Origin of the sequence: Chryseobacterium mucoviscidosis, assembly GCF_002177115.1 — a bacterium.
GTDB classification, from domain to species: domain Bacteria; phylum Bacteroidota; class Bacteroidia; order Flavobacteriales; family Weeksellaceae; genus Chryseobacterium; species Chryseobacterium mucoviscidosis.
This window is the reverse complement of record NZ_MVAG01000122.1, coordinates 461371-576713: the sequence shown is the minus strand read 5'-3', so window position 1 is coordinate 576713 and position 115343 is coordinate 461371. Positions and strand designations below refer to the sequence as shown.

112 protein-coding genes, 2 pseudogenes and 1 riboswitch (2 of these 115 only partly in view) are annotated in these 115343 nt (G+C 35.8%); of the genes and pseudogenes, 70 read left to right on the top strand and 44 right to left on the bottom strand.

Going from position 1 to position 115343, the window contains the following annotated elements:
- Nucleotides 1-709 carry the 3' portion of a GLPGLI family protein gene (locus B0E34_RS14500; RefSeq protein WP_087710528.1) on the top strand. Its footprint begins 134 nt before the window's first position, so the window shows 709 of its 843 coding nt (coding positions 135-843); its start codon lies beyond the left edge, outside the window; the stop codon is at nt 707-709.
- Between the two features lie 60 nt (nt 710-769).
- Here the strand turns inward: B0E34_RS14500 and fsa are convergent, their stop codons facing one another.
- Nucleotides 770-1423, bottom strand: coding sequence for a fructose-6-phosphate aldolase (gene fsa, locus B0E34_RS14495; RefSeq protein ID WP_087710594.1), 654 nt, complete (start codon nt 1421-1423; stop codon nt 770-772).
- 232 nt (nt 1424-1655) lie between these two features.
- Here fsa and B0E34_RS14490 point away from each other — a divergent pair, with 232 nt between their 5' ends.
- Nucleotides 1656-2138, top strand: a complete 483-nt coding sequence (locus B0E34_RS14490; RefSeq protein WP_087710526.1) for a YdeI/OmpD-associated family protein — start codon at nt 1656-1658, stop codon at nt 2136-2138.
- A gap of 46 nt (nt 2139-2184) precedes the next feature.
- On the opposite strand, the gene B0E34_RS14485 is transcribed toward B0E34_RS14490, so the two are convergent.
- Nucleotides 2185-2748, bottom strand: coding sequence for a hypothetical protein (locus B0E34_RS14485; protein ID WP_087710525.1), 564 nt, complete (start codon nt 2746-2748; stop codon nt 2185-2187).
- A gap of 184 nt (nt 2749-2932) precedes the next feature.
- Between B0E34_RS14485 and pepE the strand changes: the two genes are divergently transcribed.
- The 4 genes from pepE to B0E34_RS14465 are packed head-to-tail and all read left to right on the top strand — an operon-like array spanning nt 2933 to nt 7056.
- A complete protein-coding gene (gene pepE / locus B0E34_RS14480; protein ID WP_087710523.1) occupies nt 2933-3625 on the top strand; it encodes a dipeptidase PepE in 693 nt (230 codons plus the stop codon).
- Nucleotides 3625-4476 (top strand): hypothetical protein, encoded by an 852-nt coding sequence (locus B0E34_RS14475; RefSeq protein WP_087710521.1) that lies wholly within the window; start codon nt 3625-3627, stop codon nt 4474-4476. Before pepE ends, B0E34_RS14475 begins: the two co-directional genes overlap by 1 nt.
- Nucleotides 4477-4523: 47 nt before the next feature.
- A complete protein-coding gene (gene dacB / locus B0E34_RS14470; protein WP_087710519.1) occupies nt 4524-5894 on the top strand; it encodes a D-alanyl-D-alanine carboxypeptidase/D-alanyl-D-alanine endopeptidase in 1371 nt (456 codons plus the stop codon).
- Between the two features lie 7 nt (nt 5895-5901).
- Complete coding sequence (locus B0E34_RS14465; RefSeq protein WP_228423084.1) at nt 5902-7056, top strand: sensor histidine kinase; 1155 nt, start codon at nt 5902-5904, stop codon at nt 7054-7056.
- A 452-nt stretch (nt 7057-7508) separates the two neighbouring features.
- Here B0E34_RS14465 and B0E34_RS14460 read toward each other — a convergent pair whose 3' ends face one another.
- From B0E34_RS14460 to B0E34_RS14445, 4 genes are all read right to left on the bottom strand, one after another.
- Nucleotides 7509-9365 carry a M61 family metallopeptidase gene (locus tag B0E34_RS14460; RefSeq protein ID WP_087710516.1) on the bottom strand — a complete coding sequence of 619 codons (1857 nt, stop codon included), beginning with the start codon at nt 9363-9365 and terminating at the stop codon, nt 7509-7511.
- A gap of 167 nt (nt 9366-9532) precedes the next feature.
- On the bottom strand, nt 9533-11161 hold the full coding sequence (locus B0E34_RS14455) for a M1 family metallopeptidase (RefSeq protein ID WP_087710514.1): 1629 nt from the start codon (nt 11159-11161) through the stop codon (nt 9533-9535).
- A gap of 451 nt (nt 11162-11612) precedes the next feature.
- Nucleotides 11613-12440 carry a twin-arginine translocase subunit TatC gene (tatC, locus tag B0E34_RS14450; protein WP_185117461.1) on the bottom strand — a complete coding sequence of 276 codons (828 nt, stop codon included), beginning with the start codon at nt 12438-12440 and terminating at the stop codon, nt 11613-11615.
- Nucleotides 12441-12567: 127 nt separating this feature from the next.
- Nucleotides 12568-13527: a KpsF/GutQ family sugar-phosphate isomerase gene (locus B0E34_RS14445; RefSeq protein WP_087710590.1), complete on the bottom strand. Its 960-nt coding sequence runs from the start codon at nt 13525-13527 to the stop codon at nt 12568-12570.
- Between the two features lie 153 nt (nt 13528-13680).
- Here B0E34_RS14445 and recQ point away from each other — a divergent pair, with 153 nt between their 5' ends.
- The 9 genes from recQ (at nt 13681) to B0E34_RS14400 (ending at nt 22400) form a co-directional block, all read left to right on the top strand.
- Nucleotides 13681-15885, top strand: a complete 2205-nt coding sequence (gene recQ / locus B0E34_RS14440) for a DNA helicase RecQ (protein ID WP_076389946.1) — start codon at nt 13681-13683, stop codon at nt 15883-15885.
- On the top strand, nt 15872-16426 hold the full coding sequence (locus B0E34_RS14435) for a hypothetical protein (RefSeq protein WP_087710512.1): 555 nt from the start codon (nt 15872-15874) through the stop codon (nt 16424-16426). The genes recQ and B0E34_RS14435 overlap by 14 nt, the downstream gene beginning before the upstream one ends.
- 10 nt (nt 16427-16436) lie before the next feature.
- A complete protein-coding gene (locus tag B0E34_RS14430; protein ID WP_087710510.1) occupies nt 16437-17516 on the top strand; it encodes a glycosyltransferase in 1080 nt (359 codons plus the stop codon).
- A 64-nt stretch (nt 17517-17580) separates the two neighbouring features.
- Nucleotides 17581-17931, top strand: a complete 351-nt coding sequence (locus tag B0E34_RS14425) for a hypothetical protein (protein ID WP_087710508.1) — start codon at nt 17581-17583, stop codon at nt 17929-17931.
- A 28-nt stretch (nt 17932-17959) separates the two neighbouring features.
- The gene (locus B0E34_RS14420) at nt 17960-18316 is read left to right on the top strand and encodes a hypothetical protein (protein WP_087710506.1); all 357 of its coding nucleotides are present in this window, start codon (nt 17960-17962) and stop codon (nt 18314-18316) included.
- A 120-nt stretch (nt 18317-18436) separates the two neighbouring features.
- Nucleotides 18437-19840, top strand: a complete 1404-nt coding sequence (gene lpdA / locus B0E34_RS14415; protein ID WP_087710504.1) for a dihydrolipoyl dehydrogenase — start codon at nt 18437-18439, stop codon at nt 19838-19840.
- A 94-nt stretch (nt 19841-19934) separates the two neighbouring features.
- Nucleotides 19935-20801, top strand: coding sequence for a proline and serine-rich protein 1 family protein (locus tag B0E34_RS14410; protein WP_165762991.1), 867 nt, complete (start codon nt 19935-19937; stop codon nt 20799-20801).
- 241 nt (nt 20802-21042) lie between these two features.
- Entirely contained in the window at nt 21043-21528 is a 486-nt protein-coding gene (locus B0E34_RS14405) for a hypothetical protein (protein WP_087710500.1), read from the top strand.
- 47 nt (nt 21529-21575) lie between these two features.
- Nucleotides 21576-22400 carry a CvfB family protein gene (locus B0E34_RS14400; protein WP_087710498.1) on the top strand — a complete coding sequence of 275 codons (825 nt, stop codon included), beginning with the start codon at nt 21576-21578 and terminating at the stop codon, nt 22398-22400.
- Nucleotides 22401-22491: 91 nt separating this feature from the next.
- Here B0E34_RS14400 and B0E34_RS14395 read toward each other — a convergent pair whose 3' ends face one another.
- A complete protein-coding gene (locus B0E34_RS14395) occupies nt 22492-25728 on the bottom strand; it encodes a T9SS type B sorting domain-containing protein (RefSeq protein ID WP_087710496.1) in 3237 nt (1078 codons plus the stop codon).
- Between the two features lie 181 nt (nt 25729-25909).
- On the opposite strand from B0E34_RS14395, the gene B0E34_RS14390 reads away from it, so the two are divergent.
- The 4 genes from B0E34_RS14390 (at nt 25910) to B0E34_RS14375 (ending at nt 32211) form a co-directional block, all read left to right on the top strand.
- Complete coding sequence (locus B0E34_RS14390) at nt 25910-26503, top strand: TetR/AcrR family transcriptional regulator (RefSeq protein ID WP_087710495.1); 594 nt, start codon at nt 25910-25912, stop codon at nt 26501-26503.
- A 94-nt stretch (nt 26504-26597) separates the two neighbouring features.
- Nucleotides 26598-27950 (top strand): TolC family protein, encoded by a 1353-nt coding sequence (locus tag B0E34_RS14385; protein WP_087710493.1) that lies wholly within the window; start codon nt 26598-26600, stop codon nt 27948-27950.
- Between the two features lie 6 nt (nt 27951-27956).
- Nucleotides 27957-29018, top strand: a complete 1062-nt coding sequence (locus B0E34_RS14380; RefSeq protein ID WP_087710491.1) for an efflux RND transporter periplasmic adaptor subunit — start codon at nt 27957-27959, stop codon at nt 29016-29018.
- A 7-nt stretch (nt 29019-29025) separates the two neighbouring features.
- Complete coding sequence (locus B0E34_RS14375) at nt 29026-32211, top strand: efflux RND transporter permease subunit (RefSeq protein ID WP_087710489.1); 3186 nt, start codon at nt 29026-29028, stop codon at nt 32209-32211.
- A gap of 499 nt (nt 32212-32710) precedes the next feature.
- Here B0E34_RS14375 and B0E34_RS14370 read toward each other — a convergent pair whose 3' ends face one another.
- Nucleotides 32711-33157 carry a KTSC domain-containing protein gene (locus B0E34_RS14370; RefSeq protein WP_087710487.1) on the bottom strand — a complete coding sequence of 149 codons (447 nt, stop codon included), beginning with the start codon at nt 33155-33157 and terminating at the stop codon, nt 32711-32713.
- Nucleotides 33158-33358: 201 nt separating this feature from the next.
- On the opposite strand from B0E34_RS14370, the gene dcm reads away from it, so the two are divergent.
- A complete protein-coding gene (gene dcm, locus B0E34_RS14365; protein WP_087710485.1) occupies nt 33359-34603 on the top strand; it encodes a DNA (cytosine-5-)-methyltransferase in 1245 nt (414 codons plus the stop codon).
- Here dcm and B0E34_RS14360 read toward each other — a convergent pair.
- The 9 genes from B0E34_RS14360 to B0E34_RS14320 form a co-directional block, all read right to left on the bottom strand.
- Entirely contained in the window at nt 34576-35307 is a 732-nt protein-coding gene (locus B0E34_RS14360) for a PmeII family type II restriction endonuclease (RefSeq protein ID WP_087710483.1), read from the bottom strand. The two genes, dcm and B0E34_RS14360, sit on opposite strands and share 28 nt — an antisense overlap.
- Nucleotides 35308-35398: 91 nt before the next feature.
- Nucleotides 35399-37714, bottom strand: a complete 2316-nt coding sequence (gene metE, locus B0E34_RS14355; RefSeq protein ID WP_087710482.1) for a 5-methyltetrahydropteroyltriglutamate--homocysteine S-methyltransferase — start codon at nt 37712-37714, stop codon at nt 35399-35401.
- 385 nt (nt 37715-38099) lie between these two features.
- Nucleotides 38100-38284, bottom strand: a riboswitch (cobalamin riboswitch).
- 111 nt (nt 38285-38395) lie between these two features.
- Entirely contained in the window at nt 38396-38782 is a 387-nt protein-coding gene (locus B0E34_RS14350) for a VOC family protein (protein WP_087710480.1), read from the bottom strand.
- Nucleotides 38783-38798: 16 nt separating this feature from the next.
- Entirely contained in the window at nt 38799-39563 is a 765-nt protein-coding gene (locus tag B0E34_RS14345; RefSeq protein WP_087710478.1) for a hypothetical protein, read from the bottom strand.
- 13 nt (nt 39564-39576) lie between these two features.
- Nucleotides 39577-40143 (bottom strand): hypothetical protein, encoded by a 567-nt coding sequence (locus B0E34_RS14340; protein ID WP_087710476.1) that lies wholly within the window; start codon nt 40141-40143, stop codon nt 39577-39579.
- 5 nt (nt 40144-40148) lie between these two features.
- On the bottom strand, nt 40149-40727 hold the full coding sequence (locus tag B0E34_RS14335) for a hypothetical protein (protein ID WP_123956636.1): 579 nt from the start codon (nt 40725-40727) through the stop codon (nt 40149-40151).
- Between the two features lie 239 nt (nt 40728-40966).
- Nucleotides 40967-41869, bottom strand: a complete 903-nt coding sequence (locus B0E34_RS14330) for a TIGR01777 family oxidoreductase (protein ID WP_087710472.1) — start codon at nt 41867-41869, stop codon at nt 40967-40969.
- A gap of 20 nt (nt 41870-41889) precedes the next feature.
- On the bottom strand, nt 41890-42234 hold the full coding sequence (locus tag B0E34_RS14325) for a hypothetical protein (protein ID WP_087710470.1): 345 nt from the start codon (nt 42232-42234) through the stop codon (nt 41890-41892).
- A complete protein-coding gene (locus B0E34_RS14320; protein WP_087710468.1) occupies nt 42231-42836 on the bottom strand; it encodes an HPP family protein in 606 nt (201 codons plus the stop codon). The genes B0E34_RS14325 and B0E34_RS14320 overlap by 4 nt, the downstream gene beginning before the upstream one ends.
- Before the next feature lie 163 nt (nt 42837-42999).
- Here B0E34_RS14320 and B0E34_RS14315 point away from each other — a divergent pair, with 163 nt between their 5' ends.
- The 7 genes and pseudogenes from B0E34_RS14315 (at nt 43000) to B0E34_RS14290 (ending at nt 48359) form a co-directional block, all read left to right on the top strand.
- Complete coding sequence (locus tag B0E34_RS14315; protein ID WP_087710588.1) at nt 43000-43332, top strand: single-stranded DNA-binding protein; 333 nt, start codon at nt 43000-43002, stop codon at nt 43330-43332.
- Between the two features lie 17 nt (nt 43333-43349).
- On the top strand, nt 43350-43622 hold the full coding sequence (locus B0E34_RS21610) for a hypothetical protein (RefSeq protein WP_228423083.1): 273 nt from the start codon (nt 43350-43352) through the stop codon (nt 43620-43622).
- 12 nt (nt 43623-43634) lie between these two features.
- Nucleotides 43635-43805: pseudogene (locus tag B0E34_RS21605) on the top strand (HRDC domain-containing protein); the annotation flags it as partial.
- Nucleotides 43806-43968: 163 nt separating this feature from the next.
- A complete protein-coding gene (gene hisS / locus B0E34_RS14305) occupies nt 43969-45318 on the top strand; it encodes a histidine--tRNA ligase (RefSeq protein ID WP_087710466.1) in 1350 nt (449 codons plus the stop codon).
- Between the two features lie 141 nt (nt 45319-45459).
- Complete coding sequence (locus B0E34_RS14300) at nt 45460-46404, top strand: PH domain-containing protein (RefSeq protein WP_087710586.1); 945 nt, start codon at nt 45460-45462, stop codon at nt 46402-46404.
- A gap of 261 nt (nt 46405-46665) precedes the next feature.
- Nucleotides 46666-47505, top strand: a complete 840-nt coding sequence (locus B0E34_RS14295; protein ID WP_087710464.1) for a PH domain-containing protein — start codon at nt 46666-46668, stop codon at nt 47503-47505.
- 56 nt (nt 47506-47561) lie between these two features.
- Nucleotides 47562-48359, top strand: a pseudogene (locus B0E34_RS14290) (class I SAM-dependent methyltransferase).
- Nucleotides 48360-48415: 56 nt separating this feature from the next.
- Here B0E34_RS14290 and B0E34_RS14285 read toward each other — a convergent pair.
- Together B0E34_RS14285 and B0E34_RS14280 are read right to left on the bottom strand one after the other, a co-directional pair.
- On the bottom strand, nt 48416-48685 hold the full coding sequence (locus B0E34_RS14285) for a YtxH domain-containing protein (protein ID WP_076390001.1): 270 nt from the start codon (nt 48683-48685) through the stop codon (nt 48416-48418).
- 97 nt (nt 48686-48782) lie between these two features.
- Nucleotides 48783-49625, bottom strand: a complete 843-nt coding sequence (locus B0E34_RS14280; RefSeq protein WP_087710462.1) for an isoaspartyl peptidase/L-asparaginase — start codon at nt 49623-49625, stop codon at nt 48783-48785.
- Here B0E34_RS14280 and B0E34_RS21130 point away from each other — a divergent pair.
- The gene (locus B0E34_RS21130; protein WP_123956634.1) at nt 49612-49821 is read left to right on the top strand and encodes a hypothetical protein; all 210 of its coding nucleotides are present in this window, start codon (nt 49612-49614) and stop codon (nt 49819-49821) included. The two genes, B0E34_RS14280 and B0E34_RS21130, sit on opposite strands and share 14 nt — an antisense overlap.
- A 193-nt stretch (nt 49822-50014) precedes the next feature.
- Here B0E34_RS21130 and B0E34_RS14275 read toward each other — a convergent pair whose 3' ends face one another.
- A complete protein-coding gene (locus B0E34_RS14275) occupies nt 50015-50902 on the bottom strand; it encodes a cyanophycinase (RefSeq protein ID WP_076390530.1) in 888 nt (295 codons plus the stop codon).
- A gap of 391 nt (nt 50903-51293) precedes the next feature.
- On the opposite strand from B0E34_RS14275, the gene B0E34_RS14270 reads away from it, so the two are divergent.
- The 10 genes from B0E34_RS14270 to cphA all read left to right on the top strand — a co-directional run bounded on the left by B0E34_RS14270 (nt 51294) and on the right by cphA (nt 58933).
- The gene (locus tag B0E34_RS14270) at nt 51294-51602 is read left to right on the top strand and encodes a hypothetical protein (RefSeq protein WP_087710460.1); all 309 of its coding nucleotides are present in this window, start codon (nt 51294-51296) and stop codon (nt 51600-51602) included.
- A gap of 39 nt (nt 51603-51641) precedes the next feature.
- A complete protein-coding gene (locus tag B0E34_RS14265; RefSeq protein WP_087710458.1) occupies nt 51642-52133 on the top strand; it encodes a GLPGLI family protein in 492 nt (163 codons plus the stop codon).
- A gap of 630 nt (nt 52134-52763) precedes the next feature.
- Nucleotides 52764-53438 carry a hypothetical protein gene (locus B0E34_RS14260; protein ID WP_087710456.1) on the top strand — a complete coding sequence of 225 codons (675 nt, stop codon included), beginning with the start codon at nt 52764-52766 and terminating at the stop codon, nt 53436-53438.
- A 74-nt stretch (nt 53439-53512) separates the two neighbouring features.
- Nucleotides 53513-53851 (top strand): hypothetical protein, encoded by a 339-nt coding sequence (locus B0E34_RS14255; protein ID WP_123956632.1) that lies wholly within the window; start codon nt 53513-53515, stop codon nt 53849-53851.
- 21 nt (nt 53852-53872) lie between these two features.
- Nucleotides 53873-54220 (top strand): hypothetical protein, encoded by a 348-nt coding sequence (locus B0E34_RS14250; RefSeq protein WP_087710453.1) that lies wholly within the window; start codon nt 53873-53875, stop codon nt 54218-54220.
- A 6-nt stretch (nt 54221-54226) separates the two neighbouring features.
- Nucleotides 54227-54511 (top strand): DUF4359 domain-containing protein, encoded by a 285-nt coding sequence (locus B0E34_RS14245; protein WP_087710451.1) that lies wholly within the window; start codon nt 54227-54229, stop codon nt 54509-54511.
- Between the two features lie 48 nt (nt 54512-54559).
- Entirely contained in the window at nt 54560-54862 is a 303-nt protein-coding gene (locus B0E34_RS21125) for a hypothetical protein (RefSeq protein WP_123956630.1), read from the top strand.
- A 13-nt stretch (nt 54863-54875) separates the two neighbouring features.
- A complete protein-coding gene (locus tag B0E34_RS21355) occupies nt 54876-55049 on the top strand; it encodes a hypothetical protein (RefSeq protein WP_165762990.1) in 174 nt (57 codons plus the stop codon).
- Between the two features lie 183 nt (nt 55050-55232).
- Nucleotides 55233-55967 (top strand): hypothetical protein, encoded by a 735-nt coding sequence (locus tag B0E34_RS14235; RefSeq protein ID WP_087710447.1) that lies wholly within the window; start codon nt 55233-55235, stop codon nt 55965-55967.
- Nucleotides 55968-56305: 338 nt separating this feature from the next.
- Nucleotides 56306-58933 carry a cyanophycin synthetase gene (gene cphA / locus B0E34_RS14230; RefSeq protein WP_087710445.1) on the top strand — a complete coding sequence of 876 codons (2628 nt, stop codon included), beginning with the start codon at nt 56306-56308 and terminating at the stop codon, nt 58931-58933.
- A gap of 72 nt (nt 58934-59005) precedes the next feature.
- On the opposite strand, the gene B0E34_RS14225 is transcribed toward cphA, so the two are convergent.
- The 9 genes from B0E34_RS14225 to B0E34_RS14185 all read right to left on the bottom strand — a co-directional run bounded on the left by B0E34_RS14225 (nt 59006) and on the right by B0E34_RS14185 (nt 68518).
- Nucleotides 59006-59452 (bottom strand): hypothetical protein, encoded by a 447-nt coding sequence (locus tag B0E34_RS14225; RefSeq protein WP_087710443.1) that lies wholly within the window; start codon nt 59450-59452, stop codon nt 59006-59008.
- Nucleotides 59453-59467: 15 nt separating this feature from the next.
- Nucleotides 59468-60652, bottom strand: a complete 1185-nt coding sequence (locus B0E34_RS14220; protein ID WP_087710441.1) for a hypothetical protein — start codon at nt 60650-60652, stop codon at nt 59468-59470.
- A gap of 82 nt (nt 60653-60734) precedes the next feature.
- Nucleotides 60735-61571, bottom strand: a complete 837-nt coding sequence (locus tag B0E34_RS14215; protein ID WP_087710440.1) for a type 1 glutamine amidotransferase — start codon at nt 61569-61571, stop codon at nt 60735-60737.
- Between the two features lie 34 nt (nt 61572-61605).
- Nucleotides 61606-62724, bottom strand: a complete 1119-nt coding sequence (locus B0E34_RS14210) for a carboxylate-amine ligase (RefSeq protein WP_076390024.1) — start codon at nt 62722-62724, stop codon at nt 61606-61608.
- 27 nt (nt 62725-62751) lie between these two features.
- A complete protein-coding gene (locus tag B0E34_RS14205; protein WP_087710438.1) occupies nt 62752-63705 on the bottom strand; it encodes an ATP-grasp domain-containing protein in 954 nt (317 codons plus the stop codon).
- 46 nt (nt 63706-63751) lie between these two features.
- On the bottom strand, nt 63752-64465 hold the full coding sequence (locus B0E34_RS14200; protein WP_087710436.1) for an alpha/beta hydrolase-fold protein: 714 nt from the start codon (nt 64463-64465) through the stop codon (nt 63752-63754).
- Nucleotides 64466-64624: 159 nt separating this feature from the next.
- On the bottom strand, nt 64625-65836 hold the full coding sequence (locus B0E34_RS14195; RefSeq protein ID WP_087710434.1) for an ATP-grasp domain-containing protein: 1212 nt from the start codon (nt 65834-65836) through the stop codon (nt 64625-64627).
- Nucleotides 65837-65976: 140 nt separating this feature from the next.
- Nucleotides 65977-67392: a M17 family metallopeptidase gene (locus tag B0E34_RS14190; protein WP_087710432.1), complete on the bottom strand. Its 1416-nt coding sequence runs from the start codon at nt 67390-67392 to the stop codon at nt 65977-65979.
- A 4-nt stretch (nt 67393-67396) separates the two neighbouring features.
- The gene (locus tag B0E34_RS14185) at nt 67397-68518 is read right to left on the bottom strand and encodes an alpha/beta hydrolase (RefSeq protein ID WP_087710431.1); all 1122 of its coding nucleotides are present in this window, start codon (nt 68516-68518) and stop codon (nt 67397-67399) included.
- Between the two features lie 215 nt (nt 68519-68733).
- On the opposite strand from B0E34_RS14185, the gene glgB reads away from it, so the two are divergent.
- The 9 genes from glgB (at nt 68734) to apaG (ending at nt 80464) form a co-directional block, all read left to right on the top strand.
- Nucleotides 68734-70683 (top strand): 1,4-alpha-glucan branching protein GlgB, encoded by a 1950-nt coding sequence (gene glgB / locus B0E34_RS14180; protein WP_185117460.1) that lies wholly within the window; start codon nt 68734-68736, stop codon nt 70681-70683.
- Nucleotides 70683-71237, top strand: a complete 555-nt coding sequence (locus tag B0E34_RS14175; RefSeq protein WP_087710427.1) for a hypothetical protein — start codon at nt 70683-70685, stop codon at nt 71235-71237. Before glgB ends, B0E34_RS14175 begins: the two co-directional genes overlap by 1 nt.
- Nucleotides 71238-71265: 28 nt before the next feature.
- On the top strand, nt 71266-72672 hold the full coding sequence (locus B0E34_RS14170; protein WP_087710425.1) for a glycogen synthase: 1407 nt from the start codon (nt 71266-71268) through the stop codon (nt 72670-72672).
- A gap of 69 nt (nt 72673-72741) precedes the next feature.
- Nucleotides 72742-73209, top strand: coding sequence for an FEKKY domain-containing protein (locus tag B0E34_RS14165; protein WP_123956628.1), 468 nt, complete (start codon nt 72742-72744; stop codon nt 73207-73209).
- Nucleotides 73210-73224: 15 nt separating this feature from the next.
- Complete coding sequence (locus tag B0E34_RS14160) at nt 73225-74493, top strand: glucose-1-phosphate adenylyltransferase (protein WP_087710421.1); 1269 nt, start codon at nt 73225-73227, stop codon at nt 74491-74493.
- 214 nt (nt 74494-74707) lie between these two features.
- Nucleotides 74708-75748 carry an SRPBCC domain-containing protein gene (locus B0E34_RS14155; RefSeq protein WP_087710419.1) on the top strand — a complete coding sequence of 347 codons (1041 nt, stop codon included), beginning with the start codon at nt 74708-74710 and terminating at the stop codon, nt 75746-75748.
- Nucleotides 75749-75872: 124 nt separating this feature from the next.
- Complete coding sequence (locus B0E34_RS14150) at nt 75873-78686, top strand: 2-oxoglutarate dehydrogenase E1 component (RefSeq protein WP_087710418.1); 2814 nt, start codon at nt 75873-75875, stop codon at nt 78684-78686.
- A 38-nt stretch (nt 78687-78724) separates the two neighbouring features.
- Complete coding sequence (odhB, locus tag B0E34_RS14145) at nt 78725-79993, top strand: 2-oxoglutarate dehydrogenase complex dihydrolipoyllysine-residue succinyltransferase (RefSeq protein WP_087710416.1); 1269 nt, start codon at nt 78725-78727, stop codon at nt 79991-79993.
- Between the two features lie 81 nt (nt 79994-80074).
- Complete coding sequence (gene apaG / locus B0E34_RS14140) at nt 80075-80464, top strand: Co2+/Mg2+ efflux facilitator ApaG/CorD (protein ID WP_076390039.1); 390 nt, start codon at nt 80075-80077, stop codon at nt 80462-80464.
- Between the two features lie 74 nt (nt 80465-80538).
- Here the strand turns inward: apaG and B0E34_RS14135 are convergent, their stop codons facing one another.
- The 3 genes from B0E34_RS14135 to B0E34_RS14125 are packed head-to-tail and all read right to left on the bottom strand — an operon-like array spanning nt 80539 to nt 83001.
- Complete coding sequence (locus B0E34_RS14135; protein ID WP_087710414.1) at nt 80539-81093, bottom strand: 3'-5' exonuclease; 555 nt, start codon at nt 81091-81093, stop codon at nt 80539-80541.
- Nucleotides 81094-81123: 30 nt separating this feature from the next.
- Nucleotides 81124-82110, bottom strand: a complete 987-nt coding sequence (locus B0E34_RS14130; RefSeq protein WP_087710412.1) for a glycosyltransferase family 2 protein — start codon at nt 82108-82110, stop codon at nt 81124-81126.
- Nucleotides 82111-82116: 6 nt separating this feature from the next.
- Nucleotides 82117-83001, bottom strand: a complete 885-nt coding sequence (locus B0E34_RS14125) for a lysophospholipid acyltransferase family protein (RefSeq protein WP_087710410.1) — start codon at nt 82999-83001, stop codon at nt 82117-82119.
- Nucleotides 83002-83080: 79 nt separating this feature from the next.
- Between B0E34_RS14125 and B0E34_RS14120 the strand changes: the two genes are divergently transcribed.
- Nucleotides 83081-83659 (top strand): thioredoxin family protein, encoded by a 579-nt coding sequence (locus B0E34_RS14120; RefSeq protein ID WP_087710408.1) that lies wholly within the window; start codon nt 83081-83083, stop codon nt 83657-83659.
- A 249-nt stretch (nt 83660-83908) separates the two neighbouring features.
- Here the strand turns inward: B0E34_RS14120 and B0E34_RS14115 are convergent, their stop codons facing one another.
- The 3 genes from B0E34_RS14115 to B0E34_RS14105 form a co-directional block, all read right to left on the bottom strand.
- On the bottom strand, nt 83909-85471 hold the full coding sequence (locus B0E34_RS14115) for an MFS transporter (RefSeq protein ID WP_087710406.1): 1563 nt from the start codon (nt 85469-85471) through the stop codon (nt 83909-83911).
- Between the two features lie 222 nt (nt 85472-85693).
- A complete protein-coding gene (locus tag B0E34_RS14110) occupies nt 85694-86740 on the bottom strand; it encodes an HlyD family secretion protein (RefSeq protein ID WP_087710404.1) in 1047 nt (348 codons plus the stop codon).
- A 4-nt stretch (nt 86741-86744) separates the two neighbouring features.
- Complete coding sequence (locus B0E34_RS14105; protein ID WP_228423082.1) at nt 86745-88025, bottom strand: TolC family protein; 1281 nt, start codon at nt 88023-88025, stop codon at nt 86745-86747.
- A 194-nt stretch (nt 88026-88219) separates the two neighbouring features.
- Between B0E34_RS14105 and B0E34_RS14100 the strand changes: the two genes are divergently transcribed.
- Nucleotides 88220-89023, top strand: a complete 804-nt coding sequence (locus B0E34_RS14100; protein ID WP_087710402.1) for a helix-turn-helix domain-containing protein — start codon at nt 88220-88222, stop codon at nt 89021-89023.
- A gap of 476 nt (nt 89024-89499) precedes the next feature.
- Here B0E34_RS14100 and rplI read toward each other — a convergent pair whose 3' ends face one another.
- The 7 genes from rplI to B0E34_RS14065 all read right to left on the bottom strand — a co-directional run bounded on the left by rplI (nt 89500) and on the right by B0E34_RS14065 (nt 96390).
- Nucleotides 89500-90009 (bottom strand): 50S ribosomal protein L9, encoded by a 510-nt coding sequence (rplI, locus tag B0E34_RS14095; protein ID WP_087710400.1) that lies wholly within the window; start codon nt 90007-90009, stop codon nt 89500-89502.
- 132 nt (nt 90010-90141) lie between these two features.
- Nucleotides 90142-90444: a 30S ribosomal protein S18 gene (gene rpsR / locus B0E34_RS14090; RefSeq protein WP_002979091.1), complete on the bottom strand. Its 303-nt coding sequence runs from the start codon at nt 90442-90444 to the stop codon at nt 90142-90144.
- A gap of 31 nt (nt 90445-90475) precedes the next feature.
- Nucleotides 90476-90817, bottom strand: coding sequence for a 30S ribosomal protein S6 (gene rpsF / locus B0E34_RS14085; protein ID WP_029293501.1), 342 nt, complete (start codon nt 90815-90817; stop codon nt 90476-90478).
- 174 nt (nt 90818-90991) lie between these two features.
- A complete protein-coding gene (locus B0E34_RS14080) occupies nt 90992-92350 on the bottom strand; it encodes a chloride channel protein (protein WP_087710398.1) in 1359 nt (452 codons plus the stop codon).
- Nucleotides 92351-92547: 197 nt separating this feature from the next.
- Nucleotides 92548-93978 (bottom strand): serine hydrolase domain-containing protein, encoded by a 1431-nt coding sequence (locus tag B0E34_RS14075; RefSeq protein ID WP_087710396.1) that lies wholly within the window; start codon nt 93976-93978, stop codon nt 92548-92550.
- Nucleotides 93979-94188: 210 nt separating this feature from the next.
- A complete protein-coding gene (locus B0E34_RS14070) occupies nt 94189-95499 on the bottom strand; it encodes a dihydrolipoamide acetyltransferase family protein (RefSeq protein WP_087710394.1) in 1311 nt (436 codons plus the stop codon).
- Between the two features lie 63 nt (nt 95500-95562).
- Nucleotides 95563-96390 carry an SAM hydrolase/SAM-dependent halogenase family protein gene (locus B0E34_RS14065; protein WP_087710392.1) on the bottom strand — a complete coding sequence of 276 codons (828 nt, stop codon included), beginning with the start codon at nt 96388-96390 and terminating at the stop codon, nt 95563-95565.
- A gap of 135 nt (nt 96391-96525) precedes the next feature.
- Here B0E34_RS14065 and B0E34_RS14060 point away from each other — a divergent pair, with 135 nt between their 5' ends.
- From B0E34_RS14060 to B0E34_RS14040, 5 genes are all read left to right on the top strand, one after another.
- On the top strand, nt 96526-97485 hold the full coding sequence (locus B0E34_RS14060; RefSeq protein ID WP_087710390.1) for a PhoH family protein: 960 nt from the start codon (nt 96526-96528) through the stop codon (nt 97483-97485).
- A gap of 140 nt (nt 97486-97625) precedes the next feature.
- Nucleotides 97626-98297, top strand: coding sequence for a porin family protein (locus tag B0E34_RS14055; RefSeq protein ID WP_116098898.1), 672 nt, complete (start codon nt 97626-97628; stop codon nt 98295-98297).
- Between the two features lie 111 nt (nt 98298-98408).
- Nucleotides 98409-98918 carry a hypothetical protein gene (locus B0E34_RS14050; RefSeq protein WP_087710386.1) on the top strand — a complete coding sequence of 170 codons (510 nt, stop codon included), beginning with the start codon at nt 98409-98411 and terminating at the stop codon, nt 98916-98918.
- Between the two features lie 211 nt (nt 98919-99129).
- On the top strand, nt 99130-99738 hold the full coding sequence (locus B0E34_RS14045; protein WP_087710384.1) for an outer membrane protein: 609 nt from the start codon (nt 99130-99132) through the stop codon (nt 99736-99738).
- Nucleotides 99739-99826: 88 nt separating this feature from the next.
- Nucleotides 99827-100450 (top strand): outer membrane protein, encoded by a 624-nt coding sequence (locus B0E34_RS14040; protein WP_087710382.1) that lies wholly within the window; start codon nt 99827-99829, stop codon nt 100448-100450.
- Between the two features lie 78 nt (nt 100451-100528).
- Here the strand turns inward: B0E34_RS14040 and B0E34_RS14035 are convergent, their stop codons facing one another.
- Both B0E34_RS14035 and ffh read right to left on the bottom strand, forming a co-directional pair.
- Nucleotides 100529-100801 (bottom strand): TM2 domain-containing protein, encoded by a 273-nt coding sequence (locus B0E34_RS14035; protein ID WP_087710381.1) that lies wholly within the window; start codon nt 100799-100801, stop codon nt 100529-100531.
- Nucleotides 100802-100832: 31 nt separating this feature from the next.
- The gene (gene ffh, locus B0E34_RS14030; protein WP_087710379.1) at nt 100833-102194 is read right to left on the bottom strand and encodes a signal recognition particle protein; all 1362 of its coding nucleotides are present in this window, start codon (nt 102192-102194) and stop codon (nt 100833-100835) included.
- A 456-nt stretch (nt 102195-102650) separates the two neighbouring features.
- Here ffh and atpB point away from each other — a divergent pair, with 456 nt between their 5' ends.
- The 16 genes from atpB to B0E34_RS13945 form a co-directional block, all read left to right on the top strand.
- Nucleotides 102651-103778 carry a F0F1 ATP synthase subunit A gene (gene atpB / locus B0E34_RS14020; RefSeq protein ID WP_087710375.1) on the top strand — a complete coding sequence of 376 codons (1128 nt, stop codon included), beginning with the start codon at nt 102651-102653 and terminating at the stop codon, nt 103776-103778.
- 45 nt (nt 103779-103823) lie between these two features.
- Nucleotides 103824-104042 (top strand): ATP synthase F0 subunit C, encoded by a 219-nt coding sequence (locus B0E34_RS14015; RefSeq protein WP_007844726.1) that lies wholly within the window; start codon nt 103824-103826, stop codon nt 104040-104042.
- A 99-nt stretch (nt 104043-104141) separates the two neighbouring features.
- On the top strand, nt 104142-104636 hold the full coding sequence (locus tag B0E34_RS14010) for a F0F1 ATP synthase subunit B (protein ID WP_087710373.1): 495 nt from the start codon (nt 104142-104144) through the stop codon (nt 104634-104636).
- A gap of 2 nt (nt 104637-104638) precedes the next feature.
- Nucleotides 104639-105178 (top strand): ATP synthase F1 subunit delta, encoded by a 540-nt coding sequence (atpH, locus tag B0E34_RS14005; RefSeq protein ID WP_087710371.1) that lies wholly within the window; start codon nt 104639-104641, stop codon nt 105176-105178.
- Nucleotides 105179-105191: 13 nt separating this feature from the next.
- Entirely contained in the window at nt 105192-105677 is a 486-nt protein-coding gene (locus B0E34_RS14000; protein ID WP_087710369.1) for a hypothetical protein, read from the top strand.
- A gap of 34 nt (nt 105678-105711) precedes the next feature.
- Nucleotides 105712-107289, top strand: a complete 1578-nt coding sequence (gene atpA, locus B0E34_RS13995) for a F0F1 ATP synthase subunit alpha (RefSeq protein WP_076390063.1) — start codon at nt 105712-105714, stop codon at nt 107287-107289.
- An 85-nt stretch (nt 107290-107374) separates the two neighbouring features.
- Nucleotides 107375-108238: an ATP synthase F1 subunit gamma gene (atpG, locus tag B0E34_RS13990; protein ID WP_076390064.1), complete on the top strand. Its 864-nt coding sequence runs from the start codon at nt 107375-107377 to the stop codon at nt 108236-108238.
- Between the two features lie 102 nt (nt 108239-108340).
- Nucleotides 108341-109699, top strand: coding sequence for a hemolysin family protein (locus B0E34_RS13985; protein ID WP_087710367.1), 1359 nt, complete (start codon nt 108341-108343; stop codon nt 109697-109699).
- A gap of 21 nt (nt 109700-109720) precedes the next feature.
- Nucleotides 109721-110026 (top strand): ATP-dependent Clp protease adaptor ClpS, encoded by a 306-nt coding sequence (locus B0E34_RS13980; protein WP_087710365.1) that lies wholly within the window; start codon nt 109721-109723, stop codon nt 110024-110026.
- A 200-nt stretch (nt 110027-110226) separates the two neighbouring features.
- Complete coding sequence (gene udk, locus B0E34_RS13975) at nt 110227-110841, top strand: uridine kinase (protein ID WP_076390068.1); 615 nt, start codon at nt 110227-110229, stop codon at nt 110839-110841.
- Between the two features lie 2 nt (nt 110842-110843).
- Entirely contained in the window at nt 110844-111197 is a 354-nt protein-coding gene (locus B0E34_RS13970; protein ID WP_087710363.1) for an FtsB family cell division protein, read from the top strand.
- Nucleotides 111198-111366: 169 nt separating this feature from the next.
- The gene (locus B0E34_RS13965) at nt 111367-112518 is read left to right on the top strand and encodes a methylmalonyl-CoA mutase family protein (RefSeq protein ID WP_087710582.1); all 1152 of its coding nucleotides are present in this window, start codon (nt 111367-111369) and stop codon (nt 112516-112518) included.
- Between the two features lie 82 nt (nt 112519-112600).
- The gene (locus B0E34_RS13960) at nt 112601-113041 is read left to right on the top strand and encodes a DinB family protein (protein WP_087710361.1); all 441 of its coding nucleotides are present in this window, start codon (nt 112601-112603) and stop codon (nt 113039-113041) included.
- 6 nt (nt 113042-113047) lie between these two features.
- Entirely contained in the window at nt 113048-114196 is a 1149-nt protein-coding gene (locus B0E34_RS13955; RefSeq protein WP_087710360.1) for a THUMP-like domain-containing protein, read from the top strand.
- A 120-nt stretch (nt 114197-114316) separates the two neighbouring features.
- Nucleotides 114317-114589: a hypothetical protein gene (locus B0E34_RS13950; RefSeq protein WP_076390073.1), complete on the top strand. Its 273-nt coding sequence runs from the start codon at nt 114317-114319 to the stop codon at nt 114587-114589.
- Nucleotides 114590-114891: 302 nt separating this feature from the next.
- A protein-coding gene (locus B0E34_RS13945; RefSeq protein WP_087710358.1) for a dipeptidase crosses the window boundary here: on the top strand, nt 114892-115343 show its beginning. Its footprint extends 928 nt past the window's final position; only the first 452 of its 1380 coding nucleotides appear in the window; the start codon lies at nt 114892-114894; its stop codon lies beyond the right edge, outside the window.

Here is a 115343-nt window from a genome sequence, read left to right as displayed (position 1 = left end):
CCTTGATGTTTCTAAAAAAGGTTCGAAATTTTACAGCAGAGACAAATATATTTCAGATTCGTTGATCGAGGCTCAGTCGAAACATCAGAACGGAGATTTTTCTAAAATTAATTTCGGAATGGTTCCTTATGTTGTTCAAAAATCTTATCCCGACTATAAAATTTTGTTCTTCAATCGTTTGGATATGGATGAGTACAAAGTTTCTGATGACAGGAAAATGGAATGGAACATTTTACCGGAAAAAGAAAAAGTGGGTGAATTTAATGCACAAAAAGCAACCACGGATTTCGCCGGAAGAAAATGGACGGCTTGGTTTGTTGCCGATATTCCGATTCAGGACGGACCGTATAAATTTCATGGATTACCGGGATTAATTGTAAAGCTGGAAGATCAAACGAACTCTCATTCTTATGTTTTAAAGGAAATTATAAATTTAAAAGATCGGGAATGGAAAAGTCAGGAAGAAAATCACAGATTCGGAGCATTGGTTCCTTTAAATCAGGAAAAATATAAAAAACAGTTTCTGGATTACCGGATCAATCCGACAAAAGGAATACGGCAGATGCTTTCAAGCGGAACCAAAATTATGATGACCGACGAAAAAGGTAATAAGCTGGATGTGGAAGACATGATTCGTCAGCGTGAGAGAAAAGTGAAAGAAGACAATGCAAAAGACAATAATCTTCTGGAACTGGATTTACTGAAATAATAATTACGGCGCGGAAACGAAGTTTCCGCGCCGTAATTTATTCTGAAATATAAAGATATATTAAGATAATTTCTGAGAATCTGCAACAAACTGAGCCAATCCGCTGTCTGTTAAAGGATGTTTCAGTAAACTCAAGATCGGAGGAAGCGGTGAAGTAATCACATCTGCTCCAATTTTAGCACAGTCGATAATGTGCATCGAATGACGGATAGAAGCTGCTAAAATTTCAGTTTCATACATATAATTATCAAAAATCAATCTGATTTCCTGAATCAGATTTAATCCGTCAGTTGAAATATCATCCAGTCTTCCCAGGAAAGGAGAAATATAAGTTGCACCCGCTTTCGCAGCCAAAAGAGCCTGTCCCGGAGAGAAAATCAGCGTACAGTTCGTTTTGATGCCTTTATCTGAAAAATATTTTAACGCTTTAATTCCGTCTTTGATCATCGGAATTTTCACCACGATATTCGGGTGGATTGCTGCCAATTCGTCCCCTTCTTTAATCATTTCTTCATATGTTGTAGAAAGAACTTCCGCAGAAATATCTCCGTCTACAATTTCGCAGATGGTTTTGTAATGATTTTTAATTGCTTCAGCTCCCTGAATTCCTTCTTTTGCCATTAAAGACGGGTTGGTTGTTACCCCATCCAGAATTCCAAGATCTTTCGCTTCTTTTATTTGCTCTAAATTAGCAGTGTCAATAAAAAATTTCATTTGTTTTACAGATTTATTTTTTACAAAGATAATCATTCCTTTTTGAGTGGAAAATTAATTAAAGATGAGATTCTGCATTCATGAAGAGTTTCTCTTTAAACAAAAGTTAAATAGTAGAGAAATACAATTCCCCTCTTTCGGAGGGATGGCAAAAATTCTTTGAATTTTTGACGGGGTGGTTGAAGATTTACAGTTTTAAAATAATCATTAATTTAGATATAATAAAACATCAATGAAAAACCATTTCACCGCGAAACTTGAAATTATCGGAATTAATCCGTTTATTTTTCTTCCTGAAGAAATTCTTGCCGCCGTATTTGAAAGCTCTGGCAAAAATAAAAGTCCGATTCCCGTAAAAGGAACAGTGAACGGCAAAGAATTTAAGCAGAATTTAATGAAATACAAAGGAGAGTGGCGTCTTTATATCAATATGATGATGCTGAAAGATTCACCGAAAAGAATTGGCGAAACGGTAGATGTTTTTATTGAATATGATGACTCCGAGAGAAAAATTTCTATGCATCCTGACTTGGAGAAAGCCATCAGCGAAAATCTTGTTGCTTTAAAAAACTTTGAAAAATTAACCCTTTCAAGAAAATCAGAGCTGATAAAATACATCAATCATCTGAAAACTGAAAAAAGCATCCAGAGAAATATTCAGAAAATCATTCAGCATCTGAAAGGAGAAACAGAGTTTTTCGGCAGGAAAATTTAATAAAAAGAAAAAAGATCCGAAGACAATTTCTTCGGATCTTTCACAACTATGAATTTAAAGCTTTGCTTAACTTTACAGCATCCTGATTGGTAGGATCGTACTGTAAGGATTTAGCAATATGCTCCTTTGCTTTATCAGGATTACTCTGCTGTTCAGAGAACGCTACATAAAAATAAGCGTATGCCAGATTTTTCTTATTCTGTTCCACCTCTTCAGGCTTTACCGTTGCAATATACTTTTCATAAGCCAGTTTTGCATTGGCATCGTCTTTCGCAGACTGATAGGCATAAGCCTGACTATAATAAGATGGCGCCCAATCCGGTACTAAAGCCGAAATCTTTTTCCATGTATCAATTGCGTTTGTCCAGTCTGAAGCATCCTGATACGCTCCGGCTAATTTTGCCAAAGCTTCGGTATCTTTCGGGTTGGCTTCGATCTGTTTTTTTAGACCGTCAATCGTTGGATTTCCTGTCGACTGAGCGGTTGTTGTGGTTGTTTTTGTAGCAGTTGTACTGTCTGTCTGTGTTGTCTGTGCATTTACAAAACTTGCGGTTCCTATAAACATCAAACCTAAAAACAGGTTTTGAATATTACTTTTAATCATTTTCATAATCTTACATTTTTCAAGTTGATAACTAAAGTTCAATTATAATTCCATAAACGTCTAAATTTTAGAACCTTTAAACTTTTTTGGAAAATATTAACGGGATTCTATGTTTTTTTATCATTATTTTTGATTCGCTGCAGATTCGGTTATCTTTGTAACACAACGATTATAAGACAAATTATCCGTTATGAATATCATTTTGGCATCAACTTCCACACTCTTTGGTGGAACATATCTGGAATATCTGAGAGAAGAATTAATCAAATTATATGATGGAATCGAAGAAATCATTTTCGTGCCTTTCGCAAGACCGGGCGGAATTTCTCATGACGATTATACAGCAAAAGCAAGTTCTTTTTTTGAAACCATAAATATTAAAGTGAAAGGTCTTCATGAATTTGAGGATAAAATACAAGCCATAAACAGTGCGAAAGCATTTTTTACAGGAGGCGGAAATACTTTTTTACTGGTGAAAACCTTACATGAAGAAGGTTTGATGAATGTTTTGAAAGAAAATGTTGAAAGCGGAAAACCTTATCTGGGATGCAGCGCAGGAAGCAATATCGGAGGGCAGAATATGAAAACAACGAATGATATGCCGATTGTATATCCTCCAAGTTTTGATTGTATGGGGCTGGTTCCGTTCAATATTAATCCGCATTATCTCGATCCGAATCCGGAACTTAAACATAATGGTGAAACGAGAGAAACCAGAATTAAAGAATTTTTAACACAGAATGACTTAAAAGTTGTCGGACTTCGTGAAGGAAACTGGATCAGAAGAATGGGCGATAAAATTACTGTTGAAGGAACTGAACTCACAAGAATTTTTGAGAAAGATAAAGAACCTTACGAGATCGAAGCGGGTTACCAATTATAATGGAATTATCAAGAGAAGAAATAGATCGGTTTATTGAAAATAATTTGCTCAATTTTTCAATTAACGGTTCAGGATGGCGTAATCTGATCAGGAATATGCTTGAAGAGTTTTGTCTTGCTGGTTGGGATTTAAACGAGAAAGTGGAAGGAAAAGAAAAATTTGGTGGGCTGTGTTGCTATTCCTTCTCTGAAGATGAAAAGCTAAATATAGAAATTCAGAAAATAATAAGAAAATATGGAGCGTTATCAGTTCAAACCTGCGAAGAATGTGGAAAGAAAGGTAAATTAAGATTTGTAAAAGGCTGGGACACCACGTTATGTATCGATCATTATATAAAGGAAATATCTGTTATCAATATTGAAGGTGATAATATTTTGATTAATGATTCATTCCTTTTTAAAATGAACCAGATCAAAAAAGTAGAAATGCTCAATTCTTTTAGAGAGATGAGGGTTTATTTAACTGGGAATGAAAAATATGTAATGCTTGATGCAAGAACTCCTAATTATTATCTATTGTTAAAATCTCTCCCTCTCGCTGTTTTATCTGTAGAGATTCAGAATTCTGTTAGATTGATGTTTGAAAATTTGAATAATTGTGAAATTTGCGGACACCTATCCTTATGGAAAGACCGATGTTTAAGGTGTAATGAAGAACCGTGGCAGAACTCTTTTCTGGAAGATTATGAAAATAAGACAGAATATATTAAGCAATGCCAGATGTTGCTTTTTATAGATCAAGATGGTTATGAGGAAGTTTTCACATTCTGTGATAAATCTTTTGAAAAGACTGAAAATCATAGAATCCTTTTTAATATTGATGAATTTGAAGAGTTTAAAAAATACTGGTAAGGCTAAAAGTACCGTAATTTAAATTATATTTGAATAAATAATTCTTAATGAAAAATTCCCTACCTATATTTTTACTTTCAACGCAGATTATTTTTGCCCAAAATATTACTCAGAAACTGGATGAAGCAACCAAAAACCTGATGAATTCTTCAGGGGCAATTTCGTCTAACTTATCATTTTATATTTCCGATGAAAACGGAAATTTTATTTACGAATATCAGGGAAATAAAGGACTTTCCACAGCTTCTACGCAGAAAATATTTACTGCCGGAGCAGCTTTGGAGATTTTAGGAAAGAACTACACCTATAAGACTACTTCATCATATTCCGGAAATATTTCTGGTGGAAACCTGAACGGAAACCTTTTCATCAGTTCAACCGGAGATCCCACATTGGGAAGCTGGAGATATGAAGCCTATAAACCCGAAGTTTTTAAGCAGAAATTAATCGATGCCATAAAAAAGTCCGGGATTAAAAAAATTTCAGGAGATCTTGTGATCGACGATTCTTATTTTGATCATCAGACGATTCCGGGAGGATGGCCATGGAATGATCTTGGAAATTATTACGGAGCAGGAGTTTGGGGGATCAACTGGCGCGAAAATCAGTTCGATATCAATATCAACGGAAATGAATTCAAAAGCTTCTCTTATCCGCTTGAAGGAGTTAACTGGCTGAATGATCTTAAAGTGGGCGGAAGTTCCGATCAGAGTCTGATTTTTACGGCGCCGCATTCTGACGTTGCACTGATTAACGGAACTTTACCTGCCAAAACGGTTACGGTTTCCGGTTCGGTTCCCAATCCGCCTTTGCAGCTTGGTGCGGAAGTGAAACAATGGCTGAAAGATTCGGGAATTGATTTTTCGGGGAAAGTGGTTACCAATTCCCAACTGGAAATTGAAGGAAAAAAGGCATTGCAGGCTCCGAAAAATAATGTCATTCTTACCTACGAATCTCCGACTTTGGATAAAATTATTTACTGGTTTCTGAGAAAAAGTATCAATTTTTACGGTGAAACTTTAATAAAAACGTTAGGAAAAGAGAAGAAAAGCGATCCAAGTTTTAAAAGCGGAGTAGCTTATTTAAAAGAATTCTGGAAATCAAAGGGAATTAACCCGAATATGATTAATTTTGCCGACGGAAGCGGACTTTCTCCGCAAAATTATGTTGCTGCGAAAGCAGAAGTTCAGGCTTTGCTGTACGCCAGAAAACAGCCTTGGTTTGAGTCTTATTATGATGGTTTTCCTACACATGATAACGGCATGAAAATGAAAAGCGGAACCATGAGCGATACCAAATCTTATGCAGGATATCACACCTCAAAAGACGGAAAAAAATATGTTTTCTCCATTATCATCAACAATTATGAAGGGAGCGGAAGCACGGAACTGCAGAAAATCCTGAATGTTTTAAAATAAATTTGCCTTGAAGAAATCCATATTTGCAAGACTTAACAACTGGATTATTTTTACGCTGATGACGATTGTTGTCTTAACGATTGTTATTGCTTCTACGATCCTTTTTAATTTCCTCCGAAAAGAAGAAGTAAAAAGGGTAGATATTTTAGTAACTGCGCTGAAATTTCAGCAGGAAGTGAAGGTTCCGAGTCTGGAAATTCAGGCATTGCTGCTGCAGATTTACAGTTCTAATACCACGATTCCGGTGATTATTCTCGATAAGGACGGACAGATTATCGAGCATAAAAATATTCCGCAGGATATTGAAAATAATTCTGCTGAAATTGTTGCCTTGGCTAACAAAATGGCTAAAAATTATCCGCCGATCGAAATAAAAGTTCCCAATGCAAACAATCAGTTTGTATACTATGATAATTCCGAACTGCTGAATAATCTTCGGTATTCTCCTTATATTTTAGGGTTTTTCATTCTGTGTTATTTTCTTTTTTCATTCTGGTTTTTACGGACAATTAAAAAAACGGACGAAGGCTATCTTTGGGCAGGTCTGGCTAAAGAAACGGCACACCAGATCGGAACTCCATTATCTTCGATGATCGGCTGGATGGAAATTATGAAGCTGGATACTCCGGATTCCGAAGGCGTTCATGAAATTGAAAAAGATATCGAAAGATTAAGAACTATTTCGGAGAGGTTTTCTAAGATCGGTTCTGTTCCGGAACTGAATGATAAAGATTTCAACGCGACCATTCAGGAAAATTACGATTATCTGAAAACAAGAATTTCAAGAAAGATCAATTTCGGACTTCACCTTCCCAATTACACGATTTTGGTTCCCCATAATAAAATCCTGATGAGCTGGGTGATTGAAAATCTGGTTAAAAACGCGGTTGATGCGATGAAAGGAGAGGGCTCTATTTCTATGTCGGTTTTGGAAAGAAACAAAAATATTGTTGTTGAAGTTCAGGATACGGGAAGCGGAATGACGAAACAACAGGCGAGAAATGCTTTTAAACCGGGCTATTCTACCAAAAAACGAGGTTGGGGATTGGGATTGTCTCTTGCAAAAAGAGTGATTCAGGAGTATCACAACGGAGATATTAAAATTTCCCAGACTGAAATAGGAAAGGGAACGACTTTTAGAATTACGATTAAAAAAGGGTAAATTGTTTCAGGAATGTGCTGCGTAAAGTTTGTCATTCCGGAGGAATCTAAGCTGTGAAATTTATATTTTGATTTTTGTTAACTGACAATTTTACATTGAATATTTATAAGGAGTGACCTGAATTTTAGCCCTGATTGAAGCTTTGTCTGAGCTCATTTTGTGTATTTGGGGTTTGCGGCGGCGAAGCCGCCGCAAACCCCAAATACACAAAATAGCGAGTGCGGAAAGCAGGAAAAAGCTCCTAAAAATTATCCATTATTTACAGCATTTACAAAGACTTCGACAAGCTCAGTCTGACAAAATTTCAAAATAGCAGTTGGATTTAGCAATGTCATACTGAACTTGCAGAAACATCCGTTTGCTCAAAAACTCTTGCTGCCCACATTGACAATAAAAAAGCGGAGAAAATTCCCCGCTTGATTACTAAGTCCTAATTTTAATCTTAGCTGCATTTATTTTTTTCCGGTTAACCACTGATCCTGTAATTTTTGTTCAGCAGCCGTTGGATTAGATTTGAACTGAAGCGTTTCGATCGTCATTTTATCAAGAATTGCTTTTCCTTTAAGATCGATTTTCTCTGTTTTGTCACCATTCTTTCTTAAAACGGTTACCGTTACATTTTGTCCTTCCTTTACAGATTTCGCATACTCCACAAACGACTGAATATTCTGAACATTGATGGTTTTTCCGTCCAGAGCAACGATTTTATCAGTGATTTTAAATCCGATGCTTTTTGAGAAAGGAGACAGAGCAGAACTTTCGTCGAATACAAATGCATTGTCCTTATCATCAAAACCGGTCTGTTGAGGATCTTTAATGAACCAGAAAATTGGCGGAGTTTCCTGTTTTTTTGCTTCTACACCAACAAGACTCAGATATTGTGCATAAGGAGTCGGCTGATCTCCTGCAATGTATTTGTTGTAAAAGTCTTTTACCTGAGGATACCCTGTAACCGTTACCAGTTCGTCAATCAGTTTATCGTCTTTAAACGGTTTGTTTTCCCCAAATCGCTGAGACAGTTTTCTGATCATGTCACGATAGCCCATTTCTCCGTTGGACAGCTTTCTCAATTCGATATCAAGACACATCGCAAGAAGCGCTCCTTTTTCGTAAACGTTTCTGTATTGGTCTTTGTATTCGTCTTTAAGAACATTTTTACTCATTACCGTAAAAGGCATGGTATCATTATAGTTCTTGGAGTTGGCGATTTTTTCGCTCATTCTCTGAAGGAATTCATCTTTTGTGATCAGACCTTCCTGAATCTGGAATAAATTCGCAAAATACTCCGTTCCGCCTTCATACATCCACAAATGCTGAGACATTTTCGGATCTGCATAATCGAAATAATGAATTTCTTCCGAATGCGTTTTCAAAGGATTTACCGTGTGGAAAAACTCATGAGAAACCACGTCCGTAATGGTTTTGTCAATCGCATCTTTCGGCATCATTTCAGGCAGGACAACACTTGTGGATTCGTGGTGTTCCAAAGCTCCGAAACCTTTGATATGCGGTTCTTCCATCCCCGAAAGATAAAGCATGATTGCATATTTTTTGTTGGTGTTCATATCACCTAAGAATTTCTTCTGGGCAATCACCGTTTTCTCAAGATTTTCTTTGAAATCAGCGGCTTTGTATTTTCCTGTCGGAGAATAAACGCCCAATACAAGATCCATTCCTCCCGCGTTGAACGTAACATAATCCGGTTTTGTATACATTAACGGAGAATCGGTCACTTTTGCATAATTCGCTAAAGTATAGGTATCTGTAGATTCAGATTTATCCTGATCCACCAAAGCGGTTGTGCCGTAGAAATCCGTTGGTTTCTGGATAATTAACTGATAAGGAACGTCCTGCATATTATCAATGTAACCTACAAATCCGTGGGTATTGATTAAATAAACTTTTCCGGTTTCAATATCTGTTCCCGAAGGTGAAAATACCGCTTTGTGTTTGGAATCGTCCATTTCTTCATCGAAACTGTCATTCACAAGATAAGTTACTTTGCTTAAATTCTGAGCGTTTTTCAGAGCGTAAGTGTTGTCATTTACTTTTGTGAAAGCAATCTCTTTTCCTTTGTTATCTAAAAATTTAATTCCCTCCACAAATCTTCCGTAATCGTCTACAGAATAAGTTCCCGGAACTGTTTTAGGAAAATGAAACTTCACGTCACCGGATTTCATTTTTGGAAATTCCATCGTTACGGCAACCTTATCGTCTTTTACATTTACCAAATCTATCGTAGTTTTTATAGACTGTGCATTTACAAAAAACGCAGCCAGTAATCCTAAACTTAGTGCTATTTTTTTCATTGAGTTCAAATTATATTCAAGTAGTTGATGAAAAATTGATTTTGTTACTTTAAAAGTTTTAAATTTTTGTTAAAATTTACAGAGAGTAATTAATTTAATACTAATTCCTGAATAAATGAAACAAAAAAGCAAAACCGAAGAACGATTTTGCCTGTATTATTAAGATTTTACTGTACCTTTTTATAATCGATATAATAATTTTCGTTAAACTGTACCGGAGTTCCTTTTTTTAGCTTTACAGTCTGCCACTGTTCGGTTGGATTTATGGTTATTCCGTCAACAATAATAGGAAGTTTTAAATTCTTCACAACGTTGGTGTAGCGGAATTTCAGTTCTTCGCCTTTCTGGGAATATTCCAGTGTCGGAATTTTTGTGGTTCTCAGATATTGATTGAAAACACTTGAAAAATCGATTCCGGATTTCTTTGAAATATAATTTTCAATCTGCTGTGTTGTTACCGTTTGATGATAAAAATCTTTATTGATTCCTCTTAAAATTTCTCTGAATTTCGCATCGTTATTGATGACCTGACGAATCGTGTGAAGCATACTTGCGCCTTTTGGGTACATATCGCCGCTTCCTTCATTTCTTACGCCGTATTTCCCGATGATCGAAACATCATTCTGAATACCGTTACGAATTCCTCCGGCATAAATATCCGCAGATTTTTTGTCCATGTATTTTTCGGTGAACAAGACTTCGGAGTACATCGTGAAACCTTCGTGTACCCACATATCTGCCTGATCTTTTGCTGTGATATTATTCGCAAACCATTCATGTCCACTTTCATGAACAATGATGTAATCCCAGTTTAATCCAACTCCCGTTCCGGAAAGATCCTGCCCCAGATAACCGTTTTGGTAAGCATTTCCGTACGCAACGTTACTTTGGTGCTCCATTCCCAAATAAGGGGAATCTACAAGCTTGTAAGAATCTTCATAGAAAGGATAGGCTCCAAACCAGTATTCAAACGCTGAAAGCATAGGTTTTACCTGCTGAAACTGTTTTTTTGCTTTGTCTAAATTATAATCGATTACCCAGTAATCCAGATCCAGTTTCCCTTTTTCTCCGTTAAAAGTATCTTTGAAGTTCACATATTTTCCAATATTCGGAATGATAGAGTAGGCGTTAATTGGATTTTTAACTTCCCATGTGTAAGCCATTTTATCACCTTCTGCTTTTTTGCTGATTAGTCTTCCGTTTCCAACCCCCACTAAATCTTTGGGAGTAATGATTTTCATCACAACGCCATTGTCGGGTTCATCGTCCCAGATATCTTTGGTAGGAAGCCAGATAGAAGCTCCGATTCCTTCGTCGGCAACGCTCATCCACGGATTTCCGTTTTCATCTTTGGTGAAAACCCAGCCTCCGTCCCAAGGAGCCCGTTTTGCAATGGTAGGATTTCCGGAATAGGTGACGTCAATAGTATATTTTTCACCCTTTTTAAAGCTTTTATTGGTTTTGATCCAGATAAAATCGCCGTCCTGTTTATATTCTGCAACCGGAAAGCTGGCTTCCACTTTGTCCGCTTTCATTGGCTGCTGCAGATCAATCTGAAACGTAGGATTGGTAACGTCTTTAATGATCTCAAAACTGATCTTGTTGTTTCCTTTAATACTTTTCGTGGCAAAATCAGGCTCTACGGAAAGTTCATATTTTTTGACGTCCCAAAAGTTTCGGAATTGTGTATTGGAACCTTTTAAGGTATCCTGTTTCGTGAAAACCTTATCTTTCTCGAAAAACTGTCCGAAAGAAAGACTTGCCGCAAACAAAAGCGTATATGAAAGTTTTTTCATCTGAATTAAATTATAATCGCTAAAATAGAAATTTAATAGACGTAAAATTCAGCTTATCTAAATTATTACGATCTTTTTAATTAGACGAAAGAAGTAAATGTTTGTTACATTCTTTGTCTTTATCATTTCGGAATCAATAGTTTATAAGTAAAATTCCCCTCCTCTGGAGGGGTGGCAAAAATTCTTCAGAATTTTTGACGGGGTGGTTAAAAAACACAATCCGCAAAAGACTTATTATCAATATTTTCAGAAACAATTCTTTTCCACGCAAAAACCCTAGCCGCGATTGCAGCAATTGTCTGAGCTCATTTTCAAGGTTCAGGTTTTGCGGCGGCAAAGCCGCCGCAAAACCTGAACCTTGAAAATAGCGAGTGCGGAAAGCGCGATAAAGCTCCTGAAAAAGAAAAATCCCGCAGAAAATCTACGGGACTATATTTTGAATGGATAAAAATTATTTCTGAACTGCAGGTAAATTTCCAGCCGCTTTCTGAACTTTCTTATAGGTATACGAACACATGATGATACTGAATTCGTACAGTAAAAGCAGTGGAAATGCTGCCATCAACATACTTAAAACGTCTGCCGGAGTGATAATTGCTGCAACAACCATGATTAAAACAATCGCATGACGACGGTATGTTTTCATAAAGGTTGGTGTAAGAATTCCGATGGTGGTAAGGAAATAAATAAGTACCGGAAAAAGGAAAATTACGCCCATTCCTAAAACTACCTGTAAAAACAGAGTCGTATAATCACTTAAATCGTACAGCGGAATAATGATATCGGAGATTTTGAAAATAACCCCGAAATTAACGGCAAAAGGAAGGATTAAATAATATCCGCATAAAACGCCCGTCATAAATAAAATCCAAACTGAATTGATGATAAAGATTGAATTTTTTCTTTCATTCGGATGTAAAGCGGGACTGATGAATCTCCAAAGCTCCCATACAATATAAGGAAAAGCCAAAACAATTCCTCCAAAAATGGAAACTGCCATCATCACATTAAACTGCTGGTAAAGCTTGCTTGCACGAACCGGAAAATCTTTCGGAAGGTGAATGCTGTCTTCGCCCAAAATCATTTTGGAAAAATGATTCACAATCTCAAAGGTCGCAAAATCGTTTCGGGTAGGACCAAAGAAAACGTGATCCATAATCCAGTTGATATTGAAACCGATAATAACTGCAGCAACTATAATAGCAAGAATTGAACGGATGAGATGACCTCTCAGTTCACCAATATGTCCCCAAAAAGACATGTCTTTAGCATCACTCACAGGATAATTTTTTTTAAGATTTCAAATTTAGGGAAAAAGTTTCAGTAAAAAGAGATGTTTCATTTTTTTAAATGCACATGCGTGTTTATTATGAAAAAAATTAAATCTTTTCACGTATACATTCTGATTAATTAATTCCTTCATCCAGCAATTTATGCAGATCGATAATACCGAAATATTTTCCGTTTTCCGTTACCACAAGTTGTCCGATATTATTGTCTTTTAATATTTTCATGGCTTCTTTAGCCAGAGCATTTCTTTCGATGGTCTTCGGATGTGCAGACATGATGTCTTTTGCCAGAACTTTAGCGATATCATCACCTTTTAAGAGCATTCTTCTCAAATCACCATCGGTAATGACTCCGATAATTTCGTCATTATTCGTGACCACCGTAATTCCGTGACGAGAACCGCTGATTGAGATAATAACATCTTTTACTGTATCATTTTCAGTAACCTGAGGTTTTTGGGAAGATAAAAAATCATCGACTTTCGAAATTAAATTTTTACCCAGACTTCCTCCCGGATGAAATTTGGCAAAATCATTTGCTTTGAAATCATTCATTTCCATTAAAGCAATCGCCAAAGCATCTCCCAAAGCCATTTGCAGAGTGGTTGAACTGGTAGGCGCAAGTTTATTCGGGCACGCTTCCTTTTCTACATGAGTATCTAAAATGATTTCTGAAAATTCCGCAAGTTTACTGGATTTATTTCCCGTCATTCCTATTAAAGCGGAAGAGTAATCTTTCAGATAAGGAACCAGATTCACGATCTCCGGTGAATTTCCGGAATTTGAAATACACAACACAACATCCTGCTTCTGAATAACGCCCAAATCTCCGTGGATGGCTTCCGAAGCGTGTAAAAACTGAGAAGGGGTTCCTGTAGAGTTCAGGGTGGCAACAATCTTATTTCCAACGTGTGCCGATTTCCCGATTCCCACCACGATAAGTTTTCCCTTGGCAGAATGTATGATTTCTACAGCTTTTGCAAAATCGTCATTAATTCTGGATTTAAGTTTTTCAAGTTCTGAAATTTCTATTTCTAAAGTGCTTTTCGCGATTGAAATGATGTCGGCTCTTTCCATTTTTACAGCATATACAAAAAATCTCTTAAAAAACGTTATATTTTTAAAAGGATATTTAATATAAATTTTATTTTTTATAAATTCGTTCGCTTTTATTTTAAGCGAAAAATTCATATCTTTGGGTTAGATGCAAATTTAGCAATAGAAAATTAGATGAGCGCAAAAAAAGCCAATTTATCAGGCGAATTGAAAAAATATTTCGGGTTTTCTACTTTTAAGGGACAGCAGGAGCAGATTATAGAAAACCTTTTGAACGGGAAGGATATATTTGTTCTGATGCCTACAGGAGGAGGGAAATCCTTATGTTATCAGCTTCCGGCTCTTATTTCGGAAGGTACGGCAATTGTGGTTTCTCCGCTTATAGCGTTGATGAAGAACCAGGTAGATGCCGTGAACGGGCTTTCATCTGACGATGGAGTAGCACACGTTTTAAATTCATCATTAAACAAAACGCAGACCAAACAGGTTTTCGACGATATTAAAAGTGGTAAAACCAAACTTTTATATGTTGCCCCGGAATCATTAATTAAGGAAGACTATCTGGATTTTCTGAAAGATGTAAAAATTTCCTTCTTTGCCATTGATGAAGCACACTGTATTTCAGAATGGGGACACGATTTCAGACCGGAATACCGAAACCTGAAATCCATCATCGATAAAATTGCCGATGTACCGGTGATTGCACTTACTGCAACAGCTACACCAAAAGTTCAGGATGATATCCAGAAAACTTTGGGAATGACGAATGCTCTGGTTTTTAAAGAAAGCTTCAACAGACCGAATCTCTACTATGAAGTACAGCCTAAGGTAAATGTAGACAAGGAAATCGTAAAGTTCATCAGCCAGAATAAAGGAAAATCCGGAATTGTTTACTGTCTGAGCCGAAGAAAAGTTGAAGAATTTGCACAGCTTCTGCAGGTAAATGGTGTAAATGCACTGCCTTATCATGCAGGTCTCGACCAGAAAATAAGGGTAGCCAATCAGGATAAATTTCTGATGGAGGAAGTGGATGTGATAGTGGCAACCATTGCTTTCGGAATGGGAATCGATAAGCCGGATGTACGTTTTGTAATTCATTACGATTTCCCGAAATCTCTGGAAAGTTATTACCAGGAGACCGGTCGTGCAGGAAGAGATGGTGGAGAAGGTCATTGTCTCGCGTTCTACGATCCGAAAGATATTGAAAAACTGGAGAAATTCCTTGCACAGAAGCCTGTTTCTGAAAGAGAAATCGGATTACAGCTTCTCAATGAAGTGGTAGGATACGCCGAAACTTCGATGAGCAGAAGACAGTATATTCTGTATTATTTTGGTGAAAATTTTGATCCGATCAATGGTGACGGAGCAAAAATGTGCGACAATTCATCGAATCCTCCAAAATTAAAAGATGCAACAGACGATCTGAGAAAAGTTCTGGAGCTGATTAATGATACCGGAGAAAAATTTAAAGCCAAAGATCTGATCTCGGTCATCGCAGGAAAAGAAACTGCGGTTACTAAGTCTTACAAACTGGAACAGACTTCTTATTTCGGTTTTGGAAAAGAAGAAAAAGACAACCACTGGAAAACAATTTTAAGACAGGCAACGGTTCAGAATTTTTTACAGAAAGATATTGAAACCTACGGCGTTTTAAAAATTGCTGAAAAGGGAAGACTGGTTCTTGACGGAAAACTGGAACATTCTTTCTTAATTGCAGAAGACAGAGAGTTTGATTTAACGCAGACAAAAGCGGAAAGCGATCAGGTTCAGATGCAGTCCGGAGGCGGTCTGGATCAGAATTTATTCAACCAGCTTAAAGAACTAAGAAAAAAAGTTGCCAAAAAACACGGAATTCCGCCTTACACAGTGTTTATGGATCCGAGTTTGGAAGATATGACGGTTCAGTATCCGATTACGGTGGAAGAAATTACTAAAATCTACGGAGTCGGAGAAGGAAAAGCCAAGAAATACGGTAAAGAATTCGCAGATTTCATCAGTAAATATGTAGAAGACAACAATATCGAGCGAACTCAGGATATGGTTCTTAAACAGGTGGCAAACAAATCCAGCCACAAAGTTTTCATCATTCAGAGTACCGATAAAAAGATCGATCTTGAAGACATTGCAAGAGCCAAAAACCTTTCAATGGACGAACTGCTGAAGGAAATGGAACGTATTGTTTATCAGGGAACCAAACTGAATATCGATTATTATATTGAAGATAATTTTGATGAAGATATTGTTGACGGTTTCATGGAATTCATGAATGAATCTGAAAGCGACAGCATGAAAGTTCTGCTTGATGAATTCGGAGACGAACTTTCGGATGAAGAGGTGAGAATGTTGAGAATAAAATTCATCAGCGATGTTGCCAACTAAATTTATTTTAAACAATAACGAAATTATAATGAAAGAAATTCTTCCACGGAAGAGTTTCTTTTTTAATACTTTAGAAAAAGCAAGAATTGTATTTTCCCTTTTTTATGTTGCTATTTCTATATTTTTTATTTCTTGTAAATCATATATTTCAATTTTAGGAGTAATAATGCTTAGTATAGGTTTGTATTTTGCCATTTTTAAATGGGTTTTAAAATATTTTGAACTAAAGAGTAATTACTATTTAATAACAAATCAAAGAATAATAATTTTAGAAAAATTGACTGATGATATTGAGCAGGAGCTTAATCTTGCGCAAATTAATCTTATCAAGGCTGAAATGAATAATCGTTTTTTCGGAAATATAAACTTTAAAGAAAAGAGAAATATTTTTAATGAAAATAATGACACAACTTTATTTTTAGGTGAAAGAAAAATACATTTTGATAATGCTAAATATGCTTTTCTTAGTGTTGAAAATATTAACGAGATTATTCCTGTTTTTGAAGAGCTTGGTTTGAAGGTTAAGAAAACTTTTTACTAATTTTACAGTGATGAAAAAGATTTCTGTCATATTTATTCTGCCGGATCTGGAAACCGGAGGCGCGGAAAGAATTGTTACCACCATTGCAAATCATCTCTCACGGGATCGTTTTGAGCCTAAGATATTGCTTCTGCGCAAACAGGGAGGTTATCTCAGTATTTTGAAAGATGACGTTGAAATCATTGATGTTAATACGGAAAGAATCAGACATTCCTTAAAACCTATTCTCAGGGAAATTTACCGCAGAAAGCCGGATATTGTATTTTCCGGATTTGGAGAAGTAAACGCTTATCTGTCTTTATTCATCAAAGTTTTTCCCAAGACAAAATTTATTGCAAGAGAAACCAATGTTGTTTCTCAGCACGTTACCAGAAAGGAGATTAAATTTTTCTACAATTTCTATAATAATTACGATACAATCATTGCGCAGAGTGATGATATGAAGCATGATCTGATGCTTAATTTCAAGATTAAACCTTCGAAAATCGTTAAAATAAACAATCCTGTAGATTTTGATTTTATTGATGAAAAAATTAAAATCTCCCATAAACCGGAAAGTTTTAAATACGGCTATAAAAATGTTGTCGCGATCGGAAATTTATCGGCAAGAAAAGGTTTTGATAACTTACTGAAGGTATTCTCAAGGCTTAAAAACGAAAATATCCTGCTTCATATTTTAGGAGACGGACAGGATCGTGAAATCTTGCATCAAATGAAAGATTTTTTAGGCTTAAAAAACGTGATCTTTCACGGAAGGCAGGAAAATCCTTATCAGTTTTTAAAATATGCAGACTTGTTTATCCTTTCATCACGATATGAAGGCTTTCCGAATGTGTTACTCGAAGCCGGAGCTTGCGGAACGTATTCTTTAGCCAATAATTGCCCCGGAGGAATTACCGAAATCATTCAGGATGATACCAATGGAGAAATTGCCAATATTGAAAATTATGAAGATTTTTCGCAAAAGATTATGAAAATTCTTCATGAAAATCATGAAAATGAAGCCATTAAAAATTCTATAAAATCCAGATTTTCCAAGAATATTATTTTAAATCAGTACGAAAAGGTGTTGCTGGATCTGATGAAATAACCGTCTTGAGTATTCAGCTAATATTTTTTAATTTTGGACTTTTAATTTCAGAAAACAATTACTAATGATTAAAATCCAGAAACTGGGATGCGCCTGCGAAAAACCGACTTCCACCTATACAGAATTCAGAACGTCAGAATTGGGAATCGATAAAACGAATGGAAGATTTGCCGAAGTAAGCATTCAGCAGTGTAAACTTTGCCAGAGAATCTGGATCCGATATTTTGTGGAATATGAAAGTTTTTCCAAATCCGGAAGATGGTACAAAGGAATTGTTTCTAAAAAAGACCGTCCTAATATAACCCCTGAAAATGCTGTACAATATCTCGAAAGCCTTGATTGGTATGTTTACGGAGGCTCATATTTTGAAAGCACGGGAGAATTCGGACAAGGGAAACTGAGGTTGGATTTGTAAGGTTTTAGCATTATTTGATGAAATAAATATGAATAAGTTTGAAAAGCTAAAGCATTACAGGTTTATTAAAAAATTACGTTCAAATGCGATTGCTATTATAACAGATCAAATTGAGATGCACTCCGGATATTTTAAAATGCATTATCTTATTGGAAGAATAAATGATATCCAACCTTTAGATAACATTGATTTAAATATTTTAGAGAAATACTACAGCGAAATTCAATTTTACCCAGTCGGTGAAGAAAGAAAACTTTACAATACAGAGTATCTTATCAAACTTGATTCAAAATTAAAAATAGTAGACACGAAATATAAAAATTTACTTGATGAAAAATGTAAAGAAATCATTGAGAAATTTAAAGACATTCAAGATTATTGTTGAAAAATTTTTATAACTCAGACCTCTCCTTAAAATTTGACAAATCTCACTTTCTCACGTGGTAATAAATCGTTAAATTTGTAAGCATAAGAAAGTTAATAATAAACAAATTCATAAAATAACATGAGTCAATTCGATGTTACCGTAATCGGTTCCGGTCCTGGTGGTTATGTTGCTGCAATCCGTGCTGCACAATTAGGTTTCACAACAGCAATTATTGAAAAATATCCAACTTTGGGAGGAACTTGTCTTAACGTGGGATGTATTCCGTCAAAAGCGCTTTTAGACAGCTCTGAGCATTTTGAGAACGCAAAACACAATTTTGCAGGTCACGGAATCATTATCAACGAGCCTCAAGCCGACATTGCAAGAATGATCGAACGTAAAAATGAGGTAATCAAACAAAATACAGACGGAATCAGCTATCTGATGAACAAAAACAAAATCACTGTTTTTGAAGGTGTTGGAAGCTTCGAATCCGCTACTCAGATCAAAGTAACAAAAAACGACGGTTCTACAGAAACCATCGAATCCAAATATACCATCATCGCAACAGGTTCTAAACCTTCTTCTTTACCTTTCATCACGTTAGATAAAGAAAGAGTGATTACTTCTACAGAAGCTTTAAATCTTAAAGAAATTCCGAAACATTTAGTGGTAATCGGAGGTGGAGTAATCGGTCTTGAATTAGGTTCTGTTTACCTAAGACTTGGAGCTCAGGTGACAGTGGTTGAGTTTATGGATAAAATTATCCCGACAATGGACGGAGCGCTAAGTAAAGAATTAACGAAAGTTCTTAAAAAGCAGGGAATGAAATTCATGCTTTCTACAGCCGTGTCCGCAGTGGAAAGAAACGGAGATACCGTAAAAATTACAGCGAAAGACAAAAAAGGAGAGGAAGTAACAGTAGAAGGAGATTACTGTCTGGTTTCTGTAGGAAGAAAACCTTACACAGACGGTCTTGGACTTGAAAAAGCAGGTGTTGAGCTTGATGAAAGAGGAAGAGTGAAAGTAAATGATCATTTACAGACTAATGTTGCCAACATTTACGCAATCGGAGACGTGGTAAAAGGAGCAATGCTGGCTCACAAAGCAGAAGAGGAAGGTGTTTTTGTTGCTGAAACTTTAGCAGGACAGAAGCCTCACATCAACTATAATTTAATTCCGGGAGTGGTTTACACATGGCCGGAAGTTGCAGGAGTTGGAAAAACTGAAGAGCAGTTGAAAGAAGAAGGAGTAGCTTATAAAGTAGGTTCTTTCCCGATGAGAGCTTTGGGAAGAAGCCGTGCAAGTGGTGATGTAGATGGTTTGGTAAAAATTATTGCAGACGAAAAAACAGATGAAGTTCTTGGAATGCACATCGTAGGAGCAAGAGCAGCAGATTTGATTGCTGAAGGCGTTATTGCTATGGAATTCCGTGCAAGTGCAGAAGATATCGCAAGAAGTTCTCACGCGCACCCTACGTATGCAGAAGCAATCAAAGAAGCAGCTTTGGATGCTACGGCAAAAAGACCAATTCATATGTAATTGATAAACAATCATATAAATAATAAAGAGAAATCAGATACTGGTTTCTCTTTTTTTTGGCATGAAAGTGGAGCTAGAGATTAAAAAAAGTGTTATGAAAAATATATTTATGAGTGTTTTGTTTCTTGTAGGAAGTTTTTCTTTCGCGCAGGAAGCAGGAAAAGCAGGCGAGCTTTTAAAAAACGAGGCTTCAAAAACAGAAATAGAATCTCCGAACGCAAAAAGAACGGAGAGCAGAAACAGCAATAATTCCGGTTTCAGAAATCAGAACAGAAATAACAATGGATTCAGAGGTAAAAATCCAAATTACCAATGGGATCAGCAGTACGGATATTCAGAAGTTTTCCTGAGAATTCCTGAACAGGGAATGTTCAGTGTGGAACTTGGAGATCAGTTTATTTCCAATAATTCCGGAAGATTCAGATTTTTTGATCTTCCGTCAGGAAGAATTCCTGTTTCAATTTATGAAAACGGTTATTTATTATACAGAACAACTTTGAATGTAAGAAACAACAGCAGATTGGTTCTTGATTTCTTTACCAATGAAGGATTGTTTTTATTAGATTCATATCCTGTTCAGAACCAGTCTTACGGATTTAATGACTGGAATGATGTCTGGAATAATCCTTACGGAAATTCGGGAGGATGGAATGATAACGTAAATTATCCTAATGTGATGGATAATCAGACGTTTCAGGGATTTATGGCGATGATGAAGGAAAAGGCTTGGTTTGACGATAAAAAAATGATGTTCATCAGTCAACAGGGAAAACATGCCTTGTTTACCTCGAACCAGATCCGTATTTTGGTAAAAGATTTAAGTTTTGACAAAAATAAAATTTCTCTTGCAAAGTCTATGTTTTCAAAATGTGTAGATAAGCATAAATATTTTCTGGTTTACGATGCCTTCGATTTTGAAAGCAGCAAACGGGAATTGATGGAATTTGTACAAAATTCATAAAAAAACAGTTTGAAATTAATATTGAACTCATTTAAACTTTTATCGCAAAAGATGCAAAAGATTTTAACACTTTAGTTGTTTAAATTTAATCCTTAATGGAAAGAAAGAGCACATAAGTTAAAAAAATCAAAGATTTTTCTTCTTTGCAGACTTTTGAAATACTTTACATAAATCCAATAAAGTCTTTTGTCTCTTTTACGGTTAAATTTAAAATTGGTTTAAACAGCTTTATTTAAAAAATATGAGAGCATTTTTGTTAACTTTTTTTATTTTTATTTCAGGTTACACTTTTAGTCAGAATATCAAGTCAATCAGTAAAAAGGTTTCTGAAATCAATAGTACTAAAAATTATCACATCAAAACTGTTCCCTATTCTTATTTCTTAGGAAAAAACCAGACTTCAGATAACGGAATTGAACTGAAAGGATTTTATAAAGATGGAAAACTTAAAAAAATAGAACATTTTGTAGGTCTTTCGGCATGGAATATCAGTACACAATATTTTTTCTCAGAAAATGATAAACTGATCTTTGTTTTGACAAAAAAATATCAAATCATTGATGAGAATGGATATATAAAAAATCCTAAATTACTTTCAGAATCAAGATATTATTATACTGATGAAAGACTTGTAAAAGTAATAGGTATTGCTCAAAATCCCGATGTAGAAAACAGTTATTTGAAAGAGTCCAAAACCCTGAGAAGAGATTTGGAAGAATATAAATAGGTTAAAGATTTGATTTTCCTTACCTTTGCAGACTAATTTTATCATACATGCAATTCGGAAAAACTCAGACTTTAAAAATTTCAGATAAAAATAATTCGGGATGGATCTTAGCAGACGAATCCGGAGAAAAGGCTTTTCTTCCTAAAATTTTCATTCAGGATGATAAGGAAATTGATGACGAAATTGAAGTTTTTGTATATCAGGATGATGGAAAATTAAAGGCAACCACAGAAATTCCTTTGGCAGAAGTAGGAGAGTTTGCCGTAATGAGCTGTGTACAAAGTCTTCCAAGCGGAGCTTTTATGGATTGGGGAATCATCAAAGATCTGTTTATTCCTTACAAGCAGCAGAAATCTAAGATCATTGAGGGAAAAAGATATCTTGTCTATATTTATGTTGATGAAGATCTGGAACTGATTACCGGAACCACGAAATTCAAAAGAAATCCTCAATATAAGGATCTGCCTTTCCAGAAAGGAGATAAAGTAGATCTTATTATGATGAATGAAAGTGAATTGGGCTGGAATGTGGTCATCAACAAAAAATATATCGGACTCATCTACAATTCGGATGTATTCAAAAAGCTTTATCCGTTGTCTGAAGAATCCGGTTATATCAAAGAGATCCGCGAAGACGGAAAAATTGATGTTTCCTTACAGCCACAAGGTTTTGAAAATATCGATGAGTTTAAAAAGAAAATTTTAGACAAACTTGAAGAAAACTACGGTTTGCTTCATCTTTCAGACAAATCAACTCCCGAAGAAATTAAAGACGAAGTTCAGATGAGTAAAAAGAACTTTAAAAAAGCCATCGGAGGATTATATAAAGATAAAATTATTGATATTCTGGACGATAAAATTCGGTTATTGTAATTGTTTTTGACTCATCAAAAAAGTGGTGAAAGACAATCAATAAACCTTTGAAAATAAAAAAACGAGCGGAAAATTTTCCGCTCGTTTTTGTTTAGTCTCTGTTCTTAATCAGAAGCCAGCCTGTATATAGTCTGCCGTCTGAAACTTTTATCGTATACCAGTAGTTTCCTGTCGGGACAGGATTTCCGTTGAGTTTTCCGTCCCATTGCAGAGGTTTTTTAGAAATAATCTCCTTGAAAACAGGAAGACCTCTTCTGTCGTAAACGTTCACTTCAGTTCCCGGATAATTTTCCAGTCCTGCAATTTTCCATTGGTCGTTATATCCGTCTGCATTGGGAGTGAATGCATTTGGGATGTTGAATATCGAAAAAGGTTTCTGACCAATGATACAGCCTCCTTTTGTTCTTACATAAACAATATATTCTCCAATATTTAAGTTCGTGAAAATGTTAGAATCCTGCCATGTGAAGTTATCTAAAGAATATTCAAAGCTGCCTGTCGCAGAAAGGATTACCGTTGCGGAATTGTTGCTGATATTTACGGAAACAATTTCCGGCAAAACCGTATAGCTTACCTGAATGTTATCCGTACTCTGACAGCCAAAACTATTCGTTACTGTTACAGAATAATTTCCGGGAGCTGAAACGGTAATTGTCTGAGTAGTGGCTCCGTTACTCCATAGATAAGATGAAAATCCGCTTCCTGCATCCAGAGTAACTGTTTTTCCTTTACAGAAATCAATTCTTTCAGGAAGGTTGAATATAGGTTTAGGGTTCAGAGCCAGATTTAATCGAACAATCTTAAAACATCCGTCCGGTGTTGAAACCTTTACATGGATAACGGTCGCTCCTAAATTTAAAGAGTACGCAGAAGAATTGGTAATTACGTTCCCAAAATCATCCGTATAAGTAAATGTATATCCGGAAGGATTGGCAATAATATTACTTTGATACGACGTTAAATTCACAATCATAGAGTTTCCTGTCGTACTGTTACAGAACGTCGCCGAATAATCATTGGCAGGAACATTATTCGTTGAAAGTGTTACCGTAATTGCCAGTTTTTCAGATTCACAGTTGTTCAGCGTCTGTGTTATGTAGTAAACTGTTCCGTTCACCAGAGGAGTTGTAAGCGGTAAGATATTTCCTGCGGCATCATAAAACTTAAGGGAAGTTCCGGTTACAACTAAACTTGCCAAAGTAGGATTTGCCGAAGCACAAAAATCCTGAACAGCGTTTCCTGTAGGTTTTGGAGTTTCATTCACGGTAACCTGAACAGCGATTTTATCACTTTCGCATCCGTTAATCGTTTGAGAAGCATAATAGGTCTGTCCGTTTACCAGCGCCGTTGTTGAAGGTAAAACATTTCCGGCTGCATCGTACCATTTGATATTCTGTCCTGTAATCTGAATATTGGCAACAGTTGGATTGGTGCTTTTACAGAAGATTTGCTGAAGATTGGTTGTTACAGGTAATGCCGTTGCTGTTACCGTTACATTTTGGTTTTGTGCCGAAATATTTCCATTTCCGTCATTATAAGTCCAGTGAATCACATAAGTTCCCGGAACAGAATAGGAAAGGGGATCGGTAGTGGTTGCCGTAATAATTCCGGCACAATTATCTGTAGCCTTTGGAAAATTGGAAATCGTAGTATGGCAGTCTCCTATGATATTTGGAAGATTTGTTACATTAGGAACTGGCGGAGTAATATCACCAACAATTACATGCACAGAAAAACTTCCGTCGCATCCATTAGTAGATCCTGTAACCTGACAAGTATATATTCCAGAGTTTGCTGTTGTTGAATTGAGAATTGTAGGATTTTGCTGATTTGAAGTAAATCCATTTGGTCCAGTCCAGTTATAGGTTGTTCCGCCAGTTGCATTCAACTGAATATTTGCACCTAAACAAATGTTCATACTTGAATTTTGAGGTAAATTATTACATCTTTCTAGTTTTAACAAGTAACCATCATCATTAGTTGTTGATGTGTTTATTGTATTTAAAAAATACTCATTGGCAGAAGGGTCAAAATCACAGTTCCAGTGAAAAGTTCCGACATAATAATAACTGTCATTAAGATTTACTGTTTGATAAACTCTTGCATACGCATTTGGTTTATAGGCATTCGTAGATCCAATTCTGAAAGACGTTTTATATTCTCTATTAGGGTTAAAAGTTATCGAACAGCCTTCTGAATATCCGCTTCCGAATACAATATTATTTACTCCTAAGTCAGGATTGGCATCGAAAGTTTTATCAAAATATCCATTAACATGAAGGTTATTATAATCATCACAACTTAAACCTTCTATAGATAAAGGAAAATGCTGTCCGTTATTTAAATATTTTTTTACATCAAGTAAATTATTGTTAGTATCGAACCACAATAAATAAAGGCTGATATAAGTATTGGAAGGCAATAAATATTGATTACTTGAAGGATCTACGTCAATAGGTAAAAACTGAGCCATCCATTGACCTGAAACAATAAGTTTATCATTTTTATCAACAAGAATATCAGAATAACTTTGGTCTTCTTGAATTCCAGACCAAAGCAAAGTCCCGTTAGTGTTGTATCGCTGCAATGTATACCGAGACTGACCATATATGTTATTCATCGCAAAATAGACATCATTATTAGAATTTAAAACCAATTTATTTTCGATTCCGTTGGTAACTTTTTTTAGCCATTGAACCTGTAAAGAAGAATTAAATTTAATAATATACGAAGCCGCCGTAGAGTTTGTATCATTAAAAGCTGTATTTGCAGCTTGTTGAAATACAAGATCATAAAAAGTAAAAGTACTTAGATATACATTTCCGTTGTTATCAACATCTAATGAATTTGGATTTGAGTTTGTTACCTGCGTTTCATTAATAAGGTTTCCATTAAGGTCTAAAGTGGTAATTGTAGCATAGCCATTAATATAATTTCCTTGATAAACAGATTTATTGGTGAGTGCATATACTTTTCCGTTTTTAACCTTCAAATCGTACTCAATATCATTATGTACATTACTTATTTTGTAACTCCACAGATAATTACCATTACTATCCAGTTTAATGACAAAGGTTGTTCCTGATCCTCCTGAACTTATATAATTTGTTGGAATTAAAAGATTTACAGCTGGTCCCGGATCTACATCAATTCCACTGAAACTAAGGGTCTTACCTAAAAGATACATATTTCCATTATCATCTTTTTGGACTTTTGAAATATGATCAGCATAGTCTGTATAGCTTCTGAATTGTTTTACCCAAGAAAAGTTCTGAGAAAACAAAAATCCACAGCAGAAAACTGTGCATAGAAACAATATTTTTCGCATTGGTTACTAATTTTTCGGCAAATATATTAAAATCCGCTATTTCAAAAAGATTAATAAAACGCAATGTCAGAATAAGATTTAAAATATGATGCAAATCATACAAATTTGTTTAATAATTTTGTTTAACAATTTTGTCAAAAAATATTTTTGATTTACATTTGCACAAATTTGTTTAACAAAAATGTCAAATCAAGCAAAAAAAGACCAAACACAGGAATTAATTAAAGACACAGCAAAGAATTTATTCTTTGTGAAAGGTAAGTTTGACGCTACTACTCAGGAGATTGCAGATGAAGCCGGTGTCAACAGAACGCTTATCAACTATTACTTCAGCTCAAGAGATAACCTCATCCAGATTATTTTTGATGAAGCTCAGAAAGTGGAAAAAGAAAAATCTGAAATCATCATGAATTCTGATCTTCCTCTGAAAGAAAAGATCAGCCAGTTCATAGAAGGAAGTTTATCTACAAGTCTTCAGTATCCTTATCTGGAAACCTACATCGTTTCGCAGATCAACAAAGGAAACTGTCATAAAAAAGATATTGAAAAAGATGAACTTGATCGCTTGTACAGAGATATAGAAGCCGAAATGGAATTAGGAAATATTGAAAAAATGAAACCCATACAGTTTGTTTTAAATATGGTTTCGCTTTTGGTTTTTCCGAGTGCAGTAAGACCTCTTTTTATGGAAAATTTAATGATCAGCGATAAAGAGTTTGATAAAATTATTTCCGAAAGAAAAGAAATCATATTAAATATGTTATTCAAAAACTAAAAAAGAGTTAAAGTATTTTAAGAATTCATTCGTCATTCGGAATAATATCATTTATCAGAATAATTACATTAAAAAAAAATAAACGAAGTATAATATTATGAAAAAACGTGTAACTGCAAACAAGCTAAAAGTAGGAATAGCGGCTGCATTTATGATGTTCGGTTTTTCATCGGTGTCTGCACAACAGCAGGTTTCCTTGCAGGAAGCAATTAAGCAGGCACTTCAGAATAAAGCTGAAGCCAAAAAGGCAGCTTTACAGATCAAAAAAGCCGAATATAAGATTGATGAGGCAAAAGCAGGAGCTTTACCACAGATTTCCGCAACAGCAGGTCTTACCTACAATCCCATCATTCAGGAGTCCCTTCTTGAGTTTGGAGGAGAAAAAATCAGAGCACAGTTCGGTCAGCCGTGGAACTCTACCGCTTCCGTACAGCTTCAGCAGGCAATTTTCGATCAGAGAGTTTTCACCGGACTGAAAGCGGCAAAATCTACCAGAGAATTTTATGTGCTTAATGCCCAGCTTACCAACGAACAGATCATTGAAAACGTAGCATCAGCTTATTATCAGGTTTTTGTTCAGGAAGAAAATCTTAAAACCGTAGAAGCAAGCTATGCGAATACGGAAAAAGTAAGAAATGTAATTAAAAGTCTGGTAGATAACGGTTTGGCAAAATCTATTGATCTGGACAGAACCAATGTTCAGCTTACCAACATCGGATCAAACAAACAGACGTTAATTAATTCTGTGCAGTTGGCTAAAAACGCACTGAAGTTCTACATGGGGGTTCCGATTGAATCTGATATTGAACTGGAAGAAAAAACAATTGAACCAAAACCAGAATTGGTTGCAGGAAATTTAAACCTTGACAACCGTACCGAAATCAAAGTTTTAAACAAAAACAGAGAACTTTTAGTGTTCAATAAAAAAGCGACAGAAGCATATCTTTACCCTACAGTAAGTCTGGTTGCCAATTACGGTTGGGGTGCAAACGGAGCAAAATTTCCATTAACCAACGGACTTAAGAACGGTGTGCTTTGGAGCGATTACTCTGCAATCGGGTTAAATGTTAATATCCCGATTTTCACCGGAGGAGCTACAAAAGCAAAGATCAATCAGGCAGAAATCGATATTCAGGATCTTGATCTGGATATACAGAATACACAGTTAAGTCTGAATTTAGATTATAAAAATGCCATTACCAACATAGAAAATGCTTTAATTAATATTGAAAGCATGAAAGACAACGTAGGATTGGCAGAAAGAGTTCAGAAAAATACACAATCCAACTACCAGTACGGTTTAGCAACACTTACAGAAGTTCTGGATGCAGAAAATGCTTTAACGCAGGCAAAACAGAATTACGCGAATGCTTTGTTGGATTACAAACAGGCTGAAATCAAGCTAATTAAAGCAAAAGGAGAATTAAATACACTACAAAACCCGTAATAAACTATGAAAAAAACTTTAATATATATCATCGTAGCAGCCGTACTGGTTGGTTTGGCAGCTTACAAGATTGCCGGAAATAAAGAAAAGCAGACGCAGGAAGTAAAAGAAGTTGCAAAGCAGGTAGATAAGATCAATGTAAACGTGGTAACGGTTTCCAGAGAAAATATCGATACAGATTACAGTGCAAACGGAACATTTATCCCGAAGCAGGAAATGAACCAGTCTTCTGAAATTTCAGGACGCGTGGTAAGCGTTTTGGTAAAAGAAGGCTCAAGAGTGGGAGCAGGACAGGTTTTGGCAACCATTAAAAGAGATGCCATTGAAGTAGATGTTACTCAGGCTCAGAACAATTTGCAGAATGCGATTGCGGACAACCAGCGTTACGAAAATGCTTTCAAAACAGGAGGAGTTACCAAACAACAGCTTGATAATTCAAGATTACAGCTTAAAAACGCTCAGGCTGCTCTAAGAGCTCAGGGCGTAAAAGTAAACGATACAAGCATTCGTGCGGGAATCAGCGGAACCATCAATAAAAAAATGGTAGAGCCGGGAATGGTGGTTGCTCCGGGAACAGGACTTTTCGAAATCGTAAACATCAACAGCTTAAAACTTTCAGTTTTGGTTGATGAAAGCCAGATCGGGAAAATTCAGTTAGGGCAGGAAGTTCCGATTAAAGTAAACGTTTTACCGGAAGATTCATTTGTGGGAAGAATTACATTTATCGCTCCTAAAAGTGATGCTTCTTTAAATTTCCCTGTTGAAATTGAAGTTCAGAACAGAGGAAACCTGAAAGCCGGGATGTATGCAACAGCAACATTTAAAACAAACAACGGCGCAGAAACACAGAATATGTTAACGGTTCCTGCAGAAGCATTTGTAAACGGAGTAAGTTCCGGACAATTATTTGTTGTACAGAATGGCGTTGCAAAACTCATCAAAGTAACCGTTGGAAAAGTATATGGCGATAAAGTTCAGGTTTTAAGCGGACTGAATGGCGGAGAACAGGTGGTTACCAGCGGACAGATCAATCTGGATAACGGATCTAAAGTAAATATCGTAAAGTAGAAGATTTATGAAGTTAGCAGAAATATCGATAAAAAGACCTTCGTTGGTAATCGTATTGTTTACGATTCTTACGTTGGGAGGTATCCTGAGTTACACACTCATGGGATACGAATTGATTCCGAAGTTTGAAACCAATATGGTAACCATTTCTACGGTGTATCCGGGAGCTTCCCCTGCAGAGGTGGAAACATCCGTTACCCGAAAAATTGAAGATGCCGTTGGTTCTTTGGAAAACGTGAAGAAAGTAGAATCTTCTTCCTATGAAAGTTTATCCGTTATTATGGTTCAGTTGAATGACGGAGCCGATGTAGATTATGCATTGAATGATGCCCAGAGAAAGGTAAACGCAATTCTTGCAGACCTTCCGGATGATGTGGATGCACCGTCTCTAAACAAATTCTCTCTGGATGATTTACCAATCATCACGATGAGTATTTCTTCAGACAAATTAAACAATAAGGAGCTCTATGATCTTTTAGATAAAAAAATTGAGCCGATTTTCTCCCGTGTAAACGGTGTCGCACAAGTGGATCTTGTAGGTGGACAGGAAAGAGAAATTCAGGTGAATCTTGATGAGAAAAAACTGCAGGGTTACGGACTTTCCATTGGAGATGTTCAACAGGCAATTCTTTCTTCAAACTTAGATTTCCCGACAGGAAGTCTTAAAACGAGAACCTCAAAATCTACGATCAGATTATCCGGAAAGTATAAATCTGTAGCAGAAATGAACAATCTTGTGGTTTCCAATAAAAACGGAGCGCAGGTTCGTTTGTCTGATATTGCTACGGTTTTCGATTCTCAGAAAGATGTGGAGAAAGTAGCGAGATTCAACCAGTTTCCTACCATCTTAATGCAGGTTAAAAAACAATCTGATGCCAATGCGGTTGCAGTATCTGAAAGTGTTGAGAAAACCATTGAAACCGTTCAGGAAGCGTACAAAGTCCAGGGTGTAAAGGTGAAAGTGGTAAACAATACTACAGACTTTACCCTTGAATCTGCCAACCACGTAATTTTCGACTTATTCTTAGCGATTATTCTGGTAGCAATTGTAATGTTACTATTCCTTCACAGCATCAGAAACGCATTCATTGTAATGGTTTCTATCCCGGCTTCATTGGTGGCAACATTCATCGGAATGAATTTAATGGGATATACCCTGAATTTGATGAGTTTACTGGGACTTTCTTTGGTGGTAGGTATTCTTGTGGATGACGCGATCGTTGTACTGGAAAATATTTACCGTCACATGGAGATGGGGAAAAGCAAAATCAGGGCAGCCTACGACGGAGCTTCCGAGATCGGATTTACCGTTGCAGCGATTACTTTGGTAATTGTAGTGGTATTTTTACCGATTGCGATGAGTTCAGGTTTGGTAGCGAACATTCTGGCTCAGTTCTGCGTCACGGTGGTTATTGCGACATTGCTTTCATTGGTCGCATCATTTACCATCATTCCGTGGCTGTCTTCAAGATTTGGTAAGCTTGAGCATTTAACAGGGAAAAACTGGTTCGAAAAATTCATCCTTTGGTTTGAGGGTTTAATTGATAAATTCACGCACTGGATCACAGGAATTCTTGAATGGTGTTTAAAAACCACATTAAGAAGAATTTCCACAGTCGTGATTACTTTCATCGTATTGATTTCTTCATTCATGTTAGTAGCATTCGGATTTATCGGAGGAGAATTTTTCCCGCCGATCGACAGAGGACAGTTCCTTGTTCAGATGGAATTACCGAAAGATGCAACCGTTGAAAAAACCAATCAGCTTACGTTAGATGTTGAGCGATTTTTAAGAAACGATAAAGATGTTGTAGATTTAATTACAACAGTAGGACAGCAGTCAACCGGTTTTGGGGGAGCTCAGGCGACAACCTATCAGTCGGAAGTTCAGGTAAACCTAACAGATAAATCCGAGCGTTCTGAAAGCACCAACATCAAAGCTGCAAAAATAAAAAGAGCTTTAGAAGAGAAATTTACAGGAGTAGAGTTCAAAACTGCCCCAATCGGAATCATGGGTGCTGAAAATGCGCCGATTGAAATGGTGGTAACCGCTCCGGATAATGCAACAGCCGTAAAAGAAGCAACAAGAATCTTAGAATTGCTGAAAAAAGTTCCTGGAGCAGTAGATGCAGAATTGTCAACCGATTCAGGAAATCCTGAAGTTCAGGTAAATATCGACAGAGATAAAATGGCTTCTTTAGGTTTGAATCTTTCAAGTGTAGGACAGACAATGCAGACGGCATTCAACGGAAATACAGACGGAAAATTCAGAGCAGGAGAATATGAATATGACATCAACATCCGTTTCGGAGATGCGAACAGACAGTCTATTGATGATGTTAAAAACTTAATGTTTACAAATCCTCAGGGACAGCAGGTACGTCTTAGTCAGTTTGCTGAGGTTAAAATGGGATCTGGACCGAGTTTGCTTGAGCGTAGAGACAAATCACCTTCTGTAAAAGTAAGAGCTAAAGCAGTGGGTAGGCCTGTAGGAGACGTTGCCAACGAATGGGCAAAACAGTTCATGGACAGCAAGAGCAAACCTGTAGGAGTAGATTACATCTGGAGTGGAGATATGGAAAACCAGCAGGAAGGTTTCGGTACGTTGGGAATCGCATTATTGGCGGCTATTGTATTGGTTTATCTTGTAATGGTTTCATTGTATGATAGTTTTGTGTATCCTTTCGTGGTATTATTCTCAATTCCTCTGGCGATGATCGGAGTAATGGTAATTCTTGCCTTAACAGCAAATTCACTGAATATCTTTACGATGTTGGGGATGATCATGTTGATTGGTCTGGTTGCGAAGAATGCAATTTTGATCGTTGACTTTGCCAACGCCAGAAAAGAAGCCGGAGCCAATACACACGACGCTTTGGTACAGGCAAATCACGCCCGTCTTCGTCCGATCCTGATGACAACAATCGCAATGATCTTCGGGATGTTGCCGATCGCATTGGCAACCGGAGCAGGAGCGGAGATGAACAAAGGTTTGGCATGGGTAGTTATCGGTGGTTTAACATCGTCTCTATTCCTTACTTTGATTATTGTACCGGTCGTTTACTCTTTATTTGATTCAATTCTTAGAAGGATGGGTAAACATGAAAAAGTAGATTATGAAGCTGAAATGAAAGCTGATTATGAACACAGAGAACTAAGTGAAGATGGTTTTACTCCAAAACATTTAGATTAATATAACAACCTTTAATTAACCTAACCGAAAACCGTATCAGCAATGATGCGGTTTTTTTATGTCATTGCGAACAGACTGAAGACCTGCAAACGTAGTTTTGAAGCGACGACACATTCTTAAAAAAGAAAAGAAATATGATTGCTCATTTGATGAGTAAAACGCCTTTACGATCGAAAAGTATGTTCAATAATTTATAAAAGACTTGCGACCCTTTTGCGTTAAAATTAAAGTTTAATCAAAAGTTTGTTTAAACTAATTTTAAATGTAACCGCAAAAGAGACAAAAGACTTTGTTGAGTTTATTTAAAGTATTTCAAAAGTCTGCAAAGAGAAAAATCTTTGATTTTTTAACTTATGAGCTCTTTTTATATTTAAGTATTAAAATTAATAACTAAAGTGTTACAATCTTTTGCATCTTTTGCGGTAAAAAAGTTTAGACAAGTTTCAAAAAAAAGCTTCCAAAATTAATTGAAAGCTCTTATTTAATCGTAAATAGGGGATTATTCCGCCATTGCTTCACCGGCTTTTCTGTAGACAAAACTTCCGTAAATATGTCTTCTTGCAAAACGGCTAGGAGAATCGGAATTCACCATTTTGATGTAGGTATTTTTCGGAACTCCAAGATATTCGTACATGTTTCCGTTCAGGTGCTGTACTTTAAGAACCGATTTTTCCAGATAAAAATCCTGAATATTAGATTTCGTAATGGTTTCGGTATATTCTTCTTTGTATTTTTCCTGCGTTTCCGGATTGATGCTTACCAGAAAATGATAGGCTTCAATCACAGATTTGCTTTTTTCTTCTGCTTCCTGCTTTCCTGCTTCATCATTGATGAATTTATCTGGATGCGTATCTTTCATCGTATTCCTGTAGATGGTTTTCAATTCCTTCAGTGTTACATTTTTATCAACTTCCAGAAGCTTTCTGTATTCGCCTAATTTTTTCATAATGGATGATCCTTATTTCGGGGTGCAAAATTAAGGTTTTTAATTGAGAAAGTGTAAGTTTTTGATTATTAATTTGTTTTGTTTGAAAGATCTATATAAAGTGAATATCGCTTTAATTTATAATTTTTTTTCTTAAAAATCATTATTGTGTGCAAAGAAAATTTAAAATAAATTTGTAACCAATGTCTAATGTTGTCCAATATGGTTATTAAAGAATATTACACAATATCCGAAGCCGCAGAAATTTTAAATAAAAGTACAAAAACACTAAGAAGATGGGATGATGAGGGAAAGTTGGTTGCTGTGAGAGAGCCAATGAGTAATTATAGGGTTTATCACAGAAATGATATAGAAAACTTATTTCCAGATTTTTTAATTGATAATAATAAATCAACAGATAACTATGCTAAAGCTGAAAATGAATATAAAGTTTTAGAGTTGTTTGCAGGAGCAGGCGGTTTAGCAATTGGTTTAGAAAAAGCAGGTTTAAAATGCGAAGCATTAAATGAAATCGATAAATTTGCCTGCCAGACGTTAAGAAAGAACAGACCACATTGGACCGTTCTGGAAGGTGATATAAAAAACTTTAGCTTTACACAATATAGCGGAAAAATAGATGTTGTAACCGGAGGTTTTCCTTGTCAGGCATTTAGTTATGCAGGTAAAAGGTTAGGTTTGGAAGATGCAAGAGGAACTCTGTTTTATGAATTTGCAAGAGCCGTTCAGGAAGTTAACCCTCTAATTTGTATAGGTGAAAATGTGAAAGGGCTTCTAAGTCATGATGGTGGAAATACTTTAAGAGGTATGATTTCAATCTTAGATGAGATAGGTTATAATGTAGTTCCTGTAGAAGTTTTAAGAGCTATAGATTTCAAGGTTCCGCAAAAAAGAGAAAGATTAATTTTAGTAGGTATCAGAAAAGATATAAATATTAATTTTAGCTACCCTCAAGCATATTCTAAAATATATAATTTGAAGGATGCTTTAAAAAAAGGTGAATTATTCGATTGTGATGTTCCTGTTTCACATGGAGCAACATATCCTAAAAGTAAAAAAGATGTATTGGATTTAGTCCCTCCAAAAGGTTATTGGAGAGATTTGCCTCTTGAAATCCAGAAAGAATATATGGGTGGAAGTTTTTATTTAGGAGGAGGAAAAACAGGAATGGCAAGAAGAATAGGATGGGATGAGCCTAGCTTAACACTCACTTGCAGTCCGGCGCAAAAGCAAACTGAAAGATGCCATCCTGATGAAACACGACCTTTTACGGTGCGTGAGTATGCGAGAATTCAAACTTTTCCAGATGATTGGGATTTTGCAGGTTCTATGGCTCAGCAATATAAACAAATAGGAAATGCAGTTCCTGTTAATTTGGCTAAAGAGGTTGGATATTCGATTATTAAATTTTTAAATTCCTATTATAATTCTTTAAAATTAAAAAGTTGAGAACTAGCGATTTCTTCGGCTAGTTTTTCAACACCCTCATTTATTAAATTTTGAGTGTCAATATTTTCAATAAGTAAATGCAATTCCTCAACAAGACCATCATAGAATTTTGGAAAGCCAGTTACTCTATGCCAAAAATCTTTACCTATAACAACAGGGTGAGTCTTGTCGATAACCTTATAATGCATACTTAATTCGCTTTGTTCACCGTATAGTACACCAACAATAAAATCTGTATTATTTACATTAGTGAATGCTCTATTGGTTCTGGCTAAATTTATTGTATCTGTAAATTTTTTTATTAATGGTTTTACATCTTCTGAATTAATTGTATTTGGTCCTGATTTTAATTGGCACCATTTTCTACGATTATCAATTTTATCAATAAATTCGATATCCATTCCCTTAATTAATGAGCCTTCTGCAATTTGTAAATCTACAAACATATTTTGTATCCTTGTTCCAAAAGAAGTATTTATTGACGTTCCCAAAACTCTGGGATAAAATAATGCTTTAGCAACACCAATTGATGTGTAACTATTTTCTAAAACCTTTGATAGATATTTAACAACAATAGGATTTATATTATAGCTCTTTAATTTTGAATGTGTATTTAAAGAGGCTTTGATATGATTATCAAAAATATAAACTTTAAAATATTCTACAATTTCCTGAATTATTTCGTTTTGAGTTTTAGCTTTCATTTAGTTATTAATAATACTTTTGAGTAAATATAAAGTTTATTTTAAATAAAACAAAAAACAGGAGCCCTGAAGCTCCTGAAAATATCAATATCTAATGAGTTTGTACAGCAAGTAACTTACTCGCTTCCCTTGAAGCCTCCACCATTGCAATCAACGCTTTTTCCGTTTCATCCCAATGACGGGTTTTCAAGCCACAGTCGGGATTTACCCAAAGTTGCTGTGCTGGAATAACTGCTTGTGCTTTTTTCAGCAATTCTACCATTTCTTCTTTCGATGGAACTCTCGGCGAATGAATATCATAAACTCCCGGTCCTATTTCGTTCGGATATTTGAAATCAGCAAAAGCATTCAGCAGCTCCATCTGGCTTCTGGAACATTCAATCGTAATAACATCTGCGTCCATATCGGCAATATTCTGAATAATATCATTAAATTCCGAATAGCACATATGCGTATGAATCTGCGTCGCATCTTCCACACCGCTCGCTGAAATTCTGAAAGCTTCCACTGCCCATTGAAGATAATGCTTCCAGTCAGATTTTCTTAATGGAAGACCTTCACGAATTGCAGGTTCATCAATCTGGATAATTCTGATTCCTGCTTTTTCCAAATCATTCACTTCGTCGCGAATAGCCAGTGCAATTTGTTTGCACGTTAAAGATCGCGGCTGATCATCACGCACAAAAGACCATTGAAGAATAGTTACTGGTCCCGTTAACATTCCTTTCACCCATTTTTTCGTTAAAGATTGCGCATATTCAGACCAGTAAACCGTCATCGGATTCGGTCTGTACACATCTCCGAAAATAACAGGAGGTTTAACACAACGGCTTCCGTAGCTTTGAACCCAGCCGTTTTGCGTAAACACAAATCCTGATAATTGTTCTCCGAAATATTCTACCATATCATTTCTTTCAAACTCTCCGTGAACCAGAACATCAATTCCTATTTCCTCCTGCCAACGGATCGTTCTTTCAGTTTCTTTTTTTAGTAGATCATCGTATTGCTTGGCATTCAGTTCACCCTTTTTAAATTTTGCCCTCCAGTTTCTAACTTCTTTCGTCTGTGGAAATGAGCCAATTGTAGTTGTAGGGAATAAAGGAAGGTTGAGAATATCCTGTTGAGAAATTTTTCGCATGCTGAAAGGTTTGTTTCTTTTAGCATCTTCCTCGGTAGTTACATCTACACGATCCTTCACTTCGCTGTTATGAATGAGAGGTGATGTTTTGCGGCTTTCAATGGCTTTTTTATTTTCAGCTAAAAGCAGGAGTGTGGAATAATCCGGATTTTCTGCGGCTAATTTTTTCAGGGTAACCGTTTCAGAGACTTTCTGTTTAGCAAAAGCCATCCATTGTTTAATTTCGGAGGATAAAACACTTTCGTTGTTCTCCTGATCAAGATCAGAAGGGCTGTGAAGCAATGAGCAGGAAGGAGCAATTAAAATTCTCTCCAAGCCTATTTTATCTGTTGTCTGTCTAATGAGGCGTAGAGATTTTTCGAAATCATTTTTCCATATATTTCTTCCGTCAATTACACCTAATGAAAGATGCAATGTTTCCGGAATTACTTTTAAAACTTCCTCCAACTGTTCCGGACTACGAACCAGATCGAGATGCAGCACATTTACAGGAAGAGAAACAGCCAGAGAAAGATTATCTCTTAAACCTTCAAAATAAGTAGCTACAATGATTTTCAGATGAGGAAACTGTTTTCTTATTTCGGCATAAATCAGACTGTAAGTTTCTTTTGATTTTTCATCCAGATCTAATGCTAAAAATGGTTCATCAAACTGGATGTATTCTGCTCCGTGAGTTTCAAGCTCTTTAAGAATCTGAATATAAACAGGAAGAATTTTCTGAGCCAGCTCCAGCTTATTGAAACCTTCCTCCTTTTCTTTCCCAAGCAGAATATAGGTTAACAAACCTATGATCACCGGTTTTGCATTTATTCCCACTTGTTTAGCATCCAAAAATTCGTTGATAATTTTACGGGAGAACAGCTTAAATTCCTGATTTTTATGGAATTCCGGAACAATGAAATGATAATTGGTATCAAACCATTTTGTCATTTCCATTGCAGTAATGTCCAGACCTTCTTTCTGAAAGCCTCTTGCCATGGCAAAATAGAGATCCGTTTCAGATTTTTTAAGAGCAATCTCTTCATAACGTTCAGGAATAGCGCCTAAAGTTAAAGTCATATCCAAAACCTGATCGTAAAAAGAGAAATCATTACACGGAATAAGATCAATTCCTGCTTCCTGCTGAAGCTTCCAATTGTTTTGTCGGATATTTTTCCCGACGTCCAGTAATTCGTCTAAAGTGATTTTGCCCGACCAATACTGCTCGCAGGCTTTTTTGAGTTTTCGGTTGCTACCAATACGCGGATAGCCAAGAATGTGCGTTTGCATTTTCTTTAAAACTTTTAAATTAAACAATAATTAATGTGTATAAAAGTTCTTCTGATGCTTCGCAATGCTTTTGCAGAAGGAAATAGAATGGAGAGGTAAAGATACAGTAAGGACGCAATTTTCCCTTTACATAAGAGAATGCTCTGAAATTTTATCGTTTTGCACAAAGCTTTTTTCTCAGCAATAAGATGAAAAATTTTTTAACCGTATCCTCTGAAACAGATGCAAAAAACAACTGCTGTATTGATGGTTAGCGAATATTTTTTCATTCTTAAAGTAAGAAATTAATATTAAAAACTTTGCAATTAAAATCAAATTAAAATTTAGATTGCTACGTTCAAAAAAGTATCATCTGTCTGACCAAAAAACTCCAAACCGCGAGAGCATTGTCAATTCGGAATAGGCAGGTCTCCTGACTTGTAACAGCTTTTATCATCCTTCCCGTTTACACAGTGGATATACGTGGATAAAAACCTTTAAAGTATTACTTACAGTTGCGCGACAGCTCGTGATTTTCACACGATTCCCTATTAATCTACTTTACGTAAAACCTTTTCCGTTTGATGAAGTATGTAAAAGAACTGTTTTCTAAACAAATGTAGGAATTATTTGTTTATTTTTTAAGTAATTCAGAAAATTATTCTGAATGAACAGTTATTTGGATTTTTTCGAGAATGTATTTTACAATGAACTGTAGTTGCTTATCTCAATCAGATTTAAATCCGGATCTCTGAAATAAACCGATTGTATTTTTCCTAAAGCTCCGGTTCTTTCAACAATTCCTTCTATGATCTCAATATTCTTTTCCTTTAGTTCCTGTAAAACTTCGTGAATGTCGGTTTCGGAAATAAAACAAAGATCCGCAGAACCACAAGTCGGATATTCAGCTTTTGGTTCAAATTCTTTTCCTTTTTGATGAAGATTGATTTTCTGATTTCCAAAAGTCAGTGCTTTTCTATTTTCTCCAAAAACTAAGACTTCAAAACCAAGAATAGAGGTGTAAAAATCTACCGTTTTTTCAATATCTGCAACCGTTAAAACGAGGTGATCTATATTTTTTATTTTCATGTTTGATTTTCAATTATTAAAGACTATTAAAAGGAATTATTTTTTCTTCAGTTAATTTTTTCTTCAGTCGATCAGCATACTGGTGCGCGAAAGTTTCTTTTTCAACTTTAGATAAAGCTGAGTAGTAATCATCGCGAATTTCTTTTGCCTCATAATCTTCATCACTTTCAAAAGGTCTTTCCACAACTTCTAAGTAATGAACATAATGCCCGAATTCATGCAGTAAAGTTCTGTACAATTGGGTATTTCTTGAAGGCTCTAAATTTAACTGAGAAATAAAACTTCTCTTATTTTGTGTAAAAATATGTCCGTCTCCTTTTAATCTTTCAAATTCTTTCTGATCTTCGATGCTTTGTTTTTTAGACCATATTAACTTTTTGTTTAAATCTATTGAGTCTAAAATTATCGCCGGAAAATATTCGTTTTCGTACTCAAAGCTGTAAACAAGTCTTCCCCAAACCGGAGAGATTATTTCCTTCTTTCTTTTCGGTTGGCGTAAAACAATAAACTTTAAATCTCCGTAATCTTCTTTAGGAATATTTTCGATTATCTTTTCAAGATCAGAAACAGAACAGGAGTGATAACAGTTTTCGCGAAGCTCTTCAATGATAAATAAAAATTCGTGTCCATTTATTATTTTAGATTCTTTTTCATGCTTACCAATTCTTTCGTAAAAAGACTTTAATGTTCCGTTAGGTGTTGAAATTTTCAATTTATTATTTTGACTGAAACCTTGATTTTCGGTTCCTATATTTCTGTTTCTTCTGGTCGCATTGTACATTTTCAGAGCGTAATTATTTTTCGAGATAATTTACATCAAACCATCCTTTATTAAAAGTTACTTTTACCGTGTCATTATTCTGAAGATCAAAAATAGCTTTTAAACCTTTTGAAACTCTATAGCGGTTAATTTTTTGAAGATCCTCTTTATCATGAATAGAATTTTCATTATTCAGCCAAAAGACTTTCTTTTCTTTATCATGAATTACTTCGTAAGTTTTATTGATTTCCGTATTCTTCGTTTTTGAATTGATTAAAAGCAAAGCATTATCCACCAAAGAATGGAGTCCGAAATAAAATCCGATTCCGAATATCATTAAACCCAATAAAATTAAAGGCACAGCCGAAAGCGTAATGCTTTTCCTTGAAATGAAAATAATGATTCCGGCAAGAATAGTAAAAATAAAAACCGTGTATTTCCATGAAAACTCTTTGAAATTTTTTATATCGTCGTTTAAATACAGATCTTTTACAAAGGGTTTGAGAAAAAAATCCTGCAACAAAAGAATGATAATAAAAATAATTACCAAAAAATATTTTCTGAAGAATGCTTTTGCATTGATATTATGGTTATTAGTCATCCTTTTTACTCCGTTCTCTGGAAAATATGTGTCAGTTTAGAATTTTTAATAAAATCCTGAATGGGTGTATCTTTTGTAGCATTTTTATCCGTTAATTCAAAATAATAGATCATTAGATTTGGAAACTTCGGATCTTTGCAGACCACTTTAAAACGCTTAACCTTTTCATCGGTACTTAAAAAACTCAGTTCAGAACCACCACTCAGTTTAATATTATTGACTTCAAAAGAATCTTTCCAGTTTTTTTGAATTTTTGCAAATCGTTTCTGCGTTCTGTCGCTGTCTTCGTTTTCGAATTTATCAACCTGAAATTCCGTTAAAAGCTGAGGATAGATTAATCCTTCTTTAAGCATCGTTTCAGTAATTTTATCAGATTGATCAAAGAAAATCGTTTTATCGTTGAATTTTGCTGTATTATCCTTCAAAACAATGGTTCCGGCAAATTTTCTGTAATTTTTTTTCTTGTAATCGTTTTTAAAATGTTCGGTTACGGCTTTGTCTTTCGGTCCTGCCTTTTCAATTTTCTGCCCCAAAACATTCATGGACAGCAGCAAAGAAAGACTTAGTGAGAATATAGTTTTCATAATTTTTTTACTTCTGATATTTTCTATTAAACTTGTTTAAACTATTTAAGAATTAAACACAAAAGGCACAAAAGACAATGTTAAAGCTAATTTCTATAATAACCAAAATGCTCAAAAAGAATAAAAATCAAAGATTTTTAAAAACTATTGTGCCCTTTTTGATTTGTAATGATCAACTTTAAATAAAAGTTTAGTTCATTTTTTGTGACTTTTGCGATTAAACAAAAGTTTAAACAGACTTATTGTAATAAATTTTTTAAAGCATCTTTCAGATCCGGAAATTCAAACTGAAAACCTGCTTTCTGAATTTTTTCCGATGAAGCTCTCGAACCTTCCAGCAAAGCCTCAGAAAGTTCTCCGAACATCAGTTTCAACACAAAAGCGGGAACATTAGGCATAAATAAAGGCTTGTGAAGCACTTCCGCCATATTTTTTGTCAGATTTTCATTCGTTGTATGTTGCGGTGAATTCGCATTGAATGCACCATCCAGTTCAGCATTTTTTAAAGCAAATTCGTAAATCGAACAAATATCATTAATATGAATCCACGGCATATATTGTTTTCCCGTTCCGATTGGCGAGCCGATGCCCATTTTTACAGGCGGAAGCATTTTTTTTAAAGCGCCGTCTTTTTCCGAAAGCACCACCGCAGTACGGATTTTCACGACTCTTTCAGCAACATTTTGTTCCTTAAAATCATCCGCAGCTTTTTCCCACAGAACTACCACCTTACTTAAAAAATCATTTCCAGGACCATCATTTTCAGTAAAAATTTTTTCCGTTGTTTTGGTTCCGTAATAATTGATTCCGGAAGCAGATATGAAGGATTTTAATTTGATATTATTTTTTTGCAGAGTTTTTAAAAGCAAACCTGCAGAATCTACACGGCTTGAAATCAGTTCTTTTTTTCTTTCATCAGTCCATCTTTTCTCCGAAATATTGGCTCCTGCAAGATGAATGATATGCGAAACATTCTCAAAAGCTTTTTCGTCGATCGTCGCTTTTTTAATATCCCATTCAAAATCGTTGCTGTTCTGTTTTTTTCGCGTAAGAAAACGTACATTATACTCTTTTTCAAGTTTTTTAGATAATTCTTTGGCAACCAATCCGTTTGCACCTGTGATAAGAACAGTTTCTTTCATGTTAAAAATCTTTGTTGTTTCTAAGCCTGATTTTTTACGATCAGAACAAAATCATCCTCCAGAAGTTTATAGCCGTAATCGTAAATAAATCTATATTCAGATCCGTTTTTATAAACTTTCAGATTCGTTATATAATCGAAATCAAAACCTAAGCCATCGAGCTTAGATTTGGCAACTTTTGTTTTTCCGTCGGTATTTACTTCCGTCAGAATTCTATAGTTTTTGCGGAGCTTGTTATTGATGTTCCGCATCAGATTGCTGGAATCCTTGTTCTGTTTGTTATTGTAGGCGTTTCGGCAGGCATCATTACAGAATTTTTTGTCGGATCTGCCAATAATTTTTTCGCCGCATTCGAGACAATTCATACTTTTTTCATTTTGTGTGGATGTTTGTGTTTTTTCTTCAGTAAATATGTAAACCGGTTATGATTCGGATAACTTCTGTTCGAAGTGATATTATTGAAAATTAAAGCAATAATTAATAGAATCATGCATCCTGAAAGAACAGGAGAAAGAACATACCAATATCCCAGTTCCGGAATTTTCCCAGTCGAACTTACCGCAATAAGCGAAGTAGCTCCGCCCGGAGGATGCAGAGTTTTCGTGTACTGCATCAAAACGATGGAAAAAGCAACAGCCAGAGGCGCAGAAAGCCAGATAATATCCGGAACGATTTTATAGACTGTAACTCCCACTAAAGCTGACAGAACGTGTCCTCCGATTAAATTTCTCGGTTGCGCAAGAGGACTTTGAATGGCTCCGTAAATTAAAACACTTGAAGCTCCGAAAGAACCGATTAAAAAGATATTTTCTGTAGCCGACAAAGTGTGCGACTGGATGAAAGCAATTATTCCAATTCCGAAAAACGCTCCCAGAAAAGACCAGAAATGTTCTTTATAGTCTACTAAAGTTTCTCTGTAAATCACATATTTAGAAACCCGAAATGTTCTTTTTATTGTCTTCTTCATAGCATTTCAAAGATACAAAATTATCCGTTTGCAAACGACTACAAACGAATTTAAATAGTTTTCTACCGACTCCGGTTCTGAAATTCAGCAACCTTTGCCACAGAGATTTGAGAAAAAGATAACGTCTCTTATCTGAATGTTAAATATAAAAAAATATAAAGTTATGTCACTAAGAAACAAAGTTACCCTAATCGGATTTACAGGAAAAGAAGTAGAGATCATCAGCTTCGATAACGGAAATGTAAAGGCTGTCGTTTCCCTTGCAACATCAGATCACTACACCAATGCGAGAGGTGAAAAAGTGGAGGAAACACAATGGCACAATCTGGTTGCTTTCGGAAAAACGGCTGAAATATTCCAGAAATACGTTCCGAAAGGAAAAGAAATTGCTGTAGAAGGAAAACTTACTTACAGATCGTATGACGATAAAGACGGTGTAAAAAGGTACATTACGGAAATTCGTGTAGATGAAATTCTTTTGTTAGGAGGAAAATAACCTAAAAATTGCAAGCCATGAAAATAAAAGTTTTTAAAATCGGACTGGACGACAGACATCTTGAGAAAGATCAGAAAACACTTGAAGCTTTTCTGGAATCCCACGATATTATAAAAGTTGAAACCGCTTTTGTTCAGGATGAAAAATACTGGTCGGTCGTTCTGTATTTTGAAGAATTGAAAATCGTTCAGCAAAATGTAGTAAAAGACTCTAAAACGGCAAAATACTCCGCAGAAGATGAAGCCTTAAATAATGATGAATTAAAAATTCTGGAAGCCCTGAAATACTGACGTTCCGAAAAAGCGAAAGAACAGAACTTACCAAGCTATTTTATTGCTTCCAATAAAGAACTGATGTCTGTAGCCAAATATAAGCCTGTAAAAAAAGAGGAATTGCGCGATATCAAAGGTTTCGGAAAACACAAAATAGAAAATTACGCTGAAGAAATTTTGGAAATATTAGAAAGTATCTGATCTTCATGTATTTTAAGTATTTTCAAACCTCACAGGTTTTTAAAACCTGTGAGGTTTAGTATTATTTTCTGATAAAGTTTAAACGGGTTTATGTGTAGTAAAAGTCCTTTCAATTCCTTATTTTTGCAGCTTATACATATTAATATCATTTATCTATTATAAAATGAAACCAAGTTTAGCAAAAGGGACGAGAGATTTTACGGCACTGGAAGTTGCAAGAAGAAGATACATCATCAATACTTTACAGAAAAACTTCGAGTTATTCGGATTTCAGCCACTGGAAACACCTAGCTTTGAAAATCTTTCAACATTAACGGGAAAATACGGGGAAGAAGGAGATCGCCTGATTTTTAAGATTTTAAATTCGGGAGATTACACTTCTAAAGTAAATCAGGAAGATTGGGAAAGTAAAAATCATCAAAAACTGACTTCTCAAATTTCTGATAAAGCCCTTCGTTACGATCTTACGGTACCTTTTGCAAGATTTGTGGCAATGAATCATAATCAGCTTACTTTTCCTTTTAAAAGGTATCAGATTCAACCGGTTTGGAGAGCGGATCGCCCTCAAAAAGGAAGATTCAGAGAGTTTTATCAATGCGATGCGGATGTTGTAGGAAGCGAAAGTCTTTTACAGGAAGTAGATCTGGTTCAGTTGTATCTGAAATCTTTTGCGGAGCTTGGAGTTTCTGTAACTATTCATATCAACAACCGTAAAATTCTTTCCGGATTGGCAGAATTTGCAGGAATTACCGATAAATTAATAGATTTCACGGTAGCTTTGGATAAATTAGACAAAATAGGAAAAGACGGTGTTGTAAAAGAATTACTGGAAAGAGGAATTGCTCAGGAATCGATTGACAAACTAGATTTCCTTTTTAACCAGTCGGATGATGCGCTGGAAAACCTTCTTCAGTTAAAAGAAAAGTTCGCCGGAAATGAAACAGGACTGAAAGGAGTAGAAGAGCTTGAATTTGTGATTACACAATCTTTAAATCTTGGAGTTGATATTCAGAATCTTGTTTTTGACATTACTTTGGCAAGAGGTCTGGATTATTACACCGGAGCGATTTTCGAAGTAAAAGCAGATGAAGTTCAGATGGGTTCTATCGGCGGCGGCGGAAGATATGATAATCTTACGGAAGTTTTTGGTGTTAAAAATATTCCGGGAATCGGGATTTCTTTTGGTCTGGACAGAATTTATCTCGTGATGGAAGAACTCGGTCTTTTCCCTGAAGAAGCTACCTCTAAAGTAGAATTTCTTTTTGCCAATTTCGGAGGAAATGAAACTATAGAAGCCTTAAAACTGATCAGGCAATTGAGAGAAAAAGGAATTTCCGCAGAAATGTATCCCGAAGCGGCAAAGATCGGTAAACAGTTCACCTATGCGGAGAAAAAAGGAATTAAAAATCTGGTATTCTTAGGCGAAGAAGAAATTAAAAACGGAACGGTAACTTATAAAGATCTCGAAGCAGGAGAACAGAAAACGGTTTCTCTGGAAGAGTTTTTGGGATAAAAATAAAATCAGAAAACTAAAAAGCATCATTAATCCTGATGCTTTTTTATTTTCAGTTGGTACGATTTAATTACAAATTTGTATTTTAGAAAATCATAAATTGTTTTATGCTTTTTTTAAACTTTTAAACATGAAAACCAAATGAACAATATTTGTGGATTGTGTGGAACGCCTTTAACATCTATGGATAAGCTTTTGGGCGAAAATAAACTGGCGGACAATCATATTCTGTGTAACAAATGCCTGAATGAGGCTTCCAATATCAATAAGGATGTTGTCAATAATCTGCAGCAGTTTTTCCTGCCCGAAATCAGGGGGATTATTTTGCAGGGAAAAATTGGCGAAACTGAAAATTTTGGATCGTCACAGACTTCAAACTTTCAGAGTCCCGAAACACCGTCTTTTGGATTTGGAGGAACAGTGACCAGACTTGATGATATTCAGGATCAGATTGTTGCCCTGAATGCGAGGTTAAGCATCTTTGTAAACAGTGAAGTAAAGGAACTCGTTCATATTTTAGAAAATAATGAAAAGTTAACCGCTATTGCAGAAGGTCTTACCATACCTGCAAAAGTGGAAGGTCTTTTATTTTCTACGCAGAAAAGAGTTGTTTTTATTGATAAAAAACTTTTTGGAAATGTGCAGAAAGACGAATATCTCTTCGAAAATATCCGTTCTGTAGATCATGTGGAAAGTCTTTTGTATTCAACGTTAAAAATTTTCTCTAAAAACGGTTCCACAGCAGAGTTTAAGCTTCATAATAAAAATGACGGAAAGAATTTCTGCAATGCGGTTAATCAATATCTGAATGGTACGATCAGTCAGTCTACTTCACAACAACAACAACAACAACAACAACAACAAATTCAGTCTTCGTCTTTTAATTTGTACAATATGCCGGTTTCTGAGAATCCGTTTCAAAAGCCTGCGGAATTGAATCCTGTACAGCAAAATTCCGGTATACCAAAAGAAGCACCGGAAGTTATTTTTGAACAGTTGGAAAAACTTGGAAAACTTCGGGAAATGGGCGTTCTGACGGATCAGGAATTTACAGAACAGAAGAAAAAATTATTAGACCGACTTTAATCCCTGTTTTTAACTAAAAACTTGTTTAAACTAATTTCAGAATTAACCGCAAAAGGGACAAAAGAAAATGTTAAAGCGAATTTCCAGAATAATCAAAGCACTCAAAAGAATAAAAATCAAAGATTTTTAAAAACTATGGTGAGCTTTTTTTATTTATCATGATCAACTTTAAATAAAAAATTGAGTAGATCTTTTGCATTTAAATAAAAGTTCAAACAGACTTTAAATCAAAAATTAAAAACGGGTTAAATATAATAATACATGACAATGAACAATCATTGCGGATTGTGTGGAAAAGAACTGACTTCAATCGACACGATGTTGGGCGAAAATAAACTGTCTGACGGAAATATCATCTGTAATTCATGCCTTGAAAAAGCGAGTGCGATGAACGAAGTACTGCTTTCGGATTTGCATCGCTTCAGTTTAAAAGATCTTGAAAATCTCCTCCATAACGGAGAAATTGCTCAAGAGGAAACAGTTCAGGAAAATATTGATGAAAATTTACCTTCAATAGCAGATTCAGAACAAAATGCGCTTTCAAAAGATCTTTATAAAAAAAGACTGAAAGAGATAAAAAAGCAACTGGAAAGTTTAAGAGCCAATCTTTCTCTGTTTACAAAAGGAGAAATTAAAGAACTTCCGTATGTTCTTGATTCTGATGAAAAAATTTTAGCGATTATAGATGCTCAGTTCGCCAAAACAACGGATGCGGGAATTTTGCTCGTTACGCCCAAAAGAATCATTTCGGTTTCCAAAGCGATGTTTTCTCCGGCAAAAGTGAATGAATTTCTTAATGAGGATATTCTTGAAGTAAGCTTCGTCAAAAACTTTGTATCGCCAAACATCAGAATTCATACAAAAGACAAAATGTTTGAGTTTGAGTCGTTTTTTAATAAAGATTATGCTGAAGATTTTTACCAGTTCATCAGCAAAATATACAACAGGGAAGACGTTTCGGAAGCATCCTCTGCAGAACAGGATGTAATTTCTGAAAGCGTTCTTAAGCAGCTCGAAAAATTAGGAAAATTAAGAGAAAACGGCATTTTAACGGAGGAAGAATTTACCTTACAGAAGAAAAAACTATTAGAAAAACTATGATGAAAGCATTCTTTTTAGGAAGACTTGTTTAAACTTTTATCTAAAAATTAAAACCAATGGAAAATTATCTTGAAATCAATAAAAATTCGTGGAATGCGAAAGTAGAACCTCATCTCAAATCCGATTTCTATTTTGTAGATGAATTTTTGCAGGGAAGAACTTCGTTAAATTCAATTGAATTAGATCTTTTAGGAGATGTAAAAGATAAAACTATTCTTCATTTGCAGTGTCATTTCGGGCAGGATTCTATTTCGCTGTCGAGAATGGGCGCAAAAGTTACGGGAATCGATTTGTCGGATAAAGCCATTGCGGCGGCAAAAGATCTGGCTCAGAAAGCAGCAACCGATACATAATTTATCTGTACAGATCTGTACAGTCTTCCTGATGTTTTCGATCAGAAATTCGATATTGTTTTTACAAGCTACGGAACAATCGGCTGGCTTCCCGATTTGGGAGAGTGGGCAAAAATCATTACCCGTTTTCTGAAACCGGAAGGAAAATTCATCATGGCAGAATTTCATCCTGTAGTCTGGATGTACGATGACGATTTCAAAGGCGTACAATACAACTATTTCAACGAAAAACCGATTGTGGAAACCTATGAAGGAACTTATGCAGATCAGTCTGCGGATATCGTTCAGGAGTATGTGATGTGGAATCATTCTCTGGCGGAAGTTCTTCAGAATTTAGTTAATGAGGATCTTCAGATCAAAAAGTTTCAGGAATTCGACTGGTCACCGTACCCATGTTTCAGGCACGTTGAAGAATTTGAAAAAGGAAAATGGAGAATACCTCAGTTCGGAAATAAAGTTCCTTTGGTTTTTGCCATTGAAGCACAAAAAAAGTCATCGTAATAAAAACTACGATGACTTTCCTGTATATATGAATGTTAAAATAAACTATTTATGGTCTAGCTTACCGCTTCCTGAGCCTTATTCTTAAGATCTTCCGCTTTATCCTGAGCCTGAGAAGCTACGTCGTTTGCTTTATCTTTTACCTGCGAAGCAACGTTGTTGGCTTTATCTTTAAGATCATTTCCCCATTTGTTTAGGTTGTCTTTTGCAGTGTTGATCTTATCTTTCACTATTTGCTTATCTTCTTCAGAAGAATTTTTGTATTTCCAGTATGCAAGTGCTCCTAATCCTAATAACGCTAATAAGCCTTTTGTCTTATTTCCCATGATTTCTATTTTTTTAAGTTAATATTAAAGTTTGATGTTAGTAATCATGTAAAATTTGTGCCAAAAAAATAAACAGACTTATAAAATAATGTTAAATTTAATTGAAAACTTCATAATTTTCTCCGTCAAAACTTGCAAAAACCATAGTGGGATAAGAATCCTGATGGTATATATTTCCGTTTTTATCAATAGCAATCGCACCTGCAAAGCCATCGATGGTTTTTAATTCGTCGAAAGTTTTTGTAAACGCTTCTTCTATCGTCATGCCGTCTGTAACCCGGGTTACAATTTTCGTTGCAGTGGCATTGCTTACAATATCTTCACCCACTCCGGTACAGCTTACCGCACAGAAAGAATTCGCATAATTTCCGGCAACTGTTGCCGAATCGGATATCCTTCCCGGGATTTCAAAACCTTTTCCTCCGGTAGAAGTGGCAACGGCTAATTTTCCGTCCTTATCAATCGCCACACAGCCTACCGTTCCTTTTCCGCCGTTTTCAAGTTTCGCTTCATATTCTCTTCTCCTTTGCGGAATTTCAGTTGAAAAATTCTCGAAACCATGTTCTGTTGCGTAATTTTTGGCGCCGCTTCCTCCCAACACTCTATCGTCTTCCTTCATCAGTTCTTTCGCTACAAAAACAGGATTCTTCACCTCCTGAATATTGATAACACCGCTTAATTTCTGGGTTTCTCCATCCATAATCGCTGCACTCATCCTGATCACGCCATCGCTCTGGATCTGCGAACCGATTCCTGCATTGTAAAGCTCATCATCTTCCAGCAAAGAAACAGCGTACGCAACGGTATCAAATGCCGAGTTGGTTTTTAAATAATCGAATGCTTTCTGAGCAATGCTTTTTAATGAATTTTGCTTGGCTGTTTTCACTTCGTGACTCTGGTCGCTTTCCGAGAAAAATCCGCCGTGGATGATTATTTTCATATATTCTGATGTCGTTTATATTTTATTTGGAGCTTACTCCCGCTATCCACTGTATCTTTTGGGTTACGGACTCCGCTTAGCTCCGTCCGCAACCCAAAAGGATGCCGTTTCTATCGGGGCTAAGATTTTCCTGCATATTTCAATCGTTCACTGTGCTTTTCACTGGTCACGAATCTCATTTATATTACAATCCTGAGATTCTTTCTATCCACGATAAAATTAAGCATCAATCCTTATTGAAAATCTTGGATTTTCCTGCGCCTTAAAGATTTGAGACGAATAAAAATCTTGCTTCTTTGCATTTTCCAACAGGAATATTTTATTTAAAAAAGTTCGTTGTAAATATCTAAAATTGTCACAGGAACAATTCACCATTTACCATTCACATTCTACTTTTCCTGCGGGATCGGATTAAACTGAGAATTTTCGATGGTCAGCGCTTTAGTCGTAAGATCATAATGATCGTTCATCGACATTACATGAACCGTTAAATTATCAATAGAAATAGGCTCTCCAAGATTAATATTCGTAAGATTCGTGTCTTTAATAAACCTTCCGTCCACCAGAATCACCAGTCCCGAACCTACCGCCGTCATCACATCATTGTGGATGAACAATCCGGTATCTTCTCCCAGACCGATTCCCAAAGTTCTCGGATTGTTTACCACCGCCTGAAAAAGTCTTCCGATTCTTCCTCTCTGTACGAAATGCGTATCGATAATCACATTATCAATCAGTCCTAAACCCTGAGTCGTTTTAATTTCTCCTTTCAGCAAAGCTTCGGAACTGCTTCCCTGATAAATCATATTCTCCGATGCCGCAGCGGCTCCGGCAGAAGTTCCTGAGTAGATGAAATCCTGTTCCTGATATTTCAGTAAAATGGTATCGTGAAACCTTGTTCCGCCAAGAATTGAAGTCAGTCTCAACTGATCTCCACCTGTAAACATCACCACATCTGCAGCATTGGCTCTTGCAACAATAGCATCAGAATTCGCTTCCTCACGGTTATGAATATCAAGGATGTTTACATTTTTAGCGCCTAAAAACTCGAAGGCTTTTTTATATTCGGAACCTACAATTTGCGGAATCTGAGAGGCAGTGGTGATAATCTCAATAACGGAATTCTCTTTCAATTTAGATTCATTAATAATCTTTCGAAGAATTCCCCTCTCAAAAAAATTCAGGTTTTTTTCTACACTTTGATCAAAATCGGTTTCTGCAAAACTTCCTTTGTTTACAGCACCTCCGATAACAATTAATTTTCCAACAGGTTTCATCATAGGGTGCAAATTTAAAAAATAATTAACATTTGAGAAAGGATTAAGAGGGATTGATAATCAATAAGTGAAAATAAAACTTAAAAAGCAGGTATGAGAAGTGATTGTGAGAATGTTTAAGTTTTACAAAAATTAAAATTAGAGCCTTTTTTTAAGCTATCGCCATCTTTTTCTTTTATAATCAGTATTTTGAGCAAAAGTTTAACTCATCTTTTTGTTATTTTTGTGGTTGTGTAAAAGAATAGAGTTATTTTTTTAATAAAAGTTCAGCCAATTTCTGTCTTTAATCCCATCAAATAAAAACAATGATGAATTGTTAATTGCAGCCATTGAGCCGAATCTTAAATTCAATATATATTTTAACACAGTAAATTTCTAAATCAGATCACCAATGTTTCACCCTAATCATTTATTAAAGTCCCTGTTTTTATTCTTAAGTTTTTTCTCCCATGCCCAGATTTCCGTAAGCGGAAATTTTTCTATGAAACCTGATTCTTATGAAGCCATGGTTATTGACAGCAGTTATCAGAATATTTACTATAAAGCAGAATTTGTTAAAGATCCCAAAAAGAAAAAGCTGGAAACAACCTGTGTTTTGCAGATAGGAAAGAAATTTTCTAAATTTTCAGATTTTAATGTATTGCGCAAAGATTCTTTAATGGAAAAATACAGTCATTTGGAGAAAATAGGAGCTAAATAATTAGGCCAGTCCCTTAATTTAGCGGAAAAATGGAGAAGTATTTTAATTAAAAATTTTCAGGAAAATAACATTACGGTACAGGATAAAACAAATATTACGTACCAATATGAAGAAAAACAGCCCGCTCTCGACTGGAAACTTGAAAACGAGACCAGAGAAATCCTTGGGTATATATGCCATAAAGCCACTACGAAGTATCGGGGAAGAAAATATACAGCATGGTATTGCAAAGAAATTCCTATTAACAACGGTCCTTATATTTTTCAGAATCTTCCCGGTTTAATTTTAGAATTGGAAGACAGCGACAATAATTTTCATTTTACAGCCATTGCAATGGATAAAAAGATAAATGCGGTCTATCTGAGAAATGAAAAAAGAATTCTTCATATAACCCGAGAGCAGTTTAGAAAAGCATTGCAAACGTATCATGACAATCCCGGCTTTTTTCATGGAAAAGCGTATAACGAAGATGGCAGCCAGATCGCTGTAAAATCTCCTCCTCTTCCGTATAATCCCATCGAATTGGAATAAGTTTCAGCGGAGGGTAAAAGGTATTGTCTCTACAGAAAACAGCAGTTTTCCAAGCGTAAAAACAGATTGATCCTTCTGAAATAGATTTCAGCTTAAAGGTAAACGCAATTCATCCCACAGAGAACAGCATTTTGATGGACGAAAAACCCTGTTGACCTTTGTGTGCAGTCATTTTGTCTGGAGTCTCGAAATAATTACCCTGCAAACCAAAGGTTTTGACCTGATGAAAAATCTCATTCACTCTAGTTTATAAGTTATTTAATAAATATTTAACTTATTGACTTATCTCTTTTACTAATAAACGCTTCGACATACTCAGACTGAAGATGTTTAAATATTGCGGTTGGTATTCGAGGTTTCATCCTGAGCTTGGCGAAGGATCTCTGTTAGAAAACGCTTGCTGATTTTTAATCCCATCAAGAACAGATTTTTTCCAATACATATTTTTTATTTGCTTACCATGAGTAAGGATGATTCTCTTTGTCAGATCCTATTATTTCTTAGTTTTCAATGATTTGGAGATATACTGAAAAAGTGAAATAAATATCATTATTGAAAAATATGTTTAACTATATATTAAATTTGTAATAAAAATTATTTTATTAGTATTTAAATTAAAAACAAATAACCATGTATATCAAACAGGAAGAATATCTTCCGCTGGCAAAAGACCTTATCGCCAGTTTCAGCAGAGACCTTTTGCTTTTTGCAGAGGAAGATCACAATTATATGCTGGCATATAAAAATGCTTTTCAGTCGAAAATTACAGAAGTAGAGCAGAGAGAAGCCAGTAATACAGCTCTGGTACAGCAGAAACAGGCAACGCAGGCACTTTATCTTTTAGGAGAAGATCTGAAAAAACCTCTTAAAAGTCTGCGGATACGCATTGAAAGAGCTGGAATTCCCACTAACCTCACCACACAGATTCTTACGGATATTAAGAAACGTAATTTTGAAGGAGTAGGCAGCAAGCTTACAGATCTTATTTCATTAGTCAATGCCCATCTTACGCTTTTACAGGATAAAGGAATGAAAAGTACGATACCTCAGGATTTGCAGGATTTTCAACTGGCTATTGCCGCAAGAGCCGATGAGCAGACGCAGTTAATGAAAAAGGTAGCAGGAATCATCGGCACTCAAAAAGAACTCTACGACGGCTTATACAAATATATTTCTGAGATCTGCGAAGATGGCAAATTAATCTTCGAAGGACAGCAGAAAGCCGATGAATATATCATCAAAAGAATGCTCGCCAAGCTGCATGTGGATAAGGTGAAAAGCGGGGAGGGGAAGATAACTTCTTAGATGTTTTTAGTTTGCATTGGTACAGTGTGGCAATGCAAATGTTGTACAACATTTTACAAAAAACGCATAATCAAATGAATGAAAACTTAAAAAAACTTTATGAAGATAATTGGAGTATTTTCTCTCAGAAGTTGATTGGAATTATTAATGATGAAGGAAAAGAAAATAAACCAACCAATCCCTTACTTCTTTTTGTAGATGAGAAAAAATACAAAAACGCTGATATAAAGATTATGATTTTTGGACAAGAAACAAATGATTGGGAAGGGGATTTTCAAAATAATCCAAATCTTTCATTAGAAACTTATAATGATTTTTATAACTCTAATGATTGCTTTGGTTACGCAGGTCAATTTTGGAATGGGTACAATAGATTTCTTACACTTTTGAGTAACAAATATCCAAATAAATAAATTGCTAGCGTATGGAATAATGTGATTAAAGTTGGAAACTCGGGAAGAAATAAAAATTATCCACCAGAATATATTTATAACATTGAGAAAGAATATTTTAATGTAATTAGTGATGAAATTAATATATTAAATCCTGATGCAATAATTTTTTTCTCAGGTCCAAATTATGATAATGAAATAAGAAACTCTCTTAGAGATATATCTTTTCAGCAATTATCTGAAAAATTCAGTGAAAGAGCTCTTGCGAAACTTAACTATGCAAATCGACCTAATTTATTTAGAACTTATCACCCAAATTATCTATGGAGAAATAATATAAATGATTTTTTTGAAGAGATAATTAAAGATATTAAAATTGGAATACAATGATAAATTATGAATAAAAAGCAAATTTTTGGAATATTAAGTACTTTTTTTATTTTGGTATTAATTATTACTAATCCCTCAGAAGAAAGTCATATAGAGAAAGTGAAGTCAAAATTAAGAGTAGCTCTAAAGAAAAATATGACTAAAGAATTAGAAAATAAAAGTTCAAATGTTTTTGAATCAATAGGAAATGGTATTGGATTTTTATTGGTTGATAGTATGATTGATAAAATGACCGAAGGATTTATTACACGAAACAATTATTTATTGTTCTCTACAACAAATGTTGACTAAAAAGGTGAAAATAAAATTATCGGTTTAGGAATTCTAGGAAATATTTACTTGACAGAAAAAATTGATGAGTTGTTTGAAAAGCCTCAAGCTAAACAAGATGTTAGTAAAAACGTAAGTCCGCCAATTTTTGAAAAGAAAAATATTGAACAAACAATATCAGATATTGATATGACTAATTTTTCAAGAATAGATTCCTTATTAATTCAACAAATTAATCTGCCAGAAACAGCTACGCATTCACTGAACTGTTCAAATGATAATTATTTTTGCAATGTAGCATATGAATGGAGTAATCTCTACGATGAGATTCCTTCTGAATACAAGAAAAACGTTATTACGACTGGAAGATAAATATCCAATGGAAATGAATGATTTTTACGGCTTAAACAAAGGATTTTATTGGGGTAGCAAATATGAAAACTTAAGCAAAATTGGGGAAGAAATTCAAAATATTGGATTTGATAATGAAAATGTATCATTCAAAGCTGGAATGGTATATTTTTATGTAAGATATGCTCTATTAAAAGAAAAATATTAAAAAATAAAAAAATGTCGTGCAACAAGGGTTTACTAAAAGCGGTGTTACAGTGCTTCGATTGAGCATTTGCGCAAAGTTCAACATTAGTAATTCAATTTGTCTTTTATATTAACTTTGTACGGATTTGTTTCAATACTCCAACTACACAAAGCCAAAAGCCGTTAAGATATTATAAAACAATATATGGATAACCCAATTAGTCTTTACGATAACTTCTTTTTTTCGAAAGAGAGTGAATGCGCAATTTTTCAATTAATAAATGGGAAAGTATTCCTTGCGAATAAATATTCTGTTAAAGAACTTGAGATAACCAAAATTATCGAGTGTCAGAACAATCAAGTTCGTTATTTTAAAAGAATTAATGGAAAGGAAAAATGGGGAGTTATTTCATTTTCTGGATATGAAATCATACCTCCAATATATGATTATATTTCCCCTGTAATTGATAATAGATTTTATAAAGTATTTGAGGGTGATTATTTATGGGAATATGATGATAATTCATATGATTATTTTGCTGAAAATATAGATACACATTCTTGGAATGGAGATTACTATATTGGAACACTGAAAAATGGAAAATGGGGTTTGATAGAGATAGAATACGATTCAACATGTACTGTGTTAATTTCTCCTGAATTTGAATGGTTAAACATGATAGACAAAAAAATTGTCTGCTGTAATGCTGGAGGAAGTCTGATAAAGTGGTACGATGGAGATGATAAAGAGTATAAAATTGAATGTATTGGGGGATTATCGAAAATCATCGAAGTTTCGAAATGGGATAATAGAATAGAAACTGAATTTGGCACTTTTAGTGAAGTTATGGAAAGATTTAAATCAGAATATTCAAAAAAAATTTTTGAAAATCACACTTATCAGTATCAGTTTATTTTTGATCCACATAAAATTGATTAAAACAATACATAAAAGGTTTTTTCAGAAGAGTTTAAAGAGGTAATCTTATTGAAATTTTTATATTTAAAGTTGGACTTAGCAGATTTGCAGATCTTTATTTAAAACTGGACACGGAAGACCGTGAAAAAATTTGTAGTTACTTTTAATAACTGTATAGATTTTACCCTAATATAGATGATTGATAGATTTGAGAATCATTTAAGGTTATTCTTGATATTTTAATATTTTTTATTCATTTTTTAATAAATGTTTAACTGTGGTATAGTTTCGTTTCGGGTTTTACATTATCTTTGAATAAATGGAGTTATTGTTAACTATTAAAAAAATGCAAATAGACTATGAAAATTGAGAAGATACAGGCGTTAAGGGGACCAAACATTTGGAGCATCAGAAGAAAGAAGCTGATACAGATGAGATTGGATCTCGAAGAAATGGAGAATTTCCCAACCAATAAAATTGACGGCTTCAGAGAAAGAATAGAAAAACTGATTCCCTCTTTGTTCTCTCACAGATGTTCCGAAGGAGTAGAAGGCGGTTTTTTTCACCGTATCGAAACGGGAACATGGATGGGACACGTTATTGAGCATATCGCGTTGGAAATCCAGACTTTAGCCGGAATGGACGTTGGTTTCGGAAGAACGCGCGAAACAAAAACTCCGGGAGTGTACAATGTCGTATTCAACTATATCGAAGAAAATGCAGGAATTTACGCAGCCGAAGAATCGGTGAAAATTGCAGAAGCTTTAATAAAAGGGGAAGAGTACGATTTGAATGCCTGTATAAAAAAACTGAAAGAAATCAGGGAAAGAGTGCGTCTCGGTCCTTCTACAGGAAGTATCGTGGAAGAAGCCGTTTCCCGAAGAATTCCTTGGATTCGTCTGGGAACCAACTCTTTGGTTCAGTTGGGTTATGGCGTGAATCAACAGAGATTTCAGGCGACTATTACAGGAAATACAAGTTCAATCGCGGTAGATATTGCCTGTAATAAAGAATTAACCAAAAAAATGCTCCATGATGCGGCTATTCCTGTTCCTATCGGAGATTTGATAGTTGATGAAGAAGGATTGAACAGTGTCATTAGAAAAATTGGCTATCCTGTCGTTATCAAACCACTTGACGGAAACCACGGAAAAGGTTCTTCAATTAATGTAAACGACTGGGAATCTGCAAAAATAGGTCTTGAACACGCTCAGAAATACTCAAGAAAAGTAATTGTTGAGAAATACATTACAGGATACGATTTCAGGGTTTTGGTCATCAACAATAAAATGGTTGCCGCTGCAAGAAGAGTTCCGGCTCACGTTGTAGGAGATGGAGAACTGAATCTTCAGCAATTAATTGATAAAGAAAATAAAGATCCGAGAAGAGGTTACGGACACGAAAATGTTTTAACCGAAATCCTAATTGATAAAGATACTACCGAGCTTCTTGAAAAACTTCAGTATACTCTGGAAACCGTTCCGCAGAAAGGAGAAGTGGTTTATCTGAAATCAACCGCCAATCTCTCTACGGGAGGAACTTCTATTGATGTTACCGATATGGTACATCCGGAAAACATTACCATGGCTGAAAGGATTTCAAAAATCATCGGTCTTGATGTCTGCGGAATTGATATTATGGCTGAAAATTTAACCCAGCCTTTAAAAGAAAGCGGAGGTGCCATCATTGAAGTAAATGCAGCTCCCGGATTCAGAATGCACTTGGCTCCAAGTGAAGGATTGCCGAGAAACGTTGCGGCTCCCGTTGTAGATATGCTGTATCCGCAGGGAAAACCTTTTACGATCCCGATTATTGCCGTAACGGGAACCAATGGTAAAACAACCACGACAAGATTAATTTCGCATATTGTTAAAAGCAACGGTTACAGAGTAGGTTTCACCACATCGGACGGAATTTATATTCAAAATACGATGTTGACGAAAGGAGATACAACAGGACCTCTTTCCGCTGAATTTATCCTGAAAGATCCAACCGTAGAATTTGCCGTTCTGGAAACTGCAAGAGGCGGAATTTTACGTTCCGGTTTAGGATTTTCTCAGTGCGATATCGGTGTTTTAACCAATATCAAGGAAGATCATTTGGGAATGAACGATATCCACAATCTGAAAGATCTTACCAGAGTAAAAAGGGTTGTTCTGGACAGCGTGAAGAAAAACGGATGGAGCGTGATGAATGCCGACGACGAATATTCCATGAGAATTGTTAATGATCTCCATTCCAATGTAGCTATTTTCAGTATGGATGAGAACAATCCGCACATCAGGAAATTTGCAAAAGAAGGAAAGATTACCTGCGTGTATGAAGAAGGATTTGTAACCATTAAAAAAGGAGACTGGAAGATCAGGATCGGAAAGGCTAAAGATTTCCCGATCACGATGGAAGGAAAGGCTAAATTCATGATCGAAAACGTTCTCGCAGCAAGTCTGGCATCTTATCTTTATGGTTTCGGGATCGAGGATATTTCTAATTCTCTGAGAACGTTTATTCCAAGTGCGCAGCTTACACCGGGAAGACTCAATGTATTTAAATTCAAAAGCTTTAAAGTATTAATCGATTTCGCACACAATCCTGCAGGATATGAAGCAATTGAAGATTATCTTAAAAACGTTGAAGCAACGAAGAAAATAGGGATTATTTCCGGGGTAGGAGACAGAAGAGATAACGACATTAAAGAATGCGGAAGAATTGCAGGAAGAATGTTCGATCACATTATCATCCGAAATGAAAAACACCTTCGCGGAAGAACCGAGGATGAAATCAACGGTTTAATTATCGAAGGAATGCAGTCTTCCGGAAGAGATGTAAGCTATGAGATTATACCAAAAGAAATTGAAGCCCTGAAACACGCCATGGGAATGGCAGAAGAAGGAACCTTCATTACCGCTTTAAGCGATGTGATTTCGAATGCCATTGATCTGGTTCAGGAATATCAGGCGAGAGAATTGCTTGAGGATGATAAAATATAATGTAAATACAGTTTAAAAGTTTCGGCGGCATCGAAGATGCCGCCGAAACTATATCTTGAAGTCAAAAAACAATTATTGCATAACTTTTAGAATTCCGTAATTTTTAGGTTCAATTTTTTCATTAAAAGTATCATAAGAATCTGCTCTCCATTGATTTTCGTGATATATAAATGATAAAAATTCAACCCAGTATTTATTTCTTTGGAAATTGATTTGAAGATTGTCTCCATCTTTTGGTTCATAGTCAAAATCAAAACAGTTTTTATTATTGAGTTGATCCAGTACAAACTCTTCAGTAAGGAATTGACCAATCTTTCCACTTGGCATATTTAAAAGTCCCATAATACCAGTATTGTCTTTAAAACCGGCAAATTCATATAAAATCCAGCTAAATAGTTCCTTGGATTGCGGCAGTTTTTTATTGTGAAACTTTTCTAATCTCTTATAAATATTTATTAATTCATGATCTTTAATTTCCAGACAAGTACAGAATTTCAAATTATTACTAACTTCACACATCTTTCGTCTTAATATCTATTCCTCTGCAAAAAACGCATTCGAACTTCCGATCCAGATCGCATCCTTTTTATTGAAATCTACATTTACCATGGCAGCTTTCGTCATTCTGCCCAGATTTTCCAGTAGAATAGGACGTTCATCATTTTCTCGCCAGATATACAGTAATCTTATCTCTGCTTTTGAAAACTCTCCGTTGATATCTTCGAAAATAGGCTCATAAGTTACTTTTCTCTGCAAAATATAGTTTTCTTTATCCTCAATAGCATCAGTAATTTCCTTTGTCGGATTTAAATTGACTCCGCTTCCTGCAAAAGAAAATAAAGGTTTTAAAACGAAATTTTCAAGGCTTTCGCTTTCCGGAAATTCATGCAGGAAATAGCTTTTCGGAACAAATTGATGCTGTAAAAGTGGAAGAAGGAATTTAGAAATTTTAAAAAACCAGTTCGGATGCGTAACCCAGGTTACATCAACATCTTCACGGAAATCAAATTCAGTTTTCAGATCCGGAATTCTGTCTAATTCGTCAAAGATAACACGGTTGTAAATCCTTCTGATCTCCGTTAATTTTCCATCGTTTTCGTAGAATAGTTTTCTTCCTTCTTTTTTCACATTGGTTAAACAAATCGTTTTTATTCCCAGTAATTTTTCAGTCAGAACAAAATCAATGGCAGTTTTTTGCTTTTCAGGATAAATTTCAAGAAGAATTACATTTTCAGGATTTTCATCACCCAGAAGTAAATCCTTCATGTAATTTTTAAAATCATCATGAGGCATTTTATTTTGCAGCTCCGAAAGAAAAGGGTAGACATCACAGAATGTCTGCTCAAAAACTTTCTGAAATGCATACAAAGAAGGGAAAGCTTGAAGTTCGATCAACTGAGGTTCAATTTCGCCGTTTTCACTCTTGCAGATCCCGAAATCTATGGTGAAAAAGTGAGGTTGCTTCGTGTCATTGGGAACTCTGCAGTTATCAGGAATCGCTTTTTGTAGAGTTTCTTCAGGAAGATTCTTAATCTGGCTGATAATGCTTTCGCTGGCGTCAATAAGTTTAGATTCAAATTCTTTTGTTAAAAATAAAGGACTTTCGGAAATTCTGAATCCGGTTTCCAGACCACTTTTCTGTTCTAAAATTTCTTTAAACTGATTGTATTTTTCCTGAGAAAATTCCTGATTAAATTGCTTTCTGTATTTTGGAATCATAATTCTTTTTCTTTTTGTGATTTAAAAAATCGGACAGTTTCTGTGTCCGATTTTGTATTGATATTTTCGTTTTATTAAAAATTTAAGCCATTGCTTCTGCCTGCTTCAAAACGTTTTTTTTTGCAAACTGTAAGAATCTCGGCAGAATCTGAGCCTGAGTAAGGATAATTTTATCTTCATCATCCATTCTGTCCACGGTTTCAAGATACTTTTCCATTCCGAAATTTTCAATCATCGCCTGCTTGTTCTTTTCGTCTTTCAGATTTTCAATCATGCCTGCAGGATTTGCTTCCGGATGAAACTGTGTACCGAATATTTCCTCCGAAAAACGAATCGCCATTACCGCTCTTTCAAGGTTAATGTGTGGGCGGAATTTTTCAATAGCCACGATTTTCATACCCAGCTCCTCAAAACGGTCATGATCCGGCTCAATAAACTGATACGCTCTGGAATCTACTGCATAGAAAGGATCGGGAAGGTTTTTGAATAAAAATTCCTGTTCTGCTTCTTCGGTTTTATGAACCGGCATTACTCCGAAAGAATACGATTTCCTTTTGCAGATATTTCCAAGTTTCCAGTGGATACTTGCCAACTGGAAAGAATGGCAGATCAGAAAAAGATACTTTTTGTCGTCGCTGTACTGGTTATGTTCAAAAACATTATCCAGAAACTGAGCAAATTTATCCTCCCATTCAAGACCTTCTCTGTGCGGATCTCCTGGACCTCCCGAAGAAATAAAAATATCGAAATCCTCTACATTGGGCATTTCATTTTTAAATCTCACATCAAATGTTTCAATGCTTACTTTTTCCTGAATACAGCTCTTTTTAAATGCTTCGGAAATTTCTTTAATATTTTTAAAACCCTGATTCACATGATTGTTGTTCATGTCCAGCAAAGCAATTCGAATATCATTCATACGACTTCATATTTTTTACAAAGTTACCAAAAAATTATGAAGCAGTCTCACCGTGTGTTATGCCATACTCTGTTTCTGAGATCATATAATCAACAACTTTGGTAAGGTCTCCGGTTTCATTGAAGACTTTAAGCTGTCGGTCTGCTCCGGTTCCGTTTTCAAGAATTGTCCATGCGTATTCCACCTCTTTTCTGCATCCCAATTCGTCCACCACATCATCAATAAACTCAAGAAGTTCCTTTAAGAGATCAGGATATGGAACAGATTCTTCTTTTCCGAAATCAATTAAGTGAGCTTCAATTCCACTTTTGGAAGCACGCCATTTGTTTTCATTTAGCAATAATCTTCTGTAGCTTCTGAAACTTAAATTCTGCTGATGAAGTTTGTAGATTTTTGCAACCAAAGCCTGCATTATGGCAGCCAGACAAACGGTTTCATCAATTCTCATCGGCATATCGCAGATTCTGAATTCGATTGTAGGGTAGAAGGGGTGAACTCTGAGATCCCACCATATTTTTTTAGCATTATCAATGGTTCCTGTCTTTACCAAAAGATCTACATAACTGTCGAATTCAGCTAAAGAATTGAAAAAGCTAGGAATTCCGGTTCTTGGGAATTTTACAAAAATTTCCTGTCGGTAAGATTTAAAGCCTGTGTTTCTTCCGATCCAGAAAGGAGAATTTGTTGATAGTGCATAAACGTGCGGAAGGAAATACCTCATCACGTTCTGGATTCTTACTCCTTCTTCACGGTTCGGAATTCCGATATGGACGTGAAGCCCGAAAATTAAATTTCCTCTCGCCACATCACCCATGTCGTCTACAATTTTAATGTAACGCTCTCCGTTTGTAATGGTGTTGTGTTCCCAGTTGGAGAAAGGGTGCGTTCCGCCGCCGGAAACCCGAAGTCCCTGTTCGTGGGCGGTTTTTATAAGATGTCTTCTTAAATTCGTTAATTCGGCTTTTGCCTCCTGAATATTCTGGCAGATACCTGTTTCCATTTCAATCATGGATTCATGCATTTCATGCTTTAAATTTTCACTTAAAACAGCTTTTCCGCCTTCAATAATTTTCGAAACATGAGAGACCAGATCCCGGCTCTCAACATCAATAATCTGATATTCTTCTTCGATTCCAATAGTAAATTGATGCATTTTTTTTCGTGCTTTTTGTTGATATTCTTATTTTACAGAATCTTTTACGAAAGTTCCCCAAGAGATGTTTGGTTTTCCCGGAACATATTCTTTTGCTTTTTCGATCGCTAATTTTGCTGCGTGTTCTACGATCCATGCAAAATTTTCTTCTCCTACAGAATTTTTGTCTGCATCCGGAGCCGGATTACAGAAGTCGATTGCATAAGGAATTCCATCTCTTATGGCGAATTCTACCGTGTTGAAATCGTAGCCAAGCGCTTCATTCATTTTGATGGTGTAGTCGTGAATTGTTTTTAATAATTTCTCCAGTTCTGCACCCTGCGTCTGATGTGTAGTTGCATATCTCAGATGATGAGGATTTCTCGGCTCATAAGGCATAATATGAACATATTTTTTACCTAAACAGTATACTCTGTAATAATCGTCAAAGATAATTTCTTCCTGAACCATCATAACCAACTGCTCAGTTTCGCTTAATTTCGACCAAAGATCCTCTGGATTTTCCACGCGGTATACATTTCTCCATCCGCCTCCGTCATGCGGTTTCATGTATGCAGGAAAACCTACATAATCGAAAATATAATCCCAGTCGTGAGGGAATTTCAGGTTTCTGAAAGAAGTTTCTGAAGTGTTTGTCGGTCTTTCGTGAGACGGAAGCAAAACTGTTTTCGGAAGCGGAATTCCCAGTTTCGTCATCAAAGCGTTATTAAAAAACTTTTCGTCTGCGCTCCACCAGAAAGGATTGTTGATGACATACGTTCCGTTCAATGCTGCATTTTTCAGGTACGCTCTGTAAAAAGGCACATCCTGCGAAATTCTGTCGATAATTACAGCATATCCGTAATCTGCGCCCTGTTCAAGTTTATCGATATGTACAGGTTCTGCGATGATTTCTCCGCCTCCCAATTCGTTAACTTTATCTATAAACGCCCAAGGAAACGTATCTTCCATACCGAATAGAATTCCTACTTTTTTTGCCATAAATGTATTTTTTAATGTTGTATTTTAATGTTAATTTTTAAGTTTTTTAAGAAAAGAATGCTCCGATAAAAGTTGGGAAAACCATTCTCCAGAGCGGCCAGTCGTGATTAATCCACTTTCTTTCATCATACCAGAAATCAATACCTTTTGAAGCTAAAATTTCTGCCATTTCCACGTTTTTATCTTTGCAGATATCCTCATCTGAAGTGCTTAAAACAATATGCATATGTTTGTATTTCCATGCTTCATCATTTCTTACAAATTCACGCGGACAGTTGAAATAAACCAGCTCATCGGAATAGCCATCCATAAAATTTCGAATACTGAATGCTCCTGACAGACAGAACAGATGGGAAACCACATCCGGAAATCTGAAGGCGAAGTTAGCCGCATGATATCCTCCGAAACTTGCTCCTGCTAACGCAACGCGATGCGTCTTATGAATTTTCTGAACGTAAGGAACAAATTCCTGAATCAGAAACTGAACATATCTTTCATAATTTTTAATCCTTTGCTGAGGGGAAATATTGTTGTCATAAAAACTCCATCCGTCTATGGTCTGAACATTGTAAAGTTTAACTTTTCCCTGCTCTATAAACCAATTGATGCATCCGTTAAGATGAAAATCATGGTTTTGGGTATATTGTCCCTGTGAAGTCGGAAACATAATGATCGGATAACCGTAATGTCCTGTAACTTCCACTTTAAGACTTGTTCCTAGTATATGTGAATAATAATCTGTATGCTCTATCTGTGGCATTTTTTTTCGTATTTGGGTTTAATCAGTAAATTGATAATAAGGTCTGCCTTTCCATTCTCCTGATTTAATGTTTTCTAAATTAGGGATTAAAAAAGGATTTTAGGGTAAACTTAATCTTATAAAATCAATAATTTCTTGATGTTAATTTCTCTTTTTAAATTATGACATAGGTTTGTCTTTCGGCGGAAGAATATTCAGTAATTCAGCATGAATTTTTTCTGCTGCCGTGTCTAATCTTTCCTGAACAATTACCGAATCTTTCGATTTGTAAACGATTCCGACATGATAATCGATAGGCAGGAATTTTACAGCCTCTTCACATTCAAACTGATTGTAATCCGGCTCTTTGTCTTTAATTAAAGCGACAATAAGCCCCGAATAATATCCTGTAGGTTTAGAAACCTCATAGTTTTTTCCTCTTAATAAAGCATCTTCAATTTTCGCCCATTCTCTCCAGATATTGATGCTGCTTGATGCTTCCACGAGATCCGGAATATGCGCTCCACCCACTCTTGAAGAAGTTTCAAGAAAATAATATTTCCCGTCGTCTTTGCTGCGGATAAATTCTGTGTGAGTCGCTCCGTTAATCAGCCCGAAATTTGATAAAACTTTCGAATTTACCTCTTCAAGAGCCTTAAATTCATCAGAATATCTTCCGAGCGTTTTTGTTCTGAAAACACCTCCTTCATGGGAAACCTCCATCGGAGGTGCCAAATATTTTGAAGCGGAAGTGAAAACGATTTCTTTGTTAAAAGTAAGACTGTCTACATGATACACATCTCCCGGTTTGAAGCTTTCCAGAAGGAATAAGTGACGCTCTTCCCCAAGATTATTCAAAGCTTCCCAGAGATCTTCTTTGGAATTCAGTTTTTTAATTCCTGAAGCAGAGGCTTCGGAACGTGGCTTTAAAACCCACGGTGCAGGAACCTGATCTACAAAATGATTAACCTCATCATTATTAAAAACTGCCGTAAATTCAGGAACATTAATTCCGGAATCCTTTGCTTTTTGTCGCATGGCAAGTTTATCCCTGAAATAGCGGTGCGTGGTTTGTCCCATCCCCGGAATTCTGAATGTTTCGCGGATAAGCGCAGCCTTTTCCACATCATAATCGTCCAGAGCAATAACGGCGTGTACTTTTCTGGTCTGCATGAGATGAGAAAATCCCTGAACGAGATGATCCAGATTCCAGACAGAAGGCTTTACCTCAGGCATGTAAAATACCTCATCAATGGCGTGCCACGGCCAGTTTTTTTCTTTAAGATTTTCGGATGTTACTAAAATAATTTTATTACCGAGTTTTTTCATTTCATCCATGAAATCATAACCCTTGTAATAGCACGAAATACATACTATTGTTTTCTCCTCCATACAATGTTTTTTAATTTTTGATGAACTTTCAAAAATAAAAAAGTTTTTTTATTAATTATTTAATGTTAAAAATTAAAATATTATGCGCTTTTGAAAATTCTATTTCAATTATACAGAGAATTTTTGTAATAAACTAATTTTTAGTGATAATTTTCGATCAAATCGGCTAATAATTGCACTCCAAATCCGGTTGCAGCCTTTTCTTTGGCATATCCTACGTTTCCGAATGCTACTCCGGCAATATCAAGATGCGCCCATTTAGGATGGTTTTCAATGAATTGTTCTAAAAATTTAGCCGCAATAATGCAATCTCCGATAGGTTTCATCGAAATATTCTTAATATCTGCCACATCCGACTTGATATCGTCTTTCCAGACATCCCAAAGCGGTAAATTCCAAAGTCTCTGATTGGTTTTATCGCCGGTTTTTATCAAAAGGTTTTTCAATTCTTCATTGTTGGAAAACAGAGCTCCGCAGGTATCGCCAAACATCCTTACAGAACTTCCCGTAAGCGTGGCAAGGTCGATCAGAAAGTCAGTTTTGAAGTTTTTCGCCATATAAGAAAGTCCGTCGGCGAGAATCATTCTGCCTTCTGCATCGGTGTTAAGAACCTCAATTGTTTTTCCGTTGTAAGCCGTAATAACATCACTCGGAAGAAATGCATTTTCAGAAATAGCATTGTCGGTTATAGGCAAAATAGCAACAATATTAACCGGAAGCTGCATTTCTGCGGCATAAATCAGCGTTCCCAAAACGGCTGTTGCACCGCCCATGTCCGATTTCATATAATGCATATTGTCCGGATTTTTCAGAGAAATTCCTCCTGTGTCAAACAATACACATTTTCCGACCAAGCCGAAAGTGACTGCATTTTTAACATTGGTTTTGTATTCAATAATGGTGAACGCTGCATCATAAGCACTTCCCTGATTAACGGAAAGATAAGCTCCTAAACCAAGTTCCTCACACTTTTTCCTGTTAAAAGAAGTATATTTTAAATCATATTTTTTAGCTAAATTTTTTAAATATAAACTGAAAGTATCAGGTTTCTTGAGATTGGCGGGCTTGTTCAGCCATTCCTGACAGGCGGTTTGTCCGTTGCTCAGTGCTTCAGCTTTTTTGCCAATGGAATCTAATTTTTTCTGGCTTAAATTTTCAAAATGAAGCTCAAATTTAGCGTTCCAGAACGCATGCGTTTTTTCGAAAGGGTAATTGTAGGTTCCCAGCAATAAACCTTTTGCAAATTCTTCAAACTGCTTCTCGTTCAAACAGTCGGCTATAACTAATGTCGGGACAGGCTGTACTTTTCCTTTTTGCGTCTGAGAAAACTTCACGGCAACCTGCTGAATTTCAAAATTCTGCAAAGTAGATTTTCCGATACCTATAAAATATGTTATTCCTTCTTCATGGGCATTCACGAAAACTTCATGCTTTTTACCCGTAAAGAAAGTTGAAATGTTTTTATTGAAATTTTTGCTGGTTTTCGTCCATTCTTCTTCTGTGAAAAGATGAAAAACCTGCGTATAATTTTTATTTTTTTTGTTGATTAATTTCATAATTTTAATTTTTAATGCTTTCCTGATGTGGTTTTACTTCCACCGGATTTTCTGTGTTGTTATAATAAAGCCATTCAATCGCTCTCGGGAATTCCTGCGACCAGTAAAATTCGCTGTGCGTACCTTCCGGATTGATGCTTGTTCTGAATTCGAAATCAAATAGATTTTTCTTCTCCCAGCGTTTTAAATATTCTTCGAAAATATGGATTCTCTTTACCATTTTTGAACCTTCCTGACCGCCTCCGTAAAGATAGATTTTCGTTTTAAAAGGAACTCTGAAATTCATCATCGGGAAATTGTTGTTCGGTTCCACCCAAAGTGAAGGGGAAAATATCAAAAGTTTGGAGTAGACTTCAGGATAAAGAAACCCGCTGTAAATGCTGATCAGTGCGCCAAGAGAGCTTCCTCCGATTCCTGTATTGTCGCGGTCTTTTTTTGTACGGTAAGTCTGGTCAACATAAGGTTTCAAAGTATCTGTAATGAAACGGATGTATTTTTTACCTTCCGATCCGTTCGCGACGTTGTCGTTATCAAAAATATACTCTTTAATTCTTTCTTCGCTTCCGTGTTCTACCGCAATGATGATGACATCTCCACGACCGTATTCTGAGAGAATGGAAAGCTTTTTATCGATTTCCCAGTTTCCGTAGCCGCTTCCTTCATTAAATAAATTCTGTGCATCCTGAAGATACAGAACAGGATATTTTTTGTCTGAAACATAATAATCATAGGGTAGAAGTGCCCATATTTTTCTGTAACGGTCTAACTGCGGAATGTAGAATTCCTCCGAAATAATTTCTGCAATCGGAAAATATTCATCTTTGAAAGGTCCCCAGTTGAATCTCCATTTTTCAACGGTATCTGATGTTTTTCCTGAGGATTTTAAAGCTTTTTTGTTATGAGTAATGCTTCCGTACTTGTCGAGTTCTACATTTTCCCAGCCTCCTTTTGTAAATTTATACTCTACAATATCCGGTAAAAGGGCATCGTCGATTTCGATAAAATAGTTTTGGGGGTCTTTTTGTGTAAGTTGAAAGTTGTAGTCTTTCGGGTTCCAATTGTTGAAATTTCCTGTGATATAAACCGTTCGTTCATCACTTTCTGCTGTGTAAAGTTCAAACTTCATCCGTGTTTTTAGTAAAATTAAAGCATAAATTTATAAAAAATCTTTTTAAGACAAATCATTTTAAAACGATAAACACTGAATAAAAAAGCGTTATATTTGATAGAAACAAGTACTGCAAAGAGTTTAACATAATAATTTATTCAAAATTTATTAATGATTATTGCAGATATTTTTTGTAGTTTCAAGAAAAATATAAAAATTAAATCAAAACCGTGATGAATTCGGTTAAAACATACACTCTTTTTACGGATCAGGATGTTTACCTTTTTAAAGAAGGTAAGCATTACAAGCTGTACGATAAATTCGGCGCACATTCCGCTGAAAAAGATGGGGTGAAAGGAGTGTATTTCTCAGTCTGGGCTCCCAATGCCAAAAAAGTTTCGGTAATCGGAAATTTCAACAACTGGAATCATAAAGATCATATTCTGTTTCCGAGATGGGACGAATCCGGAATCTGGGAAGGCTTCATTGCAGGTTTAACATGGGGAACTTTGTATAAATATGCTATTGAAACGCCGCGTGGAGAAATTTTAGAAAAAAGTGATCCTTATGCTTTGAGCTGGGAACAGAATATTCAGGCTGCCTCATTGGTTTCTACCACATGGTACGAATGGAAAGATAAAGACTGGCTGGAAAACCGCTGGAAAAAAAATACGTTAAATGCTCCTTTGTCTGTTTATGAACTGCATCTGGGCTCTTGGGTAAGAGAAGGAAATGATCCGAAAAAGTTCCTGAATTACCGCGATATCGGGAAAAAACTCGTTCCTTATATTAAAGAAATGGGCTTTACCCATGTAGAATTTATGCCGGTGATGGAATATCCTTACGATCCGAGTTGGGGATATCAGATTACAGGTTTTTACGCAGCGACTTCACGTTTCGGTTCACCACAGGATTTAATGTTTTTGATTGATGAGCTTCACCAAAACGGAATCGGTGTGATTTTAGACTGGGTTCCTTCACATTTTCCCGGTGATGCAAACGGTTTGCACAGATTTGACGGTTCTTATCTGTACGAACATGAAGATCCCAGAAAAGGCTTTCATCCCGACTGGAAATCATACATTTTCAACTACGGAAGAAGTGAAGTGAAATCTTTTCTGATTTCCAATGCCATGTTTTGGCTGGAACGATATCATGCAGACGGATTGCGTGTAGATGCAGTAACCTCGATGCTTCATCTCGACTATTCCCGAAATGAAGGAGAATGGGAACCGAACATTTACGGAGGAAATGTAAATCTCGAAGCGAAAGCGTTCTTGCAGGATTTCAATACCGCAGTTTATAAAGAATTCGGAGACAATATCATTACCATTGCAGAAGAAAGTTCAGATTTCCCTATGCTTACAAAGCCTGTTCATGACGGCGGAGTGGGTTTCGGAATGAAATGGATGATGGGATGGATGCACGATACGCTGGATTATTTTAAAGAAGAACACGAGAACAGAAAGTTTCATCATCATAAGCTTACCTTCGCTTCCATGTATATGTATAATGAAAATTATATGATGCCTTTGTCGCATGACGAAGTGGTACACGGAAAAGCGAGTCTCATCTATAAAATGAAAGGCGATGAATGGCAGAAATTTGCCAATCTTCGCGCACTGTATGTGTATATGTTTACGCATCCCGGAGCAAAACTGCTTTTCATGGGCGATGAATTCGGGCAGACCAGCGAATGGAATTTTAAGCAGAGTCTGGATTGGCATTTGCTGGAATATCCTGTTCATAAAGGTTTGCAGACATTGGTGAAAGATCTTAACCATCTTTACAGATACGAGACGGCTTTCTATGAAAATCAGTTTAGCAGGGAAGGCTTTGAATGGGTGGAAGCAGATGATCTGGAAAATTCTGTATATGTGTATTTGAGGAAAGGAAAGAAAAAAGATGATGTTTTTATGGTGATTCTCAACCTGAAGCCTGAAGTTCTGGATTATAAAATTGGGGTGAATGCAGCGAGTCATTGGGAGATTGTTTTCAATTCTGATGATGAACGGTATTCGGGAAGCGGTTATAAGCCTGAAATTTTCAGTGAACAGTATGAAGAATACATGAATCACCAGAAATCCATCAGCGTAAGTCTGCCGCCGCTTTCAGGAATTATTTTGAAAAGAAAAGATAAAAAGTACAATAAGCATAACAGAATCAAACAACATAAAAAGTAATGATTCAGTTATTAGAAATTTTAGGAAAAGACTATGAAAGTCTTAAGGATGTCATTATAAGGACGGATTTCGACAGTGAAACTCTGGAGTCGTTTTCGAAAGCCGGAATTAATGCTCCTGTAAGCGAAGGGAAATTTAATGAGGATTTATATTTTTTTACTTTTAAAATTGAAACATATAAAATAGAGTTTCTAAGAAACAAGATTTGTCAGATTGATTTCATCGGAGATAAAAATAAAACTCTGGAAATCATAGATTATCTTAGAACGATTAAGGACTTTGAGTTTAAGTTTATCAGCAAACAGCAGGTTGAAGAGACGGAATGGGAAATAATGGATGACAATACAGAAGAGGAGAGTTTCACGGAATTCAAAAGAAAGCGTTTTGAATTTGATCCTTCTTCCCAATTTGATGCGAATAGTATAGATAAATACAGCTTTATGGCTTTTCGGTCAGATGATGTAAACATTATAATCAAAGAAGAGTTTACAGAAAACAGATCTTTTTTTGTATTTGAGATTTATAAATCCCCTAATATCGAAGATTTTAATTAAGATATAAATAATAAACGAGAGAGAAAAAATGATCATTTATCATCTAAGTACGGAGTGTTATCCGGTGGCAAAAGTAGGCGGTTTGGCAGATGTGGTGGGAGCTTTACCAAAATATCAGAATAAAATTAAAGATATTGATGCGAAGGTGGTTATGCCTTGGTACAACAAATCTTTCGTGCATGATCATGAGTTTGACATAGTTTTTGATGGCTTCATTCACCAAGGATCAAATATGCTTCAGGTACAGGTTTTAAAGGAAAAAACCAACGCTTTGGGCTTTGAGCTTTTTATGGTAAGAATTCCGGGACTTTTGGATCGCGATAACCCTTACGGATATTCGGATGAAAGCTTTCAGTTTTTAGCTTTTCAGCACGGAGTGCTTCATTGGCTGAGTGCGATGGGGATTCGACCGGATGTTTTACACTGCCATGATTATCACACAGGACTGGTTCCTTTCATGATTGAGCATTGTCCTGAATTTTCCTTTTTAAAAGGGGTAAAAACCATCGGAACCATTCACAATGGTGAATATCAGGGAATGATGAGCTGGGAAATGGCGAATTATATGCCGGCTTTCGATCAGTATAAATGGGGATTGCTGGACTGGAACGGAGTCATAAATCCTTTGGCAAGTATGATTAAATGTGCCAATGCTTTTACAACGGTTTCGCAAGGGTATCTTGAAGAACTTTTTGTAAGTTTCAGAGGTCTGGAAAGCCTTGTTCGCGATGAATTCGGGAAAGCCTACGGAATCATTAACGGAATTGACACGGAAGTCTGGAATCCGGAAACCGATCCGATGCTGGATTTTAATTTTAACGTTAAAAATGCCATTGCCCAGAAGAAAAAGAATAAAGAAAGACTTTGTAAAGAATACGGCTTGAAGCCGGAACTTCCGTTGTTTGCCTTCATCGGAAGATTTGCTACCGAAAAAGGAGCAGATTTTCTTCCCGACGTCGTCTGGAAAAGCATTAAGCAGAGTTATGGTGCTTTAAATATTATAATTCTGGGATCCGGAAATTCTTATATTGAAAATAAACTGAAAGAATACGATTATATTTATTCCAATTTTGCTTTGGATCTGGGATATAAAGAGCATCTTTCGCATAAAATATACGCTTCGGCGGACTTTTTGCTCATGCCGTCGAGAGTGGAACCATGCGGTCTTAACCAGATGTACTCCATGAGATACGGAACCGTTCCGATTGTGCGGTATACAGGAGGGTTAAGAGACACGGTGGAAGATGTTTCCACAGGTGGAGCGGGAATTAATTTTACGTTTCCGGGAGTAGACGATATTATCCATGCAATGAACAGAGCCTTATTGGTTTACAATAAAAAAGGTGAAATGGAAAACTTAATCCGTGCTAATATGAATTTTGACTTTGCATGGGAAAAATCAGCCGAAAAATACATAGCTTTATATAAGAATTAAATCGTGAAAAAGCTGTATTTTCTATTTTTATTAATGATCGTTTTTTCCTGTCATCAAAAAGAGGAAACGATGATCCATAAAGATGGATACTATTGGTTTTTAACTTATGGATTTCCAGATTTTCAGAGAGAAGAATTTGAAAAAACAGTTAACAAGAAATGGAAAATAAAAACAGTAAGGGTTGCTGGATGCGTAGTTACCCAAGAATTGGTGGACAGTGTAAGATCTGAAAATGAAAAAACAGATTTAGCTCTTCAAAAAAGATATGGCAAGAACTGGAAAGATTTATATGATAAAGATATTCAAGATTATACAATGAAACAGGTGGATATCATGGATGTTTTAATCACCAATAAAGTATTCAGAAAAGAACTGGCTAAGCATAAGATTGAGATTGATAATGTAGATAAAGATGCTGAACAGTTGGGCAGACCGGACTTTTATAAAGTAAATATTAACAAAATATATCCTGAAGAAGGGATTGCATTTACAGTAAATGTAGATTTAAAAAACAGAACAGTAAACCTAATAAAATAAAACGCAAGATAAACTATGAATCGCAATGTAATTTCCATTGTTTTAGGAGGAGGTAGAGGAACCAGATTGTTCCCACTTACGTATTCAAGATCCAAACCGGCTGTACCCATCGCGGGAAAATACAGATTGGTGGATATTCCTATTTCCAACTGTTTAAATTCAGGATTAAATAAAATTCTGGTTTTAACGCAGTTCAATTCAGCTTCATTAAATTCCCATATCAAAAATTCTTATCATTTTGATATTTTCAGCAAAGGTTTTGTAGATATTTTGGCTGCGGAACAGAACGTTGAAAACGACAGTTGGTATCAGGGAACCGCAGATGCAGTTCGCCAGTCGATGAAGCACCTTGAAAAGTACGATTATGATTATATCCTGATTCTTTCCGGAGATCAGCTATACCAGATGGATTTCAGGGAAATGCTGAATTTTCACATTGAAAAAGGCGGCGATGTAACCATTGCCACCATTCCGGTGAATGCTAAAGACGCAACAGGTTTCGGAATTTTAAGTTCGGATGACGAAGGAAATATCACTTCGTTTGTGGAAAAACCGGGATATGATCTTTTAGAAGGATTAAAATCTGAAGTTTCGGAAGAAAATAAACACGCCGGAAAAGAATATCTGGCTTCCATGGGAATTTATATCTTCACGAAAAGCATTCTGAAAAAGATGTTTGATGAAGGAGCAGGAGATGATTTCGGAAAGGATATCATTCCGAATTCCATTGGAAAATACACAACATTAAGCTATCAGTATGAAGGCTACTGGACGGATATCGGAACCATTGAATCCTTCTACGAAGCCAATCTCGATCTTTGTCAGGACTTCCCTAAGTTCAATTTATTTTCCTCTTCGCCTGTCTTTACACGCGCAAGAATGCTTCCGCCGTCAAAAGTAAACGGTTCTTACGTAAGCAAAGCTGTTTTCGGAGACGGATGTATCATTATGGCAGATAAAATTGAAAACTCCGTTATTGGAAACAGAACAAGAATAGATAAAGGAAGTACCATTGTAAATTCTTATGTGATGGGAGCCGATTTTTATCAGGATACCACAGAAATTGTGAAGAATGACAGAAACGGACAGCCGAACATGGGAATCGGGAAGTATTGCTACATTGAGAAAGCCATTTTGGATAAAAACTGCTACATCGGCGATAATGTGAGAATTATTGGTGGAAAACATATTCAGGACGGAGATTACGGAACCCATTCTGTGCAGGATGGAATTATCGTGGTGAAAAAAGGAGCGGTTATCAAACCGGGAACTCATATTGGTTAAAAGACTGGATGTTTGAAGCTGGAAGAGGGAAGATATTGAAGTTTAACTTAAATTAATTTTAATAATAAATATGGTTTTCGATGAAGATAATTTTCAAAACTAAACCATCATAGCTAAACTTCCAACATCACTTCCTCTATCTTCCATCCCAAAATAATTAAAACAGAGTGATCAGCATATTGGTCACTCTTGTTATTTTCTATATTTTTGTACAATGCGTTTTTTTAAAATCATAGCGGTAATTATTGTCTTGTTAATTGGAGCTTATGCAGCTTCCATGTATTATTTTGTGGACGAAAGCAAAGATTTCAAAATAGAAAAAGAGATCGATTATCCTTTGGAAAAAGTCTTTTTGCAGTTCAATAATCTACAACATTTTACAAGATGGAATAATTTCTTTACAAGTTCCCAGTCTATTGATATCGATTATTATACGCCATATGAAGGACAGGGAAGTTCCATCAGCTATGTAGACCCTAAAAACGATACGGATGGCGAAATGTTTATCCGTTACGAAAACCCGAATAAATCTTTAAGATATCAGCTTTTTGAAGAAAAAAATGAAAGCCCGACTGTTGTCGACGTTAAATTTAAAGCAGTGTCCTCTGAAAAAACCAAAATTACCTGGGTTGTTCATACCCCGAAACTTTCTGTTTTAAGAAGAGTTGAAAATTTCTGGACCGAAGACCGTTTTGCCGAAAACATCAACAAAAGTATGGCAAATCTTAAAAATGTTTTGGGCAATAAAGTGGAAAAAGACAATCAGATGGCTTCAATAAAATACGACAGTCTGATGGTTGAAAATGAAGAAGAAAAATTATTGCTGGGAATAAACGTAAGTACTTCCAACAAAAAAGATGCGCTTTACAAGAATATTGTGATGAATTATAACAAGATTTACAATTACACCACAATGGATCTGGGCAAAAAAGAAGATGAATTCGGTTTCCCGATGCTCATTACGGATGCAGACAATTACAAAGACAAAGAAGTATCCTATTTTCTGGGGATTCCTCTGTCTAAAAAATTTGGGGTTACAGATAATAACTTCAGTTTCAGAACGATTAGTCCAACCCAGAATTATGTGATGTACTACAAAGGAAACTATGCCGGAAGAGTAAAAGCTATACAACAATTAATCCAGAAAGCCAAGAAAGACGAGATGCGTTTTAATGATATTCGTCAGACTTTTCTCGAGCGCCCGACGGAAGATCAGGATGTCAATATGAAGCTCTCATTATCAGTATTTAAGTAAATTCTGCAGATTTATTTCTTTTATAGTTTTTTTAATACTTTAAAGGCTGTTCAGAATCGGTTTTTTTTATTAAATTTGAAGCTTAATTCTACAAACAAATTTTAATAACAGATAAACTGTAATAATGGACAGATTTTCATTCCTAAACGCAGCTCATTCTCAGTTAATTGAGGATTTATACCAACAGTACTTAAAATATCCGGATTCTTTGGAACCATCATGGAAAGCCTTCTTTCAGGGTTTCGATTTTGCTTTGGAGAACTACGGAGACGATGATAACGTTCAATATGTTCAGGCTCCCGCAGTTTCAGCACCTGTTATTCAGCAGGCAACTCAGGCAGCAACAAACGGAGAAGTTCCGGAACACATCAAAAAAGAATTCAAGGTAGTAAACCTTATTGAGGCGTACAGGACGAGAGGACATTTGTTTACCAAAACAAACCCTGTAAGAGAAAGAAGACATTATACGCCGACTTTAGACATCGAAAATTTCGGTCTGGATAAGTCAGATTTAAATACAAAATTCAACTGTGCGGTTGAAACAGGAATGAAAGGTCCTGCAACTTTACAGGATCTCATCACACATTTAGAGAACATCTACTGTGATTCTATCGGTGTGGAATATATGCACATCAACAATGTTGAAGAAAAAGATTTCATCAAGCAGTGGCTTCAGGTAAACGAAAACCACCCGAATCTTTCAGCTAACGAAAAAACGGAGATTTTATTAAAATTAAATCAGGCGGTAGCGTTTGAAAATTATCTTCACACCAAATTTGTAGGGCAGAAAAGATTCTCACTGGAAGGTGGTGAAACTTTAATTCCTGCTTTGGATCAGTTGATCTCAAGATCTTCTCAGTTGGGCGTAGATGAAGTGGTTTTAGGAATGGCGCACAGAGGAAGATTAAATGTTTTAACCAATATTTTTGGTAAATCTTATAAGCAGATCTTCTCAGAATTTGAAGGAAAAGAATTTGAAGAAGATGTATTCTCAGGAGACGTAAAATACCACTTAGGTTCATCCAAAAAAATCAAAACAGCTTCAGGAGAAGAAGTTTCTATTAATTTAACACCAAACCCATCTCACCTTGAAACCGTTGCAGCCCTTGTAGAAGGAATCTGCCGTGCAAAAGTGGACGATAAATACAAAGATTATTCTAAAGTTTTACCGATCATTATTCATGGTGACGGAGCAATTGCGGGGCAAGGTATTGCTTACGAAGTTGCGCAGATGATGACTTTAGACGGTTATAAAACAGGAGGAACGGTTCATATCGTGGTAAACAACCAGGTTTCGTTTACAACAAACTATATGGATGCGAGATCTTCTACCTATTGTACAGACGTTGCTAAAGTTACAGAATCTCCTGTAATGCACGTCAATGCAGATGATGCAGAAGCGGTGGTTCATGCGATCCATTTTGCGGCTGATTTCAGAGCGAAATTCGGAAAAGATGTGTATATCGATTTGTTAGGATACAGAAAATATGGTCATAACGAAGGAGATGAACCAAGATTTACGCAGCCTAATTTATACAAAACAATTTCCAAGCACCCGAATCCGAGAGAAATTTATAAAGATAAATTACTGAAAGATAACGTAACATCCAACGATGTGATCGCTAAAATGGAAACGGAATTCAAAGCACTTTTGGATAAAGACTTTGATGCTTCCAAAGAAATTGAAAAGAACGTAATGGACGTTTTCATGGCAGATGACTGGACGAATTATCCGATTGGGAAAAGAGGAGCAGTTCAGGAGCCTGTTGATACAAAATATGATCTTGAAAAGCTGAAAGAACTGGCTGTTAAAATGTCTACACTTCCGGCAGATAAAAAGTTCTTAAATAAAATTACAAGACTTTTCGAAAACAGATTAAAAGCGATTGAAGGAAACTCTTTAGACTGGGCTCTTGGAGAATGGCTGGCTTATGCAACACTTCTTGTTGAAGGTCACAATGTAAGAATTTCCGGTGAAGATGTAGAAAGAGGAACATTCTCTCACAGACACGCAGTGGTAAAAACAGAAGATACGGAAGAAGAATATATCCCTTTAAGACAGGTTTCAGAAAGCAGATTTGATGTATTCAACTCTCACCTTTCCGAGTACGGAGTTCTTGGTTTTGATTACGGTTATGCCATGGCTTCTCCTAATACATTAACGATTTGGGAAGCTCAGTTCGGAGATTTCGTGAACGGTGCGCAGATTATCGTAGACCAGTATTTAGCTGCCGCAGAAGAAAAATGGAAAATTCAGGACGGTTTGGTGATGTTATTGCCTCACGGTTCAGAAGGACAGGGGGCAGAACACTCTTCAGCAAGACTGGAAAGATTTTTAACCCTTTGTGCAAACGAAAACATGGTGGTTGCAAACATTACTTCTCCTGCTAACTATTTCCACCTGTTAAGAAGACAGTTGAAGTGGTCATTCAGAAAACCGTTAATCGTGATGAGTCCTAAATCATTGTTAAGACATCCGAAAGTGGTTTCTCCGCTTGAAGATTTCGCTAACGGAGGTTTCCAGCCAATTTTAGACGATCCTTCTGCAGATCCTTCAAAAGTTGAAAAATTAGTACTTTGTTCAGGTAAATTATACTTCGAATTATTGGCTAAAAAAGAAGAATTAAACGCTGAAAATATTGCACTGGTAAGATTCGAGCAGTTATATCCGCTTCAGACAGATGCTATCGAAGCAATCTTCGAAAAATATTCAAACAGAAAAGAATTGGTTTGGGCTCAGGAAGAACCGGAAAATATGGGAGCATGGTCTTATATCCTAAGAAACTTCAGAGAAACAGGAATCAATGTTATTGCTCCGGTTCCAAGTGGTGCTCCGGCTCCGGGAAGTCACAAAATGTTTGAGAAAAATCAGAATGCAGTAATCAACAGAGTATTCGACAGAAACGATGCTCCGGTAAAAAGACCTGTAACCGCTTAATTAAAAATAATAATCAATAAAAAAATAAAAAATACGATATGTCAGTTTTAGAAATGAAAGTTCCTTCACCGGGCGAATCAATTACAGAAGTTGAAATCGCAACTTGGCTTGTAAAAGATGGTGATTATGTAGAAAAAGATCAACCCATCGCTGAAGTAGATTCAGATAAAGCTACTCTTGAATTGCCTGCTGAACAAAGTGGTGTAATCACTCTGAAAGCTGAAGAAGGTGACGTTGTACAAGTAGGACAGGTGGTTTGTTTAATCGATATGGATGCTGCAAAACCTTCAGGAAGCGCTGCTCCTGCTGCTGAAGCTCCAAAACAGGAAGAGGCTCCTAAAGCGGCTGAACCTGCTAAACAGGAAGCTCCGGCTCCACAACCTGCTGCTCAACCGGTAGCTGCTGCAACGCAGACGTATGCAACGGGTGCTCCTTCTCCTGCGGCTAAGAAAATTCTTGACGAAAAAGGAATGGATGCTTCACAGGTTTCAGGAAGCGGAAGAGACGGAAGAATCACCAAATCAGACGCTGAACTGGCTGCAGTTCCTGCATTGGGAGGAAATCCTGTTACCGCTACAGGTTCCAGATCTACAACAACAACTAAACTTTCAGTTCTTAGAAGAAAAATCGCTCAGAGATTAGTTTCTGTGAAGAATGAAACGGCAATGTTAACCACTTTCAATGAAGTTGACATGTCTGAAATCTTCAGATTAAGAAAATTATATAAAGAAGAATTTGCTCAGAGACACGGAGTAGGACTTGGTTTCATGTCTTTCTTTACAAAAGCGGTAACAAGAGCTTTACAGATGTATCCTGATGTAAACGCATCCATCGACGGAGATTTCAAAGTGAACTATGATTTCTGCGATATTTCAATTGCGGTTTCAGGTCCGAAAGGATTAATGGTTCCTGTATTGAGAAATGCTGAAAATATGTCTTTTGCAAGTGTTGAAGCCAACATCAAAGATTTAGCAACCAAAGTAAGAGACGGAAAAATCACTGTTGACGAAATGACAGGCGGAACGTTCACCATTACCAACGGTGGAACTTTCGGATCTATGATGTCTACACCTATCATTAACCCTCCTCAATCTGCAATCTTAGGGATGCACAACATTATCCAGAGACCGGTTGCGGTTGACGGACAGGTGGTAATTCGTCCGATGATGTACGTTGCGATGTCTTATGACCACAGAATTATCGACGGAAAAGAGTCTGTAGGATTCTTAGTTGCAGTAAAAGAAGCAATCGACAATCCGGTTGGTATCTTAATGAACGGAGACGAAAGAAAAGGTCTTGGATTATAATTATTGATAAAAATTATAGTATAAATACAAATCTCGCCTCAAAAAGGCGAGATTTTTGTATCTCTTGTAATAAATACTAAGATGATGTTTTCTAAAATGACCTCCAATATCAAAGTTTCAGTAATACCTGAATATGATAGCAAAAACAGTTATCCGTCCGAAAACAGACACGTTTTTAAATACAACATCGTTATTGAAAACGAAGGAAGTTTTCCGATAAAAATTCTTAAAAGAAAATGGCTGATCTTCGACGTAGGCTTCGGATATACAGAGATCATCGGGGATGGCGTAATCGGCTTGACTCCTGAGATTCCTACAGGCGAAAATTTCGCTTATTTCTCCAATGTGATGCTTCGTTCCGGAGTGGGAAATATGAGCGGAAAATACCTTGTAAAAAATATGGAAACGCAGGAAAGCTTTGAAATTGATATTCCTAAATTCAATCTTTTATCAGAAGTTTTAAGCAATTAAAATTCCAAAATCTGGAAATTAAATTCTGCATTCTGGAATTTGGCTGTTTCAATTCGAATGAATAGCAAAAAAGATTAAAGTTTTTTTATTTTTAATTTCATCAGATCATTCACCTCTTCATTGCTTGTGAGAAACAGTTTTTCAAAAGCCAGTAAAGATATTTTAGCACAAACCTCTGCATCGTCACCTGCTCTGTGATGGTTAAAGCTGATCTGGTGGTATTCAGCAAGATGTTTTAATCCATATCTCGGAAGATAATTCCATGATTTTTTGGCTAACTGAATACTGCAGAGATAATTGAGTTTCGGCGTGAACATTCCATAATGATTCAGGCATCCGCGAAGCACACCTGCGTCAAATCCTGCATTATGGGCAATCATTAACGTTCCGTAAATCATTTCCTCTACTTCATACCAGATTTCATCGAAAGTAGGAGCATCTTTCACATCATCCGGAAGAATACCGTGAACATCCACATTAAACGGGCTGAAATAAGGAAAACTCGGTGGTTTGATGAGCCATGTTTTGGTCTCAATTATTTTTGAATCCTGCACAACACAGATTCCAAGCTCACACGCGGAATTTCGCTCGTGAGTTGCCGTTTCAAAATCTATTGCGCAGAAATCCATAAATAAAGTTTATAGTTTTAAGTTAAGGGTTTAAATTTTCTTTTTATCCCCTAAAAAATGTTTGAAAACAAGCCATTTGGTTTGATAATAATCTGTTTTCTGATGTTTCTGACGGCGTTTTAAAGTTCCGGGAATCTGTGCGTAAAATCCGAAATGTCCTCTTAAAACTGCCCAAAAATGGGAAATTCCATTTTTATAGGCAAAATAAAATGAGGCAGCTCCGTCAAGACACAATCTGAAAAAAATCAGCCAGATTAATTTTGGAAAAGGCAGATTCTTCAGTAACATCGAAAAGTTATTTCGGATATTTAAAAAAGTTTTCTGTGCACTTTGCTTGTTTAAAGTTCCTCCGCCAACATGATATACTTTTGATTTTCCGGTGTAAAAAACTTTCTTTCCCGAATTAATCAGTCTCCAGCAAAGATCAATTTCTTCCTGATGTGCAAAAAAACGTTCATCAAAACCTTTTTGCTCCCAAAAATCTTTGCTTCGGATAAATAAACAGCATCCTGAAGCCCAGAAAATTTCCGTTTCATCATCATACTGCCCTTTATCTTCTTCCAGATCATCAAAAACTCTTCCTCTGCAATACGGATAACCTAAATTATCAATTAATCCGCCTCCTGCACCCGCAAATTCGAAGTAGTTTTTATTGTTGTAGGAAAGGATTTTAGGCTGAACTGCTGCAATGGAAGAATCTTTTTCAAAAAGTTCCAAAACAGGATCGATCCAGTTTTCGGTAACCTCCACATCAGAATTCAGAAGGCAGTACAATTCATTTTTAATTTCTTTTAAACCTTCATTGTAGCCTCCTGCAAAGCCGTAATTTTTATTGTTTTCAATAATCTGTACCGAAGGAAAATTCTTTTGAAGAAAATCGACAGAATCATCGGTGGAAAGATTATCAACCACATAAATATCAGCATTTTGAGAAAACTGAACAACATTGGGAAGAAATTTTTCCAGCCAGCTTTTCCCGTTCCAGTTTAAAATAACGACTGCTAATTTTTTCGACATGAGAAATTAAATTTTTTCTGAATCAAAAGTTTTGATGGAATCCTGATATTTCCATTTTCTGTGCGACCAAAGATAGTTATCGGGTCTTTTATTCAATGTGTTTTCCAATAATTTATGGAATTTTTTTACGACTTCATTTTCCACAAATTTTTCTCCGTCAGGATAAATTCTGTGATAATTAACCTGATAATAACCGCGTTTTACCTTCTTCATTTCACAGTAAATGAACGCCAGATCCATTCTTGTTGCCAGTTTATCATACCCGATAAAAACAGGCGTTCTCTGGTTTAAAAATTCCAGACCGTAGTTTACATGAGAAAAGTGGGGAGTCTGGTCTGCCACAAACATATAAGCAGAGCTGCCTTTGCTTTTGGATCTGAAAATATGCATGATCACTTCATTCGCTTCCAGTGCTTCATTCCCGAATTTATTACGGACTTTTTTCATCTGGTTTTCCCAGAAATCACTGTTTACCTTTCGGTAAACAGGATGGCAGTGATCCTGCGGAATTACTTTAGCAAGCGCATTAATCCATTCCCAGTTGAAAACGTGTCCCGCAAGCATAATCACATTTTTTCCTTCCGCTTTTGCCTCATGAAAAACTTCCTGATTGATGTGCTGCATTCTTACCCGAGATTCTGTTTCGGAAATACTGAAGGATTTTACCGTTTCTACAAGATAATCGGAAAAGTTGAGATAGAATTTCTTCCGGATCTCTGCAATTTCTTCCTCCGATTTTTTTGGAAAAGATTTTCTCAGGTTTTGAGTAATGACGTTTTTTCTGTACCCTACAATATAATGATTCAGAAAGAACATGATGTCTGAAAATACATACAAAACTTTCAGCGGAAGTTTGGAGATCAGATATAATATTTTGATAAGGAAATTCATAAAACATGCAAATTTACGCATAATAAAATTATGGTTCTGTTTTTGCTTACAAATAGTATTATTTTTTTATTTTTAACGTATGAAAAAATTATCATTAATTGCATTTCTGGGTTTAAGTTCCATTGCTTTCTCTCAGAATACCAATACCGTAAGACAGGAAGTTAAAAGTGTTTCAGAAGAAAAATCGTTATTGGTAAAGACAGATCATGCCGAACTGGATGCCAAGAAAAAGGCAGCGGAAGAGAAGGCGAAGCTTCCAAAACCTTATGATCCGAAAGCAGATGCAGAAAAAGATATACAGAATTTGATTGCAAAAGCTAAAAAGGAAAAGAAAAATATCATGATTCAGGCAGGAGGAAACTGGTGCATTTGGTGTTTAAGATTCAATCAGTATGTACAGACTACTCCGGAACTGAAAAAATTAGTGGACGACAATTATCTATATTACCACCTGAATTATTCTCCGGAAAATAAAAACGAAAAGATATTTGCCAAATATGGCGATCCGGGAACGAAATTCGGATATCCGGTTTTCATCGTTCTGGATCAGAATGGTAAAATGATCCACGTTCAGCAGAGCGAAGTTTTAGAGGAAGGAAAAGGATACAGCCTTGAAAAAGTGAAAGAGTTTTTCAACGTCTGGTCTCCAAAATCATAATCATAACCGGGAATTTCTCCCGGTTTTTTTGAGTCTGTTTAAACTTTTTATTTAACCGCAAAAGGTACAAAAGATGAACTAAACTTTTATTTAAAGCTGATCATTATAAATGAAAAAGTTCACAATAGTTTTTAAAAATCTTTGATTTTGGTTCTTTTGAGCGCTTTGAATATTATTGAAATTTGCTTTAACATTGCCTTTTGTGTCTTTTGTGGTTAATTCTGAAATTAGTTTAAACAGGTTCCTTATTTAAATAATATTCCTTACCACAATTTTCACCGGATGATACAGTAAAATAATTACTGCGGTAATTAAAGCCAGCCAGAACAATCCTGTAAAAATCTCCATATTGGAAAGCAGAATTGCCTGTGAATTTATTTTTGACTTAAAAATTTCTGAGGTAACGGATAAAGATTCATTTACCGGAAGTTTAGAACTGTTATTTCCAAAAATCTGGTTCCATTGCGACGCGAAAATCGAGTTTGTGCTTACAAATTCCGAGCTTAAAGAATCGGAATGTTTTAGGGTTAAAAAAAGCATCAGATTCTGCATCAACGCATAGCCGATTGCTGTGGTCCAGAATCTTGTGGCGGTTCCTACTGCGGTCGCATTGGAAACGTACTGTTCCGGCATTCCTGCAATTAAGAAGAATACAAGCGGAGTAAAAAGCAAGCCTTGTCCGACTCCCTGAAGAAACAAGGGCGGACAAATCGTCTGAAGCGTTGTATCCGTATAAAAAGTATAGGTAAACCATGCGCTGTCTATGGCTAAAATTAAAAATCCGGTAAAAAATACAAGCCTTGAAGAAGCCCCTTTGGTGATGCATAATGCGGACAGAAAAACGCCCAGAAGACTTCCTGCAACGTTCCAGTACTGAACTTCCACGATGTAATCCCACTGCCATTTCCAGACAACAGCCATCACGCTGTACACATTATTGATGGAAGCTCTGAGAATATAAAAGATGAAGAAAAGAATAACCCCTACAATTACATTTTTTGAACTGAAAACTTCAAAATGAAAAAACGGCCGCGGCTGATTTCTCTGTTTCAGCATAAATAATCCTCCAAAAATCAGGAACAGTAAAAAACAGAATACAATACGATCAGATTCAAACCACATCAGTCTTTTTCCGTAGATCAGCGCGTAACCTCCTGCCTGAAGACATCCCCAAAGCAAAAACCAGCTTGCAATATCAAGTTGATACAAAGGTTTTTTCGGGAAAAATCTGTTTTTATTGAAAATAGCAAAAGCCATTACCAGAACGAAAACGTGAAAATAGACCATCATGAGAATCATGTGGCGGAAATCGTAGTTTTCTATGCTTGATTTCAGCAGGGAAGTGGTTAATGTTCCGCCCGTAAGAATAATGGTGTACATAAAAAGGTAGGCAATTTCTTTGGCGTGTTTTGTCTTTAATTCAGCCACAATAAGCGGGAGAAATATAGCGCCTTCCAAAACTCCGAAAATTCCTTCCAGAAAACGGATGACAAGAATGATATGATAATCATGCGTAACAGAAAGTCCGTAAAGAATGAGAACGGAAGCGGAAGACATCAGCAAAGTATAATATTTTACGCTGAAATATGCCATAAAACGCTGTATCACCAAAAGCGTGACCACAAATGTTCCGTACATCAGGATCATTAAATATTGTATGTCATCCGAATCTGCATCCATAAAAGAAGCGGTAAAAGCACTGTTGGAATGCAGAAGCGACAGCAGCATCAGATGCGGAAAAAGCGCTAAAATAAGAAGCGGAAGTTTCAGCCACTGCGGAACCCATCCATGATAAACTGAATTGTGATGCATGATTAATTGAATAAAAAAAATAAAAAATTGCGAAAAGACAGAAAATTGTAAAAAAAGATAAGATGGCAAAATTGTATTCTGCCTTTTCGCTAAAAATAATTGATTGGTTAATTAAAAATCCGAGAAAAGAAATTTGAAAAATTTAAATTCGAGAAAATGAAAACACTAAAAAAACTCAAACCCTTTCACTCTCAAACCCTCAAACCCTGAAACGCTCAAACTCTAAATCTTCCTCGCACTCACCAGAACGTTCATTCCGGAAAGCAATTTTTCGTTGTTTTGATTTTTATTGAGAATGATTTTTACAGGAAATCGCTGCTCTATTTTCACAAAATTTCCTGTTGCATTGTCCGGTTTTACCAAAGAAAACTGGGAGCCTGAAGCGGGAGAAACTGACACGATTTTTCCTTTAAATTCCACATCAGGATACGCATCTGCGGTGATAATGACTTCTTTTTTCTGATCGATTTGTCCCAACTGCGTTTCTTTATAATTGGCAATAATCCATTTTTCTTTGCTTACGATCTGAACCAAAGCCTGACCTTCTTTGATCAACTGTCCTTCCTGAATGGTTTTCTTTCCTACCCAACCGTCGTAAGGTGCGGTAACAAAAGTATAGGAAAGAAAAAGCTTCGCATTGTTAAGATTGGCAGAACTTTGCTGTATCTGGCTTTTTACCGGAGCGATTTTCGTTTTTTGCTCACTAACGCCTGCTTTTACTGCGTTTTTTTGCTGTTCTAAAGCTGATAAGCTCGCTTTTGCCTGTTCATACAAAGCTTTTGCATTTTCAAACTGCTGATCGGTTGCTGCATCTTCATCCACTAAATTTTTATACCGTTTAAAGTCCTGTTCGGTTTTCCAAATGTCGATTTTGGCAGAGGCGATTTTTGCATCAATAATTTTAGTGTCACTTTCTTTCGTATTCACTCCGCTTTCGATGGTGTTGATATTATCTGAGTTGGCATGGAGACCGGCTTCCGCTATTTTTACCTGATTGATAAACTCGCGGTTGTCGATGATAAGTAAAGTGTCGCCTTTATGCACAAACTGGTTTTCATTGAACTTTATTGTCTTTATAAACCCCGAAACTTTGCTGGAAACCGGCGTAATGTACTGTTCGATCTGCGCATCGTTGGTCGTTACATTTTTTCTCGAAAAAAGATAGAAGCTTAACATTCCTGTTATTCCGCTGATGATAAGAATCCACGCCAAAACGCTGATGATTTTATTGATTCTTTTTTCCTTTTGTGTTAATTGTTTCTTCGCCATAGTTTTATAAATTTCCAATCGTGTACTGGAGTTGGTAATATTTTAGTTGTCGGTTAATTTTTACGGAAATAAGGTTGGATTGCGCTTCCAGATAGGCATTGTCTGCATCAATGAGTTCGGTGATTAAACTTAGCTTATTCGCATATTTGGTCTTCACGATCCTGTAATTTTCTTTTGCCTGATTAATGGCTTCTTCTGCGATTTTTACCTTTTCTTCCGTTTCTTCAAATTTTTTGAAAGCTTCATACACTTCATGCCGGATATTTTCTTCATTTTCTTCGATCTGCAATTGGGCAAGAGTTATATTTTCTTTTGCTTCCTGCATTTTGTATTTATTTTTGTACAAATTTTCGATGGGATAAGTAAGATGGATACCGATCATTCCCAAACGATACGCATAAGGTTCGGGCGGAAAAAACATCATATTGGGATATTTTAAAAAGTATTCTCCGCCTGCGGTAATTTTCGGTAAATAATTCGCTTTGGCAATTTTCTGATCCAGTTCTTTCAGAGTGAGATTTTTATTGGCAATTTCCACAGATTCGTTTTTATGTAAAGCGGTTTCCGTTAATTCATTGATGTAAGGGATTTCTGCATTCTCAGAAATTAAGTCTTCCGTTTCTGCATGCATTTCCTGATTTTCCGGAAGCGAAAGCATCGTTTTCAGCTTGTGTTCTGCAATCTGAATATCATTATCCAGTTCTGTCCGGTTCATTTTATGGTTAGAGAGCTGTAAAGAGGTTCTGAGAACTTCGTTTACCGTAACCACACCGTTTGCTTTCAGAGCTTTTACCTGTTTGATGTTTATGGAATCTTCTTTCATTTTATCATTAATTAAATGCTGCTGTTCTTTTAAATGATGAATCTGGAGAAAGGCGGTGATAATTTCCATCTTTAGCTGTCTCTCATTCAGATGCGTTTTAAGAGATGAAATTTCAGTATCAATGGCGGCTTTTTTTTCGGTATTTTTAATTTTTCCGCCCATATAAACAGGAATGGAAGCCGAAAGCGTAAAATCGTACATTCCATTGATGATGTTGTACTTTGTTGCTTTTGCAAACACCCCGTCTTCATGCTGAAAAAGATTGGTTACCTGATTATAGCTTGTGTGAAATTCTACATCGGGAAACTTTTCCATTTTTAGATCTTTTTCTCTGGTTTCGGACATTTCATCTTTTAAATGGCTAATTTGTAATTTTTTATTCTTTGTTAATCCGATTTCTATTGCTTTTTGCAGACTAAGATGTTGATAATCGGTTATCTGTGCCTGTAATAAATTACTCATAAGTAATAGGCACAACGCAAACCACTGATATCTGTTTGAGTATGATATCATTTTCATAAATATAGTTAAGATTTTTTGCTGAATTGTTTTTGACTCTGCAAATTTACGCGGTACAGCTTCGGACATGATTTGTGAAAACAGAAAAAGATTTGCTCATTTACGCCATATTGAAATTTTCTCTTTACCTTTATTGAATGAACGAAAGTCATTTTAAAGCAGTAGAAGAAGCAGATTCGGAATTTTACGTTTATCATGTGCTTACCGGAAAGGTGAAAACCGAAATCCATTATCACAGTTCGGCTCAGTTGGTTTATGCAGAAGGTGGAATTGTGCATATTTTCACCGATCTGAAACACTGGTATTTACCGGCAAGATGCTTTATGTGGATTCCTGCCGGAACACCGCATTATATTTTCTCTACGAGTCCGAAAGTAGATCTGTATAATTTTTATTTTAAAAAAGAAGAAAATGAAAATGGCTTTTTTGATGAAATTAATATTTATTCGGTAAGTCATCTTCTTCGGGAGATGATTTTGTACACCAAAGACTGGGATGGGAAAATCACAAGAAATGATGGGGTAAAATATGATTTTCTTAAAGCGTTAAAAGGGATTTTACCTGAAAAAAGGGATAAAAAACGGGCATTTCCGGTTCAGCATCCTTTTCCGAATGACGAGATGCTTCTGAAGGTGGCACAGTACATTCATGCGAATCTGGAAAAGCCTTTAAGCATTGAATCTACGGCAAAACAATTCGGGATGAGTACAAGAACACTTTCCCGAAAGTTTAAGGAAATTCTGGGCATGAATTACGTTCGTTTTTTACGTGCGCTGAGAATTACCCGTTCTCTGGAACTGATGCTGGAAGGGAAGTATAATATGTACGAGATCGCGATGATGGTGGGATACAACAGTTTGTCTTCTTTCAGTAATATTTTTAAAAAAGTAATTGGGGTTGCTCCGACGGATTATCTACAGAAGCTGAAGGGAGAGGAGTGATTTTGAGTTGGAGAGTTTTAGGGCTATAAGGGTTTTAGAGTTGTAGGGTTTGAGAGTTTAAGAGTGGGAGGTTTTTTTATTTTTTCTAAATACTAATGACATAAATTTTTTTTACTAAAAGCATTAATTAAATTTCTGCTTCATTCTTTATTTTTTGGAGAGATAAGTGCTGTGAAAACGTATCAGTATTTATTGATGATGGGAATTTTAGCCCCGATTGTAATGGAAAATCCTTTTTTGCAAAAAAAGATTGTAATGGAAAGCGGGAAATAGCTCCTGAAAAATATAGGAATTTTCTATTGGAGGGTAGATTTCTACTTCGTCAAAATGACTGATGTGTTGATGTAATAATAAATTGTTGTAAGAGATTGTTTCGTTGCTTCAGAACTGCGTTCGCGAACCTTCACTCTGTCGCAAGGACGCAAAAAAACCACTTCGGTTGAAGTGGTTTATATGTTGAGAAAATCTCGTCTTGATTAAGCTTCTTCAGAAGATGCTTCTTCTTTTTTAACAGGAGCTGCTTTTGGAGCTTCAACCGGAGCGTCAGATACAACATCGAATTCGTAGTTGTACTCAACGTTTCTGTGAAGTCTAACAAGAGCTGAGAATTTACCTGTTCTCTTGATTGTGTTTCCAGGAATTTTGATGTATTTTTTATCTACAGATACCCCTGCTTTTGCTAGAGCTTCAGCTAAATCTGCATTGTTGATAGAACCGAATAATTTATCACCAGTACCTACTTTTGCAGGAATTGTGATAGAAGTTTTCTTTAATTGCTCTACTACAGCGTTTGCAGCAGCAACCAATTTAGCTTCTTCTTCTTTTCTAGCCTCCAAAGTAGCTTCTAAAGCTGCAATGTTTTTAGGAGTAGCTAATAAAGCATACCCTTGAGGAATTAAGAAGTTTCTTGCATAACCAGGCTTTACGCTTAATGTGTCGAATTCAAGACCTAAGTTTTCTACGTCTTTTTTTAGAATAATGTTCATTGTTGTTGTCCGTTTTAGAGTTTGGAGTTCCGGGGTTTATATTCCGGCTTACTCTTCACATCGTTAGAATTTATAAATTAATTCAGCAACAAAAAGCCAAAAGCGAGAAGCTAATGGCTAATTGCAATTTTTTTATTTTAATAAGTCAGCTACGTATGGTAGTAACGCCAAGTGTCTTGCTCTTTTGATTGCAGCAGAAACTTTTCTTTGGTATTTTAAAGAAGTTCCTGTGTATCTTCTTGGTAAGATTTTACCTTGCTCGTTTACGAACTGTAATAAGAAATCAGCATCTTTGTAATCTACGTGCTTAATTCCGTATTTTTTGAATCTACAATATTTCTTTTCAGATTTTGTATTGATATCAAGCGGAGTAAGGAATTTTACTTCAGATTCTCCTCCAGCTGAGGCTTGTTTAGCCATTTCGTCTATTGCCATGTCTTGTCTTTTTAAAAAATAGGGTTAATAATTAAGCTTTAGCTGCTTTTACTTTTGCTCTTCTAGTTACAGCGTAGTCAACAGCGTGTTTGTCTAGTTTTGTAGTAAGGTAACGGATTACTCTCTCGTCACGCTTGAATGCCAATTCTAAATCAGCAACTACAGAACCTTCACCTTTAAATTCGATTAAAGTGTAAAATCCGTTCTTTTTCAATTGGATCGGGTAAGCTAATTTTTTTAATCCCCAGTTTTCTTTAGCAACGATTTCGCAGTTCTTTTCTTTAATAAGATCTTCGAATTTTTTCACTGCTTCCTCCACCTGTGCATCAGATAGAACGGGAGTTAAAATGAAAACAGTTTCGTAATTGTTCATAATGTTAAAAAATTTGTTAATTATTTCGAGGTGCAAAAGTAGAGAATATATTTATAATATGCAATATAAGAAGGGGCTTTCTTGAAAATAATTGATGGCGGGGTATTGTTAGTGATAGTTTTTGGCTGTTGAAGCATTTCTTACAAATAAACTTTAAACCCAAAACCCTGAACTTTACATACGGTCGTCTTTTCTGATCTCCGTTAAAAAATTTACTTTTATGACATCATATAAAGAATGTCGGCATACCAAAATGGAGGCAATGGAAGACACCATTCCCGCTAACATGAGATGAAATATCAAAGAATGTCGGTCAGTCATTTCCAGAACAATTATTGCTGATGTAAAGGGAGCTCTGGTAATCCCAGTTAAAAAAGCAACCATTCCTGCCAAAATAACAACGTTTGTTTCATTGGGACTTAAATGGATAAATCCTGAAATTACAGAACCAATACTTGCTCCGGCTGTTAAGGCAGGCGCGAAAATTCCTCCGGCACCGCCTGAAGTAAAGGAAAGGGCAGAACCCAACATTCTTAAAACAGGAACGTACCAGTCTTCATGTTTTTCTGAAGTAAAAAGAACGCGTTCCATGATTTCTTTTCCGGAGCCTAATATTTCTCTGTTGATGAAAAAAGCGATAGAAGCTATAATTAGAGCACATAAAATTAGAAATGCTACGTTGGCGCGGTCTGTTTTAAGTTTTCTCTTTTTCCAGTCATTCATTTTAAGCATGATTACGGAGAGCTGACTGGCTAAAATTCCGGCGATTCCGCCCACCAAAATGATCGGAAACATCACCATTAAAGAAACGTCATTTGTTTGTGGATATCCCAAATAAAGGTAAGAACCTGCCAAAGTCTGCGCCGTTAAACCGGCAATGATAACTGCGGTAAAAAGGGCGGTTTTAAAATAATTGATATGGGTTTTGGAAAGTTCTTCCACAGCGAAAACAATTCCGCCCAAAGGTGTGTTGAAAGCCGCTGCAAGTCCCGCTGCTGCACCCGTCATAATCATATTTTTCTTTGAAATTTTCGGCCACCATTCGGGAAGGTATTCGTTTACTTTTCGGAATACGGAACCTGCGATCTGAATTGTGGGACCTTCACGACCGACTGCACCGCCTCCGATAACCAAAACTAAAGAGGAAAGGATTTTAAAAACAATAATTTTTAAACTTAGTAAACTTCGGATCTTTTTATGTTCTTTCGGGTTGGCTAATTCTACGGCTGCCATCACCTGCGGAATTCCGCTTCCTTTTGCATTCGGGGCAAATTCTTTCACGAGCCACCAAGACAAGACAAAACCAATCGGGGCAATAATGAAGATCATCCACGAATGCCAGTCCAAAATAAAATGCAGGAGATTTTCGCCCCATGCAAAAATTTTGGCATACATCACCGCTACAAATCCCGTAATTACGGAACCGATCCAGAAAGGGATTGCCTGAAGCAGATTGTACTTCAGTTGTTCGTTTCTAATATTATCAAAAGATTTTTTTAGAGATCTTCGGATGATGACTATTATTTTCAGCATTAAATGGTTTGTCGCAAGATTGTTGATAAAAATAAGGAATTTATATTTCTTCTAAAAATTTTGCCACTCATAAAGCGTTTTTATTTCCAATTAAAATCTCTGTCACTAAACTAGTTGATTTGTTTTTCTTTAGTCAAAATTTACAAGTAAAAAAATCCCAACTTTCGCCGGATTGATTTGTTATTTAAAATTAAATGTTACTTCTTTTTCATTAAATCTTGTATTTTGTTAACCATATTTTCTGCGTTGGTGTTTTCAGGGTTTAATGCTAAAGATTTTTTATAATTTTCTAAGGCTAAAGTATAGTTTTTAATTGAAAAATAACTTTCTCCCAAACTGTCAAAAGCATTCGCCGACTGAGGATTTTCTTTAGTATTTAATGCAAAAACTTTTACTGCCTCATTAAATCTGGAATTTCTCATTAAAATATATCCGATATTATTCAATGTGTCTTCAAAATTCCATTTTGAATTTTTTGCTTTAATAGCATAATAATTTTTCTCAGCATTTGGATTGTTTGGCTTAGCAAATTCAGTAATAATTGACTCTTCTGCTAACAGAAAATTATCGGTTAAATTGTTATCCACGATGGATGCAATATGATTTATGATGTGATATTGTTCTGGAAAAAAGTTATAACCGGTTGACATCATAATTATTGCCATATTATTTTGTGGATAAAATCTGAAAGCGCTTACATTTCCTCCAGAAAAGCCGTAAGATGAAATATTATTCACTTTATTGATTTCCCAGCCGTATGCAAAGACATCTTTTTTATTTCCATATTCAAATGGCTGCCACATCATGTCTTTTGTTTTTTGATTCAGGAAGTCATTTTTACTTAAATGGCTGCTCCATTTCAAAAATGCAGGCAGAGTAATGGCTATTCCGTTTCCGGGATATGCTTTTTTTCCTTCAACATCTTTAGATTTTACATATTTTTTAGTCTCCGAATTGAAATTGTATTTTATAACACGGTTCGGAATTTTTTCAAGAGCATTTGACGAATAAACAATCTGATTTTTTACATCAGAAAATTGATTACTTAGAATAAAATCTCCAAAAGATTGTCCTGTAATTTTTTCAATAATCATAGAGAGAAGCATATAATTCGTTTGATTATATCTGAATTCGTTCCCTGTTGTAAAATCCATTTTCTCTTTGCTCAACCGTTCAATAGTTTTAGAACCTGAATATTCCGGCAGAATATCACTGAAAGCAATAAAATCCGGTATTCCGGAAGAATGGGTCAAGAGATTTTTTACCTTCACATTTTGCCACTCCTGTGGTAGATTTTCAACGTATTTTAAAACATTGTCTTCTAAAGATAATTTTCCTTGTTCTATTAATTGAAAAACACCAACGTCAGTCATTAATTTTGAAGTAGAATATATCCTGAACATTGAAGTTGGACTTACTTTTTTAGCATCTTCCAAATTTTCCGTACCGTAATATTGCTCAAAAATTACTTTACTATCTTTTATAACACCAATTGCTAAACCGGGAATCTGATTTGCTTTAATGGCTTCTTTTACGTAATTATCAATTAATGTAAACTGATTGGCTTGCTGCGAAAAAGAGACGGCAGAAATATTTAAGACAAAAGTTGCCAGAAGAATTTGTTTCATATTTTGAGAATATAGGTTCTTGCTTTTATTTAAAGACAGTTAAAAAAAGCATTCTATTACATGGTTTGTCCGGATTTGGTATAAAATGTAACAAAGTTTTTCAAACAAAAAACCTCCGAAAAAAATCGAAGGTTTTATATTGTAAAGATGTTTCGATAAGCTTAATATGACAATTGTATCATTTATCACTTATCATTCATCATTTATAAATTATATTTCTGTATTCAGATCCCAGTTTTCAAGGTAATCATGAACATGTTTAAGCATCATTCCGCCTAAAGAACCATCTACAACTCTGTGGTCGTATGAGTGAGACATGAACATTAAGTTTCTGATTGCAATTACATCTCCGTCCGGCGTTTCAAGAACGGCAGGCTTTTTAACGATAGCTCCGATTGCCAAGATTGCAACCTGAGGCTGAGGAATAATCGGAGTTCCCATTAAGTTTCCGAAGCTTCCTACGTTAGAAATTGTATATGTTGCACCCTGAGTGTCTTCAGGTCTTAATTTTTTGTTTCTTGCTCTGTACGCTAAATCGTTGATTGCTTTTGCCAATCCTGAAAGTGATAACTGATCTGCATTTTTAATAACAGGAACGATAAGGTTTCCGTCCGGTAAAGCTGTTGCCATACCGATGTTGATGTTTTTCTTTTTGATGATGTTTTCTCCGCTGATTGATACGTTGATCATAGGGAAATCCTGAATCGCTTTCACAACTGCTTTCACGAAAATCGGCATGAACGTCAGTTTTTCACCTTCACGTTTTTCAAAAAGAGATTTGTTTTTATTTCTCCATTTTACAACGTTCGTAACGTCTGTTTCGATGAAAGAAGTTACGTGCGGAGCAATCTGCTTCGCTTTTACCATGTTTTCAGCGATGATTTTTCTCATTCTGTCCATCGGAATGATCTCGTCACCTGCAGCAGCCGTAATCGTAGCAGCAGGAGATGAAGTCGCAACCGGTTGTGGAGCAGATGCAGTTTGTACAGGAGCTGCCTGTTGAACTGGCTGGTTTCCTCTGTTTTTAACGTACGCTAAAATATCTTCTTTGGTAATTCTTCCTTCCAGACCGCTTCCTTTGATGGTTTTCAGTTCGGTTTCAGAAATATTTTCCTGCTGTGCGATAGATTTTACAAGCGGCGAAAGATAAAGATCTCCCGAAAACTCTGTTGAAGCAGCAACTTTTAAAGGTTCTTCAATGGTTTTTAAGGTTTCCGCGTCCGGAGCAGCCGCCGGAGTTTCCGTTTTTATTTCTTCTGAAGCAGTGTTTCCGCCTTCTCCTTCAATTTCTAAAATAGCAATGGCTTCACCTACTTTTGCAACTTCGTCTTTCTGTTTCAAAATCTTTACGATTTTCCCCGAAACGGGTGTCGGAACGTCTGAATCTACTTTATCTGTTGCAATTTCTACTACGGAATCATCCTCTTTTACGCTATCACCTTCGTTGAACAACCAGGAGATAATTGTCGCTTCCATAACACCTTCTCCCATGGACGGAAGCAATAATTTGTATTCTGCCATTTTTAATTTTTAGATTTTGACAAATATATAAAAAAAATCGATTTTTTTATGAAATATTAAATTTTAGAAAAATTCAATGTAAATATTTTCGCCCACGTTAAGTCCAAACAGGGATTTTGCCCCGTTTTTTCGGCTTCCTTTGTAGATGGTAAGCTCCAAAAGCTGACTGTCATTGAAGATTGCAGCAGACTGCCCGTGAAATTCTGTTTCTCTATCCCAGTCCGAAACCACTTCCGTATGACTCGAAAAGACTCTTGAAAGTGCTAAGTTTCTGAATTTTATCGTGAAACTTTCGTATCCTTTTGAGATGGTTTCAAAAAAATCTTTATTAATATTTGAGATTATATTTCCGAAATTATCAATGTACGTAACTTCTCCGATAATCATTTTTTCAGATTCATTATAAACAGGTTTTGGAAACAGGAGCAGTTTTGCGGTGTCTATTTTTCTGCCGATCACTTCGGGAAGTCCTCCGTTTGCCAGATGAACGGCTGCCGGAACAAAAACGTCCGTAGAAGTAAAATTAACGATATCGTCGAAACGGTTGTTCAAAGTGATTTCGTAGATCGCTTCAGGTTTAATATCAAAAAATATCAAACTTAAAACGCCGTTATCTGCCGCCAGAAAGTAATGTCCGTCGGATTTATATAAAATATTTTTCCTGTTTCTGTTGTGAAAACTGTCTACGGAAACAATATGAATCGTGCCTTTCGGAAAGTGTTTATAAGCATTTCTTACGATGTAAGAGGTCTGTATCAGGTTAAAAGCCTGTATTTCGTGACTAATATCAACAATATTAACCTTCTGATTCAGAGAAAGAATGCTCCCTTTTACAGCGGCGACTCTGTAATCCAAATTTCCGAAATCTGAAGTGAGGGTTATAATTGACATTGATGGTTGTATAGAATGATAGAAATGCAAATTTATCTAAAATAAAAGGAATGCCCGAAAAATTATGGAAAAGAATTTGATATAAATTTCAAAAAAAGCTTTAAATTTAAAATCTAAAATTAATAATAATACTGCATGTTTGAATTGACATATGATCTTGAGGATATCGATGCGAAAATCTTCTACGGAGTAAACAACCAATTTTTCAACCTTATAAAATCTACTTTTCCCACTCTTAAAATTACCGGAAGAGATCACTATATTTTTGCGATGGGCAATCAGGAAGCTTTGGACATTTTTAAGAAAAAGCTTGATGATATTGTCAATTTTATTTCAAAAAATAATTCTATAGACCTGAAAGATGTTGAAAATCTTCTGAATATTAAAGATGAAAACGAAAAACAGCTTGTTTTTGATCAGGACATCATTGTAAAAGGTGTTAATGGCAAAATCATCAAAGCGAAAACCACCAATCTAAAAAAATTAGTTAAGGAAACCGAAAAAAAAGATATGGTTTTTGCCATCGGACCTGCCGGAACGGGAAAGACGTATACGAGTGTGGCTTTGGCGGCAAAAGCTTTAAGAGATAAAACGGTTAAAAGAATTGTTTTAACAAGACCTGCGGTTGAAGCAGGGGAGAGCTTAGGATTTTTACCGGGTGATCTTAAGGAAAAGCTGGATCCGTATTTACAGCCTTTGTACGATGCGTTACGCGACATGATTCCGCATGAAAAGCTGGAAGGCTTTATTGAAAAGAAAGTGATTGAAGTGGCTCCGTTAGCGTTTATGAGAGGGAGAACTTTGGATGATGCGTTTGTAATTCTGGATGAAGCGCAGAATACAACCCATTCCCAAATGAAAATGTTTTTAACCAGAATGGGGATGAATGCTAAATTTATCATCACCGGAGATCCGAGTCAGGTGGATTTACCTCCGAAACAGCAATCCGGATTAAAGGAAGCGATGAGAATTCTGAAGGATGTAAAAGAAATCGGTTTTGTTCATTTAACAGAAGAGGATGTAGTAAGACACCCTGTTGTAAGAAAGATTATCCTTGCCTACAATGACGAGGAAAAAAGACAGCGAAACGATTAAACAATTTATCATAATATAATTGAAAAGCAGATGAACAGTAGTTGATCTGCTTTTTGTTTTTTTAAACACTTTGCTGAAATTATTTTGATATTTAAAAAAAAATGTTATTTTTGCGGCTGATTAATAAAAAACTATTAACTATGAAGAAATTATTTCTTTTGACAGCAGTCGCTGTTATGGGATTGAGCGCAAAAGCTCAGGAATTCAGATTCGGACCTAAAGCAGGATATTCTTATTCAACCCTTAAGCTTAAAGACAACTCAGATTCTGAAACATCAGATCCGTTACATACTTTTTACATCGGAGGTATTGCAGAATATAAAGTAAGCGACAGGTTTGGTTTACAGGGGGAACTTTTATATTCTCAACTTGGAGGGAAACTGAATATTGCAGAAGTTGATCCTAGTGATCCTACCAACTTTTTCAATGTTAAGGCAAAACAGACTTACCATACTTTATTGATTCCTGTTTCTGCTAAATATTTCATTACTGAAGGTCTTTCGGTTTCTGCAGGTGCAAGTTTTGGAGTTATCCTTTCTGCTAAACAAAAATATTCTGCAGATTTAGGATTAGGCGGTGTTATTCCGGGATTCGAAATAAACAGCAGCGATGAAGTGGATATCAAAGATCAGTTAAATACTTTGAATATTGCTCCATTCCTTGGTGCTGAATATATGCTGGAGAACGGATTATTCTTTGATGCAAGATACAATATGGGAGTATCTAATTTGGCAAAAGACGCTTCAAACGGAGAAAAGTTAACTAACAGCTTTTTACAGGTTGGAGTAGGATTCAAATTCGGAGGAAACTAAGAATTTATTCTCATAAAAAATTAAAGCGGTACAGAATTTGTAACGCTTTTTTTTATATAAAATGCTACCACATTTTTATCATTAGAAAATTCAAAATTTAAAATTATTAAAATGAAAAAACTATTATTATTGGGTGCTTTTGCATTTCTGGGAGGTCTTACTCAGGCTCAGGAAGGTTTCAGATTGGGAGCTCATGTGGGTGCTCCGCTTGGAGATGCATCCGATGCGGCAAGTGTAACCCTGGGATTGGATGCAGCATATATGTGGAATATTACTAAAGGTCTTGATATTGGTGCTGCTACAGGATATTCACACTTTTTCGGAAAAGATAATGTAGATGATTTTGGGTTTGTTCCTATTGCTGTTTCCGGAAAATACAGATTTAACAAGATTCCTTTGTTTGTAGGATTGGATCTTGGAGCAGGAATTTCTACGAGAAACTACATTAACAGCGGATTGTATGTTGCGCCGAGAGTAGGATATCAAATGAAGAATACAGAACTGTATTTGGGATTCCAGAGTGTAAGCAGTAAATACAAAGGTCGTGGTCCATATTGGTACGGTGATGACAGATTTAACTTCGGAGCGGTGAATTTCGGAGTGAATTTCTTCCTGAAATAAATTTTTTTAAAATCAACTATAATGAACTCCGATTGCAAAATTGGAGTTTTTTTATTCGAAAAATTGTGAAAACGCTAAAAGCCTTTATTTAATAGCTTTTATTATTGAAAATTGCTAAAAAATACCGATGATATTAATCATATTAACAAATTTTAATATTCAGCATGGTCACTGTAACTTTGCTGTCAGAAAGTATTAAAATTATTAAAAAATGAAAAAGGTATTATTAGCGGGTGCTATCGCACTTTTCGGTTTATCTAACGCGCAAATCGCTAAAGGAACTACATATGTGTCTGGAACTTTAAACTTTGCAGCTACTGAAAACAACAATACAAACATCAAAACTAGTGATTTAACATTAGTTCCTACCATCGGACATTTCGTTGGAACAAACGTAGCAGTTGGAGTTGGTGTTGGTTATGCTTCAAGCGTAGCAAAAAATGAAGGTGCTCTTACTACTACTAAAAGCACTGTTTCTGCATTTGTTGTAGAACCTTTTGCAAGAAAGTACTGGACTTTAGGTGAGAAATTCTACATCTTCGGTCAGCTTTCAGTACCAATGGCTTTCGGAAACGATAAGCTTGAGAATACTACTTTAAATGTAACAAACACGACAGAAGAGAAATTCAATTCTTTCGGTGTTGCTGTGAAGCCAGGTTTAGATTATTTCTTAAACAAAAACTGGACTATTGAAGCTACAATCGGAGAATTCGGATACAGCAACTTCAAATACAAGAATGCTAAAAGTGTAGATAACTACAACTTCGGTCTTGATTTGGCTTCTGTTGGAATCGGTGTAAAATATGTTTTTGCAAAATAATAAACAAAGCATATAAACTAAAAAGTCCTGAGTTTTCTTGGGACTTTTTAATCTTTTAAAAAATCTTTAAAAAATAAATTTTATAACTATGAAAAAACTATTATTAGCTGGTGCAATCGCATTTTTCGGATTATCTAACGCTCAGATGACTAAAGGAGACTGGGTAATCAGCGGAAACACAGGAATTGGTTTCAACAATATGGAAACTAAAACTAAGGTAAACGGTGAAACGTATGACGGTGTTAAAGTAAGTACTTTCGCTGTTACTCCATCTGTAGGTTATTTTGTAATTGATAAATTGGCTGTTGGAATCGATTTAGGTTTTACAAGTGTTACAACAAAAGATAGCGGTGATAAGAATACTGTTTCCAGCTTTTCTGTAATGCCAACTGCAACTTATTATTTTGCGAACAGCAGCAAAGTGGTTCCTTTCTTGGGAGCGGGTATTGGTTATGCTTCAAGCAAAACAAAAGAAACTATTTCAGGAACTTCAACAGATTATACTGCTGACGGTTTAGCTTGGAAAGTAAAAGGAGGAGTTACTTATATGGCAACTCAGTCTTTAGGGATTAACTTAGGAGTATCTTTCGATCAGTTCTCGAACAAAGAAACTTCTTTCGGTACTGAATTTAAGAACAGAGTAAATACTTTCGGGGTAAACGTAGGTTTCTCTTATTTCATCAAAGCTAAAGCTCAGAAATCTGATAAATAATTCAATTTCTTTCATTAGGATAAACAAAAAATCCGGTTCAGATATGAGCCGGATTTTGTATTTGTAAAACTTAAAGTCTTAGAACCATTCTTTCTGATTCTGAACATAAGTTCTGTCAAATTCTTCATCAGATTTTGTAAGGTAAATGATCCCTTCAATAAATCCAACAATACCAACAATTCCACAAGTTACAAGTCCTAAAACTAATTGAATAATACCTGCTTTAGTATATCCAAGATAGAATTTGTGAATTGCAAAAGTTCCCAGTAAAATTCCTAAAATTCCTGCAACAACTTTTTTTTCTGATTTGTAAGGTTGGTTGTAGTTCCCTTGTTTTTCGTTAAGTTCCATAATAATTATTTTTAATCGTTTTTTTTGTGTTTTATTTACCGAACATTCCGCCCATTCCAGGCATATTTGGCATTTTGCTCATCATCTGCATCATCTGTTTTCCTTGAGGACCCTGCATCATTTTCATCATTTTACCCATCTGATCGAATTGCTTCATCAATTGGTTAACATCCTCAATTTTTCTTCCTGCCCCTTTTGCAATTCTGTTTTTTCTCTGGGTGTTGATGATAGAAGGTTTTCTTCTTTCTTCAGGAGTCATAGAGTAGATGATTGCTTCAATATGTTTAAATGCATCATCGCTGATCTCAACATCTTTAATTGCTTTTCCAACACCAGGAATCATCCCCATCAAATCCTTCATATTCCCCATCTTTTTGATCTGGTTGATCTGTTTTAGGAAATCATCAAAACCGAATTCGTTTTTAGCGATTTTCTTGTGAAGTTTTTTCGCTTCCTCTTCATCAAACTGTTCCTGAGCTCTTTCTACCAAGGAAACAACGTCTCCCATTCCTAAGATTCTGTCTGCCATTCTTTCCGGGTAGAAAAGATCCAAAGCCTCCATTTTCTCTCCTGTAGAAATGAATTTAATTGGCTTTTCAACAACAGAACGGATTGTTAAAGCAGCTCCGCCTCGAGTATCACCGTCTAATTTCGTTAAAACAACCCCGTCAAAATTCAAAGTATCGTTGAATGCTTTTGCAGTATTCACAGCATCCTGTCCCGTCATGGAGTCAACAACGAAAAGTGTTTCGTTTGGCGTAATCACAGAATGAACGGTTTTAATTTCCTTCATCATCTGCTCATCAATTGCCAAACGACCCGCTGTATCCACGATCACTACATCATGACCGTTTGCTTTTGCAAAATTAATCGCATTCTGAGAAATGCTTGAAGGATCCATAGAACCTTCTTCCGTGAAAACCGGAACCCCGATTTGTCCGCCTAAAACTTTAAGCTGATCGATCGCAGCAGGACGATAGACGTCACACGCAACCAAAAGAGGTTTTTTATTTCTTTTTGTTTTTAAATAATTCGCCAGTTTTCCGGAGAAGGTAGTCTTACCGGAACCCTGAAGTCCAGCGATAAGAATTACAGAAGGCTTTCCTGAAAGGTTGATTCCTTCCTGAGAACCACCCATAAGATCTACTAACTCATCGTGAACGATTTTCGTCATTAGCTGTCCCGGAGTAAGCGATGTAAGAACGTCCTGTCCTAAGGCTTTGTCCTGAACTCTTTTGGTAAGATCTTTTGCAACTTTATAATTAACATCGGCATCCACCAATGCTCTACGAATTTCTTTTACGGTTTCCGCAACGTTGATTTCCGTGATTTTTCCACGTCCTGAAATATTATGCAGCGCTTTGTCTAATTTATCCTGTAAACTATTAAACATATGTATTGTAAATTATAGGTTTGCAAAAATAAGGAAATTTTTAGGATATATTATAATAAGATATGGAGATTTGCTTTCCTTGAAATTATAATTCTATTTTTGCAAAATGAATTTTATGGATAGTTTAATTGTCATATTGCTGATTTTGGTATTAAATATTACTGCTTATGCTATATTTAAAAATTATATATATGGTAAGGTAAATGCGGGGATGAAGTTTTTATTGATAAATATGCCTAAAGATATTATTTGGCTGATAATATCATTGATAATAATTGACAAAACAATAGAGAACTTTCTCTTTATTGTGATATGTTTTATTGTAGCTTCTCTTCTAATATATATACCTGTAATAAGACTGATTAATAAATCTTGATTTTTGATGATAAAAATCAATTTTTAATATTGGTAAAGTTTAATAAAATCGATATATTTGCACACGATTAAAAAAGAGATATGAACAGAAAAATTTCTTCATTATTTTTCGCATTTTTATTTGTATTCATTAGTGGTTTCGCTAATGCACAACATGAATCTGAAGGCGAAAAGTCAGCTGAAAAAGTAGAGAACAAAGAAGCCGGAGAGAGCTTCAATGCGACCAAGATGATCATGGAACACATTGGTGATTCAAACGAATGGCATTTATGGACTACAAAAGATGATAACGGCGAAGAACATCATGTTTCTGTTCCTTTACCAGTAATTATTAAGGATAATGAAGGTTGGCATACTTTTCTTTCAAGCAGTATTGCGCATGGTCACGAACATGATGGGTATACTTTAGAAGAAGGTCAGGTGGTTTCTACTAAAGGAATTGAAAAAGCAACATTATTTTCAATTATTAGCGGAAAACAAAAATCAAACGAAGTGTTTTTTGATCTTTCAATTACTAAAAATGCGGCTTCAATGTTCTTGTCAGTTATTTTTATGGCAGTTATTTTCATAGGAATGGCAAGGAATTATAAAAAATCTCAATTGCCAAAAGGGGCTGGGAAATTATTAGAGCCAGTAATTGTATTTCTTAGAGATGAAGTGGCGATTCCAAACATTGGATCAGTTAAATATAAAAGATATATGCCGTATTTGTTAACAGCATTCTTCTTTATTTGGTTTAACAACTTATTCGGGTTAATTCCATTCTTTCCATTTGGTGCAAACCTTACAGGTAACATCGCAATCACTGCGGTTTTGGCAATCATTACATTATTAATTACATTATTCAGTGCTAATAAAGATTATTGGAAACACATCTTTATGCCGCCAGTTCCAATCTTGTTGTACCCAATCATGGTTCCAATTGAGATTATCGGAATCTTTACAAAACCTTTCGCTTTAATGATGCGACTTTTCGCTAACGTTACAGCAGGACACATTATGATCTTGGCGATTATTTCACTAATCTTCATTTTCAAATCTCCATTCTTAGGATTTGCATCTGTGCCATTAGCATTGTTTGTTTCCGTATTGGAATTATTAGTTGCTGCATTACAAGCTTATATCTTTACGGTATTATCGGCATTGTTTATTGGTATTGCAGTTGCGGAGCATGAACACGAGCATGGTCATGAAGAACACGCTCACTAATTAACAAAAAAGAAAAATAATTTTAACTTATATAATTTATTTATTATGGATTTATCAACTGGAGCAGGATTAATTTACGTAGGTATCGGTTTAGCAGTATTAGGAGTAGGTCTTGGTATCGGAAAAATCGGAGGTCACGCAATGGACGCTATCGCTAGACAACCTGAGCAAGCTGGTAAGATTCAAGGAGCAATGCTTATTGCTGCTGGTCTTATTGAAGGTGCTGGTCTTATCGCGATTATCTTTGGTGCTTTCATCAAGTAATTATCCTCAAAAAAACATTCTTAGCAGTTAAGCGGTTGGCTGCTGCTAAGAATTTTAAAAACAATCCATAAAATAACACTTAAAAAAGAATTTACAGATATGGGAATTATAGAACCTGGAATTGGACTTTTGTTTTGGATGACGCTTACTTTTGTTATCCTATTATTTCTTCTTGCAAAATTCGCTTGGAAACCAATTGTAAATGCAGTAAATGATAGAGAAACTTCTATTCAGGATGCACTAAATCAAGCTGTTTTAGCTAAAAAGGAAATGGAAGTATTAAAAGCGGATAACGAGAGAATTATTCGTGAGGCTAAAATCGAAAGAGATGCTATCCTTAAAGAAGCAAGAGAAATCAGAGATAAAATCGTAGGTGAAGCTAAAGATGTTGCTAAAGTAGAAGGAGATAAAATGATTGAAGCAGCTAAACAAACCATCAATGCTGAAAAAAATGCTGCAATGGCAGATATCAAAACTCAGATCGGTACTTTATCAGTAAACATCGCGGAGTCTATTTTGAAGCAGAAGTTAGACAACAGCGAAGCTCAAAACGAATTAGTTCAAAATTATTTAAACAAATCAAACCTTAACTAATAATGCTTACATCTAAAGTAGCTAAAAGATATGCACAAGGTTTACTTGATTTTACAAATGAGTCAGGTCAAACGGCTACTGTATTTTCTGAAATGAAAGATGTTGTAAAGTTGATGAATGAGTCTCAGGACTTAAAGAAATTCTTCCTTACCCCATACATCGATTCTAAAAAGAAAATAGAAGTAGCAAAAGAGATTTTCAAAGGTTTGTCAGCTTCTTCACAGAACTTGATTACTTTGGTAATCAGACACGGTCGTGAAAACCAGTTGAAAAATATTGCTCAGGAATTTATTAACAAAGTTGAAGATATCAGTGGAGTACAGAGAGTAACTGTTACCTCTGCAACTCAGCTTTCCAAAGAAAACCTAGATCAGATTTTAAGAAATTCCAATCTTGTTAATACCAATGCAAATTTTGATTTGCAGATTAACGTAAAACCTGAAATTTTAGGAGGTTATATTTTAAGAGTTGGAGACCAGCAAATAGATGCTTCTGTGAAGTCTAAACTTAATCAGGTTAAAAAAGATTTTAGCTTAAATTAATATAACAACACAGATGAAAAAAGTTTTATTTGGTCTTTTTATATTTACTTCTTGTATTATTTTTGGACAGAAGGTAAAATTTAAGAAATCAGTGGTTCTGATTGATGATAAAGAATGGTTATCATATGAAGATGAGAATGGCTATGGTACAGTTTCATTGTTTTCTAAAGCAAAAAAGGAACTTGTCTTCATGAAATATATTCAACAGAATTACAGTAGACAAATTTTTGCGGAAGGTGTTCCTAATTATTATATTGTAAAATTTATTGGAACAGATAAAACAGTTGAAATTAGAGATACTCCATGGGAAATCGCGAAATTGATATATAAAGCTAATATAATTAATGATGATTTCTCTTTTAATAAGGAAAACTTGGATGTTTTTGTGATGAAATACGGAAATGATTTTTCAAAATCTGCTGCAAATCATTCACAACAAACAGTTATCATTCAGGATTCAAGACCAAGAAACGGTTTTAATATCAGTGTAGGAAGATAAAAATTATTTTAAAAAAAGAAAAAACAACCATACAATGGCAGAAATAAATCCGGCAGAAGTATCTGCGATCTTAAAACAGCAATTGGCCAACTTCGATACTCAATCAAACGTTGAGGAAGTAGGTACAGTTTTAACCATCGGTGATGGTATTGCTCGTGTATACGGGTTAGAAAACGTACAATACGGAGAGTTGGTGAAATTTTCTAGTGATGTAGAAGGTATTGTACTAAACCTTGAAGAAGACAACGTAGGTGTTGCGCTACTTGGTGAAAGTAAATTAGTAAAAGAAGGAGATACAGTAAGAAGAACAAACAGAATCTCTTCTATTAAAGTAGGAGAAGGAATGTTAGGAAGAGTAGTAGATACTCTTGGTAACCCTATCGATGGTAAAGGTCCTATTACTGGGGATTTATACGAAATGCCATTGGAAAGAAAAGCTCCCGGAGTTATTTACAGACAGCCGGTAACTGAACCTTTACAGTCAGGTATCGTTGCAATCGACTCTATGATCCCTGTAGGAAGAGGACAGAGAGAGCTTATCATCGGTGACAGACAGACAGGTAAAACTACTGTTGCGATCGATACGATCATCAACCAAAAAGAATTCTTTGATGCAGGTAACCCTGTATATTGTATATATGTTGCTATCGGACAGAAAGCGTCTACTGTAGCACAAATCGTTAAAACACTTTCTGATAAAGGAGCTTTGGCGTATACGGTAATCGTTGCGGCTAACGCATCGGATCCGGTTCCTATGCAGGTATATTCTGCAATGGCAGGAGCTGCAATCGGTGAGTTCTTCAGAGACACCGGAAGACCAGCTTTGATCGTTTATGATGATTTATCTAAACAGGCAGTTGCTTACCGTGAGCTTTCTCTACTTTTAAGAAGACCACCGGGTCGTGAGGCATATCCTGGAGACGTTTTCTACCTTCACTCAAGATTATTGGAAAGAGCTGCGAAAGTAATCGCGGATGACAATATCGCAAGACAGATGAACGATTTACCTGAGTCTTTAAGACCAATCGTAAAAGGTGGTGGTTCATTAACAGCACTTCCAATCATTGAAACTCAGGCGGGTGACGTATCTGCGTATATTCCTACCAACGTAATCTCTATTACAGACGGACAGATCTTCTTGGAGTCTGATCTATTCAACTCAGGGGTTCGTCCTGCGATCAACGTAGGTATCTCTGTATCCAGAGTAGGAGGTAACGCTCAGATCAAATCAATGAAAAAAGTTTCTGGTACGCTTAAATTAGACCAGGCTCAGTATAAAGAATTAGAAGCGTTTGCTAAGTTCGGTTCAGACCTTGATGCTGCTACATTAGCGGTAATCTCTAAAGGGGAAAGAAACGTAGAAATCCTTAAGCAGCCGGTAAACTCTCCACTTCCGGTAGACAGCCAGGTTGCAATGATCTATGCAGGAACAGAGAACTTATTGAGAAACGTTCCTATCAGAAAAGTAAAAGAATTCCAGATAGAATACATCGAGTTCCTAAGATCTAAGCATCCGGATACAATGGCTGCCATTAAAGCAGGAAAAATTGATGATTCAATTACAAGTGTTCTTAAGCAGGCTGCTAACGATCTAGCTGCAAAATATAACTAAAAATTAGTTGATGGTTTTTGGTTGATAGTTGACAGAATTTTCTAAAACTAGCAACCAACAACCGACAACCAACAACTAACCCAATATGGCAAACTTAAAAGAAATACGAGGCAGAATTACGTCAATTTCATCTACGATGCAAATTACCCGTGCTATGAAAATGGTTTCCGCTGCGAAGCTTAAAAAAGCACAGGATGCAATCGTAATGTTAAGACCTTATTCTGAGAAATTACAGGAACTTATCCAGAATGTAAATTCCAGTTCAGATCCTGATCAGATTTCTGTTTACGCTCAAAAAAGAGAAGTAAAAAGAATACTTTTCATCGCTATTACTTCAAACAGAGGTCTTGCCGGAGCTTTTAACTCTTCCATCGTTAAGGAACTTAATGCACAGTTTCAAAACAAATCTCAATACGAGGTGGAAGTTCTTTCTGTTGGTAAAAAAGCTTTTGATGCTGTAAGAAGAACGCGTACGGTGTATGCAAACGAAAGTGCTGTGTATGATAACCTGAACTTCGATGCGGTAGCTCACATTGCAGAAGCAGTAATGGGCAGCTTCAAAGAAGGTAAATTTGATGAAGTTTATTTAATTTATAATAAATTCGTTAATGCAGCGACTCAGGAAGTAACTACAGAACAGCTTCTTCCGATCTCAATGCCTGAAAATACAGAATCTCAGGTAGAAACAGATTATATCTTTGAGCCAAACAGAGAAGAAATCTTAGATAACCTTATTCCTAAGTCAATCAAGACTCAGGTTTTCAAAGCAATCCTGGATTCAGTAGCTTCTGAACACGGAGCGAGAATGACGGCGATGCACAAAGCAACAGACAACGCGCAGGCTTTGAAGAACGATTTGGTCATCTTCTACAACAAAGCAAGACAGGCTGCCATTACAAACGAAATCTTAGAGATCGTTTCCGGAGCAGAAGCCTTGAAAAATTCGTAAAGAATTATTTTAACACAATATTAAAGCATCGTAGATCACGATGCTTTTTTTGTTATTTTTATTTTGTATATATTTGTAGAACTAAATTTATATAATTTCTAAATGGACTCGGACATAGTCAGGCTTTTGCTGGCCTTATTACTTGTTTTACTTAATGGCTTTTTCGTAGCCGCAGAATTTTCAATTGTTAAAGTTCGTTATTCACAGATTCAGATAAAAGCCGCAGAAGGGAATTCTATGGCAAAACAGGCAGAGCATATCATCAAACATCTTGATGAATATCTTTCCGCTACACAGCTTGGTATTACGTTGGCTTCCCTGGCTTTAGGTTGGGTAGGGGAAAGTGCGCTACATCATATTGTAGAAAATATTTTCCATTCTCTTAGTATTGATCTTAGTCAGGCAACCATCACTTCAATTTCAGTGATTACAAGTTTTGTGCTCATTACGATCATGCACATTGTTTTCGGGGAGCTTATTCCGAAATCCATTGCCATCAGAAAATCAGAATCGACTACAATGGCAACTGCAATTCCGTTAAGAGTTTTTTATACAGTTTTCAAGCCTTTTATCTGGTTGATGAATTTAATGTCGAATACCTTTTTGAGACTGGTAAAAATTCATCCGGCTTCTGAACATGAAATTCACTCTACAGAAGAACTTCAGCTTTTGGTAAAACAAAGTGCGGACAGTGGAGAAATTGAAGAGGAGAATTATGAGATCATTAAAAATGCATTTGATTTTACAGATCATTCTGCAAAACAGATCATGGTTCCGCGTCAGAACATTACTTCCATCGATTTTGAAGAAGATATCAATGAAATCATTAATAAAATCATGGAAAGCGGATATTCCCGTATTCCGGTCTACGAAAATTCTATTGATAACGTGATTGGTGTTTTGTACACTAAAGAAATCATCAGAGAATTTGTAAAAAGAAAAGGCGAACTGAATCATGAAGATCTTAAAGAACTGATGCGTGATGCATTTTTTGTAGTAGGAAGTAAAAAGATTTCAGACTTACTGAAAATTTTCCAGCAGAAAAAGCAGCATTTGGCAATTGTTATTGATGAATTCGGAGGAACTGAAGGAATCATTACTCTTGAAGATATTTTGGAGGAGCTTGTAGGAGAAATTCAGGATGAAGAAGACGATGAAGAAAAAATTGTAGACAAGATCGGAGAAAATACATACTGGGTTCAGGCAACACAGCCATTGGACGAAATCAATGAATTCATCCCTAAAAAATTACCGCTTTCCGAAGAAAGCGAGTACAATACATTAGCCGGTTTTATTCTTCATGCTTTAGCCGACATTCCGGAAGAAAATCAGGAATTTGATCTGGAAAATTATCATTTCAAGATTCTTAAAATGAACAATAAAAGTGTAGAGCTTGTAGAGTTGGTATATGAAGAACCCAACAGCATTAGTGATCTTGCCGAAAAAATAGGAGAAGTTTAATCTATTGTAAACCATGTAAACATGATTTTTTATAACAGCATAAAAGATTACGAAGATCCGAAACGTCAGTACGAAGAAGAAGTTCTCGTATTGGATGAGACCGATGAAGTCTATAAATTGGTTTTGCATAACGATGACGTTCACACATTTGATTATGTTATTGATTGTCTGATTGAGATTTGCAAACACACGTTAGAACAAGCCGAGCAATGTACAATTCTGGTTCATTTCAAAGGGAAATGCACGGTAAAAACAGGCTCAATGGATCTTTTGAAACCGATGCACGAAAAACTGCTTTCAAGAGAATTAACCAGCGAAATCGTATAAAATTGATCAGCTCCGACCATCGTCGGAGCTTTTTTTATGAGAGCAATCAATTATCAATTCATTAGAAGGCATAAGCTAAAAGTGGAATTTATGATCCTGTGTTTTTGTACAGTATTTTTTCTGAACAATTTCAGCTTTTAATATTTATTTGCATTCAAGTAAAATAGTATATTTGTAAAAACTATAAAGAAACAAAAATAATGCTTGTAATAGGAATTGCAGGAGGTACAGGCTCCGGCAAAACTACGGTTGTTGATAAGATCATTCAGCAGCTTGACATCGAAGGAATGAACATCCTTTCACAGGATAACTATTATCATGATAATCATAATCTTACATTGGCAGAAAGAGAAGCCTTAAATTATGACCATCCCAAATCCATCGATTTTGATCTTCTGATAAAACATGTAAAAGCTTTAAAAAATAACGAATCAATCGAGCAGCCGATTTACAGCTTTGTAACGCATGGAAGAACAGGAGATCACGTTACCGTAGAACCTAAAAATGTATTGGTAGTAGAAGGAATTCTCGTTCTTACCAACAAGGAATTATTGAAGGAATTTGATCTGAAAGTTTTTGTGCATGCAGATTCGGATGAAAGGCTGATCAGAAGGATCAGAAGAGATACACAGGAAAGAGGAAGAGATCTTAACGAAGTATTACACCGTTATCAGACAACTTTGAAGCCGATGCATCAGGAATTTATTGAACCTTCCAAAAATGAAGCGGATCTTATCATCCCGAATATGAGACAGAATTCCGTTGCGATAGATTTTTTAACCACCGTTATTAAAAACTCGTTGAGAAAACACTAGAAATGAAAGATAATAAGCTTATTAAAGACATTCAGCCCAAGTCTGAAACATTCAAACTTATTCAGAAATATTTTTTGAATAAATATACCATTACAATTTGTCTGTTTCTGGTATGGATGATTTTCTTTGATAAAACTTCCTTTCTTGTAATCAATGAACTGAACGGCGAAATCAGCAAATACGAAGAACAGCTTCAATACTATAAAACCGAGTACGAAAAGAACGATGCGTTTTATAAAAAGCTGATGAACAACAAATCTGAAAAAGAAAAATACGCAAGAGAAAACTACTTCATGAAAAAGCCGGATGAAGAAATTTTTATTCTGGTAGTTGACAGCGCAAATGCGAAAAAATAATTTTTTTAATGAATTGTCAATAATGAATTTTGCTTCGCAAGTAAATTTTAAAATGATTGTTCGTCATTTATCATCATTGAAAAATCTTTGCGTTAGGATTATAATCAAGTAAAAATTGATGAATAGAAGCGGATTGACTATTGACCATTCACAAATTCATACAAAAACTATGTCAAATACAGCCTGGGAAAATTTAGTAAAAAAACAGCTTAAAACAGACGATATTTATCCAATCCTTACCAAAGAAAATCTGGAAGGAATTGTGGTAAAACCTTTCTACGACGCTGTGCAGAAACCATTGGTAAATCTGCCGAAAATTGAAGAAAGCACCCATTTGGTAGCAAAATATCATGAAAGTTTAGAAGAAGACGTTTTTGCATTTATTTTAGACCAAAATGTAGAAAATCTCGAGCAGAAAACAATTTTTATAAACAATGAAGAGTTGGCAGGACACATCAGTCCCGAAGAACAAGATCAATACTTTTCACTAATTGATGTTTTTGATGAAAAACAAGCTGTAATTAACGATCAGTTGGTCAAAGAATTACTAGCAAAACAGTTCAGAAGAAATATTTGTATAGATATTTCCCATCATCAGAACGCTGGAGCCTCTATTGTTCAGCAATTGGGAATTGCTTTGGCAAAAACCAAAGAACTTGTAGAAATCTACGGTTCAGAAATTGTAAACAAACTCATCTTCAGAATAGCAGTCGGCGGAAATTACTTCTTTGAAATGGCTAAACTGAGAGCCTTTAAAATAGTTTTCAATCAATTGTCAAAAGAATACGATCTGGACGAAATTCCATACATTTTTGCAGAAACTTCCCTGAGAAATAAAGCCGTTTCCGATAACGAAAACAACCTGATCCGTTCTACTTTAGAACTTGCAGCAGCCATGATCGGCGGAGCAGATGCGGTTTTCAGCAATAATTATCTGGTAGAAAAAAGTACCGAAAATTCAGAAGAAATTTCTTTCAAACAGCAGATTGTTCTTGCGTATGAAAGCATCATCAATGTTTTTGAAGATGCATCTAACGGAAGTTATTATGTAGAAGATATTACCCGACAGATCGCAGAGAAATCTTGGGCATTTTTTGTGGAAATAGAGGAGAACGGAGGCTATCTCGAACTTTTGAAGCAGGGAACTGTTCAGAAAAAAATCTACGATCACGCCATTGAAGAGCAGAAGTGGGTGGAAGAAGGAAAAATAAAGCTGATTGGCGTTAATTTATACCCGAAATTAGACGTTAAAAAGTCTATTGAGGAATTATACAGCGAAAAAGAAATTAAATCCGTTCGCTGGGCGGAAATGTTTGAATAATTTTTGAAAATATCATGAAAAGATAGATCCATTATCACCAGATACAATGCTGTTCAAAAAAGAATCTGATTTGTAACTTAGTATGAAAGAAAAATTAGTTGATTTATTCGAATATACTTATCATTTCAACAAAGAAATGATTAAAATTATTTCTGAAAATCTTGAAAAGGTTGATGAAAAAACAATCAGTCTTATCAATCATACTTTAAATGCCCAACAAATTTGGAATTCGCGGATTTTAAATGAAAAATCTTTTGAGGTTTGGCAGATTAACCCTTTTGAAAATTTAAACGGGATTAATCAGCAAAACTTTAATAAAAGCCTTGAAATTGTTCAGAAATTTGATCCGGATCAAAAAATAGAATATCAGAATTCAAGAGGAACAAAATTTGAAAACACAGTTTTCGAAATCCTTTTTCAGGCAATTAATCATTCCACTTATCACAGAGGACAAATCAATTCGTTATTGAAACAAAGCGGAATTACTCCTATTTTAGCGGATTACATTTTTTATAAAAGATAAAAAACTTTGAAAAAAGAAATTTTATATCAGGAAATTCAGCAATTTATCAATGCAAATCTAAACGCAGATTTGCATTCTTTGTTATTAAAAAAATCCCCGTTTCCGGAAGTTTCTATACAGGAAATTGTTCAGCAGATCAAAGGAAAGCAGGTTGCACAGAAGAAATTTCCTTTTCTGCTTAAAGAAGGAATTATTTTTCCGCCACAACTGAATTTAGAGCAGTCTTCCTCCGAAAAAACAGCATTGTACAAATCTGAGATCTTAAAAGGTAAGAAGTTCATCGATTTAACCAGCGGCTTTGGAATTGATGCCTATTATTTATCAAAAAATTTCGAAGAAATAACTTTGGTGGAACAAAATGCTGAACTTCTGGCAATTGTTGAACACAATTGGAGCGTTTTAGGAAGGAAAGCAAAGTTTGTCAACCAGAACCTCGAAGATTTTTTAAATGAAAATAAAGAAACTTACGATGTCATCTATCTCGATCCTGCGCGAAGAGACCACAATAAAAATAAAGTTTTTTTACTCGAAGATCTTTCGCCTGATATTATTGAAATCCACGAAAAACTACTTTCTATCTCCAATGAGGTCGTGATAAAACTTTCACCCTTAATTGATCTCAAATATCTGGTGTCTGTTTTACCCAACCTTTTCAGGATCGATATTATCGCCTTAAAAAATGATGTTAAAGAAGTCGTTGTATTTCTGTCAAACCAAAATTCAGACAAAATCATCTGTCGTTGTGTAAACCTCGAAAGTCATGAAGCAGAATTCAGCTTTGATTTTGGCAGTGAAGAAAATGCAGCAGCAGAATTTGGTGAACCTGAAAAATACATCTACATTCCCAATAACTCGGTTTTAAAAGCCGGAGTTTTTAATGTAATCTCAGAAAAATTCAAATTAAAAAAATTACATCCGAATACACATCTTTACACGTCAAATCAAAAGATAACTGATTTTCCCGGAAGGATTTTAGAGATGGAAGTTGTTGAAGCTAAACAGATTGTGAAGAAAAGCCAGTTCAATATCATTTCCAAAAATTATCCTCTAAAACCGGAAGAAATTAAGAAGAAATACAACCTGAAAGACGGTGGAGAAAACTATCTTATTTTTACACAATCCAAAAAAGGAAAAATTATACTAAAATCAGTATAAAAATGTTGCCGAAAAAAATAGGAATCCTTAATTTTGGGCAATTAAAAATTAAAATAAGAATCGTCTTTTGCTTATCCAGACAAAATGATTCTGATGACCTTAAAAAAATAAATTTTACATATGAAAAAATTAGTTATATGTTTAGCGATCGCAGCAATGGCTGTAAGCTGTAAAAAAGTAGCTGCAGGAGGAAACAAGAATACTCTGAAACTTGAAGAAGGAGCAGAAAGATATTCAGACGATCCTCAAGGTGAAGGTCATGGTCACGAAGCTGCAACAATGCATACAGAAGAGGCAACTGCAGAAAAGCACGAAGCTGAAGCGCCGAAAACAGACAGTACAGCAACTGCAAAACCTGCCGAAGCTAAAGAAGCTCCAAAAGCTGAACACTAATTAAAAGTACCATATAAAATCTCCCGCAGCAATGTGGGATATTTTTTTTGGAGCTGTTTCGCGCTTTCCGCACTCGCTATTTTCTGGGTTTCGGCGCGGCGAAGCCGCGCCGAAACCCAGAAAATGAGCTCAGACAAATGCTGCAATCACGGCTAAACTGAAGTCTGTGATTTAATTTGAGGAGTAAAATACCTTTCAGATTAATATTTTTAGAAAACACACTTCAGACCTGAGTAAAATTATACGTTTTTGTTTGTTCCTGCGGGGCAAATTTTTTATTTTTAGCAAAATAATATTTTACAATGCAAGAGACATTAAATTACATCAGCGAAAACAAACAGCGTTTCGTGGATGAATTATTTGAATTACTGAGAATACCTTCCATTTCTGCCGATCCGGCTTATAAAAACGATATTTTGAAATGTGCGGATGTAGTAGCGGAACACCTTAAAAATGCAGGAGCAGATAATGTGGAAGTTTGCCAGACCAAAGGCTATCCTATCGTGTACGGAGAAAAAATTTTAAATACAGATTTACCTACGGTTTTAGTCTACGGACATTATGACGTTCAGCCTGCAGATCCGTTGGAACTGTGGACAAAACCACCATTTGAACCGTATATCGAAAAAACAGAACTTCATCCTGAAGGAGCCATCTTTGCAAGAGGTTCAGCAGACGATAAAGGACAGTTTTTCATGCATCTTAAAGCTTTTGAAGCCATGATGAAAACCAATGCGCTTCCTTGTAATGTAAA

Coding starts and splice junctions, on each gene's coding strand:
- B0E34_RS14115 (WP_087710406.1), bottom strand. CDS start 85,471: ATGCATCACAATTCAGTTTATCATGGATGGGTTCCGCAGTGGCTGAAA.
- B0E34_RS14445 (WP_087710590.1), bottom strand. CDS start 13,527: ATGGAAAGAGCCGACATCATTTCAATCGCGAAAAGCACTTTAGAAATA.
- B0E34_RS14135 (WP_087710414.1), bottom strand. CDS start 81,093: ATGGATTTCTGCGCAATAGATTTTGAAACGGCAACTCACGAGCGAAAT.
- cphA (WP_087710445.1), top strand. CDS start 56,306: ATGAAAATTGAGAAGATACAGGCGTTAAGGGGACCAAACATTTGGAGC.
- B0E34_RS14485 (WP_087710525.1), bottom strand. CDS start 2,748: ATGAAAATGATTAAAAGTAATATTCAAAACCTGTTTTTAGGTTTGATG.
- dcm (WP_087710485.1), top strand. CDS start 33,359: ATGGTTATTAAAGAATATTACACAATATCCGAAGCCGCAGAAATTTTA.
- B0E34_RS14475 (WP_087710521.1), top strand. CDS start 3,625: ATGGAATTATCAAGAGAAGAAATAGATCGGTTTATTGAAAATAATTTG.
- B0E34_RS13970 (WP_087710363.1), top strand. CDS start 110,844: ATGAAAGATAATAAGCTTATTAAAGACATTCAGCCCAAGTCTGAAACA.
- lpdA (WP_087710504.1), top strand. CDS start 18,437: ATGAGTCAATTCGATGTTACCGTAATCGGTTCCGGTCCTGGTGGTTAT.
- B0E34_RS14350 (WP_087710480.1), bottom strand. CDS start 38,782: ATGAAAATAAAAAATATAGATCACCTCGTTTTAACGGTTGCAGATATT.
- B0E34_RS14400 (WP_087710498.1), top strand. CDS start 21,576: ATGCAATTCGGAAAAACTCAGACTTTAAAAATTTCAGATAAAAATAAT.
- B0E34_RS14285 (WP_076390001.1), bottom strand. CDS start 48,685: ATGGGAAATAAGACAAAAGGCTTATTAGCGTTATTAGGATTAGGAGCA.
- B0E34_RS14460 (WP_087710516.1), bottom strand. CDS start 9,365: ATGAAAAAAATAGCACTAAGTTTAGGATTACTGGCTGCGTTTTTTGTA.
- atpA (WP_076390063.1), top strand. CDS start 105,712: ATGGCAGAAATAAATCCGGCAGAAGTATCTGCGATCTTAAAACAGCAA.
- atpH (WP_087710371.1), top strand. CDS start 104,639: ATGCTTACATCTAAAGTAGCTAAAAGATATGCACAAGGTTTACTTGAT.
- B0E34_RS14340 (WP_087710476.1), bottom strand. CDS start 40,143: ATGACTAATAACCATAATATCAATGCAAAAGCATTCTTCAGAAAATAT.
- B0E34_RS14105 (WP_228423082.1), bottom strand. CDS start 88,025: ATGAGTAATTTATTACAGGCACAGATAACCGATTATCAACATCTTAGT.
- B0E34_RS14335 (WP_123956636.1), bottom strand. CDS start 40,727: ATGAAAACTATATTCTCACTAAGTCTTTCTTTGCTGCTGTCCATGAAT.
- B0E34_RS14125 (WP_087710410.1), bottom strand. CDS start 83,001: ATGAATTTCCTTATCAAAATATTATATCTGATCTCCAAACTTCCGCTG.
- B0E34_RS14195 (WP_087710434.1), bottom strand. CDS start 65,836: ATGGAGGAGAAAACAATAGTATGTATTTCGTGCTATTACAAGGGTTAT.
- B0E34_RS21355 (WP_165762990.1), top strand. CDS start 54,876: ATGAATGATTTTTACGGCTTAAACAAAGGATTTTATTGGGGTAGCAAA.
- B0E34_RS14160 (WP_087710421.1), top strand. CDS start 73,225: ATGAATCGCAATGTAATTTCCATTGTTTTAGGAGGAGGTAGAGGAACC.
- rpsR (WP_002979091.1), bottom strand. CDS start 90,444: ATGGCAATAGACGAAATGGCTAAACAAGCCTCAGCTGGAGGAGAATCT.
- B0E34_RS14280 (WP_087710462.1), bottom strand. CDS start 49,625: ATGAAAATAATCATCCACGGCGGATTTTTCTCGGAAAGCGACCAGAGT.
- B0E34_RS14425 (WP_087710508.1), top strand. CDS start 17,581: ATGATTAAAATCCAGAAACTGGGATGCGCCTGCGAAAAACCGACTTCC.
- B0E34_RS14380 (WP_087710491.1), top strand. CDS start 27,957: ATGAAAAAAACTTTAATATATATCATCGTAGCAGCCGTACTGGTTGGT.
- B0E34_RS14200 (WP_087710436.1), bottom strand. CDS start 64,465: ATGCCACAGATAGAGCATACAGATTATTATTCACATATACTAGGAACA.
- B0E34_RS14255 (WP_123956632.1), top strand. CDS start 53,513: ATGAATGAAAACTTAAAAAAACTTTATGAAGATAATTGGAGTATTTTC.
- hisS (WP_087710466.1), top strand. CDS start 43,969: ATGAAACCAAGTTTAGCAAAAGGGACGAGAGATTTTACGGCACTGGAA.
- B0E34_RS14360 (WP_087710483.1), bottom strand. CDS start 35,307: ATGAAAGCTAAAACTCAAAACGAAATAATTCAGGAAATTGTAGAATAT.
- B0E34_RS14075 (WP_087710396.1), bottom strand. CDS start 93,978: ATGAAACAAATTCTTCTGGCAACTTTTGTCTTAAATATTTCTGCCGTC.
- apaG (WP_076390039.1), top strand. CDS start 80,075: ATGATGTTTTCTAAAATGACCTCCAATATCAAAGTTTCAGTAATACCT.
- B0E34_RS21130 (WP_123956634.1), top strand. CDS start 49,612: ATGATTATTTTCATATATTCTGATGTCGTTTATATTTTATTTGGAGCT.
- B0E34_RS14320 (WP_087710468.1), bottom strand. CDS start 42,836: ATGAAGAAGACAATAAAAAGAACATTTCGGGTTTCTAAATATGTGATT.
- udk (WP_076390068.1), top strand. CDS start 110,227: ATGCTTGTAATAGGAATTGCAGGAGGTACAGGCTCCGGCAAAACTACG.
- B0E34_RS14190 (WP_087710432.1), bottom strand. CDS start 67,392: ATGAAATTAATCAACAAAAAAAATAAAAATTATACGCAGGTTTTTCAT.
- B0E34_RS14060 (WP_087710390.1), top strand. CDS start 96,526: ATGTTTGAATTGACATATGATCTTGAGGATATCGATGCGAAAATCTTC.
- B0E34_RS14050 (WP_087710386.1), top strand. CDS start 98,409: ATGAAAAAACTATTATTATTGGGTGCTTTTGCATTTCTGGGAGGTCTT.
- B0E34_RS14330 (WP_087710472.1), bottom strand. CDS start 41,869: ATGAAAGAAACTGTTCTTATCACAGGTGCAAACGGATTGGTTGCCAAA.
- B0E34_RS14170 (WP_087710425.1), top strand. CDS start 71,266: ATGATCATTTATCATCTAAGTACGGAGTGTTATCCGGTGGCAAAAGTA.
- B0E34_RS14130 (WP_087710412.1), bottom strand. CDS start 82,110: ATGTCGAAAAAATTAGCAGTCGTTATTTTAAACTGGAACGGGAAAAGC.
- B0E34_RS14395 (WP_087710496.1), bottom strand. CDS start 25,728: ATGCGAAAAATATTGTTTCTATGCACAGTTTTCTGCTGTGGATTTTTG.
- B0E34_RS14315 (WP_087710588.1), top strand. CDS start 43,000: ATGTCACTAAGAAACAAAGTTACCCTAATCGGATTTACAGGAAAAGAA.
- B0E34_RS14420 (WP_087710506.1), top strand. CDS start 17,960: ATGAATAAGTTTGAAAAGCTAAAGCATTACAGGTTTATTAAAAAATTA.
- rplI (WP_087710400.1), bottom strand. CDS start 90,009: ATGAACATTATTCTAAAAAAAGACGTAGAAAACTTAGGTCTTGAATTC.
- metE (WP_087710482.1), bottom strand. CDS start 37,714: ATGCAAACGCACATTCTTGGCTATCCGCGTATTGGTAGCAACCGAAAA.
- B0E34_RS14045 (WP_087710384.1), top strand. CDS start 99,130: ATGAAAAAGGTATTATTAGCGGGTGCTATCGCACTTTTCGGTTTATCT.
- B0E34_RS14225 (WP_087710443.1), bottom strand. CDS start 59,452: ATGTGTGAAGTTAGTAATAATTTGAAATTCTGTACTTGTCTGGAAATT.
- recQ (WP_076389946.1), top strand. CDS start 13,681: ATGAGCGCAAAAAAAGCCAATTTATCAGGCGAATTGAAAAAATATTTC.
- B0E34_RS14455 (WP_087710514.1), bottom strand. CDS start 11,161: ATGAAAAAACTTTCATATACGCTTTTGTTTGCGGCAAGTCTTTCTTTC.
- B0E34_RS14375 (WP_087710489.1), top strand. CDS start 29,026: ATGAAGTTAGCAGAAATATCGATAAAAAGACCTTCGTTGGTAATCGTA.
- odhB (WP_087710416.1), top strand. CDS start 78,725: ATGTCAGTTTTAGAAATGAAAGTTCCTTCACCGGGCGAATCAATTACA.
- B0E34_RS14205 (WP_087710438.1), bottom strand. CDS start 63,705: ATGGCAAAAAAAGTAGGAATTCTATTCGGTATGGAAGATACGTTTCCT.
- B0E34_RS14000 (WP_087710369.1), top strand. CDS start 105,192: ATGAAAAAAGTTTTATTTGGTCTTTTTATATTTACTTCTTGTATTATT.
- B0E34_RS14215 (WP_087710440.1), bottom strand. CDS start 61,571: ATGAATGATATTCGAATTGCTTTGCTGGACATGAACAACAATCATGTG.
- B0E34_RS13950 (WP_076390073.1), top strand. CDS start 114,317: ATGAAAAAATTAGTTATATGTTTAGCGATCGCAGCAATGGCTGTAAGC.
- B0E34_RS21610 (WP_228423083.1), top strand. CDS start 43,350: ATGAAAATAAAAGTTTTTAAAATCGGACTGGACGACAGACATCTTGAG.
- B0E34_RS13985 (WP_087710367.1), top strand. CDS start 108,341: ATGGACTCGGACATAGTCAGGCTTTTGCTGGCCTTATTACTTGTTTTA.
- B0E34_RS14055 (WP_116098898.1), top strand. CDS start 97,626: ATGAAGAAATTATTTCTTTTGACAGCAGTCGCTGTTATGGGATTGAGC.
- B0E34_RS14220 (WP_087710441.1), bottom strand. CDS start 60,652: ATGATTCCAAAATACAGAAAGCAATTTAATCAGGAATTTTCTCAGGAA.
- B0E34_RS14245 (WP_087710451.1), top strand. CDS start 54,227: ATGAATAAAAAGCAAATTTTTGGAATATTAAGTACTTTTTTTATTTTG.
- B0E34_RS14080 (WP_087710398.1), bottom strand. CDS start 92,350: ATGCTGAAAATAATAGTCATCATCCGAAGATCTCTAAAAAAATCTTTT.
- B0E34_RS14015 (WP_007844726.1), top strand. CDS start 103,824: ATGGATTTATCAACTGGAGCAGGATTAATTTACGTAGGTATCGGTTTA.
- B0E34_RS14390 (WP_087710495.1), top strand. CDS start 25,910: ATGTCAAATCAAGCAAAAAAAGACCAAACACAGGAATTAATTAAAGAC.
- rpsF (WP_029293501.1), bottom strand. CDS start 90,817: ATGAACAATTACGAAACTGTTTTCATTTTAACTCCCGTTCTATCTGAT.
- B0E34_RS14370 (WP_087710487.1), bottom strand. CDS start 33,157: ATGAAAAAATTAGGCGAATACAGAAAGCTTCTGGAAGTTGATAAAAAT.
- B0E34_RS14110 (WP_087710404.1), bottom strand. CDS start 86,740: ATGGCGAAGAAACAATTAACACAAAAGGAAAAAAGAATCAATAAAATC.
- B0E34_RS14150 (WP_087710418.1), top strand. CDS start 75,873: ATGGACAGATTTTCATTCCTAAACGCAGCTCATTCTCAGTTAATTGAG.
- B0E34_RS14405 (WP_087710500.1), top strand. CDS start 21,043: ATGAGAGCATTTTTGTTAACTTTTTTTATTTTTATTTCAGGTTACACT.
- B0E34_RS14300 (WP_087710586.1), top strand. CDS start 45,460: ATGAACAATATTTGTGGATTGTGTGGAACGCCTTTAACATCTATGGAT.
- B0E34_RS14070 (WP_087710394.1), bottom strand. CDS start 95,499: ATGGCAGAATACAAATTATTGCTTCCGTCCATGGGAGAAGGTGTTATG.
- B0E34_RS14490 (WP_087710526.1), top strand. CDS start 1,656: ATGAAAAACCATTTCACCGCGAAACTTGAAATTATCGGAATTAATCCG.
- dacB (WP_087710519.1), top strand. CDS start 4,524: ATGAAAAATTCCCTACCTATATTTTTACTTTCAACGCAGATTATTTTT.
- B0E34_RS14175 (WP_087710427.1), top strand. CDS start 70,683: ATGATTCAGTTATTAGAAATTTTAGGAAAAGACTATGAAAGTCTTAAG.
- B0E34_RS14185 (WP_087710431.1), bottom strand. CDS start 68,518: ATGAAGTTTGAACTTTACACAGCAGAAAGTGATGAACGAACGGTTTAT.
- B0E34_RS14260 (WP_087710456.1), top strand. CDS start 52,764: ATGTATATCAAACAGGAAGAATATCTTCCGCTGGCAAAAGACCTTATC.
- B0E34_RS14345 (WP_087710478.1), bottom strand. CDS start 39,563: ATGTACAATGCGACCAGAAGAAACAGAAATATAGGAACCGAAAATCAA.
- B0E34_RS14065 (WP_087710392.1), bottom strand. CDS start 96,390: ATGTCAATTATAACCCTCACTTCAGATTTCGGAAATTTGGATTACAGA.
- B0E34_RS14210 (WP_076390024.1), bottom strand. CDS start 62,724: ATGCATCAATTTACTATTGGAATCGAAGAAGAATATCAGATTATTGAT.
- glgB (WP_185117460.1), top strand. CDS start 68,734: ATGAATTCGGTTAAAACATACACTCTTTTTACGGATCAGGATGTTTAC.
- pepE (WP_087710523.1), top strand. CDS start 2,933: ATGAATATCATTTTGGCATCAACTTCCACACTCTTTGGTGGAACATAT.
- B0E34_RS14100 (WP_087710402.1), top strand. CDS start 88,220: ATGAACGAAAGTCATTTTAAAGCAGTAGAAGAAGCAGATTCGGAATTT.
- B0E34_RS14435 (WP_087710512.1), top strand. CDS start 15,872: ATGTTGCCAACTAAATTTATTTTAAACAATAACGAAATTATAATGAAA.
- B0E34_RS13980 (WP_087710365.1), top strand. CDS start 109,721: ATGATTTTTTATAACAGCATAAAAGATTACGAAGATCCGAAACGTCAG.
- B0E34_RS14035 (WP_087710381.1), bottom strand. CDS start 100,801: ATGGAACTTAACGAAAAACAAGGGAACTACAACCAACCTTACAAATCA.
- atpB (WP_087710375.1), top strand. CDS start 102,651: ATGAACAGAAAAATTTCTTCATTATTTTTCGCATTTTTATTTGTATTC.
- B0E34_RS14010 (WP_087710373.1), top strand. CDS start 104,142: ATGGGAATTATAGAACCTGGAATTGGACTTTTGTTTTGGATGACGCTT.
- B0E34_RS14270 (WP_087710460.1), top strand. CDS start 51,294: ATGTTTCACCCTAATCATTTATTAAAGTCCCTGTTTTTATTCTTAAGT.
- B0E34_RS14155 (WP_087710419.1), top strand. CDS start 74,708: ATGCGTTTTTTTAAAATCATAGCGGTAATTATTGTCTTGTTAATTGGA.
- ffh (WP_087710379.1), bottom strand. CDS start 102,194: ATGTTTAATAGTTTACAGGATAAATTAGACAAAGCGCTGCATAATATT.
- B0E34_RS14120 (WP_087710408.1), top strand. CDS start 83,081: ATGAAAAAATTATCATTAATTGCATTTCTGGGTTTAAGTTCCATTGCT.
- B0E34_RS14295 (WP_087710464.1), top strand. CDS start 46,666: ATGACAATGAACAATCATTGCGGATTGTGTGGAAAAGAACTGACTTCA.
- atpG (WP_076390064.1), top strand. CDS start 107,375: ATGGCAAACTTAAAAGAAATACGAGGCAGAATTACGTCAATTTCATCT.
- B0E34_RS13965 (WP_087710582.1), top strand. CDS start 111,367: ATGTCAAATACAGCCTGGGAAAATTTAGTAAAAAAACAGCTTAAAACA.
- B0E34_RS14040 (WP_087710382.1), top strand. CDS start 99,827: ATGAAAAAACTATTATTAGCTGGTGCAATCGCATTTTTCGGATTATCT.
- B0E34_RS14430 (WP_087710510.1), top strand. CDS start 16,437: ATGAAAAAGATTTCTGTCATATTTATTCTGCCGGATCTGGAAACCGGA.
- B0E34_RS14165 (WP_123956628.1), top strand. CDS start 72,742: ATGATCCATAAAGATGGATACTATTGGTTTTTAACTTATGGATTTCCA.
- B0E34_RS14235 (WP_087710447.1), top strand. CDS start 55,233: ATGGATAACCCAATTAGTCTTTACGATAACTTCTTTTTTTCGAAAGAG.
- B0E34_RS14325 (WP_087710470.1), bottom strand. CDS start 42,234: ATGAATTGTCTCGAATGCGGCGAAAAAATTATTGGCAGATCCGACAAA.
- B0E34_RS13960 (WP_087710361.1), top strand. CDS start 112,601: ATGAAAGAAAAATTAGTTGATTTATTCGAATATACTTATCATTTCAAC.
- B0E34_RS14275 (WP_076390530.1), bottom strand. CDS start 50,902: ATGAAACCTGTTGGAAAATTAATTGTTATCGGAGGTGCTGTAAACAAA.
- fsa (WP_087710594.1), bottom strand. CDS start 1,423: ATGAAATTTTTTATTGACACTGCTAATTTAGAGCAAATAAAAGAAGCG.
- B0E34_RS14410 (WP_165762991.1), top strand. CDS start 19,935: ATGAAAAATATATTTATGAGTGTTTTGTTTCTTGTAGGAAGTTTTTCT.